This is a genomic window from Pseudomonas hefeiensis (genome assembly GCF_030687835.1).
In the GTDB taxonomy this organism is placed as follows: Bacteria; Pseudomonadota; Gammaproteobacteria; order Pseudomonadales; family Pseudomonadaceae; genus Aquipseudomonas; species Aquipseudomonas hefeiensis.
On the sequence record NZ_CP117449.1, the window covers coordinates 5165542 to 5279785 of the forward strand.

108 protein-coding genes, 1 tRNA gene and 3 pseudogenes (1 of these 112 cut by a window edge) are annotated in these 114244 nt (G+C 59.5%); 27 read left to right on the forward strand and 85 right to left on the reverse strand.

Annotated features, from left to right (window positions below):
* Positions 1-174: 174 nt before the first annotated feature.
* The gene (locus tag PSH57_RS23235) at positions 175-957 is read right to left on the reverse strand and encodes a class I SAM-dependent methyltransferase (RefSeq protein ID WP_305385759.1); all 783 of its coding nucleotides are present in this window, start codon (positions 955-957) and stop codon (positions 175-177) included.
* Positions 958-1048: 91 nt separating this feature from the next.
* Between PSH57_RS23235 and PSH57_RS23240 the strand changes: the two genes are divergently transcribed.
* The gene (locus PSH57_RS23240) at positions 1049-1669 is read left to right on the forward strand and encodes an energy transducer TonB (protein ID WP_305385760.1); all 621 of its coding nucleotides are present in this window, start codon (positions 1049-1051) and stop codon (positions 1667-1669) included.
* Between the two features lies 1 nt (position 1670).
* On the opposite strand, the gene PSH57_RS23245 is transcribed toward PSH57_RS23240, so the two are convergent.
* The 7 genes from PSH57_RS23245 to ppc all read right to left on the reverse strand — a co-directional run bounded on the left by PSH57_RS23245 (position 1671) and on the right by ppc (position 9013).
* On the reverse strand, positions 1671-2369 hold the full coding sequence (locus PSH57_RS23245) for an extensin-like domain-containing protein (protein WP_305385761.1): 699 nt from the start codon (positions 2367-2369) through the stop codon (positions 1671-1673).
* Between the two features lie 16 nt (positions 2370-2385).
* Positions 2386-3207, reverse strand: a complete 822-nt coding sequence (locus tag PSH57_RS23250) for an isocitrate lyase/PEP mutase family protein (protein ID WP_305385762.1) — start codon at positions 3205-3207, stop codon at positions 2386-2388.
* A gap of 33 nt (positions 3208-3240) precedes the next feature.
* Positions 3241-4101, reverse strand: a complete 861-nt coding sequence (locus PSH57_RS23255; RefSeq protein ID WP_305385763.1) for a DUF72 domain-containing protein — start codon at positions 4099-4101, stop codon at positions 3241-3243.
* Entirely contained in the window at positions 4101-4409 is a 309-nt protein-coding gene (locus tag PSH57_RS23260; protein ID WP_305385764.1) for a hypothetical protein, read from the reverse strand. The genes PSH57_RS23255 and PSH57_RS23260 overlap by 1 nt, the downstream gene beginning before the upstream one ends.
* A 260-nt stretch (positions 4410-4669) precedes the next feature.
* Positions 4670-5347 carry a tRNA (adenosine(37)-N6)-threonylcarbamoyltransferase complex dimerization subunit type 1 TsaB gene (tsaB, locus tag PSH57_RS23265; RefSeq protein WP_305385765.1) on the reverse strand — a complete coding sequence of 226 codons (678 nt, stop codon included), beginning with the start codon at positions 5345-5347 and terminating at the stop codon, positions 4670-4672.
* Positions 5348-5441: 94 nt separating this feature from the next.
* A complete protein-coding gene (adk, locus tag PSH57_RS23270; protein ID WP_305385766.1) occupies positions 5442-6092 on the reverse strand; it encodes an adenylate kinase in 651 nt (216 codons plus the stop codon).
* Between the two features lie 290 nt (positions 6093-6382).
* Entirely contained in the window at positions 6383-9013 is a 2631-nt protein-coding gene (ppc, locus tag PSH57_RS23275; RefSeq protein ID WP_305385767.1) for a phosphoenolpyruvate carboxylase, read from the reverse strand.
* A gap of 189 nt (positions 9014-9202) precedes the next feature.
* Here ppc and PSH57_RS23280 point away from each other — a divergent pair, with 189 nt between their 5' ends.
* From PSH57_RS23280 to lptF, 3 genes are all read left to right on the forward strand, one after another.
* Positions 9203-9547, forward strand: a complete 345-nt coding sequence (locus tag PSH57_RS23280) for a pilin assembly protein (RefSeq protein ID WP_256232310.1) — start codon at positions 9203-9205, stop codon at positions 9545-9547.
* Positions 9548-9917: 370 nt separating this feature from the next.
* Entirely contained in the window at positions 9918-10331 is a 414-nt protein-coding gene (locus tag PSH57_RS23285; protein ID WP_047227532.1) for a DUF4398 domain-containing protein, read from the forward strand.
* A gap of 51 nt (positions 10332-10382) precedes the next feature.
* A complete protein-coding gene (lptF, locus tag PSH57_RS23290) occupies positions 10383-11171 on the forward strand; it encodes a lipotoxin F family OmpA-related lipoprotein LptF (RefSeq protein WP_305390462.1) in 789 nt (262 codons plus the stop codon).
* A 193-nt stretch (positions 11172-11364) separates the two neighbouring features.
* Here lptF and PSH57_RS23295 read toward each other — a convergent pair whose 3' ends face one another.
* From PSH57_RS23295 to PSH57_RS23365, 15 genes are all read right to left on the reverse strand, one after another.
* Positions 11365-11694 carry a PA3694 family proteiin gene (locus tag PSH57_RS23295; RefSeq protein ID WP_047227531.1) on the reverse strand — a complete coding sequence of 110 codons (330 nt, stop codon included), beginning with the start codon at positions 11692-11694 and terminating at the stop codon, positions 11365-11367.
* Positions 11691-12596 (reverse strand): alpha/beta hydrolase, encoded by a 906-nt coding sequence (locus tag PSH57_RS23300; RefSeq protein ID WP_305385768.1) that lies wholly within the window; start codon positions 12594-12596, stop codon positions 11691-11693. The genes PSH57_RS23295 and PSH57_RS23300 overlap by 4 nt, the downstream gene beginning before the upstream one ends.
* A gap of 89 nt (positions 12597-12685) precedes the next feature.
* A complete protein-coding gene (locus PSH57_RS23305; protein WP_305385769.1) occupies positions 12686-13963 on the reverse strand; it encodes a flavohemoglobin expression-modulating QEGLA motif protein in 1278 nt (425 codons plus the stop codon).
* 36 nt (positions 13964-13999) lie between these two features.
* Positions 14000-14554, reverse strand: a complete 555-nt coding sequence (locus PSH57_RS23310; RefSeq protein WP_305385770.1) for a hypothetical protein — start codon at positions 14552-14554, stop codon at positions 14000-14002.
* A gap of 157 nt (positions 14555-14711) precedes the next feature.
* Complete coding sequence (locus tag PSH57_RS23315; RefSeq protein WP_092401296.1) at positions 14712-15428, reverse strand: TetR/AcrR family transcriptional regulator; 717 nt, start codon at positions 15426-15428, stop codon at positions 14712-14714.
* A 102-nt stretch (positions 15429-15530) separates the two neighbouring features.
* Positions 15531-17033, reverse strand: a complete 1503-nt coding sequence (gene lysS / locus PSH57_RS23320) for a lysine--tRNA ligase (RefSeq protein WP_305385771.1) — start codon at positions 17031-17033, stop codon at positions 15531-15533.
* Between the two features lie 109 nt (positions 17034-17142).
* Positions 17143-18238, reverse strand: a protein-coding gene (gene prfB, locus PSH57_RS23325; RefSeq protein ID WP_305385772.1) for a peptide chain release factor 2 whose coding sequence is annotated in 2 segments (ribosomal slippage) — positions 17143-18165 and positions 18167-18238 — 1095 coding nt in all. Because the reading frame shifts where the segments join, the coding sequence is not laid out codon by codon here.
* Positions 18239-18536: 298 nt separating this feature from the next.
* Positions 18537-19538 (reverse strand): diguanylate cyclase domain-containing protein, encoded by a 1002-nt coding sequence (locus PSH57_RS23330; protein ID WP_305385773.1) that lies wholly within the window; start codon positions 19536-19538, stop codon positions 18537-18539.
* 45 nt (positions 19539-19583) lie between these two features.
* Positions 19584-20594 (reverse strand): chemotaxis response regulator protein-glutamate methylesterase, encoded by a 1011-nt coding sequence (cheB, locus tag PSH57_RS23335; RefSeq protein ID WP_305385774.1) that lies wholly within the window; start codon positions 20592-20594, stop codon positions 19584-19586.
* Positions 20591-22852, reverse strand: a complete 2262-nt coding sequence (locus PSH57_RS23340) for a hybrid sensor histidine kinase/response regulator (RefSeq protein ID WP_305385775.1) — start codon at positions 22850-22852, stop codon at positions 20591-20593. Before PSH57_RS23340 ends, cheB begins: the two co-directional genes overlap by 4 nt.
* Positions 22849-23520, reverse strand: a complete 672-nt coding sequence (locus PSH57_RS23345; protein ID WP_305385776.1) for a chemotaxis protein CheW — start codon at positions 23518-23520, stop codon at positions 22849-22851. Before PSH57_RS23345 ends, PSH57_RS23340 begins: the two co-directional genes overlap by 4 nt.
* The gene (locus PSH57_RS23350) at positions 23517-24806 is read right to left on the reverse strand and encodes a CheR family methyltransferase (protein ID WP_305385777.1); all 1290 of its coding nucleotides are present in this window, start codon (positions 24804-24806) and stop codon (positions 23517-23519) included. Before PSH57_RS23350 ends, PSH57_RS23345 begins: the two co-directional genes overlap by 4 nt.
* Positions 24803-25339 (reverse strand): chemotaxis protein CheW, encoded by a 537-nt coding sequence (locus tag PSH57_RS23355; RefSeq protein ID WP_305385778.1) that lies wholly within the window; start codon positions 25337-25339, stop codon positions 24803-24805. Before PSH57_RS23355 ends, PSH57_RS23350 begins: the two co-directional genes overlap by 4 nt.
* Entirely contained in the window at positions 25339-26961 is a 1623-nt protein-coding gene (locus tag PSH57_RS23360; protein WP_305385779.1) for a methyl-accepting chemotaxis protein, read from the reverse strand. Before PSH57_RS23360 ends, PSH57_RS23355 begins: the two co-directional genes overlap by 1 nt.
* A gap of 272 nt (positions 26962-27233) precedes the next feature.
* Positions 27234-27947 carry a tellurite resistance TerB family protein gene (locus PSH57_RS23365; protein ID WP_305385780.1) on the reverse strand — a complete coding sequence of 238 codons (714 nt, stop codon included), beginning with the start codon at positions 27945-27947 and terminating at the stop codon, positions 27234-27236.
* Positions 27948-28142: 195 nt separating this feature from the next.
* Here PSH57_RS23365 and PSH57_RS23370 point away from each other — a divergent pair, with 195 nt between their 5' ends.
* Positions 28143-29567: a gamma-aminobutyraldehyde dehydrogenase gene (locus PSH57_RS23370; RefSeq protein ID WP_305385781.1), complete on the forward strand. Its 1425-nt coding sequence runs from the start codon at positions 28143-28145 to the stop codon at positions 29565-29567.
* 56 nt (positions 29568-29623) lie between these two features.
* Here PSH57_RS23370 and PSH57_RS23375 read toward each other — a convergent pair whose 3' ends face one another.
* From PSH57_RS23375 to PSH57_RS23385, 3 genes are read right to left on the reverse strand one after another with little or no spacing between them, the layout of a single operon-like run.
* Positions 29624-30025 (reverse strand): type II toxin-antitoxin system VapC family toxin, encoded by a 402-nt coding sequence (locus tag PSH57_RS23375; RefSeq protein ID WP_305385782.1) that lies wholly within the window; start codon positions 30023-30025, stop codon positions 29624-29626.
* The gene (locus PSH57_RS23380) at positions 30022-30318 is read right to left on the reverse strand and encodes an AbrB/MazE/SpoVT family DNA-binding domain-containing protein (protein ID WP_305385783.1); all 297 of its coding nucleotides are present in this window, start codon (positions 30316-30318) and stop codon (positions 30022-30024) included. Before PSH57_RS23380 ends, PSH57_RS23375 begins: the two co-directional genes overlap by 4 nt.
* 35 nt (positions 30319-30353) lie before the next feature.
* Entirely contained in the window at positions 30354-30539 is a 186-nt protein-coding gene (locus tag PSH57_RS23385) for a hypothetical protein (protein ID WP_092401333.1), read from the reverse strand.
* 365 nt (positions 30540-30904) lie between these two features.
* On the opposite strand from PSH57_RS23385, the gene PSH57_RS23390 reads away from it, so the two are divergent.
* Positions 30905-32530: a glucan biosynthesis protein D gene (locus tag PSH57_RS23390; RefSeq protein ID WP_305385784.1), complete on the forward strand. Its 1626-nt coding sequence runs from the start codon at positions 30905-30907 to the stop codon at positions 32528-32530.
* Positions 32531-32729: 199 nt separating this feature from the next.
* Here the strand turns inward: PSH57_RS23390 and PSH57_RS23395 are convergent, their stop codons facing one another.
* The 3 genes from PSH57_RS23395 to PSH57_RS23405 form a co-directional block, all read right to left on the reverse strand.
* The gene (locus PSH57_RS23395) at positions 32730-33836 is read right to left on the reverse strand and encodes an NADH:flavin oxidoreductase/NADH oxidase (RefSeq protein WP_305385785.1); all 1107 of its coding nucleotides are present in this window, start codon (positions 33834-33836) and stop codon (positions 32730-32732) included.
* Between the two features lie 256 nt (positions 33837-34092).
* A complete protein-coding gene (gene recJ, locus PSH57_RS23400) occupies positions 34093-35802 on the reverse strand; it encodes a single-stranded-DNA-specific exonuclease RecJ (RefSeq protein ID WP_305385786.1) in 1710 nt (569 codons plus the stop codon).
* A gap of 171 nt (positions 35803-35973) precedes the next feature.
* Positions 35974-36516 (reverse strand): YaeQ family protein, encoded by a 543-nt coding sequence (locus tag PSH57_RS23405; protein WP_305385787.1) that lies wholly within the window; start codon positions 36514-36516, stop codon positions 35974-35976.
* Between the two features lie 146 nt (positions 36517-36662).
* Between PSH57_RS23405 and PSH57_RS23410 the strand changes: the two genes are divergently transcribed.
* Entirely contained in the window at positions 36663-37862 is a 1200-nt protein-coding gene (locus tag PSH57_RS23410; protein ID WP_305385788.1) for a CaiB/BaiF CoA transferase family protein, read from the forward strand.
* Positions 37863-38195: 333 nt separating this feature from the next.
* On the opposite strand, the gene PSH57_RS23415 is transcribed toward PSH57_RS23410, so the two are convergent.
* The 11 genes from PSH57_RS23415 to ffh all read right to left on the reverse strand — a co-directional run bounded on the left by PSH57_RS23415 (position 38196) and on the right by ffh (position 49043).
* Entirely contained in the window at positions 38196-38483 is a 288-nt protein-coding gene (locus tag PSH57_RS23415; protein ID WP_256232331.1) for a DUF3509 domain-containing protein, read from the reverse strand.
* A 186-nt stretch (positions 38484-38669) separates the two neighbouring features.
* On the reverse strand, positions 38670-40040 hold the full coding sequence (locus PSH57_RS23420; protein ID WP_305385789.1) for a transporter substrate-binding domain-containing protein: 1371 nt from the start codon (positions 40038-40040) through the stop codon (positions 38670-38672).
* Between the two features lie 120 nt (positions 40041-40160).
* On the reverse strand, positions 40161-41570 hold the full coding sequence (gene thrC, locus PSH57_RS23425; protein ID WP_305385790.1) for a threonine synthase: 1410 nt from the start codon (positions 41568-41570) through the stop codon (positions 40161-40163).
* Positions 41571-41674: 104 nt separating this feature from the next.
* Positions 41675-42979, reverse strand: coding sequence for a homoserine dehydrogenase (locus PSH57_RS23430; RefSeq protein ID WP_047227506.1), 1305 nt, complete (start codon positions 42977-42979; stop codon positions 41675-41677).
* 132 nt (positions 42980-43111) lie between these two features.
* Positions 43112-43843: a bifunctional protein-disulfide isomerase/oxidoreductase DsbC gene (dsbC, locus tag PSH57_RS23435; RefSeq protein ID WP_092402674.1), complete on the reverse strand. Its 732-nt coding sequence runs from the start codon at positions 43841-43843 to the stop codon at positions 43112-43114.
* Between the two features lie 598 nt (positions 43844-44441).
* Positions 44442-45338 (reverse strand): site-specific tyrosine recombinase XerD, encoded by an 897-nt coding sequence (gene xerD / locus PSH57_RS23440; RefSeq protein WP_305385792.1) that lies wholly within the window; start codon positions 45336-45338, stop codon positions 44442-44444.
* Positions 45339-45470: 132 nt separating this feature from the next.
* Entirely contained in the window at positions 45471-45821 is a 351-nt protein-coding gene (gene rplS, locus PSH57_RS23445; RefSeq protein WP_003175895.1) for a 50S ribosomal protein L19, read from the reverse strand.
* Positions 45822-45866: 45 nt separating this feature from the next.
* A complete protein-coding gene (gene trmD, locus PSH57_RS23450) occupies positions 45867-46640 on the reverse strand; it encodes a tRNA (guanosine(37)-N1)-methyltransferase TrmD (protein ID WP_205929660.1) in 774 nt (257 codons plus the stop codon).
* Positions 46622-47158 (reverse strand): ribosome maturation factor RimM, encoded by a 537-nt coding sequence (gene rimM, locus PSH57_RS23455; protein WP_047227502.1) that lies wholly within the window; start codon positions 47156-47158, stop codon positions 46622-46624. The genes trmD and rimM overlap by 19 nt, the downstream gene beginning before the upstream one ends.
* Before the next feature lie 5 nt (positions 47159-47163).
* Positions 47164-47415, reverse strand: a complete 252-nt coding sequence (gene rpsP / locus PSH57_RS23460; protein WP_003185073.1) for a 30S ribosomal protein S16 — start codon at positions 47413-47415, stop codon at positions 47164-47166.
* 251 nt (positions 47416-47666) lie between these two features.
* Positions 47667-49043: a signal recognition particle protein gene (gene ffh / locus PSH57_RS23465; RefSeq protein ID WP_092402670.1), complete on the reverse strand. Its 1377-nt coding sequence runs from the start codon at positions 49041-49043 to the stop codon at positions 47667-47669.
* 207 nt (positions 49044-49250) lie between these two features.
* Between ffh and PSH57_RS23470 the strand changes: the two genes are divergently transcribed.
* The 8 genes from PSH57_RS23470 to cmoB all read left to right on the forward strand — a co-directional run bounded on the left by PSH57_RS23470 (position 49251) and on the right by cmoB (position 58893).
* Positions 49251-50063: a cytochrome C assembly family protein gene (locus PSH57_RS23470; protein WP_305385794.1), complete on the forward strand. Its 813-nt coding sequence runs from the start codon at positions 49251-49253 to the stop codon at positions 50061-50063.
* 12 nt (positions 50064-50075) lie between these two features.
* The gene (locus PSH57_RS23475; protein ID WP_305385795.1) at positions 50076-51317 is read left to right on the forward strand and encodes an HlyC/CorC family transporter; all 1242 of its coding nucleotides are present in this window, start codon (positions 50076-50078) and stop codon (positions 51315-51317) included.
* A gap of 314 nt (positions 51318-51631) precedes the next feature.
* Positions 51632-52945, forward strand: coding sequence for an MFS transporter (locus PSH57_RS23480; protein ID WP_305385796.1), 1314 nt, complete (start codon positions 51632-51634; stop codon positions 52943-52945).
* Positions 52946-53095: 150 nt separating this feature from the next.
* On the forward strand, positions 53096-55510 hold the full coding sequence (gene lon / locus PSH57_RS23485) for an endopeptidase La (protein ID WP_305385797.1): 2415 nt from the start codon (positions 53096-53098) through the stop codon (positions 55508-55510).
* A gap of 472 nt (positions 55511-55982) precedes the next feature.
* Complete coding sequence (locus tag PSH57_RS23490; protein WP_305385798.1) at positions 55983-56375, forward strand: protease inhibitor I42 family protein; 393 nt, start codon at positions 55983-55985, stop codon at positions 56373-56375.
* 2 nt (positions 56376-56377) lie between these two features.
* Positions 56378-57013, forward strand: coding sequence for a lysoplasmalogenase (locus PSH57_RS23495; RefSeq protein ID WP_305385799.1), 636 nt, complete (start codon positions 56378-56380; stop codon positions 57011-57013).
* A gap of 183 nt (positions 57014-57196) precedes the next feature.
* Entirely contained in the window at positions 57197-57940 is a 744-nt protein-coding gene (gene cmoA / locus PSH57_RS23500) for a carboxy-S-adenosyl-L-methionine synthase CmoA (RefSeq protein WP_305385800.1), read from the forward strand.
* Positions 57937-58893, forward strand: coding sequence for a tRNA 5-methoxyuridine(34)/uridine 5-oxyacetic acid(34) synthase CmoB (gene cmoB, locus PSH57_RS23505; RefSeq protein ID WP_305385801.1), 957 nt, complete (start codon positions 57937-57939; stop codon positions 58891-58893). Before cmoA ends, cmoB begins: the two co-directional genes overlap by 4 nt.
* A gap of 156 nt (positions 58894-59049) precedes the next feature.
* Here the strand turns inward: cmoB and tadA are convergent, their stop codons facing one another.
* The 7 genes and pseudogenes from tadA to PSH57_RS23535 all read right to left on the reverse strand — a co-directional run bounded on the left by tadA (position 59050) and on the right by PSH57_RS23535 (position 66528).
* A complete protein-coding gene (gene tadA, locus PSH57_RS23510; protein ID WP_256230836.1) occupies positions 59050-59547 on the reverse strand; it encodes a tRNA adenosine(34) deaminase TadA in 498 nt (165 codons plus the stop codon).
* Positions 59547-60923 carry a multicopper oxidase family protein gene (locus tag PSH57_RS23515; RefSeq protein WP_305385802.1) on the reverse strand — a complete coding sequence of 459 codons (1377 nt, stop codon included), beginning with the start codon at positions 60921-60923 and terminating at the stop codon, positions 59547-59549. The genes tadA and PSH57_RS23515 overlap by 1 nt, the downstream gene beginning before the upstream one ends.
* 124 nt (positions 60924-61047) lie before the next feature.
* Entirely contained in the window at positions 61048-61572 is a 525-nt protein-coding gene (locus PSH57_RS23520; protein WP_305385803.1) for a helix-turn-helix transcriptional regulator, read from the reverse strand.
* A gap of 3 nt (positions 61573-61575) precedes the next feature.
* A pseudogene (locus PSH57_RS29410) lies at positions 61576-61849 on the reverse strand (hypothetical protein).
* A 744-nt stretch (positions 61850-62593) separates the two neighbouring features.
* Positions 62594-64171: a glutamine-hydrolyzing GMP synthase gene (gene guaA / locus PSH57_RS23525; RefSeq protein WP_305385804.1), complete on the reverse strand. Its 1578-nt coding sequence runs from the start codon at positions 64169-64171 to the stop codon at positions 62594-62596.
* A 79-nt stretch (positions 64172-64250) separates the two neighbouring features.
* Positions 64251-65720, reverse strand: coding sequence for an IMP dehydrogenase (guaB, locus tag PSH57_RS23530; protein ID WP_214915735.1), 1470 nt, complete (start codon positions 65718-65720; stop codon positions 64251-64253).
* 259 nt (positions 65721-65979) lie between these two features.
* A complete protein-coding gene (locus PSH57_RS23535) occupies positions 65980-66528 on the reverse strand; it encodes a sugar ABC transporter ATPase (protein WP_305385805.1) in 549 nt (182 codons plus the stop codon).
* A gap of 151 nt (positions 66529-66679) precedes the next feature.
* Here PSH57_RS23535 and xseA point away from each other — a divergent pair, with 151 nt between their 5' ends.
* The 3 genes from xseA (at position 66680) to leuA (ending at position 71034) form a co-directional block, all read left to right on the forward strand.
* Entirely contained in the window at positions 66680-68059 is a 1380-nt protein-coding gene (gene xseA, locus PSH57_RS23540) for an exodeoxyribonuclease VII large subunit (RefSeq protein ID WP_305390463.1), read from the forward strand.
* A 3-nt stretch (positions 68060-68062) separates the two neighbouring features.
* Positions 68063-68884 (forward strand): peptidoglycan DD-metalloendopeptidase family protein, encoded by an 822-nt coding sequence (locus PSH57_RS23545; protein ID WP_305385806.1) that lies wholly within the window; start codon positions 68063-68065, stop codon positions 68882-68884.
* 470 nt (positions 68885-69354) lie between these two features.
* The gene (gene leuA / locus PSH57_RS23550) at positions 69355-71034 is read left to right on the forward strand and encodes a 2-isopropylmalate synthase (RefSeq protein ID WP_305385807.1); all 1680 of its coding nucleotides are present in this window, start codon (positions 69355-69357) and stop codon (positions 71032-71034) included.
* 208 nt (positions 71035-71242) lie between these two features.
* Here the strand turns inward: leuA and PSH57_RS23555 are convergent, their stop codons facing one another.
* The 22 genes and pseudogenes from PSH57_RS23555 to trmJ all read right to left on the reverse strand — a co-directional run bounded on the left by PSH57_RS23555 (position 71243) and on the right by trmJ (position 90787).
* Positions 71243-71659 (reverse strand): hypothetical protein, encoded by a 417-nt coding sequence (locus PSH57_RS23555; RefSeq protein WP_305385808.1) that lies wholly within the window; start codon positions 71657-71659, stop codon positions 71243-71245.
* 70 nt (positions 71660-71729) lie between these two features.
* The gene (locus tag PSH57_RS23560) at positions 71730-72521 is read right to left on the reverse strand and encodes an amidohydrolase (protein WP_305385809.1); all 792 of its coding nucleotides are present in this window, start codon (positions 72519-72521) and stop codon (positions 71730-71732) included.
* The gene (locus tag PSH57_RS23565) at positions 72509-73657 is read right to left on the reverse strand and encodes a pyridoxal phosphate-dependent aminotransferase (protein ID WP_305385810.1); all 1149 of its coding nucleotides are present in this window, start codon (positions 73655-73657) and stop codon (positions 72509-72511) included. Before PSH57_RS23565 ends, PSH57_RS23560 begins: the two co-directional genes overlap by 13 nt.
* A 343-nt stretch (positions 73658-74000) precedes the next feature.
* Positions 74001-75473: a ribosome biogenesis GTPase Der gene (der, locus tag PSH57_RS23570; RefSeq protein WP_305385811.1), complete on the reverse strand. Its 1473-nt coding sequence runs from the start codon at positions 75471-75473 to the stop codon at positions 74001-74003.
* 202 nt (positions 75474-75675) lie between these two features.
* Complete coding sequence (gene bamB, locus PSH57_RS23575; RefSeq protein WP_305385812.1) at positions 75676-76827, reverse strand: outer membrane protein assembly factor BamB; 1152 nt, start codon at positions 76825-76827, stop codon at positions 75676-75678.
* Positions 76820-77461, reverse strand: a complete 642-nt coding sequence (locus PSH57_RS23580) for a tetratricopeptide repeat protein (protein WP_305385813.1) — start codon at positions 77459-77461, stop codon at positions 76820-76822. The genes bamB and PSH57_RS23580 overlap by 8 nt, the downstream gene beginning before the upstream one ends.
* 40 nt (positions 77462-77501) lie before the next feature.
* On the reverse strand, positions 77502-78791 hold the full coding sequence (gene hisS, locus PSH57_RS23585) for a histidine--tRNA ligase (protein ID WP_305385814.1): 1290 nt from the start codon (positions 78789-78791) through the stop codon (positions 77502-77504).
* 24 nt (positions 78792-78815) lie between these two features.
* Positions 78816-79925 carry a flavodoxin-dependent (E)-4-hydroxy-3-methylbut-2-enyl-diphosphate synthase gene (gene ispG / locus PSH57_RS23590; protein WP_003185136.1) on the reverse strand — a complete coding sequence of 370 codons (1110 nt, stop codon included), beginning with the start codon at positions 79923-79925 and terminating at the stop codon, positions 78816-78818.
* 3 nt (positions 79926-79928) lie between these two features.
* Complete coding sequence (locus PSH57_RS23595; RefSeq protein ID WP_305385815.1) at positions 79929-80972, reverse strand: RodZ domain-containing protein; 1044 nt, start codon at positions 80970-80972, stop codon at positions 79929-79931.
* Positions 80972-81730 (reverse strand): type IV pilus biogenesis/stability protein PilW, encoded by a 759-nt coding sequence (gene pilW / locus PSH57_RS23600; protein ID WP_256230856.1) that lies wholly within the window; start codon positions 81728-81730, stop codon positions 80972-80974. The genes PSH57_RS23595 and pilW overlap by 1 nt, the downstream gene beginning before the upstream one ends.
* A gap of 12 nt (positions 81731-81742) precedes the next feature.
* Complete coding sequence (gene rlmN, locus PSH57_RS23605; protein WP_305385816.1) at positions 81743-82891, reverse strand: dual-specificity RNA methyltransferase RlmN; 1149 nt, start codon at positions 82889-82891, stop codon at positions 81743-81745.
* Between the two features lie 28 nt (positions 82892-82919).
* A complete protein-coding gene (gene ndk / locus PSH57_RS23610) occupies positions 82920-83345 on the reverse strand; it encodes a nucleoside-diphosphate kinase (protein ID WP_042727994.1) in 426 nt (141 codons plus the stop codon).
* Positions 83346-83433: 88 nt separating this feature from the next.
* Positions 83434-83634 (reverse strand): Fe-S cluster assembly protein IscX, encoded by a 201-nt coding sequence (gene iscX / locus PSH57_RS23615; RefSeq protein ID WP_305385817.1) that lies wholly within the window; start codon positions 83632-83634, stop codon positions 83434-83436.
* Between the two features lie 13 nt (positions 83635-83647).
* Complete coding sequence (fdx, locus tag PSH57_RS23620) at positions 83648-83989, reverse strand: ISC system 2Fe-2S type ferredoxin (RefSeq protein WP_003198002.1); 342 nt, start codon at positions 83987-83989, stop codon at positions 83648-83650.
* A 3-nt stretch (positions 83990-83992) separates the two neighbouring features.
* Positions 83993-85855, reverse strand: coding sequence for a Fe-S protein assembly chaperone HscA (hscA, locus tag PSH57_RS23625; protein WP_305385818.1), 1863 nt, complete (start codon positions 85853-85855; stop codon positions 83993-83995).
* Between the two features lie 50 nt (positions 85856-85905).
* Entirely contained in the window at positions 85906-86427 is a 522-nt protein-coding gene (gene hscB, locus PSH57_RS23630) for a co-chaperone HscB (RefSeq protein WP_256230858.1), read from the reverse strand.
* Between the two features lie 8 nt (positions 86428-86435).
* Positions 86436-86759 (reverse strand): iron-sulfur cluster assembly protein IscA, encoded by a 324-nt coding sequence (gene iscA, locus PSH57_RS23635; protein WP_256230859.1) that lies wholly within the window; start codon positions 86757-86759, stop codon positions 86436-86438.
* Between the two features lie 24 nt (positions 86760-86783).
* Positions 86784-87170, reverse strand: a complete 387-nt coding sequence (gene iscU / locus PSH57_RS23640) for a Fe-S cluster assembly scaffold IscU (protein ID WP_003185157.1) — start codon at positions 87168-87170, stop codon at positions 86784-86786.
* 42 nt (positions 87171-87212) lie between these two features.
* On the reverse strand, positions 87213-88427 hold the full coding sequence (locus PSH57_RS23645; RefSeq protein ID WP_305385819.1) for an IscS subfamily cysteine desulfurase: 1215 nt from the start codon (positions 88425-88427) through the stop codon (positions 87213-87215).
* Between the two features lie 50 nt (positions 88428-88477).
* Positions 88478-88969: a Fe-S cluster assembly transcriptional regulator IscR gene (gene iscR, locus PSH57_RS23650; RefSeq protein WP_024777044.1), complete on the reverse strand. Its 492-nt coding sequence runs from the start codon at positions 88967-88969 to the stop codon at positions 88478-88480.
* Positions 88970-89236: 267 nt separating this feature from the next.
* Positions 89237-90014 (reverse strand): annotated as a pseudogene (gene cysE / locus PSH57_RS23655) (serine O-acetyltransferase).
* Positions 90015-90016: 2 nt separating this feature from the next.
* Positions 90017-90787, reverse strand: coding sequence for a tRNA (cytosine(32)/uridine(32)-2'-O)-methyltransferase TrmJ (gene trmJ, locus PSH57_RS23660; RefSeq protein ID WP_305385821.1), 771 nt, complete (start codon positions 90785-90787; stop codon positions 90017-90019).
* Positions 90788-90931: 144 nt separating this feature from the next.
* On the opposite strand from trmJ, the gene suhB reads away from it, so the two are divergent.
* Positions 90932-91750 (forward strand): type III secretion system regulator SuhB, encoded by an 819-nt coding sequence (suhB, locus tag PSH57_RS23665; protein ID WP_003185165.1) that lies wholly within the window; start codon positions 90932-90934, stop codon positions 91748-91750.
* Positions 91751-92461: 711 nt separating this feature from the next.
* Here the strand turns inward: suhB and PSH57_RS23670 are convergent.
* From PSH57_RS23670 to queA, 6 genes are all read right to left on the reverse strand, one after another.
* The gene (locus PSH57_RS23670; protein WP_305385822.1) at positions 92462-93010 is read right to left on the reverse strand and encodes a glycine zipper 2TM domain-containing protein; all 549 of its coding nucleotides are present in this window, start codon (positions 93008-93010) and stop codon (positions 92462-92464) included.
* 116 nt (positions 93011-93126) lie between these two features.
* On the reverse strand, positions 93127-94041 hold the full coding sequence (gene secF, locus PSH57_RS23675; protein WP_305444757.1) for a protein translocase subunit SecF: 915 nt from the start codon (positions 94039-94041) through the stop codon (positions 93127-93129).
* A 9-nt stretch (positions 94042-94050) separates the two neighbouring features.
* Complete coding sequence (secD, locus tag PSH57_RS23680; RefSeq protein ID WP_305385823.1) at positions 94051-95919, reverse strand: protein translocase subunit SecD; 1869 nt, start codon at positions 95917-95919, stop codon at positions 94051-94053.
* Between the two features lie 63 nt (positions 95920-95982).
* Entirely contained in the window at positions 95983-96318 is a 336-nt protein-coding gene (yajC, locus tag PSH57_RS23685; protein WP_007982729.1) for a preprotein translocase subunit YajC, read from the reverse strand.
* Positions 96319-96361: 43 nt separating this feature from the next.
* Positions 96362-97477, reverse strand: coding sequence for a tRNA guanosine(34) transglycosylase Tgt (tgt, locus tag PSH57_RS23690; RefSeq protein ID WP_256230975.1), 1116 nt, complete (start codon positions 97475-97477; stop codon positions 96362-96364).
* Positions 97478-97491: 14 nt separating this feature from the next.
* Entirely contained in the window at positions 97492-98541 is a 1050-nt protein-coding gene (gene queA / locus PSH57_RS23695) for a tRNA preQ1(34) S-adenosylmethionine ribosyltransferase-isomerase QueA (protein WP_173407360.1), read from the reverse strand.
* Between the two features lie 108 nt (positions 98542-98649).
* Here queA and PSH57_RS23700 point away from each other — a divergent pair.
* The 5 genes and pseudogenes from PSH57_RS23700 to PSH57_RS23720 all read left to right on the forward strand — a co-directional run bounded on the left by PSH57_RS23700 (position 98650) and on the right by PSH57_RS23720 (position 103756).
* A tRNA-Leu gene (locus PSH57_RS23700) sits at positions 98650-98734 on the forward strand.
* A gap of 387 nt (positions 98735-99121) precedes the next feature.
* Positions 99122-100144, forward strand: a complete 1023-nt coding sequence (gene istA / locus PSH57_RS23705; RefSeq protein ID WP_305385343.1) for an IS21 family transposase — start codon at positions 99122-99124, stop codon at positions 100142-100144.
* Positions 100141-100928 (forward strand): annotated as a pseudogene (gene istB / locus PSH57_RS23710) (IS21-like element helper ATPase IstB). Before istA ends, istB begins: the two are co-directional and overlap by 4 nt.
* 191 nt (positions 100929-101119) lie before the next feature.
* On the forward strand, positions 101120-101449 hold the full coding sequence (locus tag PSH57_RS23715) for a hypothetical protein (protein ID WP_305385824.1): 330 nt from the start codon (positions 101120-101122) through the stop codon (positions 101447-101449).
* Positions 101450-101641: 192 nt separating this feature from the next.
* On the forward strand, positions 101642-103756 hold the full coding sequence (locus tag PSH57_RS23720; protein ID WP_305416138.1) for a hypothetical protein: 2115 nt from the start codon (positions 101642-101644) through the stop codon (positions 103754-103756).
* 232 nt (positions 103757-103988) lie between these two features.
* Here PSH57_RS23720 and PSH57_RS23725 read toward each other — a convergent pair whose 3' ends face one another.
* From PSH57_RS23725 to PSH57_RS23740, 4 genes are all read right to left on the reverse strand, one after another.
* A complete protein-coding gene (locus tag PSH57_RS23725; RefSeq protein WP_305444759.1) occupies positions 103989-105332 on the reverse strand; it encodes an RNA-directed DNA polymerase in 1344 nt (447 codons plus the stop codon).
* A gap of 325 nt (positions 105333-105657) precedes the next feature.
* Positions 105658-106248, reverse strand: a complete 591-nt coding sequence (locus PSH57_RS23730) for a hypothetical protein (protein ID WP_305385827.1) — start codon at positions 106246-106248, stop codon at positions 105658-105660.
* A gap of 267 nt (positions 106249-106515) precedes the next feature.
* A complete protein-coding gene (locus PSH57_RS23735; protein WP_305385828.1) occupies positions 106516-106959 on the reverse strand; it encodes a hypothetical protein in 444 nt (147 codons plus the stop codon).
* A 239-nt stretch (positions 106960-107198) separates the two neighbouring features.
* Positions 107199-107558 carry a DUF6124 family protein gene (locus tag PSH57_RS23740; RefSeq protein WP_305385829.1) on the reverse strand — a complete coding sequence of 120 codons (360 nt, stop codon included), beginning with the start codon at positions 107556-107558 and terminating at the stop codon, positions 107199-107201.
* A gap of 493 nt (positions 107559-108051) precedes the next feature.
* On the opposite strand from PSH57_RS23740, the gene PSH57_RS23745 reads away from it, so the two are divergent.
* Both PSH57_RS23745 and PSH57_RS23750 read left to right on the forward strand, forming a co-directional pair.
* On the forward strand, positions 108052-109281 hold the full coding sequence (locus PSH57_RS23745; RefSeq protein ID WP_305416712.1) for a colicin E3/pyocin S6 family cytotoxin: 1230 nt from the start codon (positions 108052-108054) through the stop codon (positions 109279-109281).
* Between the two features lie 7 nt (positions 109282-109288).
* A complete protein-coding gene (locus PSH57_RS23750; RefSeq protein ID WP_305385830.1) occupies positions 109289-109543 on the forward strand; it encodes a colicin E3-like toxin immunity protein in 255 nt (84 codons plus the stop codon).
* Positions 109544-109580: 37 nt separating this feature from the next.
* On the opposite strand, the gene PSH57_RS23755 is transcribed toward PSH57_RS23750, so the two are convergent.
* From PSH57_RS23755 to PSH57_RS23780, 6 genes are all read right to left on the reverse strand, one after another.
* Complete coding sequence (locus PSH57_RS23755; protein WP_305385831.1) at positions 109581-109814, reverse strand: hypothetical protein; 234 nt, start codon at positions 109812-109814, stop codon at positions 109581-109583.
* Between the two features lie 330 nt (positions 109815-110144).
* Positions 110145-110375: a DUF6429 family protein gene (locus tag PSH57_RS23760; RefSeq protein WP_305385832.1), complete on the reverse strand. Its 231-nt coding sequence runs from the start codon at positions 110373-110375 to the stop codon at positions 110145-110147.
* A 63-nt stretch (positions 110376-110438) separates the two neighbouring features.
* Positions 110439-110564, reverse strand: a complete 126-nt coding sequence (locus PSH57_RS23765) for a hypothetical protein (RefSeq protein ID WP_305385833.1) — start codon at positions 110562-110564, stop codon at positions 110439-110441.
* 24 nt (positions 110565-110588) lie between these two features.
* Complete coding sequence (locus PSH57_RS23770) at positions 110589-111275, reverse strand: tetratricopeptide repeat protein (protein ID WP_305385834.1); 687 nt, start codon at positions 111273-111275, stop codon at positions 110589-110591.
* A gap of 14 nt (positions 111276-111289) precedes the next feature.
* The gene (locus PSH57_RS23775) at positions 111290-111961 is read right to left on the reverse strand and encodes a hypothetical protein (RefSeq protein ID WP_305385835.1); all 672 of its coding nucleotides are present in this window, start codon (positions 111959-111961) and stop codon (positions 111290-111292) included.
* A 373-nt stretch (positions 111962-112334) separates the two neighbouring features.
* A complete protein-coding gene (locus tag PSH57_RS23780) occupies positions 112335-113300 on the reverse strand; it encodes a LysR family transcriptional regulator (RefSeq protein ID WP_305385836.1) in 966 nt (321 codons plus the stop codon).
* Positions 113301-113596: 296 nt separating this feature from the next.
* Between PSH57_RS23780 and argH the strand changes: the two genes are divergently transcribed.
* Positions 113597-114244, forward strand: the 5' end (the start) of a protein-coding gene (gene argH / locus PSH57_RS23785; protein ID WP_305385837.1) for an argininosuccinate lyase. Its footprint extends 780 nt past the window's final position; only the first 648 of its 1428 coding nucleotides appear in the window; its start codon is at positions 113597-113599; the stop codon falls past the right edge of the window.

Here is a 114244-nt window from a genome sequence, read left to right on the forward strand (position 1 = left end):
CTGTGGGAGCAGGCTTGCTCGCGAAGACGCCGGCACATTCAACACCTTCACCGACTGACCCACCGCTTTCGCGAGCAAGCCCGCTCCCACAGGGTAAGGTGTAGGTCACAAGCTATGTGGCCTGCACACATCCACTGTGGGAGCGAGCCTGCTCGCGATGCAGGCGACACGGTCTCAGGCCTTGAGCGCCTTCTTGGGATAGATGTCGTAGCGACTGGATTTACCCTCGAGCCCATGGCTCGGCTTCGGCCCTTCGATGCACGGTGCCTTGCGCGGACGCTTGACCACGACCCGGTGAGTCGCCAGGGCCAGGGCCGCAGCCAGCAGCGCCGGAGCGTCCAGGTCGTCGCCCACCAACGGCCGGAACAGGCGCATTTCTTTCTTCACCAGGGCCGTTTTCTCACGATGAGGAAACATCGGGTCCAGGTAGATCACCTGGGGCGGCTCGCCTTGCCAGTTGCGCATCACCTCGATGGAGTTACCCTTGAGCAAACGCATGCGGGCGACGATCGGCGCCACGTCGAAATCCTCCGCGCCTCGGGCCAGGCCATCCTCAAGCAATGCGCCGATCAGCGGCTGGCGCTCGATCAGGCTCATTTCACAACCCAGGCTGGCCAGCACAAACGCATCCTTGCCCAACCCGGCCGTGGCATCCAGCACACGCGGACGGACGCCCTGGGCGATACCGACGGCCTTGGCGATCATCTGGCCGCTGCCGCCGCCGTATAACCGGCGATGGGCCGCGCCGCCTTCGACGAAGTCCACCCGCACCGGGCCCGGCGCGTCCGGCCCCAGTTGCTGCAACTGCAACCCCTGCTCACCGACCTGCAAGGCAAACTCGCCATCGCCGCCCTGCAACGGCAGGTCAAGGCGCTGTGCCCAGTGCTCGGCCTGCGGCTGGAAGGCCGGAGCCAGAGCCTCGACATGGATGCGGCAGGCCGCGGGTTGTTCATTCATGGAAACATGCTCAAAAAATTAAGGATCGGCAAAAACGGCCGATAACAACGGTGAACGGCATTTTGCCAGAGCTGAGCGTCGACCGAGAAAAATGTCAGACATTCAATCCACATCGATAGGCGTCATCTCCCCTTACGGCGATTACAGCCTGCGCAACACCCAAGCCCTGAGCGGCGTCAGTCACCTGTGGCAGGATTTTTTTGCCCGGGCCCTGGCCGATCAACTGGGTGACAACGCACCGGCGCCTGGCAGCTACCAGCCAGTTGCTCTCGATGAGGCTGTTGAACCGACCCTCGGCGCCGAATTGCTCGAGCACATCGTCAGCCAGCGTAACTGCCAAGTGACAGAAACCCCGGTCAAACCGCCTGAGCCGCTGTTCCTGCCAATCGCTGAATTTGAACTCGACCTGCTGGACAAACCCTTCCCGCCGTTCCCGCCGGAAGAAATCGCCACCCAGCAAAAACAGCAGAGTTTCGAAAGCAACTGGGTTCGTCCCCTTGTTCTTGCCGCCGGCCAAGCGCTGCCAGAACCTGGCCCGGCACCACAGCCGCGGCCATTGCACCTGCCGATTGCCGAGTTCGAACTGGACCTGCTGGACAAGCCGTTCCCGCCGTTCCCGGAAGAGGAGCTGGTGGCACAGCAGAAGCAACTGGACTTCGATACCCGCTGGGCACGCCCGATCGTGTTGCAGAACCTGCGCATCGCCGCCTGAGTCAGCGGCAAATCCACCAGGGCCCGACATCCAGATGAAAATGGTTGCGGTGCGCCGCGTTGTAATCCGGGCTCAAGACCACACTGAACATGTCACAGGCACCGTCGCGCACCTGGCGCAGGAATTGGGCGTGGCTGTTGTCCTTTGGCCAGTCCTTGAGCACGCTCACGCGGCGGCCGTCCGCCAGGCGAAACCCGGCGATATCCAGCGCACTGGCCGTGGCATGCTGGCTGCGCGCGCCGCTCTCACGACCGTACATGTTGCGACAGGCGAAACTGCCCAGGTGATCGACTTGCACCACTTTCTGCCCATAGGTCGTCAGCGCCGCCGGCTGCAACGCATGACGTTCAAATAAGGCGAACGCAACCGCCAGCGGGCAACTGGCGAGGAAACTGCTGCTCAACGCCACCTCGCCGCCCTGCACCCTCAGCACATTGCTCAGCGGACAGTTGGCCTGGGGACTGCTGTCGGCCTGGCGAGTGACCCGCAACCCCGAGGTCGCGAGCGCCTGGTCGCACAGTTGCGGATCGTTGCGCAGGGCCATGAGTTTGTAACGGGTCAGCAGGTTCGGCGGCGTATTGACGTCCAGGGGCGCCCAGGGATTCCACTGCGGTGGCACCGACAGCCAGCCGCGCCACACCCCCAGCACTGCGACGCCAACGACCAGCACCAATAGCAAAAAACCTTTCAAAACCCGCACGACAATGCCTCGGGCCTCAACCCTTGAATAGCTGGTTGGCCTGGTTGAAGGGCATCGAACGACGGGTGAAGGTGAACGAGCCCTGCTCGCGGATTTCCTCGGCGGCGCGGAAGAACTCGCCATACGCCGCCAGCGCGAGCGCGGACCCGACACTGATGCGCTTGACGCCCATCTCACTCAACTGCGCGACCGTCAGGTCCAGCGCCCCGGACATCAACACATTCACCGGTTTCGGCGCCACCGCCTGGACCACCGCAAGCACCTGTTCGGCCGAGCTCAACCCCGGTGCATACAGCACGTCGGCATCGGCGTCAGCGAAGGCCTTCAAGCGTCGAATCGTGTCATCCAGATCCGGATTGCCGTGGAGGAAGTTTTCCGCCCGGGCGGTCAGCACAAAGGGATACGGCAAACTGCGCACCGCGTCGGCCGCGGCTTTAACCCGCGCCACGGCCTGCTCGAAGCCATAGATCGGGCTGTCTTCGCGCCCCGTGGCATCTTCGATCGAGCCACCCACCGCACCGGCCTGCGCCGCGCGGATCAGGCTGCTGGCGCACGCTTCGGGGGCGTCGGCGAAGCCGTTCTCCAGATCGACCGCCACCGGCAGGTCAGTGGCCGCCACAATCGCCCGGACATTGGCCAGGGTGTCATCCAGCCCCGCCGCACCATCGGGCCGTCCCAGGGAAAAAGCGTAACCGGCACTGGTGGTGGCCAGGGCCTCGAAGCCGAGGCTGGCAAGCATCTTTGCCGACCCGGCGTCCCACGGGTTGGGAATGACGAACGCGCCCTCGCGTTCATGCAGGGCTTTGAACGCCTGGGCTCGACGGGTTTGCGCATCCATGGAAATCGCTCCTTGGCAGAGGAAATTTTCGCCTCAGAGCAAACCCAGTTGCTCGGCGGCGGGCTCTCTGTATAGCTCAGGCAGGGCCGGCAAGCCAGGCAAACGGCTCATCAATCGGCGATGAAAGTGTTGCGCGAGTTTAGCCGCCAGCAAGTTGTCGGCGGTGTGCAGAAAGATATAAGGCGTGCGCCCTTCTTCGATCCACCCGGCGATTTTCTCCACCCAGGGCGTCAGGAACGGCTCGTTGGCCTCCAGCACCGGATGGCCGATGAAGCGCACCTGCGGGCAGTGGGTGAACGCGGTCGGCCGGGGCGGTACGCGCGGTTTTTTCGATTGGGCATGGAGCACGGCAGGATCGGTCGAGGTGCAACTGAACAATGCCCGGGGATCCAGACAGATGCGTTCCACGCCGCGATCAAGCAGCAGGCGATTGAGCTGTCGTTCGGCATCGCCCTTGGCAAAGAAGTCCGCGTGACGGACCTCAACGGCCAAGGGGCGCTCAAAGGCGTCGATGAAACCCGCCAGCTCCGCCAGACGATTCGGGGTAAAGGCCTTGGATAGCTGCAACCAGAACGGTGAAACCCGTTCGCCCAGGGGGCTGAGCAATTGCACGAAGGTTTCGATGGCCGTCAGGTGTTCGCGCAAATCGCCATTGTGGCTGATGTCACCAGGTAACTTGGCGGTGAAGCGGAACTGCTCGGGCATGGTCTCGGCCCAACGCTGTACGATGGCCGCAGAGGGGCTGGCGTAGAAGGTCGTATTGCCCTCCACGGCGTTGAACACTTGAGAATAGAGTTTCAGGAAATCGGAGCTTTTGGCGTCCTGGGGATAAAGATAATCGCGCCAGGCGTTTTCGCTCCAGGACGGGCAGCCCAGGTAATAAGGCAACCCCATCAGATGTAGAGGTCGAGTCCCAGCACTTCCATATCCCAATCAACGAAGCCGGCAGTGCTCAGGTAGCTGGCCAGGGCCGTGGACACACTGCGGCTCATGGCGCGGTGATAAAGCATGTCTTGTTGACGGGCGGGAAGGTTGCTCAGGCGTTGCGCCGAGGCTTTGGCAGCGCGGGCGGCCAGTTGCTCTTCGGACGGAAATTCCAGTTCGCCATTGACGTCATCGAAAGACTCATCCGCAGCGACATTGCTGGCACGAGGCCTGCGTTTGATGGGGTAGGACTGGGATGAAACGCCGTCTATACGCATAACAGAATGCTCGGTATCAATGATGGCAATTTAGCGGCACTTTCACTGCCGCGCAAATGCGCAAGTGATAACTAGAGCACATAAAGTCAAAAAGGTTTAAAAACGGCTCGAAAAAGTGACGACTGGCAATATTGGGCGTGACTTTTGGGGAGCAAATGACGTTGTGGGAGCAAGGCTTGCCCGCGATGAAGATGACGCGGTCCGCCGGGGAACCGAGGCGCCCGTATCGCGAGCAAGCTTTGCTCCCACAAAGGCTGGGTTTAGCGCTCGGATTTGGGTGTTGCAACCTTATCCCGCAAGTACACCGGTTGCGCATCGTCGGCCGGGATGGCTTCGCCGCGCTCCCAGGCGAAGCGTGCCAGGGTCAGCAGGTCTTCGGCGTGCGGCAGCATTGAGGCGTCCTGACCGCTAAGGGTGACGGCAATCCGCTCGCCGTAGCCCCAACCGGTGCCGGCGCCGAACCAGTCGCCGCTAGCGTTGGCAGGCAAAGCCGCCGCTTCGGGGGGCAGTACCGCCTCTGCGCCGACCAGGCGCATCTCACCATCGGACTCGCGGTAGCAGCCCCAATACACCTCGTCCATGCGCGCATCGATGGCCGCCGCGACCTGACTGACGCCCTGTTCACGCAAGGCACGCTGGGCGAGTACCGCCAGGTTGGACACCGGCAACACCGGCCGCTCCAGGGCAAATGCCAGTCCCTGCACCACGCCGACGGCAATGCGCACGCCGGTGAACGCTCCCGGCCCACGACCAAAGGCAATCGCATCCACCGCTTGCAAGGTGGTGCCCGCATCGTTGAGCAATTGCTGGATCATCGGCAGCAGCTTCTGGGCGTGCAAGCGCGGGATCACCTCGTAATGGCTCGTGACCTTGCCGTCGTGCAGCAAGGCAACGGAGCAAGCTTCAGTCGCGGTATCCAGGGCCAGCAAGGTGCTCATCGGTGTGTCCGTAAATCAGGAGGGGAAAAGTGCGCCAGTATAAACAACTACGGCCCGCAAGCGGGCCGTAGTTGTTTGCTGCACAGCAGACTTTTCAGCTCAGTGCTTCAAGCACCTTGCCGGTGATCGCTTCAACCGAACCAACGCCCGCGATGTGGCTGTACTTGGGCTTGCCCTGGGTCTTGGCGGACAGCGTCTGGTAGAACTCCACCAGCGGCTTGGTCTGGGAGTGGTAGACCGACAGGCGATGGCGCACGGTTTCTTCGGTATCGTCCTTGCGCTGCACCAGCGCTTCACCGGTGATGTCGTCCTTGCCGGCGAGTTTCGGCGGATTATAGACAGTGTGGTAGACACGGCCGGACGGCTCGTGGACACGACGACCGGCAATGCGCTGGACAATCTCCTCGTCGTCGACGGCGATTTCGACGACGTGATCCAGTTCCACGCCGGCCGTGACCAAGGCTTCGGCCTGCGGAATGGTGCGCGGGAAACCGTCGAACAGGAAGCCGTTGGCGCAATCGGCTTGAGCGATGCGATCCTTGACCAGCGCGATGATCAGGTCATCCGATACCAGGCCGCCGGCATCCATGATGCTCTTGGCCTTGACGCCCAGCTCGGTGCCGGCCTTGACCGCGGCACGCAGCATGTCGCCAGTGGAGATTTGCGGGATACCGAATTTTTCGGTGATGAACTTTGCCTGAGTACCTTTACCGGCCCCGGGAGCTCCCAGCAGAATGACGCGCATCGATGTGCTCCTCAATTTTTTTATGTAAACGCTCGGATTCGCCTCGTGGGGCCAATCTCGGAAAACAGGATCGTGACCGCCCAAACGGCCAAAGGCTGATCAAGATACACAGCAGGCCCGACCCACACAAGCCGCCGAAAGTCGAAGGAACCCGCGCCCGACGCGACCTTTGGAGGAGGTGGCGATCGTCGCAACCGGACAACAAACTGTCGCCTGGCCGACCTGCTGCCTCCCCTTCCGGCCCCCGTCCGGGGGACACCGGACGGGCCGTTTCGGTACGCCGCTTAACCTTAGCCGGTGTTGCGCAAACCGGCGGCAATCCCCGCCACAGACACCAGAAGCGCCTGTTCTACGGGGCTGCCCTGGGCAACGTCCTGCTGCCGCGAACGGGCGAGCAGTTCGGCCTGCAACAGGTGCAACGGATCGAGGTAGGTATTACGAAGACGGATGAATTCCAGGGTGTCAGGGCTATGTGCCAGTAGCTGCGACTGGCCAGTCAGCCCCAGGACCACGGAACAGGCCTGCGACAATAGGTCGCGTAAATGCTCACCCAACGGTAACAGCCCAGGCTCCACCAAACGCTCATCATAGGAGCGGGCAATGTCCGCGTCGGCCTTGGCCAGCACCATCTCCAGCATGTCGATGCGGGTGCGGAAAAACGGCCATTGCTCACGCATCTGCCCCAGCAACTCGCCCTCGCCGCGCTCCAGCGCCTTGCCCAGGGCGGTTTCCCAGCCGAGCCAGGCCGGCAGCATCAGGCGGGTCTGGGTCCAGCCGAAGATCCACGGAATCGCCCGCAGGCTTTCGATGCCCCCGGCCCGGCGCTTGGCCGGGCGGCTGCCCAAGGGCAGACGGCCCAGCTCCTGCTCCGGTGTGGACTGGCGAAAATACTCGACGAATTGCGGATTTTCCCGCACCACGGCGCGGTAAGCCTTGACCCCGTCGGCAGCCAATTCATCCATCAAATGACGCCACTGGGCGGTGGGCGGCGGCGGCGGCAGCAACGTCGCTTCCAGCACTGCGGCGAGGTACAGATTGAGATTTTGTTCGGCGATGTCCGGCAGGCCAAATTTGAAACGAATCATTTCACCCTGTTCAGTGGTGCGGAATCGCCCGGCCACCGAACCCGGCGGTTGCGACAGAATCGCCGCATGAGCCGGACCCCCACCACGGCCCACGGTGCCCCCACGGCCATGGAACAACAGGAGTTCGACTTGCTGTTCGCGGCAAATGTCCACCAGCCGTTCCTGAGCCCGATACTGCGCCCAGGCCGCCGCCGTGGTCCCGGCATCCTTGGCCGAATCGGAATAGCCGATCATCACCTCCTGAGGCCCTTGCAGCCGCGAGCGATAGCCCGGCAGCAGCAATAATTGCTCGATCACCGGCCCGGCGTTGTCCAGGTCTGCCAGAGTCTCGAACAGCGGCACCACCCGCATGGGTCGCAACACACCCGACTCTTTCAACAGCAACTGCACGGCCAGCACATCGGAAGCCGCGCCGGCCATGGAGATCACGTAAGAACCCAGGGACGCCGCCGGCGCCGCAGCCACTTCCCGGCACGTGGCCAGAACTTCCGCCGTATCGGCCGACGGTTTGAAATGAGCCGGTAGCAGCGGACGCCGGTTGTTCAGTTCCTCCAGCAAAAAGCCGATGCGCTGCTCCTCGCTCCAGTCCTCATAGCGGCCCAGACCCAGGTAGTCAGTGATTTCGGTCATGGCGGCGCTGTGGCGCGTGGAGTCCTGACGCACATCGAGCCGCACCAGGAACAAACCGAAGGTCACCGCCCGGCGCAGGCAATCGAGCAGCGGCCCGTCGGCGATCACGCCCATGCCGCACTCGTGCAGGGACTGGTAGCAAAGCTCCAGCGGGTCCAGCAGTTCGCGATTGTTCTGCAACACATCGGCAGAGGCTGGGGTGCTGACTTTAAGGGATGCCTGGGCCCAATTGCGCGTGGCGCGCAGGCGTTCACGCAATTGTTTGAGCACGGCACGGTAGGGTTCCGCGCTGTCACCGGCCTGGGCGCGCAAAGCCTCGCTGGCTTTTTGCATGGACAGCTCAGCCGCCAGGTGATCAACGTCGCGCAGGTACAGGTCCGCCGCCATCCACCGCGCCAGCAACAGCACTTCGCGGGTCACTGCGGCGGTGACATTGGGGTTGCCATCCCGGTCGCCGCCCATCCACGAGGCAAAACGGATCGGTGCCGCCTCCAGCGGCAGGCGCAAGCCGGTGGCGGCATGCAGGGCCTGATCAGCCTTGCGCAGGTAATTGGGAATGGCCTGCCACAGCGAATGCTCGATCACCGCAAAGCCCCACTTGGCCTCGTCCACCGGGGTCGGCCGGGTGCGGCGTATTTCTTCGGTATGCCAGGCTTCGGCGATCAGCCGTTGCAGGCGTTCGTGGATCTGCGCGCGCTCGGCACTGGTGAGGTCGCGGTGATCCTGGGCCGCCAGTTGCGCGGCGATAGCGTCGTACTTCTGGATCAGCGTGCGCCGGGCCACTTCCGTGGGGTGGGCGGTCAGCACCAGCTCGATTTCCAGCCGTCCCAATTGCCGCGCCAGGGCCTCAGCGCCATGCCCCTCGGCCCGCAATCGAGCGAGCAGTTCAGGCAGCACCCGCGCCTCGAACGGTGCCGGCTTGGACTCTTCGCGCCGGTGGATAAGTTGGTATTGCTCGGCGATGTTGGCCAGGTTGAGGAACTGATTGAACGCCCGCGCCACCGGCAGCAGTTCGTCTTCGCCCAACTGGTTGAGGCTGGCGCTGAGTTCGGCGTCCATGGAGCCGCGTCGATCGGCCTTGGCGCCCTTGCGGATCTGCTCGATCTTGTCGAGAAACTTATCCCCGTACTGTTCGCGGATGGTGTTGCCCAGCAGCTCGCCGAGCAGGTGAACATCCTCGCGCAAGCGTGCATCGATATCGGTCATCAGCAGTTCTCCAGCAAAAGGTCCGGACAGCTCTTGAGTTAGACGTTGAACAGAGAGTGCCGACGCAAGGCGTTTATGACAAGCGACGAAGGGACATTAAACCTTGTTGGACAAAGCTAGTCTCATGAATAAGCCACACAACGGCTTGTCACTCTGCGCGCCTGCCATCCGCGGGCTATTGAGGTCATCATGAAGATCCGTGAGCTCGCCCAGCACTGGGAAGAAAATGCCAAGGGTTGCCTGACCCAAACCGGCTACACGATTCACCTGGACGTGGAGGCCGCCGCACGACTGGCGGCGATCTGCGACATGTACCCCAAGCGCCAGCCCGAGGAGCTACTCGGCGAATTGATCGGGGCGGCGCTGGAAGAACTGGAAGCGAGCTTCCCTTACATCAAGGGCTCGCAAGTGGTGGCCACCGATGAAGAAGGTGACCCGCTCTACGAAGACGTCGGCCCGACCCCGCGCTTTCTCGCGCTGTCGCGGCGTCATCTGCATCAACTCTCCTCGCAGAACGACAAGTCCAAGCACTGAGTGATGTAGGAGCTGTCGAGCGAAGCGAGGCTGCGATCTTTGCCCAGAGCTTGAGTCTCAAGCGAAAGATCAAAAGATCGCAGCCTTCGGCAGCCCCTATACGCGTCATCCCCCCAAAAAACGCCCATCCCTCAGGCCCTGAATACCGCCGCGCGCCTTGAAAGTTCAGCTTTTCTGGCGTTGACCAATCAGTCAGTAATTCTTTTGGCGATTGGCCATCCCTCGCTGAACTTTTGAAAAACGCCTCGGGTCACACCGAGTAACCATACTGGAACGGTCGTTTAAATAAACACGTCCTGGCGCCAGCGCCGAAACAGACGTCACGGCTTCGGTCCCAGCATGGATCTGTAGTTTTTTCAGGAGTTTTCCAATGGAGTTGAAGCCTATGAATACCTGCACTGCCAAACCCTCATCCACTGGCCTGCGCGGCCTGAAGTTGGCTGCCCTGGCTATCGGTAGCAGCTTCATTCTCGCCGGTTGCGCCGGCAACCCGCCTTCGGAGCAATACGCAGTGACCCAATCGGCGGTCAACAGCGCCGTCAGCGCCGGCGGTACCGAATTCGCCGCCGTGGAAATGAAGTCGGCCCAGGACAAGCTCAAGCAGGCCGAGATCGCGATGCACGACAAGAACTATGAAGAAGCCAAGCGTCTGGCCGAGCAGGCCGAGTGGGACGCCCGCGTCGCCGAGCGCAAGGCCCAGGCCGCCAAGGCCGAACAGGCGCTCAAGGATTCCCAGAAAGGGGTTCAGGAACTGCGTCAGGAAGGCATGAACAAGCTTCAGTAAGCCGTTCACGCCACGACGTACTTCTCATTGATAAAAGGACGACAGACTATGATGCACAAACATTTGATGATCCCCGCCCTGCTGGCCGCCTGCGTATCGCTGGCCGCGTGCTCCACCGATCCGAACGCGAATCTGGAACAGGCCCGGACCAACTATAACGGCCTGCAAGCCGACCCGGCGGCGACCAAAGTTGCCGCGCTGGAAACCAAGGACGCCGCCGACTTCCTGGCCAAAGCCGACAAGGCCTACATGGACAAGGAAGACGAAGCCAAGGTTGACCAACTGGCCTACCTGACCAACCAGCGCGTGGAAGTGGCCAAGCAGACCATCGCCCTGCGCACCGCCGAAGCCGAGCTGAAAAACGCGGGTGACGAACGCGCTCGCGCACTGCTTGAAGCCCGTAACGCGCAGATCAAGCAACTGCAAGACAGCCTCAACGCCAAGCAAACCGAACGCGGTACGCTGGTGACCTTTGGTGACGTGCTGTTCGCCACCAACAAGTCCGAGCTGCGTTCCAGCGGCCTGGTCAACGTGAATAAACTGGCGCAGTTCCTCCAGGAAAACCCCGACCGTAAGGTGATTGTCGAAGGCTACACCGACAGCACCGGCTCGGATTCCTACAACCAGTCGCTGTCCGAGCGCCGCGCCAGCTCCGTACGTATGGCACTGGTGAAAATGGGCGTCGACCCGGCGCGCATCGTGACCCAGGGTTATGGCAAGGAATTCCCGGTGGCTGATAACTCCAGCGTTTCCGGCCGTGCGATGAACCGTCGGGTGGAGGTGACCATCTCCAACGACAACCAGCCAGTCGCCCCGCGCTCGACCATGAGCGCCAACTGATCGGCTGACTGCAACTGAAAAAGCCCCGCCTGACTTGATCAGGCGGGGCTTTTTATCGGCCAACACATTTCCCCTTGTGGGAGCGGGCTTGCTCGCGAAGGCGTCGGATCAGCCACCTATACAGTGACTGAAACACCGCCTTCGCGAGCAAGCCCGCTCCCACATTGGATCGCTGACATTCACATGATCAGGCCTACGGCTCAAGCTTCTGCGGCGTCTCTTGCCCCATGCACCGCACCGCACGCTTCTTCTCATTGATCAGCACGCCGGTCAGGCCTTTCTGTTCGGTGTCGAACAGCACCAGCACACCGTCAATGCATTGGGCGACCTGTGGAGCAGGCTCCAGGGCGACTTTGTAATCTTCGCCCGGCACGGTCTTGAGCATCGTGAACTCGTTGAGCAGCAACGCATCCTCGGGTTTGGCGAAGTGCAGGTAGCCGTAGTACCAGAGCACCGCGACGGTGCCGAGGATGCTGCAGATACCGGTGATAATCAGGGGGATGGCGTTACGTTCTTCGCTCATTGCGGGCTCTCTGAAGATTCAACAGATGATTTCGGATAATTCGGGATCTCACCCAGGCGGCGCAGGCCGTCGAAGTGCCTGGGGTCGTCGAGATAGCGCAGCATCACCGTTCGCCAGACCGGGTCGGCGAATGTCTGCACGTGTCCACCGCGAGTCAATTGCAGGACCCGGGGCGGCGGCGCAGCTTGATACAGACGGATGCCGTTGGAAAGAGGCACGATGGGATCATCGAGGCTGTGGTAGATCAATTTCGGTACGCCCTTCAATTGCGCCACCGAGCCGATTGCACTGTCACCGTCCGGCACCAGCCAGGACAGCGGCACCTGCAATGCCCAGGTCAGCCATGAAGTACTCAGGGCGAACCGCCCCACATCGCGATAACTGGCGGGCACACCATCGAGCACCAGGGCCTTGAGTTGCGGCTGACGCTCGGGATGATCGGCCAGGTAATGCACCGCCAGCGCGCCGCCCAGGCTCTGGCCGAGCAACACCAGCGGCTTGCCTTGAACCTGAGGCGCCTGGTCGAGCCATTTGAACGCCGCGTCGATGTCCTGATAGATCGCCGGCAGGCTCGGCTCGCCTTCAGACAGACCGTAACCGCGGTAGTCCACCATCAACACCTGGTAGCCCTGCTCCGGTAACCACCAGCTTCCCCCCAAGTGCCAGGCCAGGTTGCCGCCGTTGCCGTGCAAGTGCAGGACGGTGCCCTTGACCTCCACACCTTGTTTGACCGGCAGCCACCAGCCGTGGAGCCTGACACCGTCGGCGGTGGTCAGGGTGACGTCGCGGTAATCGAGCTTGGCCCGCTCTGGGGTAAAAGGCAGGCCGCGTTCGGGGTAGAACAGCAGGGAACTGCAACCGCTCAGGGTCAGCAGCAGGCATAAGATGCCGAGGGTTCGCATCCGGTGAAACCTCGCAAAAAATCAGAATTGGAACACCATCCCCCTGTGGGAGCGGGCTTGCTCGCTCCCACAGGGGGACGGTGTTGTGCTTAAAGGATATTGGAATAATCCGCTTCGATCCGGTCCAGGCTCAGGTGGTTCAGGAAGTTGGAGAAACACATCCAGGCCGACAGCGCGTTCATGTCGCGGAACTGTTCCGGCAGATACTTGGGCGGCACGACCAGGCCTTCATCCACCAGTTGGCGCATCGTGCGCATGTCTTCAAGGGTGGTTTTGCCGCAGAACAGCAGCGGCACCTGCTCCAGCTTGCCTTTGCGTACGGCCAGCTGAATGTAGTTGTAAACCATGATGAAGCCCTTGAGGTAGGACAAGTCTTTGGTGAATGGCAGACCAGTCGGCACCGAGCCACGGAAAACCCGGCTGGCGTTGCCGTAGCTTTCGCCCATTTCAAAGCCTTGCTCACGGAAGAACTCGAATATCTGCAGAAAGTCCGCCCCCTCCTCCACCATGTGAATGGCCCGGGTGCGATTGGTCAGCTTGCGCAGGCGACTTGGGTAAGAGGCGAAGGTGATGATCTCCATCAGGATTGCCAAGCCTTCCTGGGTCACCGTGGACGAGGGTGGGCCCTTGGACAGGAAGGTGCAGATCGGCTGATTCAGGCCGTTGAGGGTAGTGCCGACGTGTACCAGGCCTTCATGGACTTCCAGGGCCCGAACGTCACGGTCGTTGAACATCGCATCGGTACGGATCTTGATGTAGTCGGCGCCGGCCGCCGCATCGGCCACGATCCCGTCGGACTCGAACACCCGGATGGTTTCCTCGGCTTCGCCGAAGACCCGGTTGAGTCGATGCTGCAGCAGGCTGACAGCGTCCTGGGCGGTCAGAATCTTCGGTTCGTCCTTCAGGTCACCACGACCGTCGATGTTGTTCAGGTAATCGGACAACATCAAGCCCAGATCAGCCAGGGTCGGGTCGCCGGCATGGAACGCATCGGAGGCAGCGCCATACAACTCCTGGGAGATCAGCCCGAAATCCTCGGTGCCACGCGCTTCGAGCATGCGCACCACCATGCGGTATTCCTTGCACATACGACGCATGATCTGGCCGACCGGGTTGAACTGCCCGAGCTGACGGGTGATGTCGCGTTCGATGTTCTGGAATTCCAGCTTCACTTTGCTGGAGTCAAAAGCCAGCGGCCGGTTGAGGTAGTAGTCGCGGTCCACGGCGGGCATTTCCTTACCCTTGGCCTTGAGAAACCCCTTGCGAATGCTCTCGTCCCACTTTACTGCGTCGAGGATGCGAATCGGCGTTTGCGCCAGCACAATGCGATCGGACAAGGTGCGTATCGTCTGCTGGTAATCGTCCACCCGTAACTCCTGTGAAAAAACGTCCGCTTGTTGCAATTATTGGGATTTGACCAGCCGCTGGTAGCGCACGGCCTCCGAGAACACATCGGAGTTGGCCGGGTCGTCGAGGTAACGGAAAACCGTGCCCATGTCGCTGTCCACCAGCACGCCGTCACCTTCTTCGCTCTGGTTCGGCTGGCCACTGAGGATCTTCTGGCCGATGGCCTGGTTGATCTGATCCATATCCAGGTTGTAGATCACCAGTTCCTGCTTGTCGGTCAGCTCGAAACCGGCGATCACGAAATGTCCTCCATAGCGGGCTGGCACCTTGGCCGACAGATACCAGCGGCTGCCGTGACGGGAGACGGTCACCGGGATGGCTTCGCGCTCCAGAGGCTTGGCCCTGAAGTAGGTGACGGCTTGATAACGGCGCGGGCCCACTTCGGCCAACTCCAGGTTGAGCGGCTCGCCCCAGGCGTTGGTGCTGGTCCAGTGGCCGACCAGGCCTTGGGGCGCGGCTTCGCTGTCGGGCAACGGTGCCTTGAAGGACACCAGGCAACCACTGAGCAGCAGCAACGACACGGCCATTACAACGGCACGCCAGGCTTTCATTTGAACTCCCTATGGTAGGCGCCTTGTCCTTACATGTGGCAGCAGGTGTGTGGGAGCAAAGCTTGCTCGCGATGAAGGCACTTCGATCTATCGAGAGACCGCGTTATCGTTCATCGCCAGCAAGCTTTACTGCCACATAGCCTACGCCCACAAGGGGTTATACCGAGGCCAATACCAGATGCATGTAGCGGGTCAGGATGCCGAGCATTTCTTCTGCCGCTACCGGCTCGGCGCCATTGAGCAAGCCTTGATATTCCATCCGTCCGATAATCGCCGTCAACACTTTGGCATCCTGCTGGGGTTCGCGCGAGCCTAAAACCTGGAAAAACTGACAAGTGCCGTGCAACAGGATCTGCTGGTGGGAGCGCACCAGCTCCGCCAGACGCGGGTTGAGGAGCGCTTCCTGACGAAATGCCTGTTCCGCCATCAGGTATTCGCGCCGGCTGTGCAATTGATGCTGCACGTAGTCGGCGGTCATCCGGGCGATGTCGTCCGCCAACTGCGAGCGCGATTCGGCGCTGCCGTCTCCGTAGGCGACCATCTCCCGCAGCAGGCCTTCATTGTTGGTCCACAGCTTGGCCATGAACGCTGCGCTGCGCTCCACGTACTGGGCGAAGGTATCGGTGAGCAGGTCATCGATGTCCTTGAAATAATAAGTCGTCGCCGAGAGCGGCACACCCGCTTCGGCGGCCACCGCACGGTGGCGCACCGCCCGCACACCATCGCGCACCACAATGCGCATGGCCGCATCGAGAATCTCCTGGCGACGCTGTTCACTGCCCTGTCGGCTGGCCTTGCGACCCTGGTACTGAACACTTTCAGCGACAGCAGTGGCGACGCCCGCTGCACCTTCTGGAGCCATTGCACGATTCACGACAGGTCTTTCCTCACTATTTCAAAAGTAACCACTTGATACGTTTGTACCAGACAGGCAATAAAAAGCCGCCTGTTCGAGGCGGCTTTTTAATTGAAACACTTATGCTTGGGGCCGCATGTGCGGGAAAAGAATGACATCCCGGATCGACGGTGAGTTGGTCAGCAACATCACCAGGCGATCGATGCCGATACCTTCGCCGGCCGTCGGCGGCATGCCGTACTCAAGGGCGCGAACGAAGTCGGCATCGTAGTGCATGGCCTCGTCGTCGCCGGCGTCCTTATCGGCCACCTGGGCCATGAAACGGTCTGCCTGATCTTCTGCGTCATTGAGCTCGGAGTAGGCGTTGGCGATTTCACGACCACCGATGAACAGCTCGAAGCGATCGGTCACGCTTGGGTTCTCGTCGTTGCGACGGGCCAGCGGCGACACTTCGAACGGGTATTGGGTGATGAAATGCGGCTGTTCCAGCTTGTGCTCGACCAGCTCTTCGAAAATCATCACCTGCAGCTTGCCCAGGCCTTCAAAGCCAAGCACCTTGGCGCCGGCTTTCTTGGCGATGGCGCGGGCCTTTTCGATGTCGTTCAGGTCATCGGCAGTCAGTTCAGGGTTGTACTTGAGGATCGAGTCGAATACCGACAGGCGCACGAACGGTTCGCCGAAATGGAACACCTTGTCGCCGTACGGCACATCGGTAGTGCCGAGCACCAGCTGCGCCAGCTCGCGGAACAGTTCCTCGGTCAGGTCCATGTTGTCTTCGTAGTCGGCGTAGGCCTGGTAGAACTCGAGCATGGTGAACTCGGGATTGTGCCGGGTCGAAACGCCTTCGTTACGGAAGTTGCGGTTGATCTCGAAGACTTTCTCGAAGCCACCCACAACCAGGCGCTTGAGGTACAGCTCCGGCGCGATACGCAGGAACATTTCCATGTCCAGGGCGTTGTGGTGGGTTTCGAACGGCTTGGCCGCCGCGCCGCCGGGGATGGTCTGCAGCATCGGCGTTTCGACTTCGAGGAAGTCACGCTTCATCAGGAAGCTGCGGATGTGGGCGATGACCTGCGAGCGCACGCGGAAGGTCTGGCGCACCTCTTCGTTGACGATCAGGTCGACGTAGCGCTGGCGATAGCGTTGCTCGGTGTCGGTCAGGCCGTGGTGCTTGTCCGGCAGCGGACGCAGGGACTTGGTCAGCAGGCGCACGCTGGTCATTTCGACGTACAGGTCGCCTTTGCCGGAACGGGCCAGGGTGCCTTCGGCGGCAATGATGTCGCCCAGGTCCCAGGTCTTGACGGCGGCCAGGGTTTCTTCCGGCAGGGTCTTGCGGTTGACGTAGACCTGGATGCGCCCGGTCATGTCCTGGATCACCATGAACGAACCACGGTTGAGCATGATACGACCGGCAACCTTGACCTCAATGGCCGCCTCAGCCAGCTCTTCCTTGGTCTTGTCCGCGTACTGTTTCTGCAAGGCATCGCAGTAGGCGTCGCGGCGGAAGTCATTGGGGAAGGCCTGGCCCTTGGCGCGCTCGGCAGCAAGCTTTTCCTTGCGCAGGGCGATCAGGGAGTTTTCTTCCTGTTGCAGGGCTTGCGGGTCGAGTTCTAGGTCGCTCATGTCTTTAAAGATTCCATCACAGGTTCGTTGCCCCCGGCCCCAGGCCGGAGTTTGCGGCCAGGCCTCGTTCCTTGGGGGAAACGTGCCTGCCCGCCGCATGGGTGTCGCGTTACAGCCCTTGTTTGAGGCTGGCGATCAGGTATTCGTCGATGTCGCCGTCGAGCACCTTGTCACAGTCGCTGCGTTCGATGCTGGTGCGCAGGTCCTTGATCCGCGAGGCGTCGAGTACATACGAGCGGATCTGGTGACCCCAGCCGATGTCCGACTTGGTGTCTTCCAGGGCCTGGGACGCCGCGTTGCGCTTCTGCACTTCCTGCTCGTACAAACGGGCCCGCAGCATTTTCATCGCGGTGTCTTTGTTCGCGTGCTGGGAGCGTTCGTTCTGGCAACTGACCACGGTGTTGGTCGGTACGTGGGTAATCCGTACCGCCGAATCGGTGGTGTTAACGTGCTGACCACCGGCCCCGGAGGAACGGTAGGTGTCGATGCGCAAATCCGACGGGTTGATGTCGATTTCGATGTTGTCATCGATTTCCGGCGAAACGAACACCGCCGAGAACGACGTGTGACGACGGTTACCGGAGTCGAACGGACTTTTGCGCACCAGGCGATGCACGCCGATCTCGGTACGCAGCCAGCCAAAGGCGTATTCGCCCTTGATGTGTACCGTGGCGCCCTTGATCCCGGCGACTTCACCGGCTGACAGTTCCATGATGGTCGCGTCGAAGCCGCGTTTGTCGGCCCAGCGCAGGTACATGCGCAACAGGATGTTGGCCCAGTCCTGGGCTTCGGTGCCGCCGGAACCGGCCTGGATGTCCAGGTAGGCGTTGTTGGCATCCATCTCGCCACTGAACATGCGCCGGAATTCCAGCTTGGCCAGCGCCTCCTCGAGGCGTGTCAGCTCGGCGACGACATCGCCGACGGCAGCTTCATCGTTTTCTTCGACAGCCATGTCCAACAGGTCGCGGCAGTCGGCCAGGCCGCTGGACATTTCGTCCAGGGTCTCGACGATCTGCGCCAGCGCAGCGCGCTCGCGGCCCAGCTCCTGAGCGTACGACGGGTTGTTCCAGACATTCGGATCTTCAAGCTCGCGATTGACTTCGGTCAGACGCTCATGCTTTTGATCGTAGTCAAAGATACCCCCGAATAGTTTCGGAGCGCTCGGACAGGTCCTTGATGGTGTTCAGGATCGGGTTGATTTCCATGGCGGGCAGCACTCGTTGGCGAACTTTTGAAAGCCGGCGAGTATAACGTAATCAAGCGTCAGCGGCAGCCCGCCTGGCGGCTTTAGGGACAATGAGTCCGTCACCTAACCTGTGGCGAGGGGATTTATCCCCGCTGGCTGCGAAGCAGCCCTTGGCAGCCAACTCAATTTGCCTGGCACAGCGAGTTGTCGGGTTTTAGGGCTGCTTCGCAGCCCAGCGGGGCGGTGCGACGTTTCGCTAAATCCCCTCGCCACAAATAAATCTCTTTGCCATAGAGAAATCTCTGCCAGGCCGGGAGTTATTCGATCCCCACCCGATTACGCCCATTGTGCTTGGCCATGTACAGCCCTTTGTCTGCCGCCGAAATCAGTTGCCGGTAATCGCCACCTTGCTGTGGCGTGAAGGTCGAGACGCCGACGCTGACCGTCAGGTTCGCTCCCTCGTGAGGCGTGATGTGAGGGATGCTCAAGGCGACGACGCTTTGGCGCAGCTTTTCGGCCATCAACCGGGCGCCGCCAGGCGAGGTGCCGGGCAGCACCAGGGCGAACTCCTCGCCGCCGTAACGGGCCGGCAGGTCGGAGGGACGACTGCACGCATCACGGATCGCGGTGGCGACCTTGCGCAGGGCTTCGTCCCCCTCCAGGTGGCCGAAATTGTCGTTAAAGGACTTGAAGTAATCCACGTCGATCATCAACAGCGAGAGCTGGGACTGGTCCCGCAGCGCCCTTCTCCACTCCAGCTCCAGGTATTCATCGAAGTGTCGGCGGTTGGACAGCCCGGTCAGGCCGTCGGAATTCATCAGCCGCTGCAGCACCAGGTTGGTGTCGAGCAGTTGCTGCTGGCTGACCCGCAGGGCGCGATAGGCCGCGTCGCGTTGCAGTAGCATCATGTAGGACCGCGAGTGATAGCGAATGCGCGCCACCAGTTCGATGTTGTCCGGCAACTTGACCAGGTAATCGTTGGCCCCGGCGGCAAACGCCGCGCTTTTGACCAGCGGGTCCTCCTTGGTGGACAGGACAATGATCGGAATATCCCGGGTCGCCGGATGGTTACGGTATTCGCGCACCAGGCTCAAGCCGTCAAGACCGGGCATTACCAGGTCCTGGAGGATCACCGTGGGCTTGATGCGGACCGCCTGGGCGATGGCCTGGTGTGGGTCGGCGCAAAAGTGAAAGTCGATGTTTTCTTCATTCGACAGCCCGCGCCGCACCGCCTCGCCGATCATCGCCTGGTCGTCGACGAGCAGGACCATGGCCGCGTTCTCGTCACGCTTGAAATCGTCGAGCTGTAAATCATTCATGGGAACTCACCTGAATACGGCTGTGGACAACGCTGCCGGGGTTCTTCATTGGGTAAAAATCTCCACCAACCGTGGCGCTATGTGGTCCAGCGCTAGAATTTGCGCCGCCGCGTCGATGGCCGCGGCCGCTTTGGGCATGCCGTACACCGCACTGCTCTGCTGGTCCTGGGCGATGGTCAGATAGCCCTGCTGGCGCATGAGTTTAAGCCCTTGGGCACCGTCGCGGCCCATGCCAGTGAGCAAAACGCCCACCGCGTCACCGCTCCAGAAGTGGGCGACGCTCTCAAAAAACACATCGATAGAGGGGCGATAGATCTCGTTGACCGGCTCCGCGGTGTAGGCCAGGGTGCCGTTTTTCAACAGGCGAAGATGGTGGTTGGTGCCGGCCAGCAGCACCGTACCGCTTTGCGGCGGTTCGCCGTGCCGGGCCAGGCGGACCTTGTGACCCGACGCACTACTGAGCCATTGAGCCATGCCCGCGGCAAACACTTCGTCCACATGCTGGACCAGCACAATGGCCGGGGCGAAATGGCGCGGCAGGCCCTTGAGCAGGATCTCCAGTGCCGCCGGCCCACCCGCCGACGATCCGATGGCAACCAGGCTATTGCGTGACACCGAAATACGCTGCGCAGCCGGTGCAGCGCGTTCACGGTGAATGCGCTCACCGATCAGCCAGCCGATGTTGGTGATCTTGCGCAGCAGCGGGGCCGCCGCGTCCGCGGGGTTGCCGACCCCCAAGGAGGGGGTATCAACCACATCGAGCGCGCCATGCCCCATGGCTTCGAACACCCGGTGAACGTTCTGCTGGCTGTCACCGGTGACAATCACAATGGCGCACGGGGTTTCGGCCATGATCCGCCGGGTGGCCTCCACGCCATCCATGACGGGCATCAGCAGGTCCATCAAAATCAGGTCCGGGGTGTATTCGGCGCAACGCTGAACCGCCTCGGCACCGTTGGTGGCCACCCAGACCAACTGGTGCGCCGGCTCGAAAGCCAGGGCACGGCGCAGGGCTTCGATCGCCAGGGGCATGTCATTGACGATGGCGATTTTCAAGCGCGTGCTCCTCCGATCAATTCGACGACAGCATCGAGCAGGGCGTCGTCATGGAAACTGGCCTTGGCCAGATAATAGTCAGCTCCGGCATCCAGGCCACGGCGCCGATCTTCTTCGCGGTCCTTGTAGGACACCACCATCACCGGCAGCGACTGCAGTCGGTTATCGCGCCGCAACAGCGACACCAACTCGATGCCGTCCATGCGCGGCATGTCGATGTCGGTGATCAGCAAGTCGAAATGCTCGGCTCGCAATGCGTTCCAGCCGTCCATACCATCCACCGCCACCGCCACGTCGTAACCGCGATTGAGCAACAGCTTGCGTTGCAGCTCGCGTACGGTCAGGGAATCGTCCACCACCAGGATCCGCTTGCGTGGGGCCTGCGTCTGGTTCTGGCGGGCGATGCGCTCCAGGCGCCCGGTGTCGAGCAACTTGTCCACCGAGCGCAGCAGGTCTTCGACATCGACGATCAGCACCACCGAACCATCGTCCAGCAAGGCCCCGGCGGAGATGTCCTGGACCTTGCCCAGGCGTTCGTCCAGGGGCAGGACCACCAGCGTGCGCTCGCCGATGAAGCGTTCAACCGCCACGCCGTAGATCGCCTCGCGCTCACGGATCACCACGACCTTGAGCGTCTGGTCGCTGTTCTGCGATGCCGGGCGATTGAGCAACTGACTGGCGGCGACCAGCCCGACATGCCGTCCTTCGTGCCAGAAGTGCTGGCGCCCTTCGACCTGCACGATGTCCTCAGGGGCGAGATCGCACATGCGCTCGATGTGGGCCAGGGGGAAGGCGTAGGCTTCATCGCCGACTTCCACCACCAGGCTGCGCACCACCGAGAGCGTCAGCGGCACCTCGAGATGGAAACGGCTGCCCTCGCCCGCCGTCTGCTCCAGCACCACCGCGCCGCGCAGTTGCCGGACCATATGCTGGACGGCGTCCAGGCCGACGCCGCGCCCGGACACTTCAGTGACAGTGTCCCGCAGGCTGAAGCCGGGCAGGAACAGGAACGTCAGCAGTTCCTCTTCGCTCAAATTGGCGGCGGTTTGCTCAGGGGAAAGCCCGCGTTCGACGACGCTGCGCCGCACCCGCTCCAGGTCCACACCGGCACCGTCGTCCGCCAGTTCCAGCACCAGCAAGCCGGCCTGATGGGACGCGCGCAAACGGATCAGGCCTTCGGCGGGCTTGCCGGCCAGCACGCGTTGCTCCGGGGATTCGATGCCGTGGTCCACGGCGTTGCGCAGCAAATGGGTCAGCGGCGCTTCGAGTTTTTCCAGCACGTCGCGATCGACCTGGGTTTTCTCGCCTTCAATCTCCAGGCGCACCTGTTTGCCCAGGCTGCGACCCAGGTCACGGACCATCCGCGTCTGGCCGGACAGCACATCGGCAAACGGTCGCATGCGACAGGCCAGCGCCGTGTCGTACAACACTTGGGCTCGCTGACTGGCCTGCCAGGCGAACTCGTCCAGTTCGGCGGTTTTTTGCGCCAGCAACTGTTGGGTTTCGGCCAACAGGCGGCGGGCGTCGTTGAGCGCTTCCTCGGCCTGCAGGCTCAAGGCATGCTCCTTGAGATGCACACTCAGCTCCTCCAAGGCCCGCAAGCTGTTGCCCTGCTGGCGTTTGAGCCGTTGCATCGTCGCCAGCCAGGGCTTGAGGCGCTGGGTTTCCACCAGGGATTTACTGGACAGATCCAGCAGGCTATTGAGGCGCTCGGCGGTGACCCGCAAGACCCGCTCGCCTCCTTCGATCACCCGCTTGCCCTTGGGAACCGGTTCCGTTGGCGCGAGCGGGTTTGCCTCGGCCTGCTCAACGCGAACAGGCTCGGCTTGCATCTCGACTCGCTGCGCCACGATAGACGTCTGCGCAGCGGCAGGATCGAGCAGTTGCCCCATCAACGCCACATACCCATCGACGTCCTGGGCTCCGACGCTGTTGCCCGGCGTGGCAATTCGCGTCAACAGGTCGGTGCCTTGCAGCAAGGCGTCGATGTGCTCGGCGCGCAGGACCAGGCGTCGCTCCTGGGCGCTGACCAGGCAATCCTCCATGACATGCGCCACGCTGACCCCGGCGCTCACCCCAACGATCCGCGCCGCGCCCTTGAGTGAATGGGCCGCGCGCATACACGATTCAAGATAATCGGCCTGGCTCGGATCGCGCTCCAGGGCCAGCAGACCGGCGCTGAGCACCTGAGTCTGGGCTTCGGCTTCCAGGCTGAACAACTCCAGCAACGAGGCGTCACGCATTTGATCAGGGGTCATGACAGGCTCCGGGTCATGGCGGACAACAACTGTTCTTCGTCCAGCCAGCGCAGGCTGCGGCCCTTGAACTTCAATACGCCACGGGTGTACTTGGCCGCCGATTGCGAGGCAGCGTCCAGTACGCGCTCATCGATGGCGTGAATGCCGTCCACCTCGTCCACCGGCACCACCACCGGGCCGCCCTGGGCCGCGACGATCAACATACGCGGCATGACCCGTGCACCGGCAACCACCGCCCCACCGGGATCCAGGTCCAGCAGTTCCACCAGCGACAGGCACGCCACCAGTGCCCCGCGCACATTCGCCACGCCCAGCAACGCCCGCGAACGCTGGTGGGGCAGCGAATGAATCGGCTGCAACGGCGCCACTTCCACCAGACTGCGGGTGGTCAGACCCAGCCACTCTTCGCCCAGGCGGAACATCAACAGCGATCGTGTGACGATATCGGTGTCCAGCGGCGCGTGAGCCAGGTCCTGGTCATCGCGCTGCAAGGTGTAGCGGTCGAGCAACCGGGTGGCGGCGGCCGAATACACCGAGCAGTTGCGGCAGTGAATATGCTCGGCCAGCAACGGACAGGATTTGTCGCCATGCACCCCGATGCGATTCCAGCAATCGTCGATGGCGTGTGCATCGTCATGGGTCAGGTTGTAATCAGCCGAACCGCTCATTGTTTACGCTCACTGTCAGCCGTGCGCCCGCTGCGAGCGGCACGATCCTGCAATCGACGGGCTCCGGCCGCGTCTCCCTGAGAAGCCAGCAGCGCCGCCAGATGCACCAGGGCCTCGGCGTGTTGCGGTTCAAGATAAAGCGCCTTGCGATAGAAACCCTGGGCCTCAAGCGCACTGCCAGCCATGTCGCTCAGCAGCCCCAGCCAATAGAACACCTGAGCCGCCGGTGCATGGCTGCGCAAGTACTGCTGGCAGGCCGCACGGGCGTCGGCGCTTTTGCCTGCGTTGGCCAACGCCGCGATATTGGCCAGCAAGGTAGCGGCATCGCTGGTTTTCGGCTCAGTGATCGGGGTCACGCTGGCTGCGAACGGTCGGGGCCGGACCACCGGTGGAATGACTCGGGGCGCGACCTGGCTGAGCGGCAACGGGGCCGGCAGCGGGGCCGGCAGCGGAGTCGACATCATGGCAGGCATCGGTTGTGGCTGCGGGGCACCTTGGCGACTGAAAGCGAACGACTGGGCAATCCCGATCGAACGCATGCCCAACCGCCCCAGCAAACTGCCCTCAGCCGGACCGATAAACAGTACGCCGTCCTGGTGGGTCAGGCGCTTGAGCACCTCGAATACCTGCTGCTGGGTGGGCTGGTCGAAATAGATCAGCAGGTTGCGGCAGAACACAAAATCGTAAGGCGCCTCGTTCACCAGCAAGGCCGGATCCAGCAGGTTGCCCACTTGCAGACGCACCTGTTCACTCACCCGTTCGCTGAGGCGATACCCCTGCGCCTCGACGTTGAAATGTCGCTCGCGAAAGCCAAGGTCGGCGCCACGGAAAGAGTTCCTGCCATAAAGCGCGTGCCTGGCGCGTTCTATCGACAGCGGACTGACGTCCAGTGCGTCCACCTTGAACTGATGCGGTCCCAGGCCCGCGTCGAGCAAGGCCATGGCGATGGAGTAAGGCTCTTCGCCAGTGGAACACGGCAAACTGAGGATGCGCAGCGCGCGCAGGTGCTTGATCTCGGCCAGACGCGTGATGGCCAGTCTGGCGAGGGTGGCGAAGGACTCGGGATACCGGAAGAACCAGGTCTCCGGAACAATCACCGCTTCAATCAGCGCCTGTTGCTCCTGGGCCGAATGTTGCAGGCACTGCCAGTACTCATCTGCGGCTCGCCCAGGCACAGCAATGATGCGCTGGCGCACGGCACGCTCGATGATGGCGGTGCCGACGGAGGTGACATCCAGGCCGATGCGCTCCTTGAGGAAATCGAAAAACCGCTGGTCGCTGTTCATGGCCGGCCCTCGAGGTCATCGAAGCTCAAAGGCGGCGTGGGGAACAGCACGGCGCGGACCGACTCGTCGAGCAGGTCATTGACCCGCACCCATTGCAACAGGCCTTGCGCGTCTTCGCGCACCGGGCCCAGGTACGGCGCCTGCCGGTTGTCCACGCCGTACGGCCGGAAATCCGCCGGATCGCAACGCAAGGTGTCGGTGGCCTGTTCCAGAATCAGCCCCAGAACCTGCCCCGCCTGCTGCGCGTCGGGTCGGTAATGCACCAGCACCAGACGCGTACTGGTACGCGCCTGGGCGCTCTGACCAAAGGTCAGCGTGCACAGATCGATCACCGGCACCACCGCGCCGCGCCAGGCAAACACGCCCGCTACCCAGGACGGTGCCTGGGCAATCGGCTTGAGGGGCAGGCGCGGCAGCACTTCCACCACATCGATGGCTTGCAGGGCGTAGCGTTCGTTGCCGATGCAAAACACCAGGAACAACGACTGACGGGCCGCCGGTACGACGCCACGTCGGGCCTCGAACTCGCTCATCAGACTTTGAAACGCGAGACGCCGCTGCGCAGCCCCACGGCCACCTGGCTCAGTTCATCGATGGCGGAACTGGCCTGGCGCAGGGATTCCACCGTCTGACTGCTGGCATCGCCCAGTTGCACCAGCGCGTGGTTGATTTGCTCGGCGCCGGTGGCCTGGGCCTGCATGCCTTCGTTGACCATCAACACCCGCGGCGCCAGCGCCTGTACCTGATGAATGATCTGCGACAGTTGCTCGCCGATCTGCTGCACCTCCGCCATGCCACGGCGCACTTCTTCGGAGAACTTGTCCATGCCCATCACACCGGCGGATACCGCGGATTGGATCTCGCGCACCATCTGCTCGATGTCGTAGGTCGCCACGGCAGTCTGATCCGCCAGGCGTCGCACCTCAGTGGCGACCACGGCAAAACCGCGACCGTACTCACCCGCCTTCTCGGCCTCGATGGCGGCATTGAGGGACAACAGGTTGGTCTGGTCGGCCACCTTGACGATGGTTACTACCACCTGGTTGATGTTGCCGGCCTTCTCGTTGAGGATCGCCAACTTGGCGTTAACCAGATCCGCCGCGCCCATCACCGAATGCATGGTTTCTTCCATGCGCGCCAGGCCTTGCTGGCCGGAACCGGCCGCTACCGAGGCCTGGTCGGCGGCGCTGGAAACTTCGGTCATGGTGCGCACCAGATCCCGGGAGGTGGCGGCAATTTCCCGAGAGGTCGCGCCAATCTCCGTAGTGGTGGCGGCGGTTTCGGTGGCCGTGGCTTGTTGCTCGCGGGAGGTGGCAGCGATCTCGGTCACCGAGGTGGTGACCTGCACGGAAGAGCGTTGGGCCTGGGATACCAGGGAGGTCAGTTCGGCCATCATGTCGTTGAAGCCGGTTTCCACGGCGCCGAACTCGTCTTTACGGGCAAGGTTCAGGCGTCCACTCAGGTCGCCGCTGCGCATGATGCCGAGGATTTCCACGATGCGGTTCATCGGCGCCATGATCGCGCGCATCAACAACAGGCCGCAGAGCATGGCAATGAACACCGCGACCAGAAACGACAGGCCCATGGTGACCTCGGCGGTGGTCACTGCATCGCGAATGGTCAGGGCAGCTTTTTCCGCCAGTTCCCGATTGCGCTCGATGATCTGGTTCAAATGCCCGCGCCCACCAAGCCATGCCGGTGTCAGCTCTTTCTCCAGCGCCAGCTGCGCACCTTCATAATCCTTGCGTTCATACAGGTCCAGAACCTTCGCCAGGGCTTTGTTGAAGTCCTGATGATTGACCTCGAACTCGTCGAAAGAGGCTTGGTCGGCAGGGTCCTGGATCAGCTTTTGATAGTGCTGGATTTCCTCGCGCAGATGCTGCTCGTAGCCTTGGTAGAGGGCCCGGTCCTCGGCAGTGATTTCCCGCTGCTCCGAGAGGCCGACGATCTGCTGGGTCTTGACGTAGCTGTCGACCCAGCCACCGCGAATCATGGAACTGTAATACACCCCTGGCACCGCGTAGGTACGCACCTTTTCTTCACTGGCCTCGATCTTCAACAACCGCGAATACGTGACGACCACCATCAGCAGCATAATGGCGATGATCACCGCAAAACTCGCCAGGATGCGTTGGCGCAACGTCCAGTTCTTCACAGTACAACCTCGAGCATTTTGAAATGCTGGGGAGTATAGCCGAGGGCGGTGCTGGGGCTGTATGGCGGCGGGGGAGGAGTTTGGCTATTCGCTCAGTTGTTCAAACAGCTCAAGCCAGGCATCAATGTGACAGTCGATACAAAAGTTCTGTGGGAGCGAGCCTGCTCGCGATTGCGGTGCATCAGTCAATAATGGTGTCGACTGACATACCGCTATCGCGAGCAGGGCTCGCTCCCACAGGGGGTGATATTTACCCTGGGGTCAGGCCTGACTCAAAGAGCAGCCTGCCGAACCTGCGTCTCCAGCTCAGTCTTCAAGCCGGGGTCCAGCTTGAGCTGGCGCGCCAGCTCATCGAGGTAGGATTTCTCCATGAAGTTTTCCTCATCCACCAGCATCACACTGGCGATGTACATTTCGGCGGCCATTTCCGGCGTGCTGGCGGCCCGGGCGACGTCGGTGGGGTCCAGGGGTTTGTTGAGTTCGGCGTGCAGCCAGTGTTGCAGTTCCTGATCGTTGTCGAGCTTGGTGAATTCGCCTTCGATCAACTGCTTTTCCCGCTCGTCGACATGGCCATCGGCCTTGGCCGCCGCCACCAGGGCCGTAAGGATCGCCTGGCTGTGCTGTTCGACCTGGGCCGGAGGGAGACGATCCAGCGTCTGCGGTTCGGTTTTCGGCGCACTGCCCTGCTGGGCTTGCCAATTGCCATAGGCCTTGTAGGCGATCACGCCCAATGCCGCCAGCCCCCCGTAGGTCAGGGCCTTGCCGCCAAACTTGCGAGCCTTCTTGTTGCCCAGCAACAGGCCCATGGCTCCGGCGGCCAGCGCCCCGCCACCCGCGCCGGAGAGCATCCCGCCCAGATTGCCGGCGCCACCGCCGAGCAAACCACCCAGGCCGCCGGATGACTTGCCTTGGGAGCCGCCAGCCTTGTTCTGCAACATTTCCTGACCGGACTTGAGAAGCTGATCAAGCAATCCACGGGTGTTCATTTGCTGCCTCCACGCATTCGGGTAACCGGATCATTAAGGCAATCAGCCTAGTTCGAAAGTGCCCGCGCCTGTCGGGGAGAGTGCTTCGAGATGTTGCTTGTCGATTTTCCTGTGGCTGCGGCGAATCCGATAAAACGATATAGACTCGAACCAACTGATAAACCGCAGCAAAAACAGTTTTACGAGGGCTTGGACATGCAAACCAAACTGCTGATCAACGGCCATCTGGTGAACGGCGAAGGACCCGGCCAGGCCGTGTTCAACCCCGCACTGGGCCGGGTGCTGGTGGAAATCAACGAAGCCAGCGAAGCCCAGGTCGATGCCGCCGTGCGCGCGGCCGACAGTGCCTTCCAAAGCTGGTCCCAGGTATCGCCCAAGGACCGATCCCTGCTCCTGCTCAAGCTGGCCGATGTCATCGAAGCCCACGGCGAAGAACTGGCCAGGCTTGAGTCGGACAACTGTGGCAAGCCCTTGAACGCCGTGCTGAACGACGAGATCCCGGCAATTGCCGACGTGTTCCGTTTTTTTGCCGGCGCCAGCCGCTGCATGAGCGGCTCGGCGGGCGGCGAATACCTGCCGGGACATACATCGATGATCCGCCGCGACCCGGTGGGCGTGATCGCCTCCATCGCGCCCTGGAATTACCCGCTGATGATGGTCGCCTGGAAAATCGCCCCGGCCCTGGCCGCCGGTAATACCGTGGTGCTCAAGCCGTCGGAACAGACCCCATTGACGGCGTTGCGCCTGGCGGAACTGGCGTCGGAAATTTTCCCAGCAGGCGTACTCAACGTGGTGTTCGGTCGTGGGCAGACGGTCGGGCAACCGCTGGTCACCCACGCAAAGGTGCGCATGGTTTCGCTGACCGGCTCCATCGCCACGGGCGCGAACATCATTTCCAGCACCGCCGACAGCGTCAAACGCACCCACATGGAACTGGGCGGCAAGGCCCCGGTGATCATTTTCGACGATGCCGACATTGACGCGGCCGTGGAAGGCATCCGCACCTTCGGCTTCTACAATGCTGGTCAGGACTGCACCGCTGCCTGCCGTATCTATGCCCAACAAGGCATCTACGACAGGTTCGTCGAGAAACTCGGTGCCGCGGTGGCCAGCATCAAGTACGGCCTGCAGACTGCGCAGGACACCGAGATGGGCCCGCTGATCACCGCCCAGCACCGCGACCGCGTGGCCGGCTTCGTTGAACGGGCCATCGCTCAGTCGCATATACGCCTGATTACCGGTGGCAAGGCCGTGGAAGGCAATGGGTTCTTCTTTGAGCCGACGGTGTTGGCCGACGTCCAGCAAGACGACGAAATCGTGCGTCGCGAGGTTTTTGGGCCGGTGGTGTCCGTCACACCGTTCATCGACGAAGCGCAGGTACTGGCCTGGGCCAACGACTCGGACTACGGCCTGGCGTCTTCAGTCTGGACCGCCGACATCGGCCGCGCCCATCGCCTGGCGGCACGCCTGCAATATGGCTGCACCTGGGTGAACACCCACTTCATGCTTGTCAGCGAAATGCCCCATGGCGGTCAGAAACGTTCCGGCTATGGCAAGGACATGTCCATGTATGGGCTGGAGGACTACACGGTGGTGCGGCATGTGATGTTCAAGCATTGAGCCAAAGATTGATGACCACGGCCGGACGGCAGAGTCTGGTCGTGGCGGTTCAAGTGTCATGACGGCACTACCAACGCCACTGAGGGAAAATAACTTCGGTAGCGTTTGGCATCACGAGTGAGCAAAGGCAGGCCATTCACAGCCGCATGGGCACCGATAAAAAAATCGGCCAGCACGTTATTTTTTCCGCCCCCTACCTTCCGGTAACGCACAAAAGCCTTCCCTGCGAGGAACAATGCCGGTCGAGGTACTTCCTGCATCAGCAGCCCGAGCTCAGTAACAACCTCATCCAACGCTTCAAAGGTGGAGAAAGTCTGAGACAGTTCGGCATAGATAATCGGGTTGATGACAAGGTCATGGGCTTGAGATTGGGCACGCAGTTGCTGGATAGACCAATCAGCCCAAACGGGTTCGTTTTCCAGGACATCAATCAAAACGTTGGTGTCGACCAGTATCATGAATCTTCACCACGCAAGAGCGCCATCAACTCATCCGTGCGCCATTTGATATCCGCCTTACCACGGGCGGCTTCGAAGCGATCATGGACTGTTTTCTTCGCTGCTTGGGGTTTACCGGCATGGAGCACCACCTCACCCTGCGCGTTGACACTAAACTCGATTGCACAACCCGGAATCAAATGCAGTGCATCGCGAATTGGCTTAGGGATGGTGACCTGCCCCTTACTCGTCATCGTTGTCGACACAATGTTCTCCTTTGAAGTATTACCTTTGCCAGAAAAGTAATACTTCATGCTTAAGGGCGCAACCGCCGCTGATCCGCACTCATTCAAAACCTCGAAACACTGCGCATCGCATCCATCAGGCAACGCATGGCGATCCGGTCGTTTTCCGACAGTTCCCGGTAGCGTTCCACCAGTCTTAGTTCGTCCATGCTGAGCGGCCGTGTCCTGCGCGCGTTCGTCAAGCATGGAAGGATCCCCAGCAATTGGGTGATGCCCTGTATTTTTGTCATTGAGCCTTGTCCTTCTGTACGTCCAATTGACCTGATAACGGCTGCTGAATCCACGAGTTCAACGTCTATCTCGCTAAAGGATAGGGATGATTCACACCGTGAAAAGGGAGTTTTAGAGTAATTAGTCAAAAAATGCAGAGTGACCCGATAAAAAAGGAAATATCTGTAAGGAAATTTAACTAAACCACGCTTTCCTCTCTCTCCCGGCCTACGTATCCCCTATGATTTTGCGCCTCGGTGAACCGATCCGGCTCTCAGGCATCTGTTCTAACGTCCGTCGCGTTTGGCCAAAGGCATGTCCGAACTTCTTTACCAGTCTCTGCTGCCAGGAAAGGCTCGGGATTGTTTCCAGAAAGGTTGTATTTATGCACCGCAGGAATCTGCTCAAGGCTTCCATGGCTTTCGCGGCCTACACCGGGCTTTCGGCCTCAGGGCTCATGGCCGCGCGTGCCTGGGCTGCTGACCGGACCGCCGACGGCGAGGCCCGTCCTTTCGATTTCAACGGGTTGAAAGAACAGGCCCGGGAACTGGCCAAGAGCCGTTACGTCGACACCAAGCAAGTCTTGCCGCCGACACTGGCGATGATGTCCCCCTTGCAATTCAACGCCATTCGCTACGACGCCAATCACTCGCTGTGGAATGAGCTGGACGGTCAGTTGGACGTGCAGTTTTTCCACGTCGGCATGGGCTTCAAACAACCGGTGCGCATGTACAGCGTCAACGCCAAGACCCGCATGGCCCGTGAAGTACACTTCCGTCCGGAGCTGTTCAACTATGAAAAAACCACGGTCAACACTTCGCAACTGACCGGTGATCTGGGCTTCTCAGGGTTTCGGGTGTTCAAGGCGCCGGAGCTGGACCGGCACGACATCGTTTCGTTTCTGGGGGCCAGTTATTTCCGCGCCGTGGACAACACCGGCCAGTACGGATTGTCAGCCCGGGGCCTGGCCATCGACACTTACGCCAAGAAGCGTGAGGAGTTTCCGGACTTCACCAAGTTCTGGTTCGAAATCCCGGACAAAAACAGCACCCGTTTCGTGGTCTACGCCCTGCTCGACTCGCCCAGCGCCACCGGTGCCTATCGTTTTGACATCGATTGCCAGCCCACCCGCGTCGTGATGGAGATCGATGCCCACATCAATGCCCGTACCGCCATCGAGCAACTGGGCATCGCGCCGATGACCAGCATGTTCAGCTGCGGCACCGTTGAACGGCGCATGTGCGACACCATCCACCCGCAAATTCACGATTCCGACCGGCTGGCGATGTGGCGCGGCAATGGCGAGTGGATTTGTCGTCCGCTGAACAACCCCGCCACCCTGCAGTTCAACGCCTTCGCCGACAAGAACCCGAAAGGCTTCGGCCTGGTGCAGACCGACCACAACTTCGCCAGCTACCAGGACACCGTGGACTGGTACAGCAAACGCCCGAGCCTGTGGGTCGAACCGACAACGGCCTGGGGCGAAGGCTCGGTCGATCTGCTGGAGATTCCTACCACCGGTGAAACGCTGGACAACATCGTCGCATTCTGGACGCCGAAAAAGCCGGTCGCCGCCGGTGAATCGCTCAACTATGGCTACAAGCTCTACTGGAGCGCCCTGCCACCGGTGAGCACCGAGCTGGCTCAAGTCAACGCGACCCGTTCAGGCATGGGCGGTTTCATCGAAGGCTGGGCCCCGGGAGAACACTACCCAACCGTCTGGGCCCGGCGCTTTGCCGTGGATTTCAACGGCGGCGGCCTCGACCAGCTCCCCCCTGGCACCGGCATCGAACCGGTGGTGACCTGCTCCCACGGCGAAGTGAAGGACTTCAACGTGCTGGTGCTCGACGCGATCAAGGGTTACCGCATCACCTTCGACTGGTACCCGACTGACGACCGCGTGGACCCGGTGGAGATGCGCCTGTTCCTGCGCACCAAGGACCGGACCTTGAGCGAGACCTGGCTGTACCAGTACTTCCCGCCGGCGCCGGATAAGCGTAAGTATCCCTAAGTTTGGTAGCGTCAGGGATGACGCCATCGCGAGCAGGCTCGCTCCCACAGTGGATTTGTGTTGCTCACAGAGTTTGTGTTCGACACCGTTCCCTGTGGGAGCGGGCTTGCTCGCGAAGACGGCGGTAAAAGCACCAAAAATTTCAGACAAACAAAAGCCCCGGCCTAAAAAACCGGGGCTTTTTGGTTCAAGCTAACCCTTAATCGCGCAAATCCGACTCATGAATCGGCTGCTCCCGATGCGTGGCCCGCTGGTACTGCGCCGGCCACGTGGCTTTGCGTCCCCCCAGGTCATCATCGGCATGCAACGCCCAGTACGGGTCGCGCAACAGTTCGCGGGCCAGGAAAATGATGTCGGCCTGACAGGTCCGCAAGATGTGCTCAGCCTGGGCCGGTTCGGTAATCATGCCGACAGTGCCGGTGGCGATTTCCGACTCCTTGCGCACCCGTTCAGCAAAGCGCGTCTGATACCCAGGACCGGTGGGAATTTCCGCATTCACGGCGGTGCCGCCCGATGACACATCGATCAGGTCCACCCCCAGCGCCCTGAATCGCCGCGCCAGCTCCACGGTTTCATCCGGGTTCCAGCCATCCTCGACCCAGTCAGTGGCCGATACACGCACGAACACCGGCAACTCCTCAGGCCATACGGCCCTGACCGCTTCGGTCACTTGCAGCACCAGTCGGATGCGGTTCTCGAACGAACCGCCGTATTGGTCGCGCCGCTGATTGCTCAAAGGAGACAGGAATTGATGCAGCAGATAGCCGTGGGCTGCGTGAACTTCCACGACTTTGAATCCGGCCGTCAGGCTACGTTTGGCCGCCTCCACGAACGCCTGGATGACACCGGCAATCTGCCCTTCGTCCAGTTGGACCGGCTGGGTGTGCTGCGGATCGAAGGCAATCGGCGACGGACCGACCGGAACCCAGCCACCCTCCTCCGGTTTTACGCTGCCATGCTTTCCGAGCCAGGGTCGCCAGGTGCTGGCCTTGCGTCCGGCGTGGGCCAGCTGTATACCCGGCACGGCCCCTTGGGCGGTGATAAAGCGGGTGATGCGTTGCAGGGGGCCGATCTGTTCATCGTTCCACAACCCCAAGTCCTGGTCGGTGATGCGGCCGTCGGCAGTGACCGCAGTGGCTTCGGTGAACACCAGGCCGGCGCCGCCCACGGCGCGGCTACCGAGGTGTACCAGGTGCCAGTCATTGGCCAGGCCGTCGGCGCTCGAATACTGGCACATCGGCGACACTGCGATGCGATTGGGCAGGGTCAATTGGCGAAGGGTATAGGGTTCCAGCAGCAGACTCATGGGGCACCTCTCGAATCAGTGGGCAGGCTCCAGGGTTCTGTTTGAAAAGTCGTCGAGTGACAAAAGGTGCAACACCCGCCCCCGCGGGCAAAGAAATCCGACAAGACGTCACAAGGGCTATCAAGCAGTGCTTAGAGCCTAGTCGACAACCCGGGATCAGGGTGGGTTCAGAATTAAAAACCGCCCCTGATTCTTGTGTGGGAGCAAAGTTTGCTCCCACACAAGGAGTCGTCACCCAACAGATGGGTGTTTGAGCCTAGCGCGGTTCGATATGGGCAATCATCAACTGCACCGTTTCCTGGCCGCGAAACTCGTTGAGGTCAAGTTTGTAGGCCAGTTCGACCCAGCGCACGGTGGGGTTTGGCCAAATATCGCGATCGACGCCAAAGGCAATGCCGTCAAGCTTCACCGAACCGCATTCGCTCTTGAGGACGACCTTGAGGTGCCGTTCGCCCACCACGCGCTGTTCGACCAACTGGAACACGCCGTGAAACATCGGCTCCGGGAAATGCTGGCCCCAGGGCCCGGCGTGACGCAGCGCCCGGGCCAGCTCCAGGTGAAACTCCTCCACCGCCAGGGTGCCGTCCGACAACAGGCGCCCGGTCAGGTCTTCTTCACGCAATTGCCGGCGCACTTCAGCGTCGAACGCCTCGGCGAACAATGGAAAATTCTCTTGCGCCAACGTCAGCCCCGCCGCCATGGCGTGGCCGCCATACTTGCTGATCAGGGTTGGATGTTGCGCCGCCACTACACTTAGGGCATCGCGAATATGAAACCCCGGCACCGAGCGCCCCGAGCCCTTGAGCAGGCCGTCACCGGCATCGGCAAAAGCAATGGTCGGACGAAAATAGCGCTCTTTCATCCGCGAGGCGAGGATACCGATGACGCCCTGGTGCCACTGTGGATCGAACAGGCATAACCCGAACGGCATCGATTCCACCGGCAAGTCCTTGAGCTGGGCCAGCGCTTCACGCTGCATGCCCTGTTCGATGGATTTGCGATCCTGGTTCATGCCGTCCAGTTGCGCCGCCATCTCCCGCGCCAAGGCCGGATCGTCAGTGAGCAGGCATTCGATGCCCAGGCTCATGTCGTCCAGACGCCCGGCGGCGTTCAGACGCGGGCCGAGGATAAACCCGAGGTCCGTGGAGGTGATACGGGAATGATCGCGCCTGGCCACTTCCAGGATGGCCTTGATGCCGGGGCGGGCGCGCCCTGCACGAATGCGTTCCAGGCCCTGGTGCACCAGGATCCGGTTGTTGGCGTCCAGGGGCACCACATCCGCCACGCTGCCCAGTGCCACCAGGTCCAGCAGTTCGCCGATGTTTGGCTGGGGGCTGCTGGCGTAACGGCCCAGGCTGCGCAGACGCGCCCGCAACGCCATCAACACATAAAAAATCACGCCGACACCGGCCAATGCCTTGCTCGGGAATTCACAGCCCGGCTGGTTCGGGTTGACGATAGCGTCGGCCGCCGGCAGTTCAAGGCCCGGTAAATGGTGGTCGGTAACCAGTACCTTGAGCCCCGCCGCTTTTGCCGCCGCCACACCTTCGACGCTGGAAATACCGTTGTCCACGGTGATCAGCAACTGCGGCTCACGGGTCAGGGCGACCTCGACAATTTCCGGGGTCAGTCCGTAGCCGTACTCGAAGCGATTGGGCACCAGATAGTCGACATGGGCCGCACCGAGCAAGCGCAGCCCCAACATGCCCACCGTGCTGGCCGTCGCGCCATCGGCATCAAAGTCGCCAACGATCAGGATGCGCTGGCGCTGCTCCAGCGCCACCACCAACAGATCCACCGCCGCGTCGATGCCCTTGAGTTGCTGATAAGGAATCAAGCGCGCCAGGCTCTTGTCCAGTTCTGCCTCGGACTGCACGCCACGGGCCGCATACAGGCGCGTCAGCAGGGGCGGCAGGTCACCGAGGAATGGCAGGGTGTCGGGTAGCTGGCGAGGTTCTATGCGCATGGGGTGACAAAGTTTTCTCTGGAAATCGTGAAGGTTGTGGCAAGGAAAGCTTGGGTGGGAGCGGGCTTGCTCGCGAAAGCGGCGGCACATTCAACATCAATGCAAACTGATTTGCCGTCTTCGCGAGCAAGCCCGCTCCCACAATGGCTCACTCAATACCGGGTCAATGGCTCAACCGCGCTCACCCAGCAACCATTGCAACTGGACTTCGTGCTGGCCACGGTCATCAGTCACGAAAATCGTTCCCTCGCTGATCATCACATCCCACTTGATCACGCGGGGCATGTCCTTAGCGAGCGTCTCCAGCACTTCCTGGGGCACGGAGGCGATGTTAACGTTCTTGAGGTTTTTTACCGCCGGGATCACCTTGCCTTCCCAGACCCGCAGGCTGCCATAGGCCAGCAGGCTGGTGCGTTCGGTACGGCGCGAGCACCAGGTCAGGCGGTCGGCATCGGGCTGACCGACTTCAATCCAGTGCAACACACGGTCGTCCAGGCTTTTTTCCCACAGCGCAGGTTCATCGACATCCGACAGACCTCGGCCAAACGCCAGCAGTTCGTTGTACCAAAACGCGTAGGCCAGCAGGCGCACCGTCATACGCTCCTCGGTTTCCGAAGGATGACGGGCGATGGTCTGCTTCACGCTCTCGTACACACTGCGGTCGAGGTCGGTGAGGTTCAGTTCAAACTTATAGGTCGTGGACGGCTGGGCCATGAACGGGCTTCTTGATACGAGGAAAGGCGGCAAGTCTAACCGATGAGGCGGGCATTCCACGAATTGCCGACCATCAACCTGCGGCGACTGAAGCCGGCCTATGATAAAACGCTCTATTCGTCTGCCTTTGTTCTACAGGATCCGTCATGTCGCTTACTGCCAAACCCCTTGCGGGCGTCAAAGTCATCGAACTCGGCACCTTGATCGCCGGGCCTTTCGCCTCACGGATCTGCGGTGAATTCGGGGCTGAGGTGATCAAGGTCGAATCGCCCGATGGCGGTGACCCGTTACGTAAATGGCGCAAGCTGTATGAAGGTACGTCCCTGTGGTGGTTCGTCCAGGCGCGTAACAAGAAATCCCTGACCCTGAACCTCAAGCACCCCGACGGTCTGGCGATTCTGAAAAAGCTGATTGGCGAAGCCGACATCCTGATCGAGAATTTTCGCCCCGGCGTGTTGGAAAAACTCGGCCTGGGCTGGGATGTGTTGCATGCGCTGAACCCGAAACTGGTCATGGTGCGGCTCTCGGGCTTCGGTCAGACCGGACCGATGAAAGATCAGCCAGGGTTTGGCGCAGTGGGCGAGTCCATGGGCGGCCTGCGTTACATCACCGGGTTCGAAGACCGGCCACCGGTGCGCACCGGCATATCCATCGGTGATTCGATTGCCGCCCTCTGGGGTGTGATTGGCGCACTGATGGCGCTGCGTCATCGCGAGGTCAACGGCGGAACCGGGCAAGTGGTAGACGTGGCGCTGTATGAAGCGATCTTCGCCATGATGGAAAGCATGGTGCCGGAGTTCGACGTGTTCGGTTTCATCCGCGAGCGCACCGGCAACATCATGCCGGGTATCACCCCATCGTCCATCCACACCAGTGCCGACGGCAAGCACGTGCAAATTGGTGCCAACGGCGACGCGATCTTCAAGCGCTTCATGCAGGTCATCGGCCGTGACGACCTGGCCAATGACCCGCAACTGGCCAGCAATGATGGTCGCGACAGCCGCCGCGATGAGCTGTACGGGGTCATTGATCGCTGGGTCAATTCATTCCCGCTCGATACCGTTATCGAGCAGTTGAACCAGGCGGGAGTGCCGGCCAGCCGGATTTTCAGCGCCGAAGATATGTTCAGCGACCCGCAGTTCCTGGCCCGGGAAATGTTTCTGCAGGCCAAGCTGCCGGACGGTAAGGCGTTCAAGATGCCGGGGATTGTACCGAAACTTTCCGACACCCCGGGCACGTCCGAATGGGTCGGGCCGGCGCTGGGTGAGCACAATGCCCAAGTGCTCGGTGAGCTTGGCTACGATGCGCAGCAGATCGCCCAACTGCGCACCGACGGCGCCATTTGATGCGGTGAGCGAACGTCTGTGGCCACTGAAGAACGAGTGTGGGAGCGAGCCTGCTCGCGATTGCGTCGGTTCAGTCGACTTGATGTTGACTGGCACACCGCAATCGCGAGCAGGCTCGCTCCCACAAAGGTTCAGCGCCGGCCAGCGGCAGAGCACGCTAAAACCTTAAACGCCAGGCAAAAAGAAACCCCGAGAAGTGGGGAGACAACTCGGGGTTAAACGTGACCATTCATGGTCCGTACCACAAGCGACAAGCACCGGAGCACAATGCTTGATCTTGCTGGTAACAGGTCTGACTCATCAGGACGTAGGAAGGTTCCCACAAAAACCCATTCAATTCGGGATAACCATGACCTTGTCACGCGCCAGATTACGCAGCGCCGCTATCACACAGGGCTCAAGGCGACCCTCGGCAATCAGTACATCGCGATGCAGTCCATCGACCACATCCGTCAGCTGACGCTTGTCGGTCAACTGAGCCTGGTTGAACATCCTTTCGACCATGATCGCCCCAGAGGCATTCTTCAGCGTGACCAGGCATTCGCCCTTGGCGCCAGAGGGAGTCAGCGTGACCTGATACGGGCTCAAAGCCTCACCCAGCAATAGGCTGATACTTTCCATTCGCTCACCCTTTAATAGTCTGAAAACAACTGCTTGTTCACAGTAGATGACCGTGAGCCGCAGCAGAAAGTTCGTTAGCGCACCGAGCCGGTGCGCCCCAAACCGGTTCAACCGAGCATGCGCGCCCAATATGACAGGGGAACAACAGACATCACGTGAAGGAATTTTCCTAGCGAGCTGTCCCCGTCAAGCCAGGAACTGCTCGCCACGGCTCCACCGGCGACCGGCATCAATCCAGCCGCCCAAGAGACCGCGCAACTGCCCATCGGCCCCATAAAAAGGCACCGACCAATGGTAGATGTCCCGTAATCCACCACCGAACATCAATTGACGGTCGACGAACCGGGACTGCCCGGTTCGCAGCTGCTCCATGACCTCCGCGTGCAGCAACGCGGCAGTGGCCGGCGGGAACACCGCGGAGTCCGTCAGCCGTGTTCCCCGCAGCTTTTCAAAGCGCGTCGCGAACTGCTCTTCGTAACTTTTGTTGCACATGATCAGGCGCCCTTCCAGATCACGGATGAAAATCGGATCGGGCATCGCATCCATCAAGGCTCTCTGGAGCATCAACTGATCATTGAGGACAGCCTCGGCCTTGAGGCGCTGATCGATTTGTATCTGCAGGCGGCGGTTCCAAAGCAGGGACAGCAGGCCGAACAACACGACCACGATCACACACCAATAACCCCAACGGGACACCCGCAGCCAGACCGATGGTGCCTGGCTGGGGGCGATACCTGCCATCCACTTGGAACGCAACGCACGCATTTCCTCGGCCGGAAAAGCTTCCAGGGCCTTGTTCAGAATACTCAGCAATGGAAGCAGATCCTGGCGCACGGCCAGATAGTCCGGTTCCCACTTACCTTCCAGGCTTCTTCCTACGCGCAACTGTCCCGCCGGGTAGAGGTGCACCCCGGTTTCATTTTCAATGGTGGCGTGGGCTTCCCGACTCTCCACCAGCGCCCTCGCTTCCCCGTAAGTCTTGACCGTACGCAGTTCGATGGCCGGGTAGTCGCGCCTGATTTCCGCCTCCAACGCATGCCGTGCCGGCAACGCCAGGATCTTGCCATTGAGCTGCTCAAGCGAGTGGGGAGCGCAATCCCCGTCACGTCCGACAAATACCCAGCCAGAACCGCCAAATGCATGGCTGAAACTCAGGAAATCCCTGCGCTCGTCGTTCATCGCCAGCGTGGTCGTCATGTCGGCCTCGCCATTCTCCAGCATCGCCAGCAATTGATCGGGGGAAAACGACTCCCGATGCACGAACTCAAGGCCAGTCATTTGCGCAATACGCTGGAGAATATCGTTGTTCAGGCCGTTCCACTGTCCACGCTCATTCTTGAACAGGTACAGCGGAAACTGCATCGAAGCCACGATGACCTGCGGGTTCTCCTTGATCCACTTCAATTCCTGCGGATCCAGCACCAACCGTTCGCCGGGATCGAACGGGGGCGCTTCATAGGCCGCCAACTGCGCCGCCCCCGCCCCCTGCGCCCAGTGCATCAGGGCCAGGCCCATCATCCAGCTCAGGGCTGGTTTGCGTCTGATAAAAAACAACATCTGCATATCCTTCGAGATTACTCGCCCGTCCCTCCAAGGGCGAAAACCCGGCCAGTTTGGCATGCAGAAACAAGAAAGCCCGTCAGGAGACGGGCTTCAAAATGTGACAGGTTTCAGCGCTCAGAGAGGCTTGCCGCGGTTGCCATGCTGACTGACAAAGGCCTGAACGGCTTTCAAGTCATTGGGCAATACGGTGCAACGCTCATCTCGCTCAAACAAATCAGAAAGATGTACGGGTAGTTCAAGCGCTTTTCCTACACCCGCCTTCTCCACCGCTTCCGGAAACTTGACCGGATGGGCTGTACCCAGAATCACCATCGGGATATCCAGGCTACGACGGCACTCACGGGCGGCTCTCACACCAATGGCTGTATGCGGATCGAGCAATTCACCGCTCTGTTCGAACACCTCGGCGATGGTCTCGCAGGTTTGCGCATCGTCCACCGCAAGCGAGTCAAACAGCTTGCGCGCTTCGGTCCAGCGCTCAGGCTCGACGCTGAAACCACCGCCCTGTCGGAAGCTGTCCATCAGGCCGGCAATCGCCGCGCCATTGCGACCGTGCAGGTCGAACAGCAGACGCTCGAAGTTCGACGACACCATGATGTCCATGGACGGCGACAGCGTGGCGTGCAGGGTTTCCTTGACGTACTGGTTGCCGCTCATGAAGCGGTGCAGGATGTCATTGCGGTTGGTGGCGACGATCAACTGGTTGATCGGCAGCCCCATGTTGCGCGCCAGGTAACCGGCAAAGATATCGCCGAAGTTGCCGGTAGGCACCGAGAACGACACCGAACGGGTCGGGCCGCCCAGTTGCAAGGCCGCGTGGAAGTAATAAACGATCTGGGCCATGATCCGCGCCCAGTTGATCGAATTAACCGCGACCAGTCGCGTGCCTTTGAGGAAGCTCTGGTCGGCGAAACTGGCCTTGACCATTTCCTGGCAGTCATCGAAGTTGCCTTCGATGGCGATGTTATGGATGTTATCGCCGAAAATCGTTGTCATCTGCCGACGCTGCACTTCCGAGACGCGGTTGTGTGGGTGCAGGATGAAAATGTCGACGTGCTCGCAATGCTTGCAGCCTTCGATGGCGGCCGAACCGGTGTCGCCGGAGGTGGCGCCAACGATCACGACACGCTCGCCACGCTTTTGCAGCACGTAGTCCAGCAGACGACCGAGCAATTGCAGGGCGAAGTCCTTGAAAGCCAGGGTCGGGCCGTGGAACAGCTCCATCACCCATTCGTTGCCGTTGAGCTGACGCAGCGGCGCGATGGCGTTGTGGGAGAAGACGCTATAGGTCTCTTCCAGGATTTTCTTGAAGTCGGCGTCCGGAATACTGCCGGTGACAAACGGGCGCATGACCCGGAAGGCCAGTTCGTGATACGGCAAACCGGCCCAGGAGGCGATTTCTTCCTGGGTGAAACGCGGCAGGTTTTCCGGCACATAGAGGCCGCCGTCCGTGGCCAGGCCGGCCAGCAGGACATCTTCGAAATTCAGGGCCGGTGCCTGGCCGCGGGTGCTGATATAGCGCATAAGGGCAAACCTTTGGTTTGAGCTTCAAGCTACGAGCTACAAGCTGCAAGTAGAAGCGGGGCCGCTTTTGACTTGTAGCTTGCAACTCGTAGCTTGTAGCTGCTTCAGTTCAAATGTTCAACGCGGATACGGACCACCGGCCCGACAACGCCCTGGAGAGCCTCCAACGCGGTGATCGCGTCGTTGATGCGCTGCTCGACCACACGGTGAGTCAGCAGGATCATCGGCACCAGGCCGTCGTGCTCCTCGACTTCCTTCTGCATGATCGACTCGATGTTGATGCCGCGCTCCGAAAGGATGCTCGCCACCTGGGCCAGTACACCTGGGTGGTCCTTGGCCTGGATACGCAGGTAGTAGGCACTTTCGCATGCTTCGATCGGAAGAATCGGATGATCCGACAGCGAGTCCGGTTGGAAAGCCAGGTGCGGCACACGGTTCTCCGGGTCGGAAGTCATCGCGCGCACCACATCCACCAGGTCGGCCACCACCGAGGAAGCGGTCGGCTCCATGCCGGCACCAGCACCGTAGAACAGGGTGGAGCCCGCGGCGTCGCCATTGACCATCACGGCGTTCATCACGCCGTTGACGTTGGCGATCAAGCGATCGGCCGGGATCAACGTCGGGTGTACCCGCAGCTCGATGCCACTGGCGGTGCTACGAGCCACGCCCAGGTGCTTGATGCGGTAGCCCAAGGCTTCAGCGTAGTTCACGTCAGCGGTGGTCAGCTTGGTGATGCCTTCGGTGTAGGCCTTGTCGAATTGCAGCGGAATACCAAAGGCGATGGACGCCAGGATCGTCAGCTTGTGCGCCGCGTCGATGCCTTCCACGTCAAAAGTCGGATCGGCTTCTGCGTAACCCAGGGCCTGGGCCTCGGCGAGCACGTCTTCGAAGGTGCGACCCTTTTCGCGCATCTCGGTAAGAATGAAGTTGCCAGTGCCGTTGATGATCCCGGCGACCCAGTTGATGCGGTTGGCCGAAAGGCCCTCGCGGATCGCCTTGATCACCGGAATGCCACCGGCCACGGCGGCTTCGAACGCAACGATCACGCCCTTTTCCCGCGCTTTGGCGAAAATCTCATTACCGTGAACAGCGATAAGCGCCTTGTTCGCGGTGACCACATGCTTGCCATTCTCGATGGCCTTGAGTACCAGCTCGCGGGCAACGGTATAGCCGCCCATCAGCTCTATGACGATGTCGATCTCAGGGTTCGTGGCCACTTCGAAGACATCGTTGGTAATCGCAATACCGGTCGTCTGGAACTGAGGCTTTGGCGTGCGCATGGCAATTTGTGCCACTTCGATTCCACGCCCGGCACGACGAGCAATTTCCTCGGCGTTGCGCTGAAGTACGTTGAAGGTGCCGCCACCGACGGTACCTAACCCACAGATGCCTACTTTGACCGGATTCACTCTTGACTCCCCATGAAACGGCCGACGCAAGGTCGGCCGTGAAATACAGCCGCGCAGCAACGCGACTTTGTGTTTAACGGCCCGACGAAGGTTTTCGCCGAGCCGTGATCTTCATAAACGCACTGCCCATGATCATTTGGCGCCAAGGGCCAGTTTGGCGACTTGTGGCGCCGGCTGGTAGCCCGGAATCACCTGGCCGTCCGCCAAAACGATGGCCGGCGTACCGTTCACACCGATGGACTGACCGAGGGCGAACTGCTTGGAAACCGGGTTTTCGCACTTGGCGGCCTTGATTTCCTTGCCATCGACCATTTTGTCCATGGCCGCTTTTTTGTCCTTGGAGCACCAGACCGCCTGCAACTGCTCATCACCCGGCGAACCCAGGCCCTGACGCGGAAACGCCACATAGCGCACTTCGATGCCGCGCTTGTTCAGCTCCGGCACTTCGGCGTGCAGCTTGTGGCAATACGGGCAGGTGGTGTCGGTAAACACGGTGATATGGGATTTGGTTTCGCCGACCGCCGGGTAAACCACGGTTTCGGCAACCGGAATGCCGTTGATCAGCTTGGAAATACCCTGGCGCTCGGTCTTCTCGGTGAGGTTGACCGGCTTACCGCCTTTGAGCTCGAACAGGTTGCCCTGGACGATGTACTGACCGTCAGCGCTGGCGTAGAGCACACGGCTGCCCTGGAGCTTGACTTCGTACAGGCCGGACATGGGGCTGGCGGTGATGGTTTCGATCGGCACCTCCATCTGAAGGTTTTCCAGGCTCTTGCGGATAGCCTTGTCGGCCGCGTCGTCGGCGATGGCAACAGTACTGGCCAACGCAATGGCGGCGGCGGTGAACATCTGGATCAAACGCATGGGAGCTCCTGAGACGGACAAATGGGACGGGGAACGCCGACCGGCAGATTCGGGTTCCAACCGCCCACTGTGCAAACCGGCAAAGCCTACCACATAAGGCCCGCGTGGCCGAATGCCGGTGATACAAGGCACTGATGAATGCTTTCTGTGGGCGCTCACAGATCCTGAACTCACCACACATCCCCTGTGGGAGCTGAGCTTGCTCGCGAAAGCGGTGGGTCAGCTTGCATCACCGCCAGATGCGCCACCGTCATCGCGGGCAAGCCTTGCTCCCACAGTTTTCCGAGTCGTTCGCAGATCTCCATCCACCACAAATCCACTGTGGGAGCGAGCCTGCTCGCGAAAGCGGTGGGTCAGCTTGCATCACTGCCAGATGCGCCACCGTCATCGCGGGCAAGCCTTGCTCCCACATGAGTTCTCGGGTGTTCATAAGTTTGGGGCTCACCACCAGCCCCCTGTGGGAGCTAAGCTTGCTCGCGATGGCGGTCTGTCAGCTTTCACCCATGCTGAATGTGCCCACGTCATCGCGAGCAAGCTGGGCTCCCACACGGGTTCTCGGGTGTTCATAAGTTTGGTGCTCTCCCCAGGGGGGGGTCACTCAACCGCGGGGGTGATGTTTGGCGTGCAGGTCCTGCAGCCGCGCCCGGGCGACGTGGGTGTAGATCTGGGTGGTGGACAGGTCGCTGTGACCCAGCAGCATCTGCACCACCCGCAGGTCGGCACCGTGATTGAGCAGGTGCGTGGCGAAGGCATGACGCAGGGTATGGGGGGACAGTGACTTGCCGATCCCGGCCACCTTGGCCTGGTGCTTGATGCGATGCCAGAAGGTCTGGCGAGTCATCTGCTCGCCGCGCAGGCTGGGGAACAGCACGTCGCTGGGGCGCCCACCCAGCAGTTCATGGCGGGCGTCGCGCATGTATCGCTCGACCCAGACGATTGCCTCTTCGCCCATCGGCACCAGACGCTCCTTGCTGCCTTTGCCCATCACCCGCAGAACGCCCTGGCGCAGGTTGACCTGCTCCAGCGTCAGGCTGATCAGCTCGGTGACCCGCAGGCCACAGGCATACAAAACCTCGAGCATGGCCCGGTCGCGCTGACCGATGGCTTCGCTGAGGTCCGGCGCCGCCAGCAGCGCCTCCACATCGGCTTCGGACAGGGACTTGGGCAGCGGTCGCCCCAACTGCGGCATCTCCACGCGCAAGGTCGGGTCCACCGCGATCAGCTTTTCGCGCAGCAAATAACGATAAAACCCGCGCAAACCGGAGAGCAATCGTGCGGTCGAGCGCGGCTTGTAGTTCTGCTCCAGACGCCACGCCAGGTGATCGAGGATCAACTCCCGCCCGGCATTGGCCAGATCCAGGCCTTGCTCCTGCAACCAGCCATTGAACAGCGCCAAGTCGCTGCGATAGGCATCGCGGGTGTTATCGGACAGGCCCTTCTCCAGCCACAGAGCGTCGAGAAACTGGTCTATCAACGGATGATCAATGGCTGCCATATAAACTCATGAGGGATGCGTGCGTACGCGGCATCGAAACGGGAAATGATGAGATGCAGGGTGCTCAAAGACCAAATCGCAGGCAACAAAAAAGCAGCCCGCAGGCTGCTTTTTTTGCATCGGAAGCTGGACTTAAGCCAGTTTTTCCTTGATGCGAGCTGCTTTACCGGACAGGTCACGCAGGTAGTACAGCTTGGCTTTACGCACATCACCGCGACGCTTGACAGCCATGCTGTCGATTTGCGGGCTGTAGGTCTGGAAAGTACGCTCTACGCCAACACCGTTGGAGATTTTACGAACGGTGAATGCACTGTTTACGCCGCGGTTACGCTTGGCGATAACAACGCCTTCGAACGCTTGCAGACGCGAACGGTCGCCTTCCTTCACTTTCACCTGAACGACAATGGTGTCGCCCGGGGCAAAGGTAGGGATTTCTTTGGTCATCTGCTCTGCTTCGAGTGCAAGAATGATTTTGTTAGTCATGCTGTGCTCCTAAGGCAAGTCGTCGGACTTACCATCGATACGTTGTTAACTATCGTCCCGCTCGCGGATGTATTCCTCGAGCAGCTTCTTCTCTTCTCCAGAAAGCGAGCGGCTTTCCAGAAGATCGGCGCGTCGTTCATAGGTCCGACCAAGGGACTGCTGTAAACGCCAACGCCGGATGTGCGCGTGATTGCCACTTAGCAATACGTCGGGAACACGCTGATCCGCATACACCTCCGGTCGGGTGTAGTGCGGGCAATCCAGCAGACCATCCGTAAAGGAATCTTCCTCGGCGGAATCTGCATGCCCTAAAGCTCCAGGCAGCAGTCGTGTAACCGCATCGATCAGGACCATCGCCGGCAGCTCGCCGCCAGACAGTACATAGTCGCCAATCGACCACTCTTCATCGACATGAGCTTCAATAAAACGCTCGTCAATGCCTTCATAACGGCCGGCAATCAGGATCAATGCATCCAAATTTGCCAGCTCGCGTACCGCCGACTGAGTCAGCTGACGGCCTTGGGGCGACAGGTAAATCACCTTCGCACCCTCCCCGGCTGCCGTCCTGGCCTGAACCAGCGCATCTTCCAGGGGCTTGATCTTCATCACCATGCCCGGACCACCGCCAAACGGGCGATCGTCCACAGTGTGATGTCGATCCGTGGTGTAGTCCCGCGGATTCCAACAGGTAAGCTGCAACAGCTCCTGTTTCACCGCGCGGCTGGTTATGCCGTACTCGCTGATGGCGGAAAACATCTCGGGAAACAACGTGATGACTTCAACGCGCAAATTAGCCACGTTTAGAAATCCGCATCCCATTCCACCTTCATCTCGCCTGCTGCAAGGTCAACTGCCAACACGCATTGCTCGGTATAGGGCAACAGGCGTTCGCGATCATCCAGGCTGCCGACGCAAGGCTTTACCACCATGACATCGTTCGAACCGGTCTCGAGCAGGTGATCGATTTTCCCGAGCAATTGCCCGAGGTGGTCGATGACCTTCAGACCCACCAGCTGGTACCAGTAGTACTCGCCGTCGGTCAGTTCAGGGAACAGGTTGCGTGGCACGCAGATCTCAAAACCGGCCAGAAGACGCGCTTCTTCACGATCATCGAGATCCTTGAGCTTTGCGACCAGGAACTTGTCGTTCCCACGTCCGCTGACCAGCTCAACCTGCTTCACGCTACCTTCGCGCTTGAGCGTCCAGGTTTTGTAGTCCAACAGGTTTTTGATCGGATCAGTAAAGGAATAAACCTTCACTTCGCCGCGAACGCCATGAACAGAATAGATTTTGCCGACAACGATCAAATCATCAGCATCTTTTGGCGTCGCGTTCATATTGCTCAGGCCGCAGCCTTAGCCGATTCCTTCAACAACTGAGCAACGCGCTCAGAAGGTTGTGCACCAACGCTCAGCCAGTAGGCTACGCGCTCTTGGTTCACGGACAGACGAATTTCCTGACCACGGGCAACAGGGTTGAAGAAACCAACCTGCTCCTTGTGGGAACCGTCGCGCGGGTTGCGGCTGTCGGTTACGGTCAGGTGGTAAAACGGGCGCTTTTTGGAGCCGCCAAGGGCAAGACGGATTGTTAGCATGTGAACATCGTTCCTGTAGTCGGTGCTGCAAATCTAAATGCACAGCGGGCATAGGTGCCCGAAAGGCCGCATATTCTAAGGAATATCCGGACTTTTGCAAATGTCTTTTTCCGGCGCCTGGCGCCGTGCGATCAAGATTTGCCATAGAGCCGTCATGAAAAACGGCAGGTCAGCTCCCGTGCAGCACGGGTTTGCTGGAGATCCCCGCATCCGTGCGGGGCAACGCCGACATGACAGCCGGCGCAGATTCTTTACATTTTCGGCATGCCGCCGCCGGGCAACATACCGCCCATGCCGCGCATCATCTTGGCCATCCCGCCCTTGGCGGAGAATTTCTTCATCATCTTCTGCATCTGCTTGTGCTGCTTGATCAAGCGACCGATGTCCTGCACCTGGGTGCCGGAACCCATGGCAATGCGGCGTTTGCGCGAACCGCTGATCAGCTCAGGGTCGCGGCGCTCGGCCGGGGTCATGGAGTTGATGATGGCTTCCATCTGCTTGAACTGCTTTTCAGCCGCGCCCTGGGCATTGCCCATTTGCGCCAGGTTCACACCACCGATACTCGGCAGCTTGTCCATGAGGCCACCGAGGCCGCCCATGCTCTTCATTTGTTGCAGCTGATCGCGGAAGTCTTCGAGGTCGAAGCCCTTGCCCTTCTTCAGCTTCTTGGCCAGTTTGTCGGCCTTGTCCTTGTCGAGGGTCTGCTCGGCCTGCTCGATCAGGCTGAGCACATCGCCCATGCCGAGGATACGCGAGGCGATACGCTCGGGGTGGAACGGCTCGAGCGCTTCGCTCTTCTCGCCCATACCGATGAACTTGATCGGCTTGCCAGTGATGGCACGGACCGACAGCGCGGCGCCGCCACGGGCATCACCGTCGACCTTGGTCAGGATCACGCCGGTCAGCGGCAGCGCATCACCGAACGCCTTGGCGGTGTTGGCCGCGTCCTGGCCGGTCATGGCATCGACCACGAACAGGGTTTCCACCGGGTTGATCGCGGCATGCAGCGCCTTGATCTCGCCCATCATCTCTTCGTCGATGTGCAGGCGACCGGCGGTATCGACGATGACCACGTCGATGAATTTCAGTTTTGCTTCTTTAATAGCCGCCTGGGCGATGTCCACCGGCTTCTGGCTCAGGTCGGACGGGAAGAACGTCACGCCGATGTCGTTGGCCAGGGTTTCGAGCTGTTTGATCGCCGCCGGGCGATAGATGTCCGCGGACACCACCATCACCGACTTCTTCTTGCGCTCTTTAAGGAAACGCGCCAGCTTGCCGGCCGTGGTGGTCTTGCCCGCGCCCTGCAGGCCGGCCATCAGCACCACCGCTGGCGGCACGGCGCTCAGGTTCAGGTCTTCGTTGGCGGCGCCCATCAGGCTTTCGAGTTCGGCCTGGACGATCTTCACGAACGCCTGACCCGGCGTCAGGCTGCGCGACACCTCGGCGCCGACGGCGCGTTCCTTGACCGAATTGACGAAGTCCTTGACCACCGGCAGGGCGACGTCGGCTTCGAGCAACGCCATGCGCACTTCGCGCAGGGTGTCTTTGATGTTGTCCTCGGTCAGCTTCGCCTTGCCGGTAACATGGCGCAGCGTCTGCGAGAGACGGTCGGTTAGGTTTTCAAACATGCGCGATCCTTTCAGGCCCAGATAAGACCGGGATAATGGCGGCCCAGACCGTAAAAAATGTGCTCGGCGAGCCTGCGGCGTGGGCAGGTCGCGGATTATAGCGAAGACTGCGCCCGGCGCACACCTCGCCGTCAGTTGCGCTGGTCTTTCGTGCGATGGAGATTCTATGCCAAACTCAGCGCCTTTCGGGCCTGCCTAACAGGATTTATGCTCCCCTTGTCACCCAGTTTGCTTGCCTCCCTCGCCGCCGCTTGTCTTTATGCCGCTGCGACCCTCTATCAAGGCACCCGCCTGGCCACCGGCGCCAAGGCGAACAAACGCCTGCTGGTTATGCTTGGCGTGCTGGCGGTGCTCGGCCACGCGGCCAGCCTTTATACCCACCTGATGACGCCAATTGGCCTGGGCCTGGACTTCTTCAACGCCGCCAGCCTCATTGCCGTGGCCGTGATTGCCCTGACGCTGCTGGCCTGTTCACGCATCCCGGTGGAAAACCTGCTGGTGCTGCTGTTCCCGCTGGGGCTGGCCACGGTGCTGCTGGCGCAATTCGCGCCGTCGGGCACGGTGCAGATCATCGATGAAGAACCGGGCATCCTGGCTCACATCCTGCTGTCGATCCTCGCCTACGGCCTGTTCACCATCGCGGTGTTCCAGGCCTTGCTGCTGCTGGTGCAGGATCACCAGCTCAAGCACAAGCACCCCTCCGGGCTGATCCGCAACTTCCCGCCGCTGCAAACCATGGAAAGCCTGCTGTTCGGCTTCCTCTGGGCCGGCTGGACCCTGCTGTCGCTGTCGCTGATCTCTGGCTGGTTGTTCGTCGAGAACCTGTTCGCCCAGCACCTGGTGCACAAAACCCTGCTGGCGTGCCTGGCGTGGGTGGTGTTCAGCGTACTGCTGTGGGGCCGAAATCGTCTGGGCTGGCGCGGCCATAAAGCCATTCGCTGGACCCTGGCCGGTTTCTGCCTGCTGATGCTGGCGTACTTCGGCAGCAAGCTGGTTCGTGAATACATTCTGCATGTCTGACGGACGGCTCTGATGGATATGTTGCCCGTAGGCCCGCTGTTCGCTGTACTGGTTGTGCTGATCCTCTGGTCCGCCCTGTTCACGGCCATCGAAGCCGCCCAGCAGCATTTGCTGGCCCAACGCAAAGCTTCGCGCGCCAGTGACAAACCACTGGCGAAGCTGAGTTTTCCCCGGGACAGTCTGATTCTGTGCAATACCCTCTGCCGCGCCCTGGCGGTCGTCATCGGCACGGTGCTGGCAATTTTTACCTGGCTGCAACACGGCCCCTGGGTGGCCTGGCTCGGTACCAGCGCAGCCCTGCTGGTCTTTGCCGATTACCTGCCGCGCACCCTGGCCACCCGCCACCCCGATGCGGTCCTGGCATTGGGCAACGCCTTGCTTGGCGTGCCCTTGAAGCTTCTTTATCCATTTGCCTGGCTGTTGAATGGCATCAGTCAATTGCTACTGCGTCCGTTTGCCCGCCAGGCAAGCGTGGTACAGCAAAACGACGATGAAATGCCCACACCCGCGCGCAACGATCATGAACCCGAACACAGCGGCGGCCGGCCGCATCCGGTTTCCGGCATCCATGCCCTGGACAACATTACCGTCAACGATATTCTCGTGCCCCGCAGCGAGGTCGATGGCATCAACCTCGACGATCCCATCGGCGACATCATTGAACAGTTGCGCCTGAACCGCCGCACCCGCCTGCCGGTGTTTCACAGCGACATCAACCAGGTCGAAGCGGTGCTCAACACCCGCCAGATCCGCCACCTGTTGAAGGACGCGAGCCTGACCCAGGAAGCATTGCTGGCCGCCTGCCACGAACCCTACTTCGTTCCCGAAAGCACGCCACTGCAGTTGCAATTGCTGAACTTCCACAAGCAGCAACGGCGCCTGGGCATGGTGGTAGACGAATATGGCGAAGTGCTGGGCATCGTCACCCTGGAAGACATCCTTGAAGAAATCGTCGGGGAGTTCGAAAGCGAGCACAGCCTCGACAACCCCCACGTTCATCCCCAACCGGATGGACGCCTCCTGATCGATGGCGCCGCCTCGATCCGCGAACTGAACAGGACGCTGGGCTGGCACCTGCCTTGCGAAGGCCCCAAGACCCTCAACGGCCTGGTGACCGAAGCCCTGGAAACCATTCCCGAGAGCCCGGTGTGCCTGAAGATCGGCCGCTATCGCCTGGAAATCATCGAAACCGTGGATAACCGCGTCAGCCAGGTGCTGGTGTGGCATAACAGTTCGGTGCCCGCCGTTTCCTGAATCCCAACAGGCTCAAGGTAAAACACAGTTGTGGCGAGGGGACTTATCCCCTCGCCACAAAAAGCTCAGCGCACGCTTCAATATTGTGCACGGCCTCACTTGTTGAATCGTTAGCCTCCTTCCTATACTCAATCCGCTTACCCAGCCCCGTCCGAACCCCGTGCTTACCCGCACCCAGCAGGTTCCGGCCCGACCATCGGCAAAATCCGCATCAGTCCTGCGACTGTTCCTACCTGAAACAGCGCCAGCGGCCCAAGGGAGTTCGACCATAATAATTCGCTCCAACGGAGCACATGACTGTCAGGGATAACTGCATGACAACGACCACTTGCAACGAAGCTGTGTCTGCCCAGCCGACGAACTCCGCCACCCGCGTGGCGACCGCAAGTTTCATCGGCACTGCCATCGAGTTCTATGACTTCTACGTCTACGCCACGGCTGCGGCCCTGGTGATCGGGCCGGTGTTCTTCCCACAAACCTCAGGCACGGCACAAATGCTGTCGTCCTTCCTGACGTTCGGCATCGCATTCCTCGCTCGTCCATTGGGCTCGGCGCTGTTTGGCCACTTCGGCGACCGGATCGGGCGCAAGTCCACGCTGGTGGCGTCCCTGCTGCTGATGGGGGTGTGTACCACGCTTATTGGTGTGCTGCCCGGTTACGCCAGTATTGGCGCCTGGGCGCCGATCCTGTTGTGCGTGCTGCGTTTTGGCCAGGGGCTGGGCCTGGGCGGTGAGTGGGGCGGCGCGGCGTTGCTCGCCACCGAGAATGCGCCCGAAGGCAAACGCGCCTGGTTCGGCATGTTTCCCCAACTGGGTCCCTCGATCGGTTTTCTGGCGGCCAACGGGCTGTTCCTGACCCTGGCCATGACCCTGGACGACGAGCAGTTCCGTTCCTGGGGTTGGCGGATTCCGTTCCTGCTCAGTGCGGTACTGGTGATCGTCGGCCTCTATGTGCGACTCAAGCTTCATGAAACACCCGTATTTGCCGATGCCATGGCCCGCCAGGAACGGGTGAAGGTCCCGCTGGTCGAGCTGTTCAGCCAGTACTGGGCGCCGACGTTGCTGGGTGCCGCGGCGATGGTGGTGTGTTATGCGCTGTTCTACATCTCGACCGTGTTTTCCCTGAGCTACGGCGTGTCCACCCTCGGCTATAGCCGCGAAACCTTCCTCGGCCTGCTGTGCTTTGCGGTGCTGTTCATGGCTGCCGCGACGCCGCTGTCGGCCTGGGCCAGCGACCGCTACGGGCGCAAACCGATCCTGATCATCGGGGGGGTGCTGGCGATTGCCTCGGGTTTCCTCATGGAACCCTTGCTGACCCAGGGCACGACCTGGGGCGTGGCGCTGTTCCTGTGCATCGAGCTGTTTCTGATGGGCGTGACCTTCGCCCCCATGGGCGCCTTGCTACCGGAACTGTTCCCCACCCATGTGCGCTATACCGGCGCCTCGGCCGCCTACAACCTGGGCGGCATCGTCGGCGCATCGGCCGCCCCGTTCTTTGCCCAGAAACTGGTGGCGATGGGCGGTTTGAGCTACGTCGGCGGTTATGTCTCGGGGGCTGCTGTGCTCAGCGTCATCGCGGTGCTGTGCCTGAAAGAGACGCGGCATAACGATTTGAACAGGGTCGCCTGAACCATCGGTGCGGGTCAGGCAACAGGCCCGCACCGAACCTGTCACAAGGCTGAAGGCCTTGCAATGAAATAACAGCTAACAATCGCCCACCATTGAAACCACCCCTCGCCTGCCCCATCTAAGACCCATACTCCATTGCGCAGGTGCCCCATGAGCGACCAGCACTCTACTGAAGCCACGAACGATTACGCCGACCCCGAACACATCGAACATACCTCCTCCGGCACCGGCCTGGCCCTGCCCGGCCAAAACTTGCCGGACAAGGTCTACATCATTCCCATCCACAATCGCCCGTTCTTCCCGGCTCAGGTGCTGCCGGTCATTGTCAATGAGGAGCCCTGGGCCGAAACCCTGGAACTGGTCGCCAAATCCGAACACCATTCCCTGGCGCTGTTTTTCATGGACTCGCCCCAGGAAGATCCGCGCCACTTCGACACCTCCGCGCTGCCGCTGTACGGCACGCTGGTCAAGGTGCACCACGCCAGTCGCGAAGCCGGCAAACTGCAGTTCGTTGCCCAAGGCCTGACCCGCGTACGCATCCGCACCTGGCTCAAGCACCATCGCCCACCGTACCTGGTGGAAGTCGAATACCCGCACCAGCCAAGCGAGCCGACCGACGAGGTCAAGGCCTATGGCATGGCGTTGATCAATGCGATCAAGGAACTGCTCCCGCTCAATCCGCTGTACAGCGAAGAGCTGAAGAACTATCTCAACCGCTTCAGCCCCAACGACCCGTCGCCCCTGACCGACTTTGCCGCTGCGCTCACCTCGGCCACCGGCAGTGAGTTGCAGGAAGTGCTCGATTGCGTCCCGATGCTCAAGCGCATGGAAAAAGTGCTGCCAATGCTGCGCAAGGAAGTTGAAGTCGCGCGGCTGCAGAAGGAGATTTCTGCCGAGGTCAACAACAAGATCGGCGAACATCAGCGCGAATTCTTCCTCAAGGAGCAGTTGAAGGTCATTCAGCAGGAGCTGGGGCTGACCAAGGACGATCGCAGCGCCGATCTCGAACAATTCGAGCAACGGCTGGAGGGCAAGGACCTGCCGGCCCAGGCGCAAAAGCGCATCGAAGAGGAAATGAACAAGCTCTCGATCCTGGAGACCGGCTCGCCGGAATACGCCGTCACCCGTAATTACCTCGACTGGGCAACGTCAGTGCCGTGGGGCGTCTATGGCCAGGACAAGCTCGACCTCAAGCACGCGCGCAAGGTGCTCGACCAGCACCATGCCGGGCTGGGGGACATCAAGGACCGCATCCTCGAGTTTCTTGCGGTGGGTGCCTATAAAGGCGAAATCAGCGGTTCTATCGTGCTGCTGGTGGGGCCGCCGGGGGTGGGCAAGACCAGCGTCGGCAAATCCATCGCCGAAACCCTGGGTCGGCCGTTTTACCGCTTCAGCGTCGGCGGCATGCGCGATGAAGCCGAAATCAAGGGCCATCGGCGTACCTACATCGGCGCTCAACCGGGCAAGCTGGTACAGGCCCTCAAGGACGTCGAAGTGATGAACCCGGTGATCATGCTCGACGAGATCGACAAGATGGGCCAGAGCTACCAGGGCGATCCGGCCTCGGCCTTGTTGGAGACCCTCGACCCGGAACAGAACGTCGAATTCCTCGATCACTATCTGGACCTGCGCCTGGACCTGTCGAAAGTGCTCTTCGTGTGCACCGCCAACACCCTGGACTCGATCCCCGGCCCACTGCTGGACCGGATGGAAGTGATTCGCCTGTCGGGCTATATCACCGAAGAGAAGGTCGCCATCGCCAAGCGCCATTTGTGGCCCAAACAACTGGCCAAGGCCGGCGTGTCCAAAGGCAGCCTGAATATCACCGACAGCGCCCTCAAGGCCCTGATCGACGGTTATGCCCGTGAGGCCGGGGTGCGACAGCTGGAGAAACAGCTGGGCAAGCTGGTGCGCAAGGCGGTGATGAAGCTGATCGACGACCCGAAAGCCGTGATCAAGCTCGGGCCCAAGGACCTTGAGGCCTCCCTGGGCAAGCCGGTGTTCCGCAACGAGCAAGTGCTGTCCGGCATCGGTGTGATTACCGGCCTGGCCTGGACCAGCATGGGCGGCGCGACTCTGCCGATCGAAGCGACGCGCATCCACACGCTCAATCGCGGCTTCAAGCTCACCGGGCAACTGGGGGAGGTGATGAAAGAATCAGCGGAAATCGCCCACAGCTACGTCAGCTCGCATTTGAAGCAATTTGGCGGCGATCCGAAGTTCTTCGACGAAGCCTTCGTTCACTTGCACGTACCGGAAGGCGCCACCCCCAAGGACGGCCCGAGTGCCGGGGTGACCATGGCCAGCGCTCTGCTGTCCCTGGCCCGCAACCAGCCGCCGAAAAAAGGCGTGGCCATGACCGGCGAACTGACCCTCACCGGGCACGTGCTGCCGATTGGCGGGGTGCGCGAGAAAGTGATCGCGGCGCGACGGCAGAAAATCAATGAGTTGATCCTGCCGGAAGCCAACCGGGGCAACTTCGAAGAACTGCCGGACTATCTCAAGGAAGGCGTCACGGTGCACTTTGCCAAGCGCTTTGCCGATGTGGCCAAGATATTGTTCTGATAGTCCTGTAGCGCCTGTGTGGGCCCCATCGCGGGCAAGCCTTGCTCCCACAGAGATCAATGTCGCTCACAGATTGTGTGTGCAACCAAGATCCATTGTGGGAGCAAGGCTCCCACAGAGGTCAATGTCGCTCACAAACTTTGTGTGCAACCAAAATCCATTGTGGGAGCAAGGCTTCCACAGAGGTTCAATGTCGCGCACAAACTTTGCGTGCAACCAAAATCCATTGTGGGAGCAAGGCTTCCACAGAGGTCAATGTCGCTCACAAACTTTGTGTGCAACCAAAATCCATTGTGGGAGCAAGGCTCCCACAGAGGTTCAATGTCGCTCACAAACTTTGCGTGCAACCAAAATCCATTGTGGGAGCAAGGCTTGCCCGCGATGGCGTCATCAGCAACAACACATCCCCGCCTGACACACCCAGTAGCATCTTCGGTTATGCTCGCCGTTCGTCGTAAATGCCGGAGCCCTTATGTCCCTCATCCGCCTGCTCGTCCCTTTCAGCCTTGCCCTGCTAAGCGCCTGTGCCACGCAACCGAAACACAACGTGACCGTGGAAAAACTGAGCCAGTGCCCGGTGCAGCTCACTAACGGGCAAAATCTGATCCTGAATTTGCCCAGTAACCCCAGCACCGGTTATCGCTGGGCGATCCAGGATTCGGCCGGCGGCGTGCTGAAGGCCCTGGGGCCTGAGGTGTACCGCAACCCGGAAGACGCCGGCATCGTTGGCGCGGCGGGGGTGTCCACCTGGCGTTTCCAGGCATTTGCTGCCGGAACCGGTCGCTTGCGCCTGACTTATCAACAGCCCTGGGCACCCGAAGTGCCGCCGGTGGAAACCTTCGACTGCGCCATTTCGGTGAATTGATCGTGGGTTGGCTGATCCTTGCACTGATGGGCGCGGCCACCTATGTGTACGGGCTCACTGTGCATGCCACCCTGCTGTGCCTGCTGGTCAAGCCGATGCCGGTGCTGGCCCTGCTTGGCTGGCTGCACGATGCGCCACCCAGCGAATATCGACGCTGGATCAGCCTGGGACTGATTTTTTCGGTGGTGGGCGATGTGCTGCTGGCTTGGCCCGGGGACCTGTTCGTATTCGGCCTTGGCGCGTTTTTGCTGGCGCACCTGGCCTACCTGAAAGCCTACCTCAGCGACTGTCGCCGCCCGGCGTTGCTATCACTGGCCCTGGCATTGGGGCTTGGCGCAACCTTGCTAGGAATTCTGATATCGAGCGGTCTTGGGCCTTTGCTCGTCCCGGTGATTGTCTATGGTTTGGCCATCAGCGCCATGCTCTGGCGGGCGTTGGCACGACTGGGCACTGAAGTCCCGGAGCGTTCGGCCTGGCTGGCCGCTGCCGGGGCTCTGGCATTCGTGTTTTCTGACAGTTTGATTGGAATAAACCGGTTCGTGGCGCCCTTCCATGCCGCGCCTTATCTGATCATCGTCAGCTATTGGCTGGGCCAGTGGGGCATTACCGCGTCGGCGTTCCCGCAAAAGCAGCATTGAACAGAGATTAATGTAGGAGCAAGGCTTGCCCGCGATGAACGATAGTGCGGTCTTGCTGTAGACCGCGGTGCCTTTATCGCGGGCAAGCCTTGCTCCCACAGGCCTTGCTCCCACAAAGCTCGCTCCCAGAGGTTTTTTGGTTAAAATGCCGGCCTTTTCACCACCCATGCCGCTGGAACTGCCGTGAGCAAAGAACCCGATCGTCTATTCGCCCAGCCCCTGGCCCAGGTGCCTGACTTCGCTTTTAACGAGGACGTGGTGCGGGTGTTTCCGGACATGATCAAGCGTTCAGTACCAGGTTACCCGACCATCGTCGAAAACCTCGGCGTGCTCGCCGCGCAATTCGCCCAGCCCAATAGCGTGCTCTACGACCTGGGCTCGTCCCTGGGCGCGGTGACCCAGGCCCTGCGCCGTCATGTGCGCACCGACGGTTGCCGGGTGATTGCGGTGGATAACTCGGCGGCCATGGTCGAGCGCTGCCGCGAGTATCTTAACGGCCAGGACTCGATGTTCCAGGAGTTGCTCCCGGTTCAAGTGATAGAAGGCGACATTCTCGCCCTGACGTTCCAGCCGGCCTCGGTGGTAGCGCTGAACTTCACCCTGCAATTCATCGCGCCGGATCAGCGTACCGCCTTGTTGAGCCGCATCCGCCAGTCCCTGCTGCCCGGCGGTGCGTTGATTCTCTCGGAGAAGCTGCGCTTTAACGATGAGCAAGAGCACGCGCTGCTCACCGACCTGCATGTGGCGTTCAAGCGCGCCAACGGCTACAGCGAGCTGGAAATCGCCCAAAAACGCAGCGCCATCGAAAACGTCATGAAGCCCGACAGTCTCGAAGAACACCGCGAACGCCTGCTGGCGGCCGGCTTCTCGAAAGTCGTGCCGTGGTTCCAGTGTCTTAATTTTGCCTCGTTGATTGCCCTGCCATGATTGATCTGTCTCCCCTCGCTCGCCATCTGGCCGGCACCCCCCTGGCCGATTGGGCCGCGACGCTGCAAATGCAACTGGACACCAAAATGGAAAAGGGCCATGGCGACCTGGAGCGCTGGCAGAGCGCCCTTGATGCCTTGCCAGTGCTGCAACCGACCCGGGTCGACCTGCTGAACGGCCTGACCCTCGACACCGATTGCAGCGACGAAACCCGTGCACAGATGCGAACCGCGCTGATGGGCCTGTCGCCATGGCGCAAAGGGCCTTTCGACCTGTTTGGCGTGCAGGTTGATACCGAATGGCGTTCGGACTGGAAGTGGTCGCGGGTGGCCCCGCACCTGGACCTTGTGGGCAAGCGCATTCTCGATGTGGGCTGTGGCAACGGTTATTACATGTGGCGGATGCTCGGTGCCGGTGCCGATACGGTGATCGGCGTCGACCCCAACTGGCTGTTCTTCTGCCAGTTCCAGGCGGTGCAGCGTTACCTCTCGCAGCCCAACGCCTGGCACCTGCCGTTTCCATTCGAAGCCCTGCCTCCGGAGCTGGAAGGCTTCGATACGGTGTTTTCCATGGGCGTGTTCTACCACCGTCGCTCGCCGATCGAGCATTTGCTGGCGCTCAAGGACTGCCTGGTCAAGGGTGGCGAACTGGTGCTGGAAACCCTGGTGATCGAAGGCGACGAACATCAGGTGCTGGTGCCCGAGGATCGCTATGCGCAGATGCGTAACGTCTGGTTCCTGCCCTCGGTCCCAGCCCTGGAACGCTGGCTGCGCCGCGCCGGGTTCAGCGATGTGCGTTGCGTCGACGTGAGCATCACGACGGTGGAAGAACAGCGCGGCACAGAGTGGATGAAATATCAGTCGCTGAGTGACTTTCTCGACCCCGCCGATCACAGCAAGACCATCGAAGGCCTGCCTGCGCCGATGCGGGCGGTGATTGTGGCGCGAAAATAAATCTCCCCCCCTGTGTGCGAGCTTCTGTGGGAATGAACGTGGGAGCAAGGCTTGCCCGCGATGGCGGCACCGCGGTCTATAGCAAGACCGCGTTATCGTTCATCGCGGGCAAGCCTTGCTCCCACAGAGATTCACTCCCACATTAGGGGGACGGTGTCAGTCTTGGGATTTGGCTCTTCGGGCCTTGAAGAACTCGCTCAGCACAGCACTGCACTCTTCAGCCAGCACCCCGCCCTCGAACATCACCCGATGATTCAGAAAACCCTGGCTAAAAAATTGCCCCTGGCTTTGCACAATGCCGGCCTTGGGCTCCAGGGCGCCATAGACGACCCGGGCGATGCGCGAGTGGACGATGAGGCCGGCGCACATGCTGCAGGGCTCCAGGGTCACGTAGAGAGTGCTGCCGGGCAGACGATAGTTGCTCACGGCCTGGGCGGCGGCGCGGATGGCGACCATTTCCGCGTGGGCGCTGGGGTCGTGGCCGCTGATCGGGCAATTGAAGCCGCGCCCGATGATCTCACCGTCCTGTACCAGCACCGCGCCCACCGGCACTTCACCCAAGGCTGCGCCTTGCTCAGCGAGGGCCAGGGCTTGGCGCATGAAATCCTGGTCACGGCTGCGATCAATGATCCGGGCAGGACGAATCTGGCGCATCACGCCACCTCGATGGCGGCCATCAGGCCGGTTTCCATGTGGTCGATCACGTGGCAGTGGAACATCCACACCCCTGGGTTATCCGCCACCAGCGCCACCTGCGCCCGCTCATTCTTGCCCAGCAGGTAGGTGTCGGTGAAATACGGGATGACCTTGTGCCGGTTGGACGCAATCACCTTGAAGCTCATGCCGTGCAAATGGATCGGATGCTGGTACTGAGTCATGTTCTTCAATTCGAGAATGTAGCTCTGGCCCTTTTTCAGCGTAGCAATCGGCCGATCGGCGCAGGTCTTGTCGGTGATGTCCCAAGCCTGGCCGTTGATCTGCCACAAACTCGGTGGTTTGCCGTTGTCGACATTGACCGACACCGAACCGACCCACTCGAAATTGAAGTTGAGTTTCTCGGCATTGGCCAGGTCTGGCTCGGCCACCGGGTTAGGTGGCAGCGCGGGCGGCCACTGGGCCGGCGCCTCGTTGTTGGGCACGGAGCGCAAAGTGCCCAGCCGCACCGGACCATTGCGCAAAGACAACTCCTCCCCGGCTGCCGGCGCCTTGATCGCCAGACAAATGCGCATGCCCGGGCCCAGCCAGTATTCCTTGCCCAACGGGCGCGGCGCGACAGGGTTGCCGTCCAGGGCGTAGATCTGCGCCTCGACGCCAGGAATGTTGATGCGGTAGGTCAGGGTATTGTCCAGGTTCAGCAAGCGTACCCGGGTGATCTGTCCGGCTGGCAGATCAATCACCGGCAGCGGCACACCGTTGATGGTCGACAGACGCCCGGCCGTCCCGCCACGGGCTGCTTCACGGGGAATGCTGAAGGCGACGAACTCGCCCCGCTCATCCACATGCCAGTTCTTGAGGCTGAGGGTTTGTTCGTATTTAAAGCCGGTGGGCTCACGCTCTTCGACAATCAAGGGCCCAACAAGCCCGCGACCGAGTTCTTCGCTGCTGTTGACGTGAGGGTGATACCAATAGCTGCCGGCGTCCGGCACGCGGAACTTGTAATCGAAGTACTCACCCGGCAGCACCGGCAATTGCGAGACATACGGCACGCCGTCCATCTCCAGCGGCAGGCGGATCCCGTGCCAGTGAATGGTGGTCGCGACCGGTAAGTGATTGATGAAGCGTACCCGCAGCCATTCACCCTGACGAACCCGCAACTCGGTGCCCGGCGCCGACGGACCAAAGGCCCAGGCCTGGGTCTTGTGCCCGGCCACCAGCTCCACGTCCAAGGGCGCTGCGATCAGCTCATAGTCGTGACCGGCCTCGGCATCGGCCATCTTGCCCAACCAATACCGCGATGCGCCCCCCGCACCCACGCCAACGACAACAAGACCGGCCAGGCCACCGAGTATTTGGCGACGGGTAAAGGACATGAAGCTATCACCTCTTGAATCTGCGGCGGACCATGGGGCCCGCAAAAGGCGAATACGATACACCCGCAATTGAGAAATATTAAGTGAAGTATTGTCGCGCCACCCGCTTGAACACTGATGGCCGTCACCCAACCAAAGCTTCCAACTCTCTGGCAGCCAAGCCAGGTAACCGTCGGCCTTCTTTCGCAACGTTGACCTGCAAGGCCACCTGGGCCACATCCAACACGTTCTTGGCAAGTGAATAACTGCCCTTGGCCTGCAGCCAGGTCAGCACGTCTGCCAAGTGCCAGATAGACGCACTCCCCTCGTGCACGGGCGTCGGGAAGCTGCCAGGATGAGCCAACATCAGCTTGCGCATGTTCTGTCGAGATACGCCTACGATTTCGGCTACCTCGGTTAGCCCGACCCAATCAGGAGCAACCTCGATCAGTTTGGCCGACGGCACCGCGCGGCGGACATCGCCTAGGGCGCTAAGGACGGCCTTGATCGCATCCGGAGCCTCCCGAGTGAACTCAAGCGCCAGCCGCCCCGGTTGCCCAATGCCTACCAGAGCGTCATCGCAGCCAGCCTCACCCAGCCGCTCGACCAGTTCATCCGCGGGACAGTCATCGCCAGCGAGCTGATATTTCAAGGTAAAGGTGTATTCCATTTCCTAGTCCTCAGCACCGTCATCAGCTTCGCGCCAATTACGATGCGCAGTGCAATTGTCCACAACGCGCCGCAATGCTCGCGCGTGATTGCCAGGGTTCTTTGGCGTGGTCCATATCGACGTAATGCAGAACTCACCGCAGCGGCAGTCCTCATCGTTATAAGGACAATAAGCCCGCCCCCAGGCGTGACTACCGCCGACTACTACACGCCAGTCCTGCGCTTCGGCATGCCTAAGTACTTCTTCGACCTCTTTTCGGGTGCGAGGGACGACTCATCCGTGATCTCCAGTATTCGCATGACCCACAAGGTTGTCAATCGACAACCCTGGCTCACTCTTCAATGGCTGCGATACCCGCAGGCCATACCGCCCGATGATAAGCGCGTCTCGGTGCCCGCTGAGACGGTAATCGTAGCGAAACGTGACGGAGAAACCGCCTGACAGAAGCTTTCCTCAAAAGACCCGCAGATGAGAAACAGTAAGGCCAGTCAAAATGAAAAAACCCTGGAGAGGTTATCCACAGGGTTTTTCTGTACACATCGATACGGTGGTCATTCGTGCAGCAAACGCGCTTTGTCACCTCGTAGCGTGAAAAAAGCCAAAGCCGTCGCGACGATGAACAAGGCGGGCACGAGGAAAATCCAGGAGTACGGAGCTTGGCATGAAGTGCTTCAACGGTCGACGGGCTTTCCCGGGCGATACCGATCAATCACGCCAGCACCCGCTCCACCGTCCTCCGCAAACGCCCGCGAGACGGCATCAACGATCTCGGCCCACACCCCGACCTGTTGTAGTACGGGCATTCCAGAAATGATGTCGTGCACCTGATCTTGTCAGCTAACGGTTAAGGCTGTAAAAAAACGATTAGATAACAAGAGCCGCGCACAAAAACGATTATCTTTAACAGCCAGGTCGTCAGAGCAGGGGAAGAGCTTGAACTGCCTCTTCCTCCCTCCGATCACAGAATCGACGTTGCATCGATTTCAGAATAACGGGGGTTAATATCCCCCAGGATTTTCCGTCACTCCCACTCAATCGTCGCCGGCGGCTTGCTCGACACGTCATACGTCACGCGAGAAATACCTTCGATTTCATTGATGATGCGTCCGGAAACGGTCTCCAGCAGCTCGTACGGCAGGTGTGCCCAGCGAGCGGTCATGAAGTCGATGGTTTCCACGGCGCGCAGGGCCACGACCCAGGCGTAGCGACGGCCATCGCCGACCACGCCAACCGATTTCACCGGCTGGAACACCACGAACGCCTGGCTGACCTTGTGGTACCAGTCGGCCTTGCGCAGTTCTTCGATGAAGATATGGTCGGCGCGACGCAGCAGGTCGGCGTATTCCTTCTTCACTTCACCGAGGATCCGCACGCCCAGGCCTGGGCCCGGGAATGGGTGGCGGTAGACCATGTCGTACGGCAGGCCCAGCTCCAGGCCGAGGCGACGCACCTCGTCCTTGAACAGCTCGCGCAGCGGCTCGACCAGCTTGAGGTTCATTTCTTCCGGCAGGCCACCGACGTTGTGGTGGGACTTGATCACGTGGGCCTTGCCGCTCTTGGCGCCAGCCGACTCGATCACGTCGGGGTAGATGGTGCCTTGGGCCAGGTACTTGATGTTGTCGAGCTTGCAGGATTCGGCATCGAACACGTCGATGAAGGTGCGGCCGATGATCTTGCGCTTCTTCTCCGGGTCGGACTCGCCGGCCAGGTTGTTCAGGAACTGCTCTTCGGCGTTGGCGCGGATCACCTTGACGCCCATGTTCTCGGCGAACATGGCCATCACTTGCTCGCCTTCGTGCAGGCGCAGCAGGCCGTTGTCGACGAAGACGCAAGTCAGTTGATCGCCGATGGCCTTGTGCAGCAATGCGGCAACCACCGAGGAGTCCACGCCGCCGGACAGGCCGAGCAGCACGTTGTCGGTGCCAACCTGGGCACGAACCTGGGCGATGGCGTCTTCAGCGATTTTCGATGGCGTCCACAGGGCTTCGCACTCGCAGATATCGAGGATGAAGCGCGACAGGATGCGACCGCCCTGCTTGGTATGGGTCACTTCCGGGTGGAACTGCACGCCGTAGTAACGGCGATCATCGTTGAACATGCCGGCAATCGGGCAGCTCGGGGTGCTGGCCAGGATGTGGAAGTTTTCCGGCATCTTGGTGACCTTGTCACCGTGGCTCATCCACACGTCAAGGCCAAACAGGCCGTCGGCGTCGATGTGGTCTTCGATGCCGTCCAGCAGGCGGCTCTTGCCGACCACGTCGACGCGGGCATAACCGAACTCACGCAGGTCGGAACCTTCTACCTTGCCGCCCAGCTGTTCAGCCATGGTCTGCATGCCGTAGCAGATACCGAAGACCGGTACGCCCAGGTCGAACACTGCTTGCGGGCAACGCGGGCTGTCGGCTTCGTGCACAGACTCGGGGCCGCCGGCGAGGATGACGCCTTTAGGCGCGAATTCGCGAATCGCTTCGTCATCCATGTCGAACGGATGCAATTCGCAGTACACGCCGATTTCACGCACGCGGCGGGCGATCAGCTGGGTGTACTGGGAACCGAAGTCGAGGATCAGGATGCGGTGAGCGTGAATGTCGAGGGCCATGACTCATTCTCATGTAGTGAATCAGAAACAACTCGGGGCTGAATGAACAGCCCCGGTGATTAACGTTTTGCTGAAGGCCTTAACCTACTCGGTAGTTCGGCGCTTCCTTGGTGATCTGCACGTCGTGGACATGGGACTCGGCCATGCCGGCACCGGTGATGCGGACGAACTCCGGCTTGGTGCGCATCTCGTCGATGTCGGCGCTGCCGGTGTAGCCCATGGAAGAACGCAGGCCGCCCATCAGTTGATGAATGATCGCGCTCAGGGTGCCTTTGTACGGCACGCGACCTTCGATGCCTTCGGGCACCAGTTTCTCGGCGCCCGCGGAGGAGTCCTGGAAGTAACGGTCGGAGGAGCCCTGGGCCTGGGACATGGCGCCCAGCGAGCCCATGCCGCGGTAAGCCTTGTAGCTGCGGCCCTGGAACAGTTCGATCTCGCCTGGCGCTTCTTCAGTACCGGCGAACATCGAACCCATCATCACGCAGGAGGCCCCGGCGACGATGGCCTTGGACAGGTCACCGGAGAACCGGATGCCGCCGTCGGCGATCAACGGCACGCCAGTGCCTTCAAGGGCAGCGGCGACGTTGGCGATGGCGCTGATTTGCGGCACGCCGACACCGGCAACGATGCGGGTGGTGCAGATCGAGCCTGGGCCGATACCGACCTTGACCGCATCGGCGCCAGCTTCGGCCAGGGCCTTGGCGGCAGCGCCGGTGGCGATGTTGCCGCCGATCACCTGCACATCAGGGAAGTTCTGCTTGACCCAGCGAACGCGGTCGATCACGCCTTTGGAGTGACCGTGGGCGGTGTCGACCACCACCACGTCGACGCCGGCATTGACCAGGGCCGCGACACGGTCGCCGGTGTCCTTGCCGGTGCCGACCGCAGCGCCTACGCGCAGACGACCCTGGTCGTCCTTGCTGGCCAGGGGATAAGCCTTGGCTTTTTCGATGTCATTGACGGTCATCATGCCCTTGAGGGCGAATTTGTCGTCGACGATCAGCACGCGTTCGATGCGGTGCTTGTGCAGCAACTCGCGAACTTCGTCCTTGCCGATGCCTTCCTTGACCGTGACCAGACGCTCTTTAGGCGTCATCACCTGACGGACGGTGGCGTCCAGGCGATTCTCGAAACGCACGTCGCGGGAGGTGACGATACCGACCAGGTCGCCATCGTGCAGCACCGGAACGCCGGAGATGTTGTGCATGCGGGTCAGTTCGAACAGATCGCGAACCGTGGCGTCAGCCTCGATGGTGATCGGATCCTTGACGACGCCAGCCTCGAACCGCTTGACCTTGCGCACTTCGGCGGCCTGCTGTTCGATGGTCATGTTCTTGTGGATGATACCGATACCGCCTTCCTGGGCCATGGCAATGGCCAGACGGGCTTCGGTCACGGTGTCCATGGCGGCGGAAACCAGCGGAATATTCAGCTCGATGCCACGGGTAAGACGGGTTTTGAGACTGACTTCGTTAGGCAGTACCTCGGAATAACCGGGCACTAGGAGAATGTCGTCGAAGGTCAGAGCTTCTTGGCTGATACGCAGCATCGCGGGGGCTCCCGAGCGGGAAAATGGAAGCGCGCCATTATATACATGCACCCCCTCTGGCTCAATGTAAAACTCTGTCTATTATTGCCGGGGTGATTGAAGGGGCTAAACACTGCCCGATTGCCACACATTCCCTTGTGGGAGCCAAGCTTGCTCGCGATGAACGATGACGCGGTCCTGCAGTTAACCCGCGTCGCCCCCATCGCGAGCAAGCTTGGCTCCCACAAAGCCTGCTCCCACATGGGTTATTGCGGCGCCCTTACAACTCCACCTTCACCCAACTCACCGGCTGATCCAGCCAATCGGCGAACTCGTCGATAAAGTCCTGCTTGAACCCCGCCTCGAGCCAGTTGTTGAAGATAAACCCCAGGTTGGAGAAGCCACACGGTTGCAGGTACAGAAACCCGTTGATGTCATCTTCGTGCCCACACTCAGGGCAGGTGAAGTTATCGGTGCGGGCCGGCATCCAGTCTTCCAGGCTTTCGAACAGCGCCTCACCGATTTCCTTGCGGCATTCGGCGCAGCCCGCTTCCTCGAGAAAGCCTTTGGCCGGGGTATAGATGCAGCGCTTGGTGATGATTTCCAGGCCATTGACCGGTTCGCCAAACGGCAAGGCCTCAGGGTGCAGGACCACGTCGCGGGCGCCGGGGGCGATGGCGTGGGCCATGCGATTGCCGGTCCGCCCGCAGGTGGTCAGTTGTTCTTCGACGATATTCTTGCGCACCAGCCAACGCACAATCGCCCGGGCCCGAGGCTCGTGGACCGGCAAGGAGGAAATTTTCGGGACGATGATGCTTTGCGAATTCATGGGACATCCTGCGGTGAATCTACGGGTGGCGACGAGCAAGCCCGCGCCCGCCTTGAACCTATGGGCAATGGAGCATTGTACCGCGCCGATTCCCGGAAGGTTTTTCGCTGAACATGGAGATTGAGCAGCGAATGCCCTTATCATGCCGTCCATGATTAGAGATCCCTTTGCCCGACTGGGCCTGGACCGCGAGGTCCTGACTGTCAGCCAGCTCAACGGCCGTGCGCGGGTGTTGCTTGAAGACGTGTTCAGCAACATCTGGGTCGAGGGCGAAATTTCCAACCTTGCCCGGCCGGCCTCCGGCCATGTGTATTTCACCCTCAAGGACAGCGGCGCCCAGGTGCGCTGCGCACTGTTCCGGCAAAATGCCGCGCGAGTGCGTCAGGCCCTCAAAGACGGGCTGGCGGTGAAAGTACGCGGCAAGGTCTCACTGTTCGAGGGCCGCGGCGACTATCAGCTGATTCTCGACACCGTGGAACCGGCGGGCGATGGCGCCCTGCGCCTGGCCTTCGATGCGCTCAAGGAAAAGCTCAGCGCCGAAGGCCTGTTCAGCGCCGAACGCAAGGTGCCGCTGCCGGCCCATCCGCAACGCATCGGCATCATCAGTTCACCCACCGGCGCGGTGATCCGCGACATCATCAGCGTCTTCCGCCGCCGTGCGCCGCAGATTTCGCTGACGCTGATCCCCACCGCCGTACAGGGCCGCGAAGCCACCGCGCAAATCGTTCGCGCGCTGAAACTGGCGGATGCCCGGGGGTTCGATGCGCTGATCCTGGCCCGGGGCGGCGGCTCGCTGGAAGACTTGTGGTGCTTCAACGAAGAAGCCGTGGCACGAGCGGTGGACGCCTGCGTCACGCCGATCGTCAGCGCCGTCGGCCATGAAACCGACGTATCCATCAGCGATTTCGTCGCTGACGTGCGCGCCCCGACCCCGTCCGCCGCTGCCGAACTGCTGGCACCCGATGCCGGCGACTTGGTGCGCCGGGTCGAAAGCCTGCACCGGCGGCTGGTGATGCGCATGCGCGACCGGCTGATGCGCGATCAATTGCGCCTCGAAGGCCTGACCCGACGCCTGCGCCACCCTGGTGAGCGTCTGCGCCAGCAGGCCCAGCGCCTCGACGACCTGGACATGCGCATGCGCCGGGCCTTCGAGCGCAGCCTCAATACCCGCCGCGAACGTCTGATCCGCCTGGAAACCCGCCTGGCCGGGCAACACCCGGGCCGGCAACTGGCAATGCTGCGCCAGCGCCTGGACAGCCTCGCCTCGCGCTTGCCCCGGGCCATGCGCGAGGGGCTGAAGGCGCGACGCCTGCAACTGCAAAACCAGATGCAGACGCTGCACATCGTCAGCCCCCTGGCGACCCTCGGCCGGGGCTACAGCATTTTGCTGGACGAACGCGGCCAGGCGATCCGCCGCGCCGGACAGACCCAAACCGGCCAGCGCCTGACGGCGCGGCTCGGTGAAGGCGAACTGCTGGTGCGGGTCGAAGACAATCACCTGACGCCGGTCACCCTTTCTCTATTGGATTGATTCATGCCGCGATATCTCGCCCCATTGCTCTTGCTGTGCCTGACCTTCAACGCCAACGCCGACAGTTACATCACTCGCCTGCTGAACAAACCGGTGCCCGGCGGCGTGGCCGTGGTGGACCTGGGCAGCGCCGCCCAGCCGCCAAAAGCCAGTTACCAGGGCAAACCGGTGCTGGTGGTCAAGGAAAAGGACAACTGGCTGGCAATTGTCGGCATCCCGCTGACGGTCAAGCCCGGCACCCAGCAGATCAGCAGTGGCGGCAGCACCCAGCCGTTCGTGGTCGGCTATAAAAAGTACCCCGAGCAACACATCACCCTGAAGAATAAGCGCCAGGTCAATCCGAACCCGGCGGACCTCAAACGCATCAACGCCGAACTGGCCATACAACTGAAGGCCTATCGCAGCTTCAGCCCGAACATCCCCAGCAACCTGCTGCTGGACAAGCCGGTCAATGGTCCGATGTCGAGCAAGTTCGGCGTGCGGCGCTTCTTCAACGGCGAAGAGCGCAATCCCCACGCTGGCCTGGACTTCGCCGTGCCCGCCGGCACACCCATCAAGACTCCCGCCGCTGGCAAGGTGATCCTCACCGGCAATTACTTCTTCAATGGCAACACCGTCTTCGTTGACCATGGCCAGGGTTTCATCAGCATGTTCTGCCACCTGTCGAAGATCGACGTGAAGGTCGGCCAGCCACTCAAGCGCGGCACCGTTGTCGGCAAAGTCGGCTCCACGGGCCGGGCGACGGGACCGCACATGCACTGGAACATCAGCCTGAACGATGCACGGGTAGACCCGGCGATTTTTATCGGGGCGTTCCAACCCTGAGTTTTTTGCGGTGAGGCCACTGGCCTCTTCGCGAGCAGGCTCGCTCCCACATTGGGCCCTCTTGTGAACACAACATTTGCAACCCACAGAGATCCCCTGTGGGAGCGAGCCTGCTCGCGATGACGGCAGCCGCACCACCACTATCCCGGGAATTGCCAAGCCCTAAATATCGACGCAATCCTTAGGATACAAACTGTCTATATGCGCGATTAAATCTCGCAAACCCGCCTAAAAACAGAACTTATCTCAATTTTTGTCGACTGCTTGCGATCCGCCCTCCGCGCGGTTAGGGTTGAAAGCATGAAGACCTCTCATACCCTCATTCAGCTTCGCCAGCACCGCAGCCTGTGCCTCGTCAGCGCACGACTGCCGGGCTGAATCGCGGCACCTCGTTCCGGCTGTAAAGCCACCCCCGTCCGAACCACCGGCAGGCCGCCTTTTCCCGGCCACGACAATAAAAGGATTCCCCGATGAGCATGCTCAAAGACCCGTCTTCCAAATACCGCGCCTTCCCGACCATCAACCTGCCGGATCGCACCTGGCCGTCGAAGACCATCACCGCCGCGCCGATCTGGTGCAGCTCCGACCTGCGTGACGGCAATCAGTCGCTGATCGAGCCGATGGACGCCACCAAAAAGCTGCGTTTCTGGAAAACCCTGGTCGCCGTGGGCGTGAAGGAAATCGAAGCGTCGTTCCCGGCGGCTTCGCAGACCGACTTCGACTTCGTGCGTACCCTCATCGAAGAAGGCCACATCCCGGACGACACCACCATCCAGGTGCTGACCCAGGCCCGTGAAGACCTGATCGCCCGTACGTTCGAATCCCTTCGCGGGGCGAAAAAAGCCATCGTCCACCTGTACAACGCCACCTGCCCGTCGTTCCGCCGCATCGTGTTCAACCAGGACAAGGAAGGCGTGAAGGAAATCGCGGTGAACGCGGCCAAGCTGTTCGTCAAATACGCAGCGCAACAGCCAGAAACCCAGTGGCAGTTCGAGTACTCGCCGGAAACCTTCAGTGCTACCGAGCTGGAGTTCGCCAAGGAAGTCTGCGACGCGGTGATCGAAGTCTGGAACCCGACGCCCGAGCGCAAGGTCATCCTCAACCTGCCCGCTACCGTGGAAGTCGCCACGCCGAACATCTACGCCGACCAGATCGAGTGGTTCCACCGCAACATCACCCGTCGTGACAGCGTGCTTATCAGCCTGCACACCCACAACGACCGTGGCACCGGCGTAGCCGCCACTGAACTGGGCCTGATGGCCGGCGCCGACCGTGTCGAAGGTTGCCTGTTCGGCAACGGCGAGCGCACCGGTAACGTCGACCTGGTGACCGTCGCGCTGAACCTCTACACCCAGGGCATCCACCCGGAGCTGGATTTCTCCGACATCGACGGCGTGCGCAAAGTGGTCGAAGAGTGCAACCAGATCCCGGTGCATCCTCGTCACCCGTACGTGGGCGACCTGGTTCACACCGCATTCTCCGGCTCCCACCAGGATGCGATCCGCAAGGGCTTCGCCCAGCAGAAACCCGACACCCTGTGGGAAGTGCCTTACCTGCCGATCGACCCGGCTGACATCGGCCGCAGCTACGAGGCGGTGATCCGCGTCAACAGCCAGTCGGGCAAGGGTGGCATTGCCTACCTGCTGGAGCAGGAATACGGCATCAGCCTGCCGCGTCGCATGCAGATCGAGTTCAGCCAGGTGGTGCAGCGCGAAACCGATCGCCTGGGCCTGGAAATGACCGCCCAGCAGATCCACGCCCTGCTCCACAGCGAGTACCTGCAAGCCAACACCCCGTACGCGCTGGTCAGCCATCGTCTGCAGGAAGAAAACGGCAACAGCTCCGTGGAAGTCGAAGTGGCCAGCAAGGGCCAGGGCGAGACCAATCTGCACTGGCGCGGCAAAGGCAACGGCGCGCTGGAAGCGCTGGTGGCCGGCCTGCCGATTCCGGTGGAAATCATGGACTACAACGAACACGCTATCGGCGCCGGCACCAATGCCAAGGCTGCGGCGTACATCGAGCTGCGGGTCAACGGTGAGCGTGCGGTACACGGCGTTGGCATTGATGAAAACATCACCACTGCCAGCTTCAAGGCCCTGTTCAGCGCGCTGAACCGCTCCCTGAGCCAGCCGGAAGCCAAAGCGGCCTGATGGTTTAGCTGGAATGCAAAAAGGCCCCGGGGTGTGAACCCTGGGGCCTTTTTGTTTGGCTCGGGATTTGGGGGTGGCTGTTCCGACGCCTTCGCGAGCAAGCCCGCTCCCACGGGAGGTTTCTGCCGGGCACAGAATCTGTGTCCACCGCAGATCCACTGTGGGAGCGGGCTTGCTCGCGAAGGCGCCCTACCAGACGGCCGGGATGTCAGGCATGGGTATCAATCGAAACGGTCATCGCCTGCAGCAAAGCGGCCTGTAAGGTCTGCAATGTGGCCTGGGTCGCCATGATCTGGGTCTGGATCGCCATGGCTTCCTGGGCTTTCTGCTCCTGGTTGGCCTGGCTTTTCTGCACGCGAGCCAACTGGGCCTGCTGCTCGGCCAGCAACTTCTCGGTCTGCTCGATCTGTTTCTTCAACTGTTCGATGACATCGCCACTGCCACTGGCCGGAGCGCCCGCGATGTTCGCGCCACTGGTGTCAACTTTCAACTGCTGGTCTTTGTCATCGCTGGCGTCAGTCGATACCGCAGGACTGACCGCTGCTTCATCTTCCGCACCCTTGATGGAGACCTTAGGTGCAGAGAGTGGGTATGGATTTACCGTGGTTGCGCTGATGCTGGTCATAATGGACTTCTCCTTGGCTGCCCCGGTTATCGGCCACCATCAGCGCTTCTGAAGGGCTGAATCGTTTCAATCAGATGAATTCGAAACGATCGGCATCCAGGTTCGCCGGGAAGCGCGCGCGGTAAGCCGCCAGGTCCGCCGCATTCAAACACACGGTGAACACCCCGTCCGCATCACCGGCACTGAGCAGGGTTTCGCCCTGGAAGTCCAGCACCTGACTGTCACCGGTATAGGCAAAGCCCTTGCCGTCGTGGCCGATGCGATTTACCGCTGCCACGTAGCACAGGTTCTCGATTGCCCGGGCCGGCAGCAGACGGTTCCAATGCTGGCGCCGCGCGCCGGGCCAGTTGGCGGTGTACAGCAGCAGGTCGGTGTCCTCGGCATCGCGGCTCCACACCGGGAAACGCAGGTCGTAGCAAATGAGCGGGCGGATCCGCCAGCCGTTGAGCTCGAACAGCACCTGACGCTCGCCCGGCGTGTAGTGATTGTGCTCACCGGCCATGCGGAACAGATGACGCTTGTCGTAATGCAGCACTTCGCCGTCCGGTCGGGCCCAGAGCAGACGATTACGATGGCTGCCGTCGGCGGCCTGGATAATCACACTGCCAGTGATCACCGCTTCGAGCTTCGCAGCCTGAGCCTGGAGCCACTTGTGCGAAGGACCGTTTTCCGGCTCCGCCAGGGTCTCGGACTCCATGGAAAATCCCGTGGTGAACATTTCCGGCAGGATAATCAGATCCGCTGCGCGCGCCTGCGCAAGCAGGCCCTCGAAATGCTCCAGATTGGCCTTGCGATCGTGCCAGGCCAGGGTGGTCTGGATCAGCGCAACGTTGAGATTGGGCAACGCACTCAGATCACGCATAGTTTTTCCGCCGCGTCGCGCAGCGTCTCCTCACGTTTGGCAAAGCACAGGCGCACCAGGCGCTGGCCTTCGGGTGGGTTCTGGTAGAACACCGAGACGGGGATCGTCGCCACACCGTGCTCGCGGGTCATCCAGACCGCCATGTCGACGTCATTGAGGTCCGGGCGGATCTGCGAGTAATCCACCAGCTGGAAATAGGTGCCAGGCACCCGCTTGAAACTGAAGCGTGAGGGGGCCAGCAAGTCGCAGAACAGGTCACGCTTGGCCTGGTAGAAGTCCGGCAGTTCTTCGACGTGCTCCGGGTGATCGGCCATGTAGTCGGCCAAGGCGTACTGCAACGGCGTCACGCCGCAGAAGCTGACGTACTGATGCACCTTGCGCAATTCCGCCGTCAGGGCGGGTGGCGCTACCACGTAGCCGGTTTTCCAGCCGGTGACGTGGTAGGTCTTACCAAACGAACTGACCACAAAGGCCCGACGGTACAGCTCCTCATGGGCCAGGACACTGGCGTGGGCGACGCCGTCGAACACAAGGTGTTCGTAGACTTCGTCACTGATCAGGTAAATGTCGCGGTCACGAATCAACGCCGCCAACTGGTCGAGTTCGGCGCCGCTGATCAGCGCTCCACTGGGGTTGTGCGGCGAGTTGAGAATGATCATGCGCGTACGCGGGCTCAGGGCTTCGCCAAGCTTCTGGAAATCGATGGCGAAATCATCCAGGCCCAACTGCACATGCACACAACGGCCACCGGCCAACTCGACGGCGGGTTCATAGCTGTCGTAGCAAGGGTCGAACACGATCACTTCGTCGCCGCTGTGAACCACTGCTGCGATGGCGCAGAAAATCGCCTGGGTCGCACCGGGGGTCACGGTCACTTCCTGGTCGGCATCGACGGTGACGCCATAGCTGCGGGCGATCTTCGCCGCGATCTGCTGGCGCAGCGCCGGCAAACCGGTCATGGGCGAGTATTGGTTATGACCTTGGGCGACATGCCGGCCGACAGCATCGCGCAGGGCCTGCGGACCATCGAAATCGGGAAACCCCTGGGACAGATTGAGCGCGCCGGTCTGCGCGGCGAGCTGGGACATCTGGGTGAAGATAGTGATGCCGACATTCGGCAACTTGCTGGTGATCATTGGGGGTTCCCTGCGTCTACACCCGGCTCTGGTGCGGCGCGGGAGAGGTCGAGGATAGCCCAATCGCCGGGCATGAAAAAGGGTGCCCATGGGCACCCTTTTATGTTGATCACTCATACCCTCTGGCAACAAGGGCTGTGGGAGCAGGGCTTGCCCGCGATGGCCGCGCTGCGGTGTGCAGGTTAAACCGCGTTATCGTTCATCGCGGGCAAGCCTTGCTCCCACAGGTCAACATCCCAACTTCCAGATCCAGATCCAGATCCAGATCCAGATCCAGACCCAGATCCAGATCCAGATCCAGATCCAGATCCAGATCCAGGTCCAGGTCCAGGTCCAGACTAGATCAGCGCTTGTCGCGGCGCTTCTTGTCGGCCTTCTTGTGGTGGGACATCAAGCGGCGCTTCTTGTTGACCTGACGGTCGGTGAGCGTGTTCTTGTTGCCTTCGTACGGGTTCTCGCCGCCCTTGAACTCGATGCGGATCGGCGTGCCGACCAGCTTCAGGACGCGACGATAAGTATTTTCCAGATAACGGACGTACGACTTGGGCACCTTCTCGATCTGGTTACCGTGAATCACGATGATCGGCGGATTGGCGCCACCCAGGTGAGCGTAACGCAGCTTGATCCGGCGGTTGTTGACCATCGGTGGCGCGTGCTCGCCGACGGCGTCTTCCAGGATCTGGGTCAGGCGGTTGGTCGGCCAGCGGGTTACCGCCGACTTGAACGAGTTCTGCACCGACGCGTAGAGGTTGCCCACGCCCGTCCCGTGCAAGGCCGAGATGAAGTGGATGTCGGCGAAGTCAACGAAGAACAGCCGGCGTTGTAATTCAACCTTGACGAAATCCCGCTCGCTTGGCGTCATCCCGTCCCACTTGTTGATCGCGATGACCAACGCACGGCCGGCTTCCAGGGCGAAGCCCAGCAGGTTCAGGTCGTGATCGACCACACCTTCGCGGGCGTCCATCACGAAGATCACCACGTTGGCGTCTTTGATCGCCTGCAGGGTTTTGACCACGGAGAATTTTTCGACTTCTTCGTGGATCTTGCCGCGCTTGCGCACCCCGGCAGTGTCGATCAGCGTGTACTTCTCTTCGTTACGCTCGAACGGGATGTAGATACTGTCGCGGGTGGTGCCGGGCTGGTCGTACACGATGACCCGGTCTTCGCCGAGCATACGGTTGACCAGCGTCGACTTGCCGACGTTCGGGCGGCCGATGATGGCGATCTTGATCCCGTCTTTTTCGCTAGGACCAGGAATACGCTTGGCTTCCTCGCCTTCGGCAACGATTTCTTCTTCGCCGTCTTCCGGTTCGTCTTCGTCGTCTCTAGGGAAATCAGACAGGGCGATTTCCAGCATCTGGGTGATGCCACGACCATGCGCACCGGCAATCGGAATTGCCTGGCCCATGCCCAACGGTGCGAACTCGGCGCGAGCCATGTCCGGGTCGATGTTGTCGACCTTGTTGGCCACCACGTAGGAACGCTTGTTACGTTTGCGCAAATGCTCGGCGATCATCTGGTCGGCGGCGGTAAAACCGGCCTTGGCGTCTACCAGGAACAGCACCACATCCGCTTCTTCGATGGCGAGCAGCGACTGCTCGGCCATTTTTTCATCCATGCCGTGTTCATCACCGGAGATGCCACCGGTGTCGACCAGAATATAGGTACGCCCTTGCCACTTGGCCTCACCGTATTGGCGATCACGGGTCAGACCGGACAAGTCGCCGACAATGGCGTCGCGAGTCCTGGTCAGGCGGTTGAACAAGGTGGACTTGCCGACGTTCGGTCGGCCCACCAGGGCGATTACGGGAACCATGCGGCTCTCCACTTCGTTATTTCAGAAAATACAAAAGCCGCTGCGAGGCAGCGGCTGGTGCTCGGGGGCCATCCTGTGGGAGCGGGTTTGCTCGCGGAAGCGGTGGATCAGTCGACATCCATGCCACCGGAACACCGCATTGGCGAGCAAGCCCGCTCCCACAAAAATGAAGCCGCTTGGGGGATTAGCCCCAAGCATAGTCTTACTTGATGGTCAGGGCTTCCAGTTTGCCGCTGTTGCCATACACATAAATCATGTTGCCCACCACCAGCGGACGGGCACGCAGGCCGTCGCTGTCGATGCGCTCACGGCCGACAAAACGACCGTCCACCTGGCTGAGCAGGTGCAGGTAACCTTCCAGGTCACCGACTGCAACGTAGCTGGAGAACACTTCCGGGGCCGACAGTTGACGACGGGCCAGGGCATCGTTACTCCACAATGCGGTGGTGGAACGCTCGTCGACGCCTTCAACCGTGCCCGAGGACAGGCTTACGTAGACGCTGCCAAAACCCTGGGCGACCCCGGCGTAGCTGGACGCATCACGCTGCCACAGCGGGCGACCGCTTTCCAGGTCCAGCGCCGCAACGCGACCCTGGTAGCTGGCGACGTACAGCGTACCGCCAGACAACAGCAGGCCGCCGTCGATGTCGACCACACGCTCCAGCTCCGAACGGCCCTGCGGGATGGCCACGCGCTGTTCCCACACCGGCACGCCGTTGGAAATATCCAGGGCAACCACTTTACCGGTCGACAACCCGGCCACCGCGAGGCGGTTGGTGACGATCGGCGCACTGGTGCCGCGCAGGGTCAGTACCGCCGGGGTGCTGTCGTACAACCAGCGCTGCTCGCCAGTGGCGGCATCCAGACCGATCAGGCTGTCATCCTGGGTCTGCACGACCACCACGTCACCGTTGGTGGCCGGCGGAGCGAGGACTTCACTGGTCACGCGGGCGCGCCATTTCTCTTCACCGCTGCTGGCGTCCAGGGCCACGATCTCGCCCTTGAGCGTACCGATCATGACCAGCCCGTAACCCACGCCAACGGCGCCGGAAACGGGCAGTTCGAGATCCTGCTCCCACTTGACGTCGCCGTTGGTGCGATCCATCGCCATCACCACGCCAGTGACGTCGGAGGCATAGATGGTGTCGCCATCAATGGCCGGCACCAGCATGTTGTAGGTTTCACCCTGGCCGTCACCGATGGAGCGGCTCCATTGCTTCTGCAGCACGACTTCTTCTTTGAAATCGGTCAGTTCGGCCGGAGGCAGTTCTTTCTTGCTGTTGCTGCTGCAACCCGCGGCCAGAATGGCCAGAGCCAGCAATGCTGCATGTTTCCAACGGATCACGTCACGCATCCCCTTTGGCCAGGTCGTCCAGCTTGATTTGCAGGCCACCGACCGCAGCTTCATCCGACAGCGCAGCCTTGGCTTTTTGGTAGGCCGCATGGGCCTCATCAGCACGACCAAGCTGTACCAGCAGGTCGCCCTTGAGTTCTTCGCGAGTCGCCAGGAACGCCTTGTCGGCATCACCGTCGAGCAGCTTCAAGGCGTCTTCGGCCTTGTCCTGTGCCGCCAGCACCTGCGCCAGGCGCTGACGCGCCACTTCGCCCAGGGTCGGGTTGGCAGGCTTGTCGACAATGGCTTTGAGCTCGATGGCGGCGTCGTCCAGCTTGCCCGTGTCTACCGCGACCTTGGCCACGAACAGGCGGCCATATTGCGCGTAGGCGGTGCCGCCGAATTCGTTGTCGAGCTTGCCGGCCAACTCTGCCACGCGGGCAGCGTCAGGCTTGCCGTCCGGGGTCAGGGTAGTTTCCAGCAACTGCTGATAGAGCATCGAAGCGCCTTGCGCCTGATTGCTCTGGTACTTCTGCCAGGCCTGCCAGCCGAACACGATGACCAGCGCCAACAGGCCGCCAGTGACCAGCGGCTTACCGTTGCGCGTCCACCAGTCCTTCAAATCCGCCAGCTGTTCATCATCGGTACTCGACACCCCAATACTCCTTAATCGCTAAATCGGCTGTTTGACAGCTTCAACCCTGCACGACGCAGGTGGCCAGGTGTGCGGCAAGCGCATCCCAGGCAATGCTTTGTTGTTCGCCCTGGCCACGCAGGGGTTTGAAACCTACCACTTGCTGGGCCAGTTCGTCGTCACCGAGAATCAGTGCATACAGCGCACCGCTCTTGTCGGCCTTCTTGAACTGGCTCTTGAAACTGCCGCCGCCGGCGTTGATCTGCAGGCGCAGGTTGGGCAACTGGTCGCGGACCCGCTCGCTCAGCGCCAGGGCCGCCAGTTCGGCTGCTTCGCCGAAGGCGCACAGGTAAACGTCGACCTGACGGGAGATTTCTTGCGGAATCTTGTCGAGCGTCTCAAGCATCAACACCAGACGCTCGATGCCCATGGCAAAACCCACGCCCGACGTCGGCTTTCCGCCCATCTGTTCCACCAGCCCGTCGTAACGGCCGCCGGCACACACGGTGCCCTGGGCACCCAGCTTGTCGGTGACCCATTCAAAGACGGTTTTGCTGTAGTAATCCAGCCCGCGGACCAGCTTCGGGTTGATGACGTAGGGAATGCCGACGGCGTCCAGGCGCGCCTTCAGGCCTTCGAAGTGCAGGCGGGATTCTTCGTCGAGGTAGTCAGCCATTTTCGGCGCATCGACCAGGATCGCCTGCGTGTCGGCGTTCTTGGTATCCAACACCCGCAGCGGGTTGGTTTTCAGGCGACGCTGACTGTCTTCGTCCAGCTTGTCCAGGTGAGCAGACAGGAACTCCACCAGCGCTTCGCGGTAACGCCCACGGGACTCGCTGGTGCCCAGGCTGTTGAGTTCGAGCTTGACCGCATCACGGATGCCCAACTCGCCCCACAGACGCCAGGTCAATACGATCAGCTCAGCGTCGATGTCCGGACCGTCGAGGTTGAACACCTCGAGGCCTATCTGGTGGAACTGGCGATAACGACCTTTCTGCGGACGCTCGTGGCGAAACATCGGGCCGATGTACCAGAGTTTCTGCACCTGGCCGCCGCCGGTAATGCCGTGCTCGAGCACCGCACGCACGCATGCCGCCGTGCCTTCGGGACGCAGGGTCAGCGAATCGCCGTTGCGGTCCTCGAAGGTGTACATCTCTTTTTCGACGATGTCGGTCACTTCGCCGATGGAACGCTTGAACAGCTCGGTGAACTCGACGATCGGCATGCGGATCTGCCGATAACCGTAGTTATCCAGCAAACGCGCCACGGTGCCCTCGAAATAACGCCACAGGGGCGTGTGCTCGGGCAGGATGTCGTTCATGCCACGAATGGCTTGCAGGGACTTGCTCACAGGTAATCCTTAAATTCGTTCGACTCAACCACGCGCGATTACAGCAGCGTCGGCTTCGACCTTTTCGGCCGCTTTCTGGCGGATCAGCCGTTCCAGTTCATCCACCAGATTGTCATTCGTCAGTTTCTGCGACGGCTTGCCGTCGATGTAAATCAGGTTCGGTGTACCGCCGGTGAGGCCGATATGGGCCTCCTTGGCTTCACCCGGCCCGTTGACCACGCAACCGATCACCGCGACATCCAGCGGCACCAGCAGATCCTCCAGGCGCCCTTCCAGCTCGTTCATGGTCTTGACCACATCGAAGTTCTGCCGCGAGCAGCTTGGGCAGGCGATGAAGTTGATGCCACGGGAACGCAGGTGCAGGGACTTGAGGATGTCGTAGCCGACTTTCACTTCCTCCACCGGATCGGCCGCCAACGAGATGCGGATGGTATCGCCAATCCCTTCGGCGAGCAGCATACCGAGGCCGACGGCGGATTTCACCGTGCCCGAACGCAACCCACCGGCTTCGGTGATGCCCAGGTGCAGCGGCTGGACGATTTCCTTGGCCAGCAGGCGGTAGGCTTCGACGGCCATGAACACGTCGGAAGCCTTCACGCTGACCTTGAAGTCCTGGAAGTTCAGGCGTTCCAGGTGCTCGACATGGCGCAGGGCCGATTCCACCAGCGCAGCCGGGGTCGGTTCGCCGTATTTCTTTTGCAGGTCTTTTTCCAGCGAACCGGCGTTGACGCCGATGCGGATCGGAATGCCACGGTCGCGGGCGGCATCCACCACCGCACGCACGCGGTCTTCGCGGCCGATGTTGCCCGGATTGATGCGCAGGCAGTCCACACCCAGCTCGGCCACGCGCAGGGCAATGCGGTAGTCGAAGTGAATGTCGGCCACCAGCGGCACTTTGACCAACTGCTTGATTTTGCCGAACGCCTCGGCGGCGTCCATGTCCGGCACGGAAACCCGCACGATGTCGACACCGGCGGCTTCCAGTCGGTTGATCTGCGCAACGGTGGCCGCTACGTCGTTGGTGTCGCTGTTGGTCATGCTTTGCACAGCGATGGGCGCATCGCCGCCAACAGGAACGTTGCCGACCCAGATCTTTCGCGATTCGCGACGTTTGATTGGAGATTCGCCGTGCATGACTTATTGACCCAACTTCAGGCGAGCGGTCTCGCCACTGGTGAACGGAGCCACGTCGACCGGTTGGCCGTTGTAGCTGACCTGCGCGCCACGGGCATAACCCAGGCGTACGGCAAACGGCGGCGTGCCGTTGACGGAGGTACTGTCGCCCTTGCGCTTGAGGCCACTGAACAGCACCTTGCCGCTACCGTCGGTGATCTGCGTCCAGCAGTCGGCGGTAAATTGAATCTGTACCTGGCCTTCACCGGCAGCGGGTGCGACAGCCGCTACCGGAGCTGTTGGCGCTGTCGGCGCAACCTGTGCGGCGGCTGGTGCGGCTGGGGCCTCTACAGCAGGGGCCGGCGTGCTCGGTACGGCCGGCGCTGAAGCAGCCGGCGCGCTGGCGGTCGGCGCGGGCGTGGTCGGTGCAACGGGTGCGTCCGCCGGAGCAGCCGGAACAATTGGTTCAGCACCAACGGAGGCATCAGTGCCGTCCTGCCCCTGAGGCAACACCAGAGTGCTTTCCCCTGCGGTCTGGCCTTCCACGACAGCCTGATCTTCCGGCTCGTCCAGTGGATGTATGCGGGTGGTGCCGTCGGCGCCTTCGACCTCAACATGCTCAGGGCTCATGCCGATCGGATCCTTGGCCCGCAAAGAGGCCTGGTCCTGCCACCAGAGGAAACCGCCACCAATCACCGCGATCAACAGCAGCAAACTGACGATTCGCAAAATGGTGTGGGAAACGCGAACCGGCTCCTCGATGCGACCCAGGCTGTGCACGCTGCTGCCCTGGGCATCGGAACCGGTGTATTGATCGAATTGCTGGACCAGTTCGGTCTGGTCCATGTCGAGCAATTTGGCATAGGCACGGATGTAGCCCCGGGCGAAAGTATGCCCAGGCAGTTTATCGAACGCGCCGGCTTCCAGGTTGCCCAGGGAGGTCACGGTGAGATTGAGCTTGAGGGCCACCTCTGCCAGCGACCAACCATGGCTTTCGCGAGCTTGGCGCAGGGTCTCACCGGGATTTACGCGAGTCGCTGCTACAACTTCAGGATGCGCCGCTTTCATCATTGCTCCGACAGGTATTGCTGATATTCCGGCGTACCGGGATAGAGTCTTTTTAGTTGCAGGCCAAAACTGGCGGCCTTGTCACGATCTTCAAACACGTGGGCCAGCCGCACACCGAGCAATAGACTACGTGCATTTTGCTCGCTCAGCAGGCTAAAACGTTCGTAATAATCCCGCGCGGGCACATAATGCCTGTCTTCGTAAGACAACTCAGCCATTTCCAGCAATGCCCGCGGCTGCTGACGGTTGAGCCGCAGCGCTTTTTCAAGCTGCTGGCGGGCCAGATCACGCTGACCGAGTTTGGAAGCCGTCATGCCCAGGTTTTCAAACACCCGTGACCGCTCTGGGTAAAGGGTATCGGCGGTCGCCTGCTCGAAGCGCTCGTAGGCCTCTTTATAACGCTTCTGCTCGAAAAGGAAGCTGCCGTAGTTGTTCAGGATCCGTGCATCCTGCGGCAGGGCGGACAGCGCCTTGCGAAAATGCGCGTCGGCCAGCTCAGGTTCCATCTCGGCCTGGAAGACCAACGCCAGGGCCGCATTGGCATCGGCGTCTGAATCGTCCAGCTCCAGGGCTTTCTTGAGCGGCACCTTGGCCCGCTCGGTCATGCCCTGTTGCAGATAGCCTATGCCCAATTGCACATAGGCTTCACGCGCCTCGTCGCGCCCCTTGCTGGTTTTCATGGGGTTGTAGTCACCCGACAGAACACAACCGGCGCAAAGACCGGCCAACAGCAACAGCAGCGCGAAGCGCAGGGACATAGAGATCCTCTCTTAGTGACTGTTCGCAGCGTTTTGCGCGGCATCGTCGGCGGCGTTCAACTCACGCACGGCAATGTAACGCTCACTGCGACGGGTGCGATCCAGCACCTGTCCTACCAATTGGCCGCACGCGGCGTCGATGTCTTCGCCGCGGGTAGTACGCACGGTGACGTTGAAGCCAGCGTGGTGAAGCTGGTCCTGGAAGCGACGAATCGCGTTGTTGCTCGGACGCTCGTAACCGGAATGCGGGAACGGGTTGAACGGGATCAGGTTGATCTTGCAAGGGATGTTCTTGAGCAGCTCGATCATCTCGACCGCATGTTCAACCTTGTCGTTCACGTCCTTGAGCAGGGTGTACTCGATGGTCAGCACGCGTTTTTCGCCCAGGGACGACATGTAGCGCTGACACGACTCCAGCAGCATCTTAAGCGGGTATTTCTTGTTGATCGGCACCAATTGGTTACGCAATGCGTCATTGGGTGCGTGCAGCGACAACGCCAGGGAAACATCGATGTGCTTGGCCAGCTCATCGATCATCGGCACCACGCCGGAGGTGGACAGGGTCACCCGGCGCTTGGAGATGCCATAGCCCAGGTCATCCATCATCAGGTGCATGGCGGCGATGACGTTGTCGAAGTTCAGCAGCGGCTCACCCATGCCCATCATCACCACGTTGGTGATGGCACGGTCGACGGTTGCCGGGACGCTGCCAAAGGATTTGTTGGCAATCCACACCTGGCCGATCACTTCGGCGGCGGTGAGGTTGCTATTGAAGCCTTGCTTGCCGGTGGAGCAGAAACTGCAATCCAGGGCACAGCCTGCCTGGGACGAAACGCACAAGGTGCCGCGTTTGCCCTGGGGAATGTAAACGGTCTCGACGCAACTGCCGGACGCCACGCGCACCACCCACTTACGGGTGCCGTCGCTGGAGATGTCCTCGCTGACCACTTCCGGACCGCGAATTTCAGCAACAGCCTTGAGCTTTTCGCGCAGGGCCTTGCTGACATTCGTCATGGCGTCGAAGTCGTCGACGCCAAAGTGGTGAATCCATTTCATCACCTGGCCGGCACGGAAACGCTTCTCCCCGATCGAGTCGAAGAATTTCTCCATTTCCGGCTGGGTCAGACCCAACAGGTTGGTTTTGCCGTTTGATGTAGTCATGGATTCACCTTCACTCAAAAGCCTGGGCTTAGCGAGTGGTTACTTCAGTAGCGGAGAAAAAGTAAGCGATTTCGCGAGCAGCAGCGGCTTCGGAGTCCGAACCGTGAACGGCGTTGGCGTCGATCGACTCAGCGAAGTCAGCACGGATGGTGCCGGCAGCCGCTTCTTTAGGGTTGGTAGCACCCATCAGCTCACGGTTGCGAGCAATGGCGTTTTCGCCTTCCAGCACCTGAACGACAACCGGACCGGAAGTCATGAAAGCAACCAGCTCACCGAAGAAGCCGCGCTCGCTGTGCTCAGCGTAGAAACCTTCGGCTTCGGCCTTGGACAGTTGCTTCATTTTCGAAGCTACAACGCGCAGGCCAGCGTCTTCGAAGCGGGTAACGATCTTGCCGATCACGTTTTTAGCAACGGCGTCAGGCTTGATGATGGAAAAAGTACGTTGAACAGCCATGGTGTAACTCCAGAAACGGTAATTTGCGAAAAATTAAACCCGCGAATTATACGCGGGTTCAGGGGTATTGCCTAACCTGCCAGGTGGATCAGTCGATTTCTTCGATCCAGAGCTGCTGGACAGCTTCCAAGACCTTCTCGCCACAACGGCCAGAGGTACTGTCGAATTCCGGCAGCTCCATGATCCAGCGCTGTAAATCGACAAAATTCACAGTCAGCGGATTCACGTCCGGCTTGGCTTCGGCCAACTCTTCTGCGATGCGTTGTACATCATTCCAACCATAGCTCATGACAGTGTCACCATCAGTGCGGCGCTTCGGCCGCATGGTTAAGCGAATATTTCGGAATTTCGACCACCAGGTCTTCGGTTCCGACCTTGGCCTGGCACGTCAGGCGCGACGTCGGCTCCAGGCCCCAGGCCCGGTCAAGATAGTCTTCTTCCAGCTCATCGGCCTCATTCAGCGAGTCGAAACCCTCGCGAATGATGCAATGGCAGGTGGTGCAGGCACAGACGCCGCCACAGGCGCTCTCGATCTCGATGTGGTTGTCATGAGCCACTTCGAGAATGGACTTGCCGGTTTCGGCCTCTACCACCATACCGTCCGGGCAATGCTCGGCGTGTGGCAGAAAAATGATCTGCGGCATCAGTTATTCCTCAATTTCATTCAGGTTGCGCCCCGCCAGGGCGGCTTTGACCGTCGAATCCAGGCGGCGGGCAGCAAAGGCATCGGTGACTTGCGACAGACGCTTGGTCTGTTGCTCAATGGCATAGCCATCGGTGCCTTTGATCAATTCAGACAATTCCTGCATTTGCAGCTCGATCACCATGCGCTCCTCGGCATCCAGCAGACGGTCGCCATCGGCCTCAATAGCGGCCTGCACGGCTTCGACCAGACGCTGGCCGTCGACCTGCTGCTCACGCAATACACGGGCGACCTTGTCGTCGCTGGCATGCTGGAACGAATCCTTGAGCATTTTGGCGATTTCGCCGTCGGTCAGGCCGTAGGACGGCTTGACCTGGATGCTCGCCTCGACGCCCGAACCCAGCTCGCGGGCGGAGACATTGAGCAAACCGTCGGCGTCGACCTGGAAGGTCACGCGGATCTTCGCCGCACCGGCCACCATCGCCGGGATGCCGCGCAATTCGAAGCGCGCCAGGGAGCGGCAGTCGCTGATGAGTTCACGCTCGCCTTGCAGCACATGAATCATCATGGCCGACTGGCCGTCTTTATAAGTGGTGAAATCCTGGGCGCGGGCAACGGGGATGGCGGTGTTGCGCGGAATCACCTTCTCCATCAGACCACCCATGGTTTCCAGGCCCAAGGACAACGGAATCACGTCGAGCAACAGCAGTTCGCCGCCGTCGCGCTTGTTCCCGGCCAGGGTATCGGCCTGGATCGCGGCGCCGATGGCAACCACCTGGTCCGGGTCGATTTCAGTCAGCGGCTGGCGGCCAAAGGCCTCGGCAACGGCTTCGCGAACCCGCGGCACACGGGTCGAACCACCGACCATGACCACGGCTTTAACGTCTTCGAGTTCCACGCCGGAATCACGCACGGCGCGGCGACAAGCCTTGAGGCTGCGGGCGACCATGGGTTCGATCAGCGCATCAAAGGCTTCACGGCTCAGAGCAGCCTTCCAGTCGCCGTACGCCACTTCGACACTTGCCGCGTCGGTCAAGGCTTCCTTGGCGGCGCAGGCCGTTTGCAGCAGGTGACGTTGCGCACCCGGATCAAGGTCGGCGGACAGGCCCGCTTGCTCGATGATCCAGCCGGCGATGGCGTGATCGAAGTCATCGCCGCCCAGGGCGCTGTCGCCGCCAGTGGCCAGGACTTCGAAGACGCCGCCGGTCAGGTGCAAAATGGAAATATCAAAGGTGCCGCCACCCAAGTCGTAAATTGCGACGAGGCCTTCGGCGTGCTGGTCCAGGCCGTAGGCCACCGCAGCGGCAGTCGGCTCGTTGAGCAGGCGCAACACGTTCAGACCGGCCAGCTTGGCCGCGTCCTTGGTGGCTTGACGCTGAGCGTCGTCGAAATAGGCCGGGACGGTGATGACCGCACCGACCAATTCACCGCCCAACGCCGCTTCGGCGCGCTGGCGCAGCACCTTGAGAATATCGGCTGAAACTTCAACCGGGCTTTTCGGGCCCTGCACGGTTTCAATGAACGGCATGTGGGACTCGCCGCCGACGAAACGGTACGGCAACTGATCACCCAATTGCTTGACGTCGGACAGACCACGCCCCATCAGGCGCTTGACCGAGACAATGGTATTGAAGGGATCGGTCGCGGCGGCCAGCTTGGCTGACTCGCCCACTTCCACGCGATCGGCGTGATAGCGCACGGCGGACGGCAGGATCACCTGCCCCTGCTCATCGGCCAGCGGTTCGGAAAGACCGCTGCGCAAAGCAGCGACCAGGGAATTGGTAGTACCCAAGTCAATTCCCACAGCCAGGCGACGCTGGTGCGGTTGTGGACTTTGGCCGGGTTCGGCGATCTGCAGTAGGGCCATCGTAATCAGGACTTATCTGTAATCAGGCGTGCGACCGGAGCGGCACTGGGTTAATCGTCGAGGCGCTCTTCTAGTTGGCGCACTTCGTAGGTGAGCTTGTCGAGGAACTGCATGCGCCGCATCAGGCGTTCGGCCTGTTCGCGTTGCGCGGCATCGTCCCAACAGGCTGCGAAGCTTTCGTTCAAGGTGTGCTGGGCGTCCTTCAAGCGGCGCTTGAACACCGCGACACCGGCCAGATCGGCGCTGTCTTGCAGATCTTCGAGTTCTTCGCGCCACTGCATCTGTTGCAACAGAAACTCGGGATCATGCACGGTGACTTCCAGGGGCAACTCATGACCGCTGATGGCCAGCAGATAACGCGCGCGCTTGGCCGGGCTCTTGAGTGTCTGGTAAGCGTCGTTGAGGTTCGCCGACTGTTCCAGCGCGCGCCGCTGCTCTGCCTCCGAGGCATCAGCGAAGCGGTCGGGATGGACACCGCGGGCCAGCTCCAGATAACGAGCGGACAACTGCTCGAGATCCAGGGAAAAGCCCGGCTGCAACTGGAACAAAGCAAAATGACAAGGAGTACCCACAAGCCGCCTCAGATGTTGAAGCTTTCGCCGCAGCCACATTCACCGCGCACGTTGGGGTTGTTGAACTTGAAGCCTTCGTTCAACCCTTCCTTGACGAAATCCAGTTCAGTGCCGTCCAGGTACGTCAGGCTTTTCGGGTCGATGATCACTTTCTGACCGTGACTCTCGAACACCTGATCGTCATCGCCCACTTCGTCGACGAATTCCAGCACGTAGGCAAGACCAGAGCAGCCCGTGGTGCGAACACCCAGGCGGATACCCTCGCCCTTGCCGCGCCCTTCAAGAGAACGCTGCACATGCTTAGCTGCCGCTTCTGTCATCTGGATAGCCATGAAAACTCCTTACCTGTGCGCGGATCAGATCAAGCCTTTCTTCTGCTTGTAATCGCGCACGGCAGCCTTGATGGCGTCCTCGGCGAGTACCGAGCAGTGGATCTTCACTGGCGGCAGGGCCAGTTCTTCGGCCAGCTGAGTGTTCTTGATGGTTTCAGCCTCATCAAGGGTCTTGCCCTTCATCCACTCGGTGGCCAGGGAGCTGGACGCAATGGCGGAACCGCAGCCGTAGGTCTTGAACTTGGCATCTTCGATGATGCCTTGCTCGTTGACCTTGATCTGCAGGCGCATGACGTCGCCGCACGCTGGGGCGCCGACCATGCCGGTGCCAACATCAGGATCCTGCGCGTCCATCTTGCCGACGTTGCGCGGGTTCTCGTAGTGGTCGATGACCTTTTCGCTATATGCCATTTGCTTCAATCCTCATCAGTGAGTCGCTCTGGTGGCGACTTCTCAGTGCGCCGCCCACTCGATTTTCGAGATGTCGACGCCGTCTTTGTACATGTCCCACAGCGGCGAAAGAGCACGCAGCTTGGTAACGGCCTCGCAGACTTTCTGCGCGGCGTAATCGATTTCTTCTTCGGTGGTGAAGCGGCCGAAGGTGAAGCGGATCGAGCTGTGGGCCAGTTCGTCGTTGCGGCCCAGGGCGCGCAGTACGTACGAAGGCTCAAGCGAAGCCGAGGTGCACGCCGAACCGGACGACACGGCCAGATCCTTGAGTGCCATGATCAGCGACTCGCCTTCAACGTAGTTGAAGCTCAGGTTCAGGTTGTGCGGTACGCGGGCGGTCATGCTGCCGTTGACGTAAAGCTCTTCGAGGTGCTCGACCTGCTTGAAGAAGCGGTCGCTCAGGGCCTTGATACGCACGTTCTCGGCGGCCATGTCTTGCTTGGCGACACGGAAGGCTTCGCCCATGCCGACAATCTGGTGGGTCGCCAGGGTGCCGGAGCGCATGCCACGCTCGTGACCGCCGCCGTGCATGGTCGCCTCGATGCGAACACGCGGCTTGCGGCTCACGTACAGCGCGCCGATGCCTTTAGGGCCGTAAGTCTTGTGGGCAGAGAACGACATCAGGTCCACTTTGAGCTTCGACAGGTCGATGTCGACCTTGCCGGTGGACTGGGCCGCGTCGACGTGGAACAGGACGCCCTTGGAGCGGGTCAGCTCGCCGATGGCTTCGATGTCGTTAACGGTGCCGATTTCGTTGTTCACATGCATGATCGAAACCAGGATGGTGTCGTCGCGCAGTGCAGCTTCCACCATGGCCGGGGTGATGATGCCGTCTTCACCGGGCTCGATGTAGGTGACTTCGAAGCCTTCACGCTCCAGCTGGCGCATGGTGTCCAGGACAGCCTTGTGCTCGATCTTGGAGGTGATCAGGTGCTTGCCCTTGGTGTGATAGAAGTGCGCGACACCCTTGATTGCCAGGTTGTCGGACTCAGTAGCACCCGAGGTCCAGACGATTTCACGCGGGTCGGCGTTGACCAGATCAGCGACCTGGCGGCGGGCGTTTTCGACCGACTCTTCAGCTTTCCAGCCAAACACGTGGGAGCGGGACGCCGGGTTACCGAAGTTTCCGTCGACCAGCAGGCATTCACTCATCTTTTGCGCGACACGCGGATCAACCGGGGTGGTCGCAGAGTAATCAAGGTAAATCGGCAATTTCATGGACTATCTCCTAAATCAGGCTGGCTGGCGTTCCGCTTGCTCTGCGGCGGTCATTCGACGGCGGACGCTTCAATCTTGTCCAGGTGCGGCGCCTTGCCATTGCAACGGCGCTGGTCCTGACGCTGGGCTACTTCCTGCACCTCACGGCGAGTTACAAGGTCAGCCAAGCTAATACCGCTGAGAAATTCGTGGATCTGCAGGCTCAGGTCGCACCACAAATGGTGGGTCAGGCAAGTATCGCCGCCATGGCAGTCGCCAAGGCCCTGGCATTTGGTCGCATCGACCGATTCGTTCACTGCATCGATCACCTGGGCGACCTGGATGCCCTGCATGTCGCGTGACAGCTGATAACCGCCGCCGGGGCCGCGCACACTGGAAACCAGGTTACTGCGGCGCAGCTTGGCGAACAGCTGTTCAAGGTAGGACAGGGAAATGCCCTGGCGCTCGGAGATATCGGCCAGGGACACCGGCCCGTGCTGCGCATGCAATGCCAGATCCAGCATCGCGGTCACGGCGTATCGGCCTTTTGTAGTCAGTCGCATGGACAATTACCACGGAGTTCAGAATGGGGCGAGTATGCAATTCCCGAGTATTTAAGTCAAGTATAAGACCTAGTGCTTTACTCGGGTTTACCCGCAAAAGAGCGCGCGCATCATAACAAAGGCTGGCCAGTGGCGACCAGCGATACCGCGTTATCGTTCATCGCGAGCAGGCTCGCTCCCACAGGGGGTCTTGGGTGGCCGCACGATTTGCGTACACCACAGATCCAATGTGGGAGCGAGCCTGCTCGCGATGGGGCCAGCCAGACATCAACCGGCCTGGCTTTCATCCTTATCCTTCACACAGGCAAAATCTTCCTCGCGCAGCTCAGGCAGCTCCTTGGCGCAGTAATTACTGCCCAGGTCCTTCAGGGCGCCGCACATACCCTCCAGGCGCCCATCGACTGCCTGCAGGTGATCGAGCAACTGGTTGATGGCTCGGGCGACCGGATCAGGCATGTCTTCACCGACGCCGTAGGCATCGAAGCCGATCTTCTCGGCCATGGCTTTGCGCCGGGCATCCTGCTCGTCATCGGACTTGATGATGATCCGCCCTGGAATGCCCACCACAGTGGCACCGGCCGGCACTGCCTTGGTCACCACCGCATTGGAGCCGACTTTCGCCCCCGCCCCCACGGTGAACGGCCCGAGCACCTTTGGCGCCGGCACCGACCACTACGCCGTCCTCCAGGGTCGGGTGGCGCTTGCCTTTGTTCCAACTGGTGCCGCCGAGGGTCACGCCCTGGTACAGCGTCACGTCATCGCCAATCTCGGCGGTTTCACCGATGACAATGCCCATGCCGTGGTCGATGAAGAACCGGCGACCGACCTTGGCGCCCGGATGGATCTCGATCCCGGTCAACCAGCGTCCGAAGTTGGAGACAACCCGTGCCAGCCACTTCCAGCCCATACCCCACAAGGCACCCGACAGGCGATGGATCCAGATGGCGTGCATGCCCGGGTAGCAGGTCAGCACTTCAAAGGCATTGCGCGCCGCCGGGTCACGATGGAAAACGCTTTGGATATCTTCACGCAAACGATCGAACATCTTTATTCCTTCCGCTTAATCAGCTCGCCACGGGCCGCTTTCTGGGTTTCCGTGAGGATGCCGCGCAATATATTCATCTCCGCCCGGCTGACCGAGCTTCGTCCGTACAACCGACGCAGGCGCGCCATCAAGTGCCGGGGCTTGTCCGGGTCAAGAAACTCGATGTCCACCAGGGTCTGCTCCAGGTGCTCATAGAGCCGCTCCAGCTCGTCCATGGTCGCCAGTGTCTCACTGCGCGGCGACGTGGCCTCGAATTTTTCGACCTTGCTGGGTTTGCCTTCGGCCGCCAGCCAGGCCATGCGCACTTCATAACTCAACACCTGCACCGCCGCCCCGAGGTTCAGGGAACTGAACTGCGGGTCGGAAGGGATATGCACGTGAAAGTGACATCGCTGCAGCTCTTCGTTGGTCAGGCCGGAATCTTCACGGCCAAACACGAGGGCGATCTCAGCGCCCTGCCCGGCTTCCTCGATCACTTTCGTTCCGCATTCGCGGGGGTCGAGCAACGGCCAGGGGATACGGCGGTCGCGGGCGCTGGTGCCAAGCACCAGATTGCAGCCCACCAGGGCGTCTTCCAGGGTGGCGACCACTTGGGCGGCTGCCAGGATGTCACCGGCACCGGAAGCCCGGGCGTCGGCTTCGTGATGGGGAAACGAGCGTGGCTCGACCAGCACCAGCCGCGACAGGCCCATGTTCTTCATGGCCCGCGCAGCCCCGCCGATATTTCCCGGATGGCTGGTATTGACCAGGACGACACGAATGTTCTGCAACAAGGGAGGCGCTCTCGAACACGATAAAGGGAGCAAATCTTACCTAAGCACCTACCGTTAAGCTATGAAAGCGAACACCAACCTTCTCCTGGGAAAACTTTCTGATAGAATGCGCGGCTTTCTTTAACAACCTTAGGTGACACATCCATGCAGCCCATGCTGAATATCGCGCTGCGCGCCGCCCGCAGCGCCAGTGAACTGATCTTCCGCTCCATCGAGCGCCTGGATACCATCAAGGTCGATGAAAAAGACGCCAAGGACTACGTGTCCGAGGTTGATCGCGCCGCCGAACAGAAAATCGTCGACGCACTGCGCAAGGCTTACCCGAACCACTCGATCCTGGGTGAAGAGACCGGCATGCACGCCGGCACCGGCATCGAAGGCGAAGAGTACCTGTGGATCATCGATCCACTGGACGGTACCACCAACTTCCTGCGCGGCATCCCTCATTTCGCTGTCAGCATCGCCTGCAAATACCGTGGTCGCCTGGAACACGCCGTCGTGCTGGACCCGGTTCGCCAGGAAGAATTCACCGCCAGCCGCGGCCGTGGCGCCCAACTGAACGGTCGTCGCCTGCGCGTCAGCGGCCGCACCAGCCTGGACGGCGCCCTGCTGGGTACCGGCTTCCCGTTCCGCGATGACCAGATGGACAACCTGGACAACTACCTGGGCATGTTCCGCGCCCTGGTCGGCCAGACCGCCGGCATCCGCCGCGCCGGTGCCGCGAGCCTGGACCTGGCGTATGTCGCCGCCGGCCGTTTCGATGCATTCTGGGAGTCGGGCCTGTCCGAATGGGACATGGCAGCAGGCGCCCTGTTGATCCAGGAAGCTGGCGGCTTGGTAAGTGACTTCACTGGCGGTCACGACTTCCTTGAAAAAGGCCACATCGTTGCCGGCAACACCAAATGCTTCAAGGCCGTACTCACCGCCATCCAGCCACACCTGCCGGCGTCGCTGAAACGCTAAGCTTCCCGGTTAGAAGAAAAGCACCTTTCGGGGTGCTTTTTTTATGCCTGGATTTCCGACATACCCCCATTACCAGCAAGAGCAAAGCCTATGAGAGCCAAGCCTGTGGGAGCAAAGCTTATGAGAACTAAGCCTGTGGGAGCAAAACCTGTGGGAGCAAAGCTTGCTCGCGATGACTGAAGCACATCCAACATGGATGCAAGTTGACCCACTGCTATCGCGAGCAAGCTTTGCTCCCACAGAGGGCTTTGCTCCCATAGAAGTGGCTTGGGTGGCAGGGAAATTGAAGGCTGCCGCAGGGCGCTTGGCTGAGCACAGGATTGGGCCCCAACGAAGATTAAGTGTGGGAGCAAAGCTTGCTCGCGATGACTGGGGCACATCCAACATAGATACAAGCTGCCCCACCGCTGTCGCGAGCAAGCTTTGCTCCCACAGAGGGCTTTGCTCCCACAGCTGGGGCACATCCAACATAGATACAAGCTGGCCCACCGCCATCGCGAGCAAGCTTTGCTCCCACAGGTTTGGCTCCCACAGGCTTTGCTCCCACAGAGGGCTTTGCTCCCACAGAGGGCTTTGCTCCCGCAGAGGGCTTTGCTCCCGCAGAGGGCTTTGCTCCCGCAGAGGGCTTTGCTCCCACAGGGGATTGGGGTGGGTCATAGAATGCGGGCGTAAAAAAAGCACCCCGAAGGGTGCTTCTTCATTACAACTGGATCACTGAGCCGGTTCGTTCTGCCCCAGGATCAGTTGGCCTTCCTTGTTCACCGGGATCTGGTTGCCTGGGTCGCGGTCCATGCGGACCTTGCCTTCCTTGCCATCAAGCATGTAGCGAACGTCGTAACCTACAACCTTGTCGCTGATGTCATTGACCGTGTTGCAGCGAGTTTGGGTGGTGGTGTAGGTGTCGCGCTCCTGCATGCCTTCCTGAATCTTGTTACCGGCATAACCGCCGCCGGCCGCACCCGCCACGGTGGCGATTTTCTTACCAGTGCCGCCGCCGATCTGGTTACCCAACAGGCCACCGGCCACGGCGCCCAATACGGTACCGGCGATCTGGTGTTGATCCTGGACCGGCTTCTGCCGAGTCACGGTAACGTCCTTGCACACTTCACGCGGGGTCTTGATTTGTGTTTTAACCGGGTCCACGGCCACTACTTGCGCATACTCCGGGCCGCTTTTGACCAAGCTGTAGGTGGCTACCGCACCACCGGCAGTCACACCGACAGCACCCAATACCGCACCAACCAGCATCGATTTGTTCACTTGAACCTCCTGACCATCACATGCGGATTCATCCGCGCTTCTCCCAGCCTTGGAGCACAAAAAAAGGCGCGAGTTCAACTCGCGCCTTTCGGGCCATGACGGGCGGGGACCAAACCTTACGGGCGGTCGTCCACTTCCGTGTCGCTGACCACCGGAGGAATCAGGTCTTCGGTACTCAGGTTCAGCCAGATCAGCACCACGTTGGCGATGTAGATCGACGAATAAGTACCCGCCAATACGCCGATGAACAGCGCAATGGAGAAACCGAACAGGTTGTCACCGCCAAACACCAGCAGCGCACCGATCGCCAGCAACGTGGAGATCGACGTCGCCATGGTCCGCAGCAGGGTCTGGGTGGTCGAGATGTTGATGTTCTCGATCAGCGTCGCCTTGCGCAGCACACGGAAGTTTTCACGTACCCGGTCAAACACCACGATGGTGTCGTTGAGCGAGTAACCGATGATCGCCAGCACCGCCGCCAGCACCGTCAAATCGAAGGTGACCTGGAAGAACGACAGGATGCCCACAGTCACGATCACGTCGTGGATCAGCGAGACAATCGCGCCCACCGCGAACTTCCACTGAAAGCGGAAAGCCAGGTACAGCAGGATGCCGCCCAGCGCCATCAGCATACCGAGGCCGCCCTGGTCGCGCAGCTCTTCACCCACTTGCGGGCCGACATACTCGACACGCTTGACCTGTGCCGGGTTGTCGCCGCCGGCCTTCTGCAAGGCCTCAGCCACTTGCTGACCCAGTTGCGGGTCTTCACCCGGCATACGCACCAGCAGATCGGTGGTCGCGCCAAAGCTCTGCACCACGGCGTCGGTGTAACCCGAAGTCATCAGTTGCTCGCGCACCTGGCCAACATCGGCCGGACGCTCGTAGGTCAGCTCGATCAGCGTACCGCCGGTGAAGTCCAGGCCGTAGTTCAGGCCCTTGCTGAACCAGCTGAACAACGCCAGCAAGGTCAGCAATACAGTGACGCCGAACGCAACGTTGCGAACGCCCATGAAGTTGATTGTACGTAACATGGCAGCCCCTTAAATCCACAACTTCTTGAAGTCACGGCCACCATAAATCAGGTTGACCATTGCACGGGTCACCAGAATGGCTGTGAACATCGAGGTAAAGATCCCGAGGGACATGGTCACTGCGAAGCCCTTCACCGGGCCGGTGCCCATGGCGAAGAGAATCCCGCCCACCAGCAAGGTGGTCAGGTTGGCATCGATAATCGCAGTAAATGCCCGGCCGAAGCCTTCGTTGATTGCCCGCTGGACCGACATGCCCGCGGCGATCTCTTCACGAATCCGCGAGAAGATCAGCACGTTGGCGTCCACCGCCATACCCATGGTCAACACGATACCGGCAATACCCGGCAGGGTCAGCGTAGCCCCCAGCAGCGACATCAGCGCCAGCAGCAGCACCATGTTCACCGCCAGTGCCACCGTGGCGATCACACCGAAGAAGCGGTAGATGGCGATGATGAACAGCGAGACAAACAGCATGCCCCACAGCGATGCATCGACACCCTTGGCAATGTTGTCGGCACCCAGGCTCGGGCCAATGGTGCGCTCTTCAGCGAAGTACATCGGCGCGGCCAGACCACCGGCACGCAGCAGCAGGGCCAGTTCCGAGGATTCACCCTGGCCATTGAGACCGGTGATGCGGAACTGACTGCCCAGCGGCGACTGGATGGTCGCCAGGCTGATGATCTTTTTCTCTTCCTTGAACGTCTGGACCGGTACGTCTTTCTCGACGCCGTTGACCACTTGCTTGGTGTAAGTGGTGGTCGGCTTCTGCTCGATGAAAATCACCGCCATGCTGCGACCGACGTTGCTGCGCGTGGCGCGGCTCATCAGTTCGCCGCCGTGGCCGTCGAGGCGAATGTTCACCTGTGGGCGACCCTGCTCGTCGAAGCCCGCCTGGGCGTCGGTCACCTGGTCACCGGTGATGATCAGGCCACGCTCGATCTGCGCCGCCGGACGACCGCCTTCACGGAACTCGAAGCTCTCGGTGGTGGCCCGGGAAGCGCCCGGTTCAGCAGCGAGGCGGAATTCCAGGTTGGCCGTCTTGCCGAGGATACGTTTGGCTTCGGCAGTGTCCTGCACGCCCGGCAGCTCAACCACGATGCGGTTGGCGCCCTGGCGCTGCACGATCGGCTCGGCCACACCCAGCTCGTTGACCCGGTTACGCACCGTGGTCAAGTTCTGCTTGATGGAGTATTCGCGGATTTCCGCCAGCTTGGCCGGGGTCATCGCCAGACGCAGCACCGGCTGACCATTGAGGTCGGCCGGTACAATGTCGAAATCGTTGAAGCTCTTGCGGATCAGCGCACGGGCCTTCTCGCGTACATCTTCGTCAGCAAAGCCCAACTGAACGGCACCGTCGAGCTGCGGCAGGCTGCGATAGCGCAGGCGCTCTTTACGCAACAGGCTCTTGACGTCGCCTTCGTAGACTTTCAAGCGTGCATCCAGCGCTTTGTCCATGTCCACTTCCAGCAGGAAGTGCACACCACCGGACAAGTCCAGACCCAGCTTCATCGGATGCGCGCCGAGGTTGCGCAGCCATTGCGGGGTAGTCTGGGCCAGGTTCAGGGCCACGACATAGTCGTCACCGAGGGCCTTGCGCACCACGTCCTTGGCCGGCAGTTGATCTTCATCCTTGACCAGACGCAACAAACCGCCCTTGCCGCCTTCGGCAACGGTCGCGGCCTTCACGTCGATGCCGGACGCCTTGAGCGCTGTGCTCGCACGGTCCAGATCGGCCTGAGTGACCTGCAAGGCAGTGCTTGCGCCACTGACCTGAATGGCCGGGTCATCAGGATAAAGATTGGGAGCGGAATAAATCAGACCGACCGCCAGCACCGCCAGGATCAGTAAATATTTCCACAGAGGGTATTTGTTCAGCATCACGCCGCCCGCTTATGACGCGGGGCGCCTTGCGCGCCCCGTCGATTGAATAGAAGTTGTTACTTAGATCGCTTTCAGCGTGCCTTTTGGCAGCGTGGCCGCGATGGCGCCCTTCTGGAACTTCATTTCAACGGTGTCGGACACTTCCAGTACCACGAAGTCATCGGCCACTTTGGTGATCTTGCCAGCGATACCGCCGGTGGTGACCACTTCATCGCCCTTTTGCAGGCTGCTGAGCAGATTCTTCTGCTCTTTGGCGCGCTTGGCCTGTGGACGCCAGATCATCAGGTAGAAGATGACCAGGAAGCCAACCAGGAAAATCCACTCAAAACCGCCACCCATAGGGCCGGCAGCAGGTGCAGCGGCGTCAGCCATGGCATTAGAGATAAAAAAGCTCATTTAGCACTCCAGTTGCAAGTATTGAATCTTAGGATCGGAAAACTCAGTCCAAGGGCGGAACAGGCAACCCACGCTTGGCATAGAAGGCATCGACAAAGGCGGCCAATGTACCTTGTTGAATAGCCTCGCGCAAACCAGCCATAAGCACCTGGTAATGGCGCAAATTGTGGATGGTATTCAACATGCTACCCAGCATTTCGCCGCACTTGTCCAAATGGTGCAGATAAGCACGGGAGAAGTTCTGGCAGGTGTAGCAATCGCAGGTCGGATCCAGCGGCGATTCATCATGGCGATGGAACGCGTTACGGATCTTCAGCACGCCTGTATCAATGAACAGATGCCCATTGCGGGCATTACGGGTTGGCATCACGCAATCGAACATGTCCACACCGCGGCGCACACCCTCAACCAGATCTTCCGGTTTGCCAACGCCCATAAGGTAACGAGGTTTGTCAGCCGGCATCTGGCCCGGCAGGTAATCGAGCACCTTGATCATTTCATGCTTGGGTTCGCCCACCGACAGACCGCCGATGGCCAGGCCGTCGAAGCCGATCTTGTCGAGGCCTTCGAGCGAACGCATGCGCAAGTTCTGGTGCATGCCGCCCTGAACGATGCCGAACAGCGCCGCCGTGTTCTCGCCATGGGCGTTCTTGGAGCGCTGGGCCCAGCGCAACGACAGCTCCATGGACACCCGCGCCACGTCTTCATCGGCCGGGTACGGCGTGCATTCGTCGAAGATCATCACAATGTCCGAGCCCAGGTCGCGCTGGACCTGCATCGACTCTTCCGGCCCCATGAACACCTTGGCGCCATCCACCGGAGACGCGAAGGTCACGCCCTCCTCCTTGATCTTGCGCATCGCGCCCAGGCTGAACACCTGGAAACCGCCGGAGTCGGTCAGAATCGGGCCTTTCCACTGCATGAAATCGTGCAAGTCACCGTGGGCCTTGATCACTTCCATGCCCGGACGCAGCCACAGGTGGAAAGTGTTGCCGAGGATGATCTCCGCGCCCGTGGCCACAATATCCCGTGGCAGCATGCCCTTGACCGTACCGTAAGTGCCCACCGGCATGAACGCGGGGGTTTCCACCGTACCGCGGGGGAAGGTCAGACGACCGCGACGAGCCTTGCCATCGGTAGCAAGCAACTCGAAGGACATGCGACAGGTGCGACTCATACTGTTTCCTCGGGTCCGCGTGGCGCGGGGTTACGGGTGATGAACATCGCATCACCGTAGCTGAAAAAGCGGTATCCATGCTCGACTGCGGCCTTGTAGGCGGCCATGGCTTCGGGATAACCGGCGAACGCCGAAACCAGCATCAACAGCGTGGATTCAGGCAAATGAAAATTGGTCACCAGGGCATCGACCACATGAAACGGCCGGCCCGGGTAGATAAAGATGTCGGTGTCGCCACTGAACGGCTTGAGCACGCCATCACGCGCCGCGCTTTCCAGGGAGCGCACGCTGGTGGTCCCCACCGCCACCACCCGCCCACCGCGCGCGCGACAGGCCGCCACGGCATCGACGACTTCCTGGCTCACTTCCAGCCATTCGTTGTGCATGTGATGGTCTTCGATACGCTCGACCCGCACCGGCTGGAACGTGCCGGCGCCGACGTGCAGCGTCACAAACGCCGTCTCCACGCCCTTGGCAGCAATCGCCTCCAGCAACGGCTGATCAAAATGCAGCCCCGCCGTCGGCGCCGCCACCGCCCCCAAGCGCTCGGCGTACACAGTCTGATAACGCTCGCGGTCCGAACCTTCGTCCGGGCGGTCTATATAAGGAGGCAACGGCATGTGCCCGACACGGTCGAGCAGCGGCAACACCTCTTCGGCAAACGCCAGCTCGAACAACGCCTCATGCCGCGCCACCATCACCGCCTCACCGCCGCCGTCGATCAAAATCGACGAACCCGGCTTGGGCGACTTGCTCGACCGCACATGGGCCAGCACACGGTGACTGTCCAGCACCCGCTCCACCAGAATCTCCAGCTTGCCGCCGGAGGCTTTCTGGCCAAACAAACGCGCCGGAATCACCCGGGTATTGTTGAACACCATCAAATCGCCCGGGCGCAAATGCTCAAGCAAATCAGTGAATTGACGGTGAGCCATGGCACCGCTGACCCCGTCCAGGGTCAACAGTCGACTGGCGCGACGCTCGGCCAGAGGATGGCGAGCGATCAGCGAATCAGGGAGTTCGAAGGTAAAGTCAGCAACACGCATGATGGGGTTCGTCTAGCAGGGCCGGAAAGTCTAGCGGAATTATCAAAAATTCACCATGAAACGTGATTGACCAACGGTAGGCACCTCTCTATACTTCGCCGCCATTGAGCCCTGATGGCGGAATTGGTAGACGCGGCGGATTCAAAATCCGTTTTCGAAAGGAGTGGGAGTTCGAGTCTCCCTCGGGGCACCATCTTAAAAAAAGACCTTGAAATTCAAGGTCTTTTTTTTCGCCTGCAGGAAAGTGGTTTGCCATAACCAACGCAAATCTCAGCCAATCCCCCGCTCACTTTTGTGGTGGGGGGATAAACCACCGCTCCCCTTTGTGGCGAGGGGATTTATCCCCGCTGGGCCGCAAAGCGGCCCCAGAATACCCAACCTCATAGTGAGGAAGATCCAGTGGTAAGGAAGAACCTGGGAGCAAGGAAGAACCAGTGGTAGAGAAGAACCGGTGGTGGGGGGAAAACCTGTGGCGAGGGAGCTTGCTCCCGCTTGAGTGTCAGTACCGATGCAAAACTGACCCACCCTACCGGTTGAAAACTGACCCACTTGGGCAAAATGCAGCTTTTGCGAGCTGCCCATGCTGTCCAAGGAGCAACACGTGGAAATCAGTGTTCTTGTTCGTCAGGGTTTGTCTATTCGAGCTATCGCTCGGCAGATGGGCTGCTCACGCAATACCATTCGACGCCACCTCAAATTACAAGCCCAGCGCCAACCCGTCGTCTACGGCCCGCGCGCGGAGCGCGTGGGCAAGCTTGCGCCTTTCGAGGCCTTCCTGCGTCAGCGCGTAGATACCGCTCGGCCACACTGGATCCCTGCGATTGTTCTGCTCAGAGAGATCCGAGAACAGGGCTATACGGGCGGTTACTCCATCCTCACCAGCTTTCTGCTGACCTTGAAATCCAAGGCCAACGAGCCCGTTGTGCGCTTTGAAACAGAGCCTGGCGAACAGATGCAGGCGGATTTCACGATCATTCGACGTGGCCGCGATCCGCTGTTGGCATTTGTCGCAACGCTGGGTTGGAGTCGCGCCACTTACGTTGTTTTCTCGCGACGGGAAGACTCCGCAGCCTGGTGCGCTGGCATTGAAAAAGCCCTGCATTTCTTCGGCGGCACGCCACGCAAAGTGTTGTTCGACAACGCCAAGACCATCATCCAAGAGCGCGATGTCTATGGCCCCGGCGAGCACCGTTGGAACCCGGCTCTGTTGAGCTTGGCAGAACGCTATGGCTTTACGCCAAAGGTCTGCCGGCCCTATCGAGCGCAAACCAAGGGCAAGGTTGAGCGCTTCAACCACTACCTGAAAAACAGTTTCGTCGTGCCGCTGGCAGCGACACTTAATCAGGTCGGTTTGGTGCTGGATGTCGAAGTCGCGAACAGCAAAATCGGCCCTTGGCTGATCGATATCGCCAATGCCCGAACTCACGCTACGACCGGTGAAATCCCTCAGTATCGCCTGGATAAAGAGGTGCACTATTTGCTGCCGCTGCCAGCGCTTCAAGACGTTCCGAGCGCTCTGATACAAGCCATTCAGCCCATACCGGTGGAGAGCCTGCAACATCCACTGTCGGTCTACCAAGCCCTGCTTGAGGTGCGAGCATGAGTCTTCAACACCTGCGCATTGAAGCGCTCTGCCAACAGTTCAAACTCGATACCTTCGCCACGGACTGGCCCGCTCTGGCGCAGCGAGCAGCCGAAAAAAAACGAGTTACGCCGACTTCCTGGAACAACTTCTGTTGGGTGAAGATCGCGCCAGAAACGAACGGCGACGACAGACACTGCTGCACTTGTCCGGGCTGCCGGCTGTAAAAACCGTTGAGCAATACGACTTCAAATTCGCCAGCGGAGCGCCGCAAAGTCAGATCCTTGAACTGGCCGGACTGGCCTTTATCGAGCGTAAGGAAAACGTGGTGCTGCTGGGGCCGTCCGGCGTTGGCAAAACGCACTTGGCCAGCGCGCTAGCTCACCGGGCGATCATGGCGGGCATCTCGACAAAGTTCATCACCGCCGCCGATCTGACATTGCAACTGGTCGCCGCACATCACCAGGGGCGCTTGGCTCAGTATTTCAGTCGAGTGGTGCAGCGCTCGAAATTGCTGGTGATCGATGAAATAGGCTACCTGCCTTTTGGCCGTGACGAAGCAAATCTGTTCTTCAACGTCATCGCCAAACGCTACGAACATGGCAGCATCGTGCTGACCAGCAATTTGCCGTTTAGCCAGTGGGCAACGACCTTTGCGGATGACTCGACACTGACCGCCGCGCTATTGGATCGGCTTCTGCATCATGCGCATATCGTTCAGGTCAGCGGGCAAAGTTACCGGTTGAAGGACAAGTTGAAATCTGGCCAGGTGGTACCGCGAGAGACGGCTTCGCCGAAGCTATAAACAGACTTTAAATACCGCCGGGGTGGGTCAGTTTTACTTCGGTAGGGTGGGTCAGTTTTCAACCGGTGTTGACACTTGAGCGCAAAGCGCTCACAAAAAAGTCACCACCCCCACCGATACTCCGATCTGCCAAATCCAAGACATACACCATCACCCCACCCTCCCCACCCAGTCACAAAGGATTTCACCCCATGGAATTGCTGCTGGAAACGGTCGCGCTTTACTCGCTCAAGCTGGCTTATGAAACGGAAGGCCACAGCCCGATTCTGCGGGATGATCCATTGATGGGCAGTTGCGACCGTGAGGTTTTTGAGTTGTTGATACGGCGGGCCGATGTGGCTGGGATTCAGGGCGAAATCGGTCGATGCCTGGATTTAGCGATGGGGGGGATTGGTGGGGTGGATACGGTGTTGGGGCGGGAGCTGGGGCGGTTGTCTGCGGATTTTGGTGCTGCGCAGACGATGGAGGAGCTTGATGTTCCAGCCATCAGACTTAGAGATTATTTGCGCGATGCTCAGTGAGCAGGACTCTCCTAAAATAACTCTGCTCCCTTCTCCCTTAGCTGAATTTTTGTCGGGTGTCCGTCTTTTTTCAAATCGCCCCCCTCCCCTCTCTCCACTGGAATGGATATCTAGCTGCCTCTCGGTACATAACTTTGATACATTGCTCCGACACCGCTAGCCTGTTCTGCAAGCAACGAAAGGGAGGGATCTATGACTCTAGATGTCAAGGGTGGTTTAAAAAATACAGATATCAGCTCAAATCAATACGTGGTTATCGAGGAATTGATATCCAATGCCATAGACTCTTATCTCATCCGAAAAAATCTCGAAGAAAACATTCCAAAGCTGAACATTGAACTTACTGTTGACTTCTTCCACTCCACGCTACTTGAAGATTCAAATTATGATATTTCAATATCTTGCAAGGACAACGGAGCAGGTTTTGGAGAGGCACAAGTAAAAGCCTTCGTCACAAAAGACTCAACTTATAAGGACTATCTAAAAATACAAGGCATCGGAAAATGCAAGGGCGCGGGCCGAATACAATATTTTCACTACTTTAAAAATCTAAAAATAGACAGCTATTTTTTTGAAGAGCAGACATATAAACGCAAAACGCTGAACGTAAACTCGGATACGCGAGAGATTTCAGAAGCACATTTCAACACATTGAAAAATATAGAAAAAAAGAGCGAGACCATTGTTAGCCTACAAGGTTTTTATGATAGTTTAATAAGCAACCAATTGAACAACATAAACTTAAGAGCTGAATTTTCAGCCCTTGCCGTACACAACTACCTATACACAACTTTTCTCCAACGCTTTATCATTCTTAGAAACATAGTTGGAAGCTTCTCAATCGCGATCATAGAGCAGGAAGGAAGCAATATAGACAGCCTCACTATCAACTCGGAAGACTTACCCAGCCCCACCAGTGTTGAAGAAATACCGCTTATCTGCACTCATGGCAAAAGCGACCAAGTACTCCACTCATTAAAAACAACACGCTACTCCCTTCCCCGAGGACAATTCAAAGATTCACAACACGAGGTAGCGCTCTGCGCTAACTCTGCAATCGTACAATCCTTAACGAAGCACTATCTAAGAAAGTTCCAAGATAGAAAAACACCAATTGATGATCGCTTCGAACTATTGCTTATCGAAAGCGAACTTCTTGAGGAAAAGGTCAACATTCAACGAGATGGCTTTAACATACCCAAAGAGTGCAGCCCTAACAACGAGCTTATCGAAAGCCACTCCTTACAAGATATAATTGATTCGCTAGAAGACTATGTTTACAGCATCCTCACACCGAAAGACTTCGATAGAGATGCACTGCTTAATTCCACGCAAGCGAAATTCGGTATATCGAAGTCGATGCTCGAAGCTGTAAACATTAAAATACATTACAGCGACACAGAGGCAAACATTGCCAAGCGAGTGCTAAAAAAATATCAAGAGGAAATAGTTAACGAAACCTCGGACATTTTTGACATCAAACAAAAGCTACTGGACCTTGACCCCAGAACGCAAGATTTCAGAGACAAGGTTAATGAACTATCTTGGAAATATACCAGCACTATAAAAAAAATGGATATGGCCAACCTTTCCCAGCTGGTCGTGCGACGTTCATCAATGATCGAAGTACTTAAAAAAGCAGTAAGCCTCCTTTTGAACTGTCAAGATGAGGCTGGAGTTAGGCGGGACGACGAAAAAATAATTCACAATATATTTTTCCCGACAGGAAAGGACAGCAGAGACCTCACCGACCATGATATTTGGATTCTCAATGAAGAGTATCATTACTTCGACCATATAGCTTCAGACAAACCTCTTTCGTCTTATCCATGGGGAAATAGTGAAAAACTATTCGAATCAGATATAGACTCTAGCTTAGAGCAACTATTCCGACGAAACAACACAGATCACAAATTAAAACGACCTGACATTGCAATATTTAACGAAGAGGGAGCGGCAATAATAATTGAATTCAAAGCTCCAACTGTAGAGCTTCAAGAACACATACCAGATTTAGTCCAGTACGCAAGACTCTTGGCAGCAAAATCTAACGGCAAGATCAATAAATTCTACGGTTACTTAATAGGTGACTGTATGGATGAAAGCCGAATGCCTCCTGCCTTCACACGCTTTCCTAGCGGCTTGGGATACTTCAATACAGATAGAATTCACGATCCTGTTACCGGCAAACAATATGGAGAATTATATTCTGAAATCCTCTATTATCAACAATTCATCAAAAGAGCCGAAAGTCGCCTTGATATTTACAAGAAAAGACTGAACATAACCAAGAGTTTTTCAGACTAATATTAGATTAGACAACATGCCGAACCGCAATTAATAAGAAACCAAATTTGTGCTTCCCAGCGACTTCAAGAATATTAACGGAGAAATGAAAAGGATACGGATTCATTTTCAGAAGTCCGTACCCGTTTTGGTATCGTTTGCAAACCACGTATCCTGCGCTTGAAACCTTTTCCATCACTCGCAACAAAGGGCACAAATTAACTTAATGCCAAGTAAGTAAATCCTTCTCTTTTTAAGCTGTTTTTTGGACCCATTGCGCCACCAGCCGATCTAACAAAACAGGAGAATTGCTGATAAATAACTTAAGCCAATGTGTGCGCTCATCGCTTGGCAATACTCTTGACGAATTCAGAACGGCTCTGCGAGCTTTTCCTCCTAGATTATAAACAGTCGCCTTGTGATTTCGCACCCACGCCACATTTTTGTTAGTGATCGCAGCCTGAGCTTGGTTTTCAATGTTGGGACCGTTAAAAACAAACGCATATAGCTTCGCCGATTTCAATAGATTAGCGTTTTGGGCGATGTACCATTCCAACCAGAAACGGCATATTTGACTGTCGACAGCTGAATTATCAATTATCGCTTCAATGACGGGAAGATTTTTTTTTGCAAAATCATCATCTGTAACTTCATGAAGATACAATACAACATCATTTATGACGGGGGAAAAAAAGTCGAAATTTGAGAAAATTACAGAGGCAATATTTGATTGCTTGTTACGGCGAGCAGATCTGATAATACTCCTTGCAAGACCTAGATCCAGATATTCGTAGGTGATAATTTTTTCTATTGCCGCCAACAATTTAAACTCCAAAATTAATTCCTCATCGTCAATTTCAACCTCTACCTGCTCCATTTCATTAGTATATGCGTTAAAAATCTCCAAGGTTTCAAGGAGCTGAACCTTCTCTTCGGCATAATGATTGTGAAGATGTTTCTCAACAAACTCTTTTGAATCCATTAAGAAGGTTTTTTCAGAGGAAACGGTTAGGCGATGATTTTCATATAGATACATGGTAAGGCTTTCAAGTACACCGGATAGTTCTCTAGTTGAGTTTGAGAAAATTCGAATATCATCAACATACCGAGTGTGATGCACTCCTTGGTCTTTCAAGAAACGATCAATATCTATGAATACCGCCTCGGCCATAATGATACTGGCGGCAGGCCCAACCGGAATTCCTTGGGAAGATTTGCTATTTTGGGTTGAAAGGAAGGTCTCTATATCATCCCCAAGAGGCTTGAGCATCGAGTCAGCGATTTCGATGGCATTGTTTAGACGGTGAAGGTAAATCTGATTATAGAAGTCAGTGATATCGGTAATTAACACCGTACTATACTGATTGGCTAGCTCTTCCGTCTTTTTGGTAAAATCGGCCCATCCAGATCCTGCACCAAAAAAATTTCCGTCTGAAATTTGTAGACGATACGAACAGGCAATGTGCTCTTCGCTGGGTATGCGTGCTTTTTCGACCGCCTCAGTGACTTCGCAAGCCAAGGCGGTATAAATGACTGAGTCGATAGGTTCAAGTTGATGGACAATTCGAAAACCACCTTTGGGTTTTGCGATGGTCATGGCCCGCGGTTGTGTTACCCACAACTTAGCAATATTTTTTTGACATCAACTCTTTTTTTACATCGTCCCATTGATACCATAGAGCCTCATACTCGATTGGTTTAGGAAAAAAATCCGAGTCATAGTACTTGCTTATATGTTCGCGCGCGAAGTCAAGCGATTTTTCGCTAAGTATGGCCATCGTGTGTATTCTCCATTAACGTTTTAACGTTGTTGTTAATACCTAAATCATCCCTCGGTTCGTTGGCTACTATAACTCCTCTTTCCGACTACACTTTTATCTGATCAGTTGTTTCAGTCAGATCACATCCATTTGAAATCTGCCTCATTGGAAATTTGAAACAATAAACTCAGCTTCATCCACACTTATGAATTCAGCCGCGTGTGTAAGAATCGTTTTGGAGTCTGAAGCAAATGGAAATCCACCAGCATCAACCCTGATAGCTCTTAGGACTTGGTCTGGTATTTTGGCTGCAACTTTGTATGCTGACCAATATTTAGTATTCATACCTATCGGGCTGTCCCCGAACGGTAGTTCTTTGTATTCAGCGATATACTTAGAGTACATTTCCTCCGCAAACTTCACGGCCACCCCTTCATCAAGAGAACTCGCAGATATGATTCCACCTGTCGGAGCCAGTACAGGGTTCAAGAGATGAATCACCTCGTGAGCAATCTGATAAAATACTCGCTCCCAAGTATTAAATTCAGGGCCTATTTTTATACCTACATCCAACTCCCCATGGAAAGCAATTATCCGAGAATTAGAGCAAGGGTCTTCAGAACAATATATCGGACGCTTAAAAATTTTCTTTCCGTCGAACTCCCCATATCTAAATCGAGCGATAGACTTCAAAGCGTCCTGCACGAGGTACATGATGTCAATACTTGGTGAGCTTTCTTGCGTCGGTTGCAAATCACCAACCAGGTTCAAGGCATTAAGATAACTGACTCTCTTGACTTTCTCGGCGGGAGAATAGTCAGTGTCTTGGATTACTTTTATAAGCGCCGAAATAAATTTCTTAATAAGACACACCCCATATTAAATCTACACGTTATTACTTAAAAAAATCAACCAGAAAAAAGTAATTGATCCGTTTACAATGGCAAACCCATTGCAAATAAATACCCAATGTTTCTAATCAGTTTCTACGCAGCACTCATTTCAACCAACTTTTTCACTTTAGGAGTTTGGTGGGGCCTGAATATAAATTACTTGTTTATCTCGGCCGACCAACAAACCGACGATAAGAAAGATCACACCCAAGAAGAAACCAACGAATCCCAAAAAGCCACTCACCAAAGTGCCACCAATCGCGGCACCTGCGGTTTCCGCCCCTGAATGAGCACCACTAATATTTGTGGCGATATGGCTCCCGGTAAAAACAATACCAGCCAAGGGGAGCATGAATGCAGCGATGCCCGAGGTAACCAAAAGCCGACGCCATGCTTTGCCGGCAGTGGGGGCAAAAACCGCTATTGCTAGCGCAATAATCCATATTACGAAGAAAACAATCGCGCCAGTCCCTCCAGCAGCTCTCGGAGATGCCGCACCGGCGATGGCTAAAACCGTCGAAACAAGAATGGCTAATATCAATCCCGCGACCAACCCTGCAAGAATCTTCATCCTGAACTCCTGTTTGCACCGCGACGTATATGCTCGTCTCAGGTATAGCAGCAAAACGCCACTGCTGTCCTGCGAAAATTTCACCACACCTCAGCAGACAAAAGAAAAGTTCGCATTAATTAAGAATGCGACCTTTGGGTTCTCAGGCTTGCTGGAGCGCTCAGCCTCCCTCGGGCACAAAAAAAGGTCTTGCTGGGCAAGACCCTTTTCCAATCCAGACGGCACGTAGCACTGCCGCCCTACCTCACCTCAACAATATCCAACGCCCGATTAGCCAACAATTCACTCACCTCAATCACCTGCAAAATCCCCAGCGCAACATGCCGCCGCGACCCATCCAGATCAAACGCCAAATCACTGATCATGGCATTCGCCGAAGCCAAATTCTCACTCAGATTCGCCAGCAAACACTCAGAATCCACACTCGGATCAATGCGAAGAATGGAGTCGGTCTTGTCAGACGTTTCGCTCTTGGGCTTGGGTTTCAGGTAATAATCCAACGCTCGCGTGGCAGCGTCATCGATTTTTTTGTTGCGGGCAGACTGAGCACGGGATACGTGCTCGCTCGTATCAGGGGGATTCGGAGTATCTTTTGCCATTATCTTGTTTCCTGTAGTTGGAGCCATCACCCGCTCGCGACTAAACGATGGGAGGCAGCTGTACGCAGGTTAGTCGACCGGGGAAACAAGAAACCGGCGCGTCCGAGAACGCCCTGCGCACAGCCACCATCGAGTGCAGGATGGGAATCCCGACTGGATGACGCCTTGCACAACCTGTTTCACCCTGGGCGACTAAACCCGATCACTGATGAGCAGTGACAGGACTCAAACTACCGACGCAACCCAAGGCGAACAAGCCGGCGGATTCTGGCGTAGTTGTAGGCAAAGGCGCAAGGCGAGGTCGGCTGGCGAGTGGCGGGCGCCCGATGACTGACAGCCCGATCTGACACTTCAAATTGTTCCGAGCCTCAAATATCCAGCCCTACCGGTATTGAGGAAACCAGAACAACCACTTCAAGAAACCTCCTACATCGCGCCCCTCTCTTCCCGCGTTAGCGTCTGTCCTGCATTTTTTCCGGACGAGACTCACTACGTGGCGACACGCAAAAAAGACATCCCCCAGGTCCGCAACTCGCCCAGCGGCGATGGGCATCACGTCACTTATCGGGACATGACCGCCAGCGAACTGGCCGAGCGCGAAACCCGACAGCAGGCTTACCAAGCCATGCTTGCCCGGCAGGCTGCCTATGAACAAGCGCGCTGGGCCACGGTGGATAACAAGCCGTTGTCCACCGCAACCGGATGCGTGTTTGCCAAGAGCTGCAAGCTCCCCAACGGCATCATCGATTACAGCAACCCCAACGGCTACGTGCCGGCAGATCTGGTCAAGCAGTACGGCGACCTCATGTGGCTCGGCGGCCGGAGCGCCGACCCGTCTGGCACGATTCCCCTCAAGCGGATCGGCGCTGGCACGGTTCCGGTTACCTTGGGCAGGCTCGCGCTGGGCGGTTCGGCAGCGTCCACGGCTGCAGCTGCCGGCGGCACCGTCGGCGCAGCGCTGCTGACCGGCATCGTCGCCCTGCTGTGGCCGTCCAATCTGGGCGACAGCGCGCTCTACAGCGAAGACCAGTTACGCAACCTCAAACAGGCCCGCAGCCGCGTGCGCTTGAGCATCGAGCAGCAGGTCGACGGCAGCCTCAAGGGTTACGGTTTCTACACCGGGCAGAACCGCGACTGGGAAATGGTCGACGTTGTCCAGTTCACCCCGCGAGCCGATCAGTTCATCGCCGACCTGGGTGATGGCATCGAACTGATCTGGACGCCGGCTATCAATCCGGCTGACACCCTCGGCATTCCCGCCTTGGAAGCGGCGCCCCAGGCACCACCTATTTGGATCTACCCGCCGACGCCGATGGCCGACAGCATCATCGTCGATCCGATCTATCCGCCGGAGTACAGGGATTTCATCCTGGTGTTTCCGGCGGATTCGGGGGTTCGGCCGGTTTATGTGGTTTTGAGTGTTCCTCGAAAGGGCATGGCCGAGACCGGCCACGACTATCATCCGGCTCCGAAAACCCATGAAATTGTTGGCTTCCCTGGATTGAAAAGAGGCAAGAAAAAAACACCTGTACAAGGAGGTGGCGGCCTAAGGGATCGCTGGCTTGATGCGAAGGGCAGAACCATTTACGAATGGGATTCTTCACATGGTGAATTGGAAGCCTATCGTTCGAGCGATGGAAGTCATCTAGGGGCCTTCGATCATATTACGGGCGAGCAGACAGACGGCCCGAAAAAAAACCGTAATATCAAAAAATATTTGTGAGGATCAAATGGGTCTCAAACTACGACTTGAGTGGTATAGCAAGCAAACCGAATCCTGCGAGGGGGAGGAGTATTCCGAAGACTTGGGTGACGACGGCTCTGTCATTGAAGCCCTAGGGATTCCAATCGAAAACAATGTAAATAACGGAGGGTTTGATGTTCCCCAAGAATGGGTAAAAACCCTCCAACCTCACTTTCAACACTCAATTGATTGGAGCAGATACGACTATCAGATTGCTTTCGACTATCGAGACAACTGGTAGCCACGGAGCGAGTGGTCAATACAAGAGGAACACAGATTCATGCCATATACCGGGCCCGGCTAAAAAACAGTGCCGCTCCAATGCCAATAGCACTGGTTGAGGCGATACCCAGATCAAAACCGGAGACGAAAGACGGCAGCGTAAAAATACTCACGAATCCCAGGACAACCAGGGCAATGCCTAGCCATTTCCTGAGGCCATAGGATTTCATATAGAAAAACAACAGCAGGAACACTGCGTATGCCAAGGCGTAAAGGCCAAATTCATTCATAGTCTTAGCCGCCTTGAGCCTTGATGATCATAGAGGGAGAGGAGTGTTGCGGACCTATTCTGAGACTACCCCGATCATCGGCCGACAGGGAGAAGCGCGATACGCTGAAGATAATTCCATGGCTGCCAGAAAACTGACCGTTTTCAAACGTCAATGCTCGCATCCTTATCGAGTCTGGGAAGGCGGGATTTTCGCTTAGCTGATGGGCTTTTCGCAAATGATCATGACTAAGCGCCCCGGCTATGGTCGGTGATGGTGCGCAGCGAAAGACTGTTGGCTAGGCCTCTGAGAAAAGGGGCTTGGCGATCAATCACGATCCGGCGCACACCTTCAACGCGCTTTCCCAAACAACCGCTCGGCAATCTGGCGACCTCGCTCCAACCCTTCTTCCGTCAACCAGATCGATTTGTTCCTGTTTACCGGATCACTGATGAGGCCTTGTTCATGCAATCGGTTCATGACCTCGAAGTCGAAACCTTTCCAGGCGTTGCCGGTGTCGGAACTGAAGGCTGCCAGCAAGGCAAGCACAGCTTCTTCTATCAATCTGTCGTCGTAATCCATGGTCGCTACTCCGCACGTGATAGGCAGGTAGCGCCGATTTTATGCCTCAGCGCGCCTTAAATCTTATCCAGTCATCACCTTTCCGGCTTGCTCCAGCGCCAACCGATGCAAGGTAACGGCCGCCAGTTCCCGGTCATCACCCCAGTTCACATCGAAGGCCCATTCGCCCACTTGGACAGTGCCGAACAACGATAGGCCCTCCAAGGTTTTACCTCACGGCATGGAAATCTTGTACTCGGCGAGCTTGGCCTTGTGCTCCTCGCGTACGTACTTCTTGTTGACGATCTGCGAGAACTTCATGAAGTCGGCCTTGGCGCCGTCCTTATCTCCCAAATGGTCGTACGCGATCCCACGCGCGTAATAGGCCCAGGCATAGTCCGCCTGGCGCTCAAGGCCGGTGCTGAATGCTTCAGCGGCCTCTCGGTATTGACCCAGGTCTGTCAGCGCGAGGCCCTGATGATAGTAGGTCGGCATGTGGAAGCCGGAGCCCTTTCCGGCTTCTCCCAGTCCGTTGTCGAGGTTGTACTGCACAAGTTCAAGCGCTTTTTTCGGGTTGCCAGCGTCGCGATACATGCTGCTCAAATCCAGATTGGCGCGCGCATCAGTCTTGGCCTCCAATTGGATGGATTTTTCCTTGGCAGCCACCGCTTCGGGGAAATGCTTGAGGTTGCTGTGGGCGTCGGCCTGCACCGCGTAAATCAAACTTTCCAGCGAGGCGGGCAGGGTATTTTTCTGCAGACATAGATCACCTTCCTGTAGCGCCAGGGGGTAATTTTCGGCTTTGGACGCCTTGATCTGATTTGTGCAGTGCGCGAGGTTGGCTTTTTGCGGGTTCTGCATTCCGGCACATCCTGTGAGGATGAAGGAGCAGGCGATCAGTGCGGGCCAGCGAGCATTCATGAAAAGCATCCTTGTTAGTCGAACAGACGAGCGTTGAGGTCGGGGCGATATACCTGCAAGAGCGGCGCGGTCACGGTGCCTTGTAGCGAGCAGAACACGGTGGTGTGCCCTGCCAGCGGCGGTGTTGTGCCGCCCGTGTCGACCATCAACACGCGGTCTACGAAACCAAACGGAGTGACGACGCCGGGGCCGGTCAATCCTTCGGTGCGCCATTGGCCGATCGGGTCACCGACGCGGCGAATTTCGGCGCGGGTAATGGCTTTGCCCTGACCGACAAAACGCGCGTTATCGACGATCAATGGTTTGAGTTTTGCGGCCACCTCTTGCGGCGAACCATCGGCTACGAAACCCCAGAACAGAAAATTGCCGGCATTCTTGATGGTTTCGGCCTGGTTGTAATAGCCGACCATACGCACGCCGTTGACGATCAGGGGCGTTTCGAAATGTTGGTATGTGCCACCTTCCTGTAACGGGCTCATGATGGTCGGTGCCTTGACCGAGCCGTAATCACTCAGGCGCACGGTACCTGCCGGCAGACGGGCGTCGCGCAGGCTCTCGAAGAAATGCGCATCGCAACGGGAAAATTCGGTCAGCAGTTGTTCGGGCGTGGTGACGGTCTGAGCCTGGGCAGTGCAGGCAGCGGCGACGGCGAGCAAAGCAACGCCGGAAAAGACAGAGCGGAACATTAGAATCATCCGTGAGGTGGAAACGAAGTCTGTCGGCCTATGAATCGCGAACTTTAGCAAGGCGGGCCTGCGGGAGAAGGCCTAAGTGCCGAAGCCTGCAGATAAAGGCTGCATAGCGAAGGGAACGGGTTTAATTTCAAGCCACTAAATAATCCCGGGGCCGGGTGTATCGGGTTGGCTGGTTTTGGGGCTGCTGCGCAGCCCAGCGGGGATAAATCCCCTCGCCACAAGTTCGGGTGTCCTTGCGTGGCCGTACGGCGGGATGTCATGTGCCGCTGGGCCCCACTTTGCTGCGATATTACCCAACCCAAGCCAGATCAGTTTGGTTTCCGCGTCGTCGGGGCGGGAGCTATCTATTACTTAATGATTGTTATCAAGTCGACGCTTTCAAATCGACGCCCAATGCCAGGGCAAATGCTTTCACCAGCGGACTGCGCACGGTGTTGTGACGCAGGATCAGATTAAACGGTGTGCTGATGTGAATGAGGTCCGGCCGCAAGGCTCGCAATTGCCCTTCAGACACCATCGACGCGGCGTAATGCTGCGGTAGAAAACCCACGAAGCGCCCGGTCTTGATCAGCAGCGCCACGGCTTCCACCTGGGTCGCGGAGGCGGAAAAACTGTCGTAGCGGGCAAAATTCAGCTTGTCGCGATGGATCGCGTAGCGATGGTTGATGCACTCGTACTCCTTGAGTACGTTGCTGCCGATTTCTGCGTCCGGCACCGAGAACAACGGGTGACCGATCGCGCAGTAAACCTCTGAGCGTTCTTCATACAACGTGTAATAGTCGAACTCTTCGCGCTTCTGATAAACCGGCACGATACCGGCCACCAGGCGTCCCTCTACGACCCCTCTTTCAACCTCATCCAGTTGTGAGGTCTGAAGTTGAAACCTTACTTTTGGTGACTCTTTATTTATTCGTTCAAGCGCTGCAACTAACGGTGAATTAATGTCGGAAATAGTATTGTCAATAACGCCCACGCCCAGGTCGCCAACAAGTTCATTCTGTGCGGAACTAAGCCGATCACGAAAGTTATCGACTGAGGCAAATAAATCAATCGACGCCTGATAGACCAATCGGCCTTCTTCGGTCAGATGAAAGCCCTCGCGACCGCGGGTGCACAAGCGCATGCCGATACGAATCTCAAGGTCGGAAATTTGTTTGCTGATGGCCGCCAACCCCACGTTCAGCTCGTTCTGCGCCGCACTGAAACCGCCAGCCTCGACCACGGCCTTGAACACTTTGAGCAGTTTGAAATCCAGCCCGCTGAGGGCCAGCGGCGCCCGATGCGCCGTTTTCGGCGCCGGGTTTCCGGAATTGGAAAGTGGGGTTTCCATAATGCTTATTTACCTCTGGCGCGCTATTCAACAACCTGTGTCCAACAACAAAAATAAAGCTGGCCAATAATAATGAACACAGAAAACCAGGCTTGGCAACCGCTAATAATCCCCGTACTTCAGTGCCAACTCACTGACTTCGAACTGCTAAAAGCTGACACTTCGATCAGCTCTCGCAACACTGCAACTGCCCTCTTGAAAACTGCTTAGGCCGAACCACGCCCGAATTATTTCCGGCGGGTGTTCCCGGCTCTTCGCATCCATTTCAGTTCGCTTTATCGACGAGGAAAACAACAATGTCTCAACCCACCCAACGTCTCTGGGGGGCCCGTTTCAAAAGTGGCCCATCCGAAGCCCTGGCGGCCCTGTCCCGTTGCCCTGAGCGTTACTTTCGCCTGACCCCGTATGACCTCGCCGGTTCCAAGGCCCATACCCGTGAGCTGCAACGCGCCGGACTGTTGAGCGAGCAGGAAACCCACACCATGCTCGACGCGCTGGAAGGTATCGGCGCTGATTTTAAAGCCGGCAGCATCACGCCAACGCTGGATGACGAAGACGTCCACACGTTCATCGAACGCCTGCTGACCGAGCGCCTCGGCCCATTGGGCGGCAAGCTGCGCGCCGGCCGTTCGCGCAACGACCAGACCGCCAACGACCTGCGTCTGTTTCTGCGCGACCACGTGCGCACCCTGGCCGTCGAAGTACTTGCCTTGCAACAGGCGCTGGTCGATCAGGCCGAACAACACATCGAAAGCATCTGCCCAGGCTTCACTCACCTGCAACAGGCGCAACCGATCGTCTTTGCTCATCACTTGCTCGCTCACGCCCAATCGATGCTGCGTGACGTGCAACGACTGGTGGACTGGGACATCCGCACCGCGCTGTCGCCACTCGGCGCCGCCGCCATGGCCGGTTCCGCCATCGCGCGCCTGCCGCAGCAGTCG

What these genes read in the sequence shown, in the direction of transcription:
- PSH57_RS23235 (WP_305385759.1), bottom strand. Translation starts at nt 957, where the DNA reads ATGAATGAACAACCCGCGGCCTGCCGCATCCATGTCGAGGCTCTGGCT.
- PSH57_RS23240 (WP_305385760.1), top strand. Translation starts at nt 1,049, where the DNA reads ATGTCAGACATTCAATCCACATCGATAGGCGTCATCTCCCCTTACGGC.
- PSH57_RS23250 (WP_305385762.1), bottom strand. Translation starts at nt 3,207, where the DNA reads ATGGATGCGCAAACCCGTCGAGCCCAGGCGTTCAAAGCCCTGCATGAA.
- PSH57_RS23255 (WP_305385763.1), bottom strand. Translation starts at nt 4,101, where the DNA reads ATGGGGTTGCCTTATTACCTGGGCTGCCCGTCCTGGAGCGAAAACGCC.
- PSH57_RS23260 (WP_305385764.1), bottom strand. Translation starts at nt 4,409, where the DNA reads ATGCGTATAGACGGCGTTTCATCCCAGTCCTACCCCATCAAACGCAGG.
- tsaB (WP_305385765.1), bottom strand. Translation starts at nt 5,347, where the DNA reads ATGAGCACCTTGCTGGCCCTGGATACCGCGACTGAAGCTTGCTCCGTT.
- adk (WP_305385766.1), bottom strand. Translation starts at nt 6,092, where the DNA reads ATGCGCGTCATTCTGCTGGGAGCTCCCGGGGCCGGTAAAGGTACTCAG.
- ppc (WP_305385767.1), bottom strand. Translation starts at nt 9,013, where the DNA reads ATGACCGATATCGATGCACGCTTGCGCGAGGATGTTCACCTGCTCGGC.
- PSH57_RS23280 (WP_256232310.1), top strand. Translation starts at nt 9,203, where the DNA reads ATGAAGATCCGTGAGCTCGCCCAGCACTGGGAAGAAAATGCCAAGGGT.
- PSH57_RS23285 (WP_047227532.1), top strand. Translation starts at nt 9,918, where the DNA reads ATGGAGTTGAAGCCTATGAATACCTGCACTGCCAAACCCTCATCCACT.
- lptF (WP_305390462.1), top strand. Translation starts at nt 10,383, where the DNA reads ATGCACAAACATTTGATGATCCCCGCCCTGCTGGCCGCCTGCGTATCG.
- PSH57_RS23295 (WP_047227531.1), bottom strand. Translation starts at nt 11,694, where the DNA reads ATGAGCGAAGAACGTAACGCCATCCCCCTGATTATCACCGGTATCTGC.
- PSH57_RS23300 (WP_305385768.1), bottom strand. Translation starts at nt 12,596, where the DNA reads ATGCGAACCCTCGGCATCTTATGCCTGCTGCTGACCCTGAGCGGTTGC.
- PSH57_RS23310 (WP_305385770.1), bottom strand. Translation starts at nt 14,554, where the DNA reads ATGAAAGCCTGGCGTGCCGTTGTAATGGCCGTGTCGTTGCTGCTGCTC.
- lysS (WP_305385771.1), bottom strand. Translation starts at nt 17,033, where the DNA reads ATGAGCGACCTAGAACTCGACCCGCAAGCCCTGCAACAGGAAGAAAAC.
- PSH57_RS23330 (WP_305385773.1), bottom strand. Translation starts at nt 19,538, where the DNA reads ATGAATGATTTACAGCTCGACGATTTCAAGCGTGACGAGAACGCGGCC.
- PSH57_RS23340 (WP_305385775.1), bottom strand. Translation starts at nt 22,852, where the DNA reads ATGACCCCTGATCAAATGCGTGACGCCTCGTTGCTGGAGTTGTTCAGC.
- PSH57_RS23345 (WP_305385776.1), bottom strand. Translation starts at nt 23,520, where the DNA reads ATGAGCGGTTCGGCTGATTACAACCTGACCCATGACGATGCACACGCC.
- PSH57_RS23350 (WP_305385777.1), bottom strand. Translation starts at nt 24,806, where the DNA reads ATGAACAGCGACCAGCGGTTTTTCGATTTCCTCAAGGAGCGCATCGGC.
- PSH57_RS23355 (WP_305385778.1), bottom strand. Translation starts at nt 25,339, where the DNA reads ATGAGCGAGTTCGAGGCCCGACGTGGCGTCGTACCGGCGGCCCGTCAG.
- PSH57_RS23365 (WP_305385780.1), bottom strand. Translation starts at nt 27,947, where the DNA reads ATGAACACCCGTGGATTGCTTGATCAGCTTCTCAAGTCCGGTCAGGAA.
- PSH57_RS23370 (WP_305385781.1), top strand. Translation starts at nt 28,143, where the DNA reads ATGCAAACCAAACTGCTGATCAACGGCCATCTGGTGAACGGCGAAGGA.
- PSH57_RS23375 (WP_305385782.1), bottom strand. Translation starts at nt 30,025, where the DNA reads ATGATACTGGTCGACACCAACGTTTTGATTGATGTCCTGGAAAACGAA.
- PSH57_RS23380 (WP_305385783.1), bottom strand. Translation starts at nt 30,318, where the DNA reads ATGAAGTATTACTTTTCTGGCAAAGGTAATACTTCAAAGGAGAACATT.
- PSH57_RS23385 (WP_092401333.1), bottom strand. Translation starts at nt 30,539, where the DNA reads ATGACAAAAATACAGGGCATCACCCAATTGCTGGGGATCCTTCCATGC.
- PSH57_RS23390 (WP_305385784.1), top strand. Translation starts at nt 30,905, where the DNA reads ATGCACCGCAGGAATCTGCTCAAGGCTTCCATGGCTTTCGCGGCCTAC.
- PSH57_RS23395 (WP_305385785.1), bottom strand. Translation starts at nt 33,836, where the DNA reads ATGAGTCTGCTGCTGGAACCCTATACCCTTCGCCAATTGACCCTGCCC.
- recJ (WP_305385786.1), bottom strand. Translation starts at nt 35,802, where the DNA reads ATGCGCATAGAACCTCGCCAGCTACCCGACACCCTGCCATTCCTCGGT.
- PSH57_RS23405 (WP_305385787.1), bottom strand. Translation starts at nt 36,516, where the DNA reads ATGGCCCAGCCGTCCACGACCTATAAGTTTGAACTGAACCTCACCGAC.
- PSH57_RS23410 (WP_305385788.1), top strand. Translation starts at nt 36,663, where the DNA reads ATGTCGCTTACTGCCAAACCCCTTGCGGGCGTCAAAGTCATCGAACTC.
- PSH57_RS23415 (WP_256232331.1), bottom strand. Translation starts at nt 38,483, where the DNA reads ATGGAAAGTATCAGCCTATTGCTGGGTGAGGCTTTGAGCCCGTATCAG.
- PSH57_RS23420 (WP_305385789.1), bottom strand. Translation starts at nt 40,040, where the DNA reads ATGTTGTTTTTTATCAGACGCAAACCAGCCCTGAGCTGGATGATGGGC.
- thrC (WP_305385790.1), bottom strand. Translation starts at nt 41,570, where the DNA reads ATGCGCTATATCAGCACCCGCGGCCAGGCACCGGCCCTGAATTTCGAA.
- dsbC (WP_092402674.1), bottom strand. Translation starts at nt 43,843, where the DNA reads ATGCGTTTGATCCAGATGTTCACCGCCGCCGCCATTGCGTTGGCCAGT.
- xerD (WP_305385792.1), bottom strand. Translation starts at nt 45,338, where the DNA reads ATGGCAGCCATTGATCATCCGTTGATAGACCAGTTTCTCGACGCTCTG.
- rplS (WP_003175895.1), bottom strand. Translation starts at nt 45,821, where the DNA reads ATGACTAACAAAATCATTCTTGCACTCGAAGCAGAGCAGATGACCAAA.
- trmD (WP_205929660.1), bottom strand. Translation starts at nt 46,640, where the DNA reads ATGGGATGCGGATTTCTAAACGTGGCTAATTTGCGCGTTGAAGTCATC.
- rimM (WP_047227502.1), bottom strand. Translation starts at nt 47,158, where the DNA reads ATGAACGCGACGCCAAAAGATGCTGATGATTTGATCGTTGTCGGCAAA.
- rpsP (WP_003185073.1), bottom strand. Translation starts at nt 47,415, where the DNA reads ATGCTAACAATCCGTCTTGCCCTTGGCGGCTCCAAAAAGCGCCCGTTT.
- ffh (WP_092402670.1), bottom strand. Translation starts at nt 49,043, where the DNA reads ATGTTTGAAAACCTAACCGACCGTCTCTCGCAGACGCTGCGCCATGTT.
- PSH57_RS23470 (WP_305385794.1), top strand. Translation starts at nt 49,251, where the DNA reads ATGCTCCCCTTGTCACCCAGTTTGCTTGCCTCCCTCGCCGCCGCTTGT.
- PSH57_RS23475 (WP_305385795.1), top strand. Translation starts at nt 50,076, where the DNA reads ATGGATATGTTGCCCGTAGGCCCGCTGTTCGCTGTACTGGTTGTGCTG.
- PSH57_RS23480 (WP_305385796.1), top strand. Translation starts at nt 51,632, where the DNA reads ATGACAACGACCACTTGCAACGAAGCTGTGTCTGCCCAGCCGACGAAC.
- lon (WP_305385797.1), top strand. Translation starts at nt 53,096, where the DNA reads ATGAGCGACCAGCACTCTACTGAAGCCACGAACGATTACGCCGACCCC.
- PSH57_RS23490 (WP_305385798.1), top strand. Translation starts at nt 55,983, where the DNA reads ATGTCCCTCATCCGCCTGCTCGTCCCTTTCAGCCTTGCCCTGCTAAGC.
- cmoB (WP_305385801.1), top strand. Translation starts at nt 57,937, where the DNA reads ATGATTGATCTGTCTCCCCTCGCTCGCCATCTGGCCGGCACCCCCCTG.
- tadA (WP_256230836.1), bottom strand. Translation starts at nt 59,547, where the DNA reads ATGCGCCAGATTCGTCCTGCCCGGATCATTGATCGCAGCCGTGACCAG.
- PSH57_RS23515 (WP_305385802.1), bottom strand. Translation starts at nt 60,923, where the DNA reads ATGTCCTTTACCCGTCGCCAAATACTCGGTGGCCTGGCCGGTCTTGTT.
- PSH57_RS23520 (WP_305385803.1), bottom strand. Translation starts at nt 61,572, where the DNA reads ATGGAATACACCTTTACCTTGAAATATCAGCTCGCTGGCGATGACTGT.
- guaA (WP_305385804.1), bottom strand. Translation starts at nt 64,171, where the DNA reads ATGGCCCTCGACATTCACGCTCACCGCATCCTGATCCTCGACTTCGGT.
- guaB (WP_214915735.1), bottom strand. Translation starts at nt 65,720, where the DNA reads ATGCTGCGTATCAGCCAAGAAGCTCTGACCTTCGACGACATTCTCCTA.
- PSH57_RS23535 (WP_305385805.1), bottom strand. Translation starts at nt 66,528, where the DNA reads ATGAATTCGCAAAGCATCATCGTCCCGAAAATTTCCTCCTTGCCGGTC.
- xseA (WP_305390463.1), top strand. Translation starts at nt 66,680, where the DNA reads ATGATTAGAGATCCCTTTGCCCGACTGGGCCTGGACCGCGAGGTCCTG.
- PSH57_RS23545 (WP_305385806.1), top strand. Translation starts at nt 68,063, where the DNA reads ATGCCGCGATATCTCGCCCCATTGCTCTTGCTGTGCCTGACCTTCAAC.
- leuA (WP_305385807.1), top strand. Translation starts at nt 69,355, where the DNA reads ATGAGCATGCTCAAAGACCCGTCTTCCAAATACCGCGCCTTCCCGACC.
- PSH57_RS23555 (WP_305385808.1), bottom strand. Translation starts at nt 71,659, where the DNA reads ATGACCAGCATCAGCGCAACCACGGTAAATCCATACCCACTCTCTGCA.
- PSH57_RS23560 (WP_305385809.1), bottom strand. Translation starts at nt 72,521, where the DNA reads ATGCGTGATCTGAGTGCGTTGCCCAATCTCAACGTTGCGCTGATCCAG.
- PSH57_RS23565 (WP_305385810.1), bottom strand. Translation starts at nt 73,657, where the DNA reads ATGATCACCAGCAAGTTGCCGAATGTCGGCATCACTATCTTCACCCAG.
- der (WP_305385811.1), bottom strand. Translation starts at nt 75,473, where the DNA reads ATGGTTCCCGTAATCGCCCTGGTGGGCCGACCGAACGTCGGCAAGTCC.
- bamB (WP_305385812.1), bottom strand. Translation starts at nt 76,827, where the DNA reads ATGCGTGACGTGATCCGTTGGAAACATGCAGCATTGCTGGCTCTGGCC.
- ispG (WP_003185136.1), bottom strand. Translation starts at nt 79,925, where the DNA reads ATGCACGGCGAATCTCCAATCAAACGTCGCGAATCGCGAAAGATCTGG.
- PSH57_RS23595 (WP_305385815.1), bottom strand. Translation starts at nt 80,972, where the DNA reads ATGAAAGCGGCGCATCCTGAAGTTGTAGCAGCGACTCGCGTAAATCCC.
- pilW (WP_256230856.1), bottom strand. Translation starts at nt 81,730, where the DNA reads ATGTCCCTGCGCTTCGCGCTGCTGTTGCTGTTGGCCGGTCTTTGCGCC.
- rlmN (WP_305385816.1), bottom strand. Translation starts at nt 82,891, where the DNA reads ATGACTACATCAAACGGCAAAACCAACCTGTTGGGTCTGACCCAGCCG.
- ndk (WP_042727994.1), bottom strand. Translation starts at nt 83,345, where the DNA reads ATGGCTGTTCAACGTACTTTTTCCATCATCAAGCCTGACGCCGTTGCT.
- iscX (WP_305385817.1), bottom strand. Translation starts at nt 83,634, where the DNA reads ATGAGCTATGGTTGGAATGATGTACAACGCATCGCAGAAGAGTTGGCC.
- fdx (WP_003198002.1), bottom strand. Translation starts at nt 83,989, where the DNA reads ATGCCGCAGATCATTTTTCTGCCACACGCCGAGCATTGCCCGGACGGT.
- hscA (WP_305385818.1), bottom strand. Translation starts at nt 85,855, where the DNA reads ATGGCCCTACTGCAGATCGCCGAACCCGGCCAAAGTCCACAACCGCAC.
- iscA (WP_256230859.1), bottom strand. Translation starts at nt 86,759, where the DNA reads ATGGCTATCCAGATGACAGAAGCGGCAGCTAAGCATGTGCAGCGTTCT.
- iscU (WP_003185157.1), bottom strand. Translation starts at nt 87,170, where the DNA reads ATGGCATATAGCGAAAAGGTCATCGACCACTACGAGAACCCGCGCAAC.
- PSH57_RS23645 (WP_305385819.1), bottom strand. Translation starts at nt 88,427, where the DNA reads ATGAAATTGCCGATTTACCTTGATTACTCTGCGACCACCCCGGTTGAT.
- iscR (WP_024777044.1), bottom strand. Translation starts at nt 88,969, where the DNA reads ATGCGACTGACTACAAAAGGCCGATACGCCGTGACCGCGATGCTGGAT.
- suhB (WP_003185165.1), top strand. Translation starts at nt 90,932, where the DNA reads ATGCAGCCCATGCTGAATATCGCGCTGCGCGCCGCCCGCAGCGCCAGT.
- secF (WP_305444757.1), bottom strand. Translation starts at nt 94,041, where the DNA reads ATGTTACGTACAATCAACTTCATGGGCGTTCGCAACGTTGCGTTCGGC.
- secD (WP_305385823.1), bottom strand. Translation starts at nt 95,919, where the DNA reads ATGCTGAACAAATACCCTCTGTGGAAATATTTACTGATCCTGGCGGTG.
- yajC (WP_007982729.1), bottom strand. Translation starts at nt 96,318, where the DNA reads ATGAGCTTTTTTATCTCTAATGCCATGGCTGACGCCGCTGCACCTGCT.
- tgt (WP_256230975.1), bottom strand. Translation starts at nt 97,477, where the DNA reads ATGTCCTTCGAGTTGCTTGCTACCGATGGCAAGGCTCGTCGCGGTCGT.
- queA (WP_173407360.1), bottom strand. Translation starts at nt 98,541, where the DNA reads ATGCGTGTTGCTGACTTTACCTTCGAACTCCCTGATTCGCTGATCGCT.
- istA (WP_305385343.1), top strand. Translation starts at nt 99,122, where the DNA reads ATGCTGTCCAAGGAGCAACACGTGGAAATCAGTGTTCTTGTTCGTCAG.
- PSH57_RS23715 (WP_305385824.1), top strand. Translation starts at nt 101,120, where the DNA reads ATGGAATTGCTGCTGGAAACGGTCGCGCTTTACTCGCTCAAGCTGGCT.
- PSH57_RS23720 (WP_305416138.1), top strand. Translation starts at nt 101,642, where the DNA reads ATGACTCTAGATGTCAAGGGTGGTTTAAAAAATACAGATATCAGCTCA.
- PSH57_RS23725 (WP_305444759.1), bottom strand. Translation starts at nt 105,332, where the DNA reads ATGACCATCGCAAAACCCAAAGGTGGTTTTCGAATTGTCCATCAACTT.
- PSH57_RS23735 (WP_305385828.1), bottom strand. Translation starts at nt 106,959, where the DNA reads ATGAAGATTCTTGCAGGGTTGGTCGCGGGATTGATATTAGCCATTCTT.
- PSH57_RS23740 (WP_305385829.1), bottom strand. Translation starts at nt 107,558, where the DNA reads ATGGCAAAAGATACTCCGAATCCCCCTGATACGAGCGAGCACGTATCC.
- PSH57_RS23750 (WP_305385830.1), top strand. Translation starts at nt 109,289, where the DNA reads ATGGGTCTCAAACTACGACTTGAGTGGTATAGCAAGCAAACCGAATCC.
- PSH57_RS23755 (WP_305385831.1), bottom strand. Translation starts at nt 109,814, where the DNA reads ATGAATGAATTTGGCCTTTACGCCTTGGCATACGCAGTGTTCCTGCTG.
- PSH57_RS23760 (WP_305385832.1), bottom strand. Translation starts at nt 110,375, where the DNA reads ATGGATTACGACGACAGATTGATAGAAGAAGCTGTGCTTGCCTTGCTG.
- PSH57_RS23770 (WP_305385834.1), bottom strand. Translation starts at nt 111,275, where the DNA reads ATGAATGCTCGCTGGCCCGCACTGATCGCCTGCTCCTTCATCCTCACA.
- PSH57_RS23775 (WP_305385835.1), bottom strand. Translation starts at nt 111,961, where the DNA reads ATGTTCCGCTCTGTCTTTTCCGGCGTTGCTTTGCTCGCCGTCGCCGCT.
- PSH57_RS23780 (WP_305385836.1), bottom strand. Translation starts at nt 113,300, where the DNA reads ATGGAAACCCCACTTTCCAATTCCGGAAACCCGGCGCCGAAAACGGCG.